General features: G+C 59.8%; 79 protein-coding genes, 2 tRNA genes and 9 pseudogenes (2 of these 90 only partly in view). 34 read left to right on the top strand and 56 right to left on the bottom strand.

Annotation, left to right across the window (positions count from 1 at the left end; translation table 11 throughout):
* The 15 genes and pseudogenes from JFT87_RS20375 to JFT87_RS20305 form a co-directional block, all read right to left on the bottom strand.
* Positions 1–2: pseudogene (locus JFT87_RS20375) on the bottom strand (fused MFS/spermidine synthase); it reaches 2,502 nt to the left of the window's first position.
* 266 nt (positions 3–268) lie between these two features.
* Entirely contained in the window at positions 269–1,858 is a 1,590-nt protein-coding gene (locus JFT87_RS20370; RefSeq protein WP_201204120.1) for an arylsulfatase, read from the bottom strand.
* Between the two features lie 75 nt (positions 1,859–1,933).
* Positions 1,934–2,956: an HAD family hydrolase gene (locus JFT87_RS20365; protein ID WP_201204119.1), complete on the bottom strand. Its 1,023-nt coding sequence runs from the start codon at positions 2,954–2,956 to the stop codon at positions 1,934–1,936.
* On the bottom strand, positions 2,953–4,368 hold the full coding sequence (locus JFT87_RS20360; protein ID WP_201204118.1) for a BatD family protein: 1,416 nt from the start codon (positions 4,366–4,368) through the stop codon (positions 2,953–2,955). The genes JFT87_RS20365 and JFT87_RS20360 overlap by 4 nt, the downstream gene beginning before the upstream one ends.
* On the bottom strand, positions 4,365–5,945 hold the full coding sequence (locus tag JFT87_RS20355) for a VWA domain-containing protein (protein WP_201204116.1): 1,581 nt from the start codon (positions 5,943–5,945) through the stop codon (positions 4,365–4,367). Before JFT87_RS20355 ends, JFT87_RS20360 begins: the two co-directional genes overlap by 4 nt.
* A gap of 1 nt (position 5,946) precedes the next feature.
* Positions 5,947–6,938: pseudogene (locus tag JFT87_RS20350) on the bottom strand (vWA domain-containing protein).
* Complete coding sequence (locus JFT87_RS20345) at positions 6,925–7,524, bottom strand: DUF4381 domain-containing protein (protein ID WP_201204114.1); 600 nt, start codon at positions 7,522–7,524, stop codon at positions 6,925–6,927. The pseudogene JFT87_RS20350 and the gene JFT87_RS20345 overlap by 14 nt, the downstream one beginning before the upstream one ends.
* Positions 7,521–8,458 (bottom strand): annotated as a pseudogene (locus JFT87_RS20340) (DUF58 domain-containing protein). The gene JFT87_RS20345 and the pseudogene JFT87_RS20340 overlap by 4 nt, the downstream one beginning before the upstream one ends.
* An 8-nt stretch (positions 8,459–8,466) precedes the next feature.
* Entirely contained in the window at positions 8,467–9,447 is a 981-nt protein-coding gene (locus tag JFT87_RS20335) for an AAA family ATPase (protein WP_201204112.1), read from the bottom strand.
* 16 nt (positions 9,448–9,463) lie between these two features.
* Positions 9,464–10,507 (bottom strand): hypothetical protein, encoded by a 1,044-nt coding sequence (locus JFT87_RS20330; protein WP_201204111.1) that lies wholly within the window; start codon positions 10,505–10,507, stop codon positions 9,464–9,466.
* 12 nt (positions 10,508–10,519) lie between these two features.
* Positions 10,520–11,470, bottom strand: coding sequence for a SphA family protein (locus JFT87_RS20325; protein ID WP_201204110.1), 951 nt, complete (start codon positions 11,468–11,470; stop codon positions 10,520–10,522).
* Positions 11,471–11,482: 12 nt separating this feature from the next.
* Positions 11,483–11,686, bottom strand: a complete 204-nt coding sequence (locus tag JFT87_RS20320; protein WP_201205343.1) for a hypothetical protein — start codon at positions 11,684–11,686, stop codon at positions 11,483–11,485.
* Between the two features lie 9 nt (positions 11,687–11,695).
* The gene (locus JFT87_RS20315) at positions 11,696–12,490 is read right to left on the bottom strand and encodes a hypothetical protein (protein ID WP_201204109.1); all 795 of its coding nucleotides are present in this window, start codon (positions 12,488–12,490) and stop codon (positions 11,696–11,698) included.
* Between the two features lie 243 nt (positions 12,491–12,733).
* Positions 12,734–13,501, bottom strand: a complete 768-nt coding sequence (locus JFT87_RS20310) for a hypothetical protein (RefSeq protein ID WP_201204108.1) — start codon at positions 13,499–13,501, stop codon at positions 12,734–12,736.
* Positions 13,502–13,660: 159 nt separating this feature from the next.
* Complete coding sequence (locus tag JFT87_RS20305) at positions 13,661–14,089, bottom strand: YciI family protein (RefSeq protein WP_201204107.1); 429 nt, start codon at positions 14,087–14,089, stop codon at positions 13,661–13,663.
* A gap of 329 nt (positions 14,090–14,418) precedes the next feature.
* On the opposite strand from JFT87_RS20305, the gene tpx reads away from it, so the two are divergent.
* The 7 genes from tpx to JFT87_RS20270 all read left to right on the top strand — a co-directional run bounded on the left by tpx (position 14,419) and on the right by JFT87_RS20270 (position 27,413).
* The gene (tpx, locus tag JFT87_RS20300; protein WP_008030203.1) at positions 14,419–14,919 is read left to right on the top strand and encodes a thiol peroxidase; all 501 of its coding nucleotides are present in this window, start codon (positions 14,419–14,421) and stop codon (positions 14,917–14,919) included.
* Between the two features lie 175 nt (positions 14,920–15,094).
* A complete protein-coding gene (locus JFT87_RS20295) occupies positions 15,095–16,405 on the top strand; it encodes an MdtA/MuxA family multidrug efflux RND transporter periplasmic adaptor subunit (protein ID WP_201204106.1) in 1,311 nt (436 codons plus the stop codon).
* Positions 16,402–19,506, top strand: coding sequence for an MdtB/MuxB family multidrug efflux RND transporter permease subunit (locus JFT87_RS20290; RefSeq protein WP_201204105.1), 3,105 nt, complete (start codon positions 16,402–16,404; stop codon positions 19,504–19,506). Before JFT87_RS20295 ends, JFT87_RS20290 begins: the two co-directional genes overlap by 4 nt.
* Positions 19,503–22,610 carry an efflux RND transporter permease subunit gene (locus tag JFT87_RS20285; RefSeq protein ID WP_201204103.1) on the top strand — a complete coding sequence of 1,036 codons (3,108 nt, stop codon included), beginning with the start codon at positions 19,503–19,505 and terminating at the stop codon, positions 22,608–22,610. The genes JFT87_RS20290 and JFT87_RS20285 overlap by 4 nt, the downstream gene beginning before the upstream one ends.
* Complete coding sequence (locus JFT87_RS20280; protein WP_201204101.1) at positions 22,607–24,091, top strand: efflux transporter outer membrane subunit; 1,485 nt, start codon at positions 22,607–22,609, stop codon at positions 24,089–24,091. Before JFT87_RS20285 ends, JFT87_RS20280 begins: the two co-directional genes overlap by 4 nt.
* Positions 24,092–24,318: 227 nt before the next feature.
* Positions 24,319–26,400, top strand: a complete 2,082-nt coding sequence (locus JFT87_RS20275; RefSeq protein WP_201204100.1) for a putative bifunctional diguanylate cyclase/phosphodiesterase — start codon at positions 24,319–24,321, stop codon at positions 26,398–26,400.
* A 266-nt stretch (positions 26,401–26,666) separates the two neighbouring features.
* Entirely contained in the window at positions 26,667–27,413 is a 747-nt protein-coding gene (locus tag JFT87_RS20270) for an SDR family oxidoreductase (RefSeq protein ID WP_201204098.1), read from the top strand.
* A 151-nt stretch (positions 27,414–27,564) separates the two neighbouring features.
* Here the strand turns inward: JFT87_RS20270 and mapR are convergent, their stop codons facing one another.
* From mapR to JFT87_RS20255, 3 genes and pseudogenes are all read right to left on the bottom strand, one after another.
* On the bottom strand, positions 27,565–28,974 hold the full coding sequence (gene mapR / locus JFT87_RS20265) for a GntR family transcriptional regulator MpaR (RefSeq protein ID WP_201204096.1): 1,410 nt from the start codon (positions 28,972–28,974) through the stop codon (positions 27,565–27,567).
* A 214-nt stretch (positions 28,975–29,188) separates the two neighbouring features.
* Positions 29,189–30,618 (bottom strand): annotated as a pseudogene (gene ccoG, locus JFT87_RS20260) (cytochrome c oxidase accessory protein CcoG).
* 195 nt (positions 30,619–30,813) lie between these two features.
* On the bottom strand, positions 30,814–31,062 hold the full coding sequence (locus tag JFT87_RS20255; protein ID WP_201204094.1) for a DUF3203 family protein: 249 nt from the start codon (positions 31,060–31,062) through the stop codon (positions 30,814–30,816).
* Between the two features lie 126 nt (positions 31,063–31,188).
* On the opposite strand from JFT87_RS20255, the gene JFT87_RS20250 reads away from it, so the two are divergent.
* Positions 31,189–31,701: an MgtC/SapB family protein gene (locus JFT87_RS20250; RefSeq protein WP_201204091.1), complete on the top strand. Its 513-nt coding sequence runs from the start codon at positions 31,189–31,191 to the stop codon at positions 31,699–31,701.
* A 132-nt stretch (positions 31,702–31,833) separates the two neighbouring features.
* Here JFT87_RS20250 and JFT87_RS20245 read toward each other — a convergent pair whose 3' ends face one another.
* On the bottom strand, positions 31,834–31,992 hold the full coding sequence (locus JFT87_RS20245; protein WP_201204089.1) for a hypothetical protein: 159 nt from the start codon (positions 31,990–31,992) through the stop codon (positions 31,834–31,836).
* 217 nt (positions 31,993–32,209) lie between these two features.
* Here JFT87_RS20245 and JFT87_RS20240 point away from each other — a divergent pair, with 217 nt between their 5' ends.
* From JFT87_RS20240 to glgB, 3 genes and pseudogenes are all read left to right on the top strand, one after another.
* On the top strand, positions 32,210–34,207 hold the full coding sequence (locus tag JFT87_RS20240; RefSeq protein ID WP_201204087.1) for an alpha-1,4-glucan--maltose-1-phosphate maltosyltransferase: 1,998 nt from the start codon (positions 32,210–32,212) through the stop codon (positions 34,205–34,207).
* 206 nt (positions 34,208–34,413) lie between these two features.
* Positions 34,414–37,754, top strand: a pseudogene (gene treS, locus JFT87_RS20235) (maltose alpha-D-glucosyltransferase).
* Between the two features lie 2 nt (positions 37,755–37,756).
* The gene (gene glgB, locus JFT87_RS20230; RefSeq protein WP_201204085.1) at positions 37,757–39,988 is read left to right on the top strand and encodes a 1,4-alpha-glucan branching protein GlgB; all 2,232 of its coding nucleotides are present in this window, start codon (positions 37,757–37,759) and stop codon (positions 39,986–39,988) included.
* 2,172 nt (positions 39,989–42,160) lie between these two features.
* Here the strand turns inward: glgB and JFT87_RS20225 are convergent.
* From JFT87_RS20225 to JFT87_RS20135, 19 genes and pseudogenes are all read right to left on the bottom strand, one after another.
* On the bottom strand, positions 42,161–43,228 hold the full coding sequence (locus JFT87_RS20225; RefSeq protein WP_201204083.1) for an autotransporter outer membrane beta-barrel domain-containing protein: 1,068 nt from the start codon (positions 43,226–43,228) through the stop codon (positions 42,161–42,163).
* A 323-nt stretch (positions 43,229–43,551) separates the two neighbouring features.
* Positions 43,552–46,088, bottom strand: a pseudogene (locus JFT87_RS20220) (autotransporter outer membrane beta-barrel domain-containing protein).
* Between the two features lie 194 nt (positions 46,089–46,282).
* Complete coding sequence (locus JFT87_RS20215) at positions 46,283–47,065, bottom strand: endonuclease/exonuclease/phosphatase family protein (RefSeq protein WP_201204080.1); 783 nt, start codon at positions 47,063–47,065, stop codon at positions 46,283–46,285.
* A gap of 180 nt (positions 47,066–47,245) precedes the next feature.
* Positions 47,246–48,004, bottom strand: a complete 759-nt coding sequence (locus JFT87_RS20210) for a PIG-L deacetylase family protein (protein ID WP_201204078.1) — start codon at positions 48,002–48,004, stop codon at positions 47,246–47,248.
* A 182-nt stretch (positions 48,005–48,186) separates the two neighbouring features.
* Positions 48,187–48,846, bottom strand: coding sequence for a glycosyltransferase (locus JFT87_RS20205; protein WP_201204076.1), 660 nt, complete (start codon positions 48,844–48,846; stop codon positions 48,187–48,189).
* A complete protein-coding gene (locus JFT87_RS20200; protein ID WP_201204075.1) occupies positions 48,843–49,442 on the bottom strand; it encodes an SAM-dependent methyltransferase in 600 nt (199 codons plus the stop codon). Before JFT87_RS20200 ends, JFT87_RS20205 begins: the two co-directional genes overlap by 4 nt.
* Positions 49,439–50,197, bottom strand: coding sequence for a PIG-L deacetylase family protein (locus tag JFT87_RS20195; protein ID WP_201204074.1), 759 nt, complete (start codon positions 50,195–50,197; stop codon positions 49,439–49,441). The genes JFT87_RS20200 and JFT87_RS20195 overlap by 4 nt, the downstream gene beginning before the upstream one ends.
* Positions 50,194–51,192: an acyl-CoA dehydrogenase family protein gene (locus JFT87_RS20190; RefSeq protein WP_201204073.1), complete on the bottom strand. Its 999-nt coding sequence runs from the start codon at positions 51,190–51,192 to the stop codon at positions 50,194–50,196. Before JFT87_RS20190 ends, JFT87_RS20195 begins: the two co-directional genes overlap by 4 nt.
* A gap of 1 nt (position 51,193) precedes the next feature.
* Entirely contained in the window at positions 51,194–53,353 is a 2,160-nt protein-coding gene (gene glgX / locus JFT87_RS20185; protein ID WP_201204072.1) for a glycogen debranching protein GlgX, read from the bottom strand.
* Between the two features lie 202 nt (positions 53,354–53,555).
* Complete coding sequence (locus tag JFT87_RS20180; protein WP_201204071.1) at positions 53,556–53,870, bottom strand: DUF2934 domain-containing protein; 315 nt, start codon at positions 53,868–53,870, stop codon at positions 53,556–53,558.
* Between the two features lie 21 nt (positions 53,871–53,891).
* Positions 53,892–56,662: pseudogene (locus tag JFT87_RS20175) on the bottom strand (malto-oligosyltrehalose synthase).
* Positions 56,659–58,737 carry a 4-alpha-glucanotransferase gene (gene malQ, locus JFT87_RS20170; RefSeq protein ID WP_201204070.1) on the bottom strand — a complete coding sequence of 693 codons (2,079 nt, stop codon included), beginning with the start codon at positions 58,735–58,737 and terminating at the stop codon, positions 56,659–56,661. Before malQ ends, JFT87_RS20175 begins: the two are co-directional and overlap by 4 nt.
* Complete coding sequence (treZ, locus tag JFT87_RS20165; protein WP_201204068.1) at positions 58,734–60,530, bottom strand: malto-oligosyltrehalose trehalohydrolase; 1,797 nt, start codon at positions 60,528–60,530, stop codon at positions 58,734–58,736. Before treZ ends, malQ begins: the two co-directional genes overlap by 4 nt.
* 16 nt (positions 60,531–60,546) lie before the next feature.
* Positions 60,547–62,127, bottom strand: coding sequence for a glycogen synthase GlgA (gene glgA / locus JFT87_RS20160; protein WP_201204066.1), 1,581 nt, complete (start codon positions 62,125–62,127; stop codon positions 60,547–60,549).
* Between the two features lie 696 nt (positions 62,128–62,823).
* Positions 62,824–63,777: a D-2-hydroxyacid dehydrogenase family protein gene (locus JFT87_RS20155; protein WP_201204063.1), complete on the bottom strand. Its 954-nt coding sequence runs from the start codon at positions 63,775–63,777 to the stop codon at positions 62,824–62,826.
* Positions 63,778–63,790: 13 nt separating this feature from the next.
* The gene (locus JFT87_RS20150) at positions 63,791–64,837 is read right to left on the bottom strand and encodes an alpha/beta fold hydrolase (RefSeq protein ID WP_201204061.1); all 1,047 of its coding nucleotides are present in this window, start codon (positions 64,835–64,837) and stop codon (positions 63,791–63,793) included.
* An 86-nt stretch (positions 64,838–64,923) separates the two neighbouring features.
* Positions 64,924–65,358 carry a YqaA family protein gene (locus tag JFT87_RS20145; protein ID WP_201204059.1) on the bottom strand — a complete coding sequence of 145 codons (435 nt, stop codon included), beginning with the start codon at positions 65,356–65,358 and terminating at the stop codon, positions 64,924–64,926.
* Complete coding sequence (locus JFT87_RS20140; protein ID WP_201204057.1) at positions 65,358–65,804, bottom strand: DUF411 domain-containing protein; 447 nt, start codon at positions 65,802–65,804, stop codon at positions 65,358–65,360. Before JFT87_RS20140 ends, JFT87_RS20145 begins: the two co-directional genes overlap by 1 nt.
* Before the next feature lie 258 nt (positions 65,805–66,062).
* A complete protein-coding gene (locus tag JFT87_RS20135; protein WP_201204055.1) occupies positions 66,063–68,054 on the bottom strand; it encodes a methyl-accepting chemotaxis protein in 1,992 nt (663 codons plus the stop codon).
* A gap of 379 nt (positions 68,055–68,433) precedes the next feature.
* On the opposite strand from JFT87_RS20135, the gene JFT87_RS20130 reads away from it, so the two are divergent.
* Entirely contained in the window at positions 68,434–68,961 is a 528-nt protein-coding gene (locus JFT87_RS20130; RefSeq protein WP_201204053.1) for a hypothetical protein, read from the top strand.
* Positions 68,962–69,682: 721 nt separating this feature from the next.
* Positions 69,683–69,871 (top strand): hypothetical protein, encoded by a 189-nt coding sequence (locus JFT87_RS20125; RefSeq protein ID WP_059405111.1) that lies wholly within the window; start codon positions 69,683–69,685, stop codon positions 69,869–69,871.
* Here the strand turns inward: JFT87_RS20125 and JFT87_RS20120 are convergent.
* The gene (locus JFT87_RS20120; RefSeq protein WP_201204052.1) at positions 69,861–70,265 is read right to left on the bottom strand and encodes a fe2+ zn2+ uptake regulation protein; all 405 of its coding nucleotides are present in this window, start codon (positions 70,263–70,265) and stop codon (positions 69,861–69,863) included. The two genes, JFT87_RS20125 and JFT87_RS20120, sit on opposite strands and share 11 nt — an antisense overlap.
* Positions 70,266–70,563: 298 nt before the next feature.
* Between JFT87_RS20120 and pvdQ the strand changes: the two genes are divergently transcribed.
* Positions 70,564–72,909, top strand: a complete 2,346-nt coding sequence (gene pvdQ, locus JFT87_RS20115) for a bifunctional acylase PvdQ (protein WP_201204051.1) — start codon at positions 70,564–70,566, stop codon at positions 72,907–72,909.
* A 56-nt stretch (positions 72,910–72,965) separates the two neighbouring features.
* On the opposite strand, the pseudogene JFT87_RS20110 reads toward pvdQ, so the two are convergent.
* A pseudogene (locus JFT87_RS20110) lies at positions 72,966–73,966 on the bottom strand (FecR family protein).
* Between the two features lie 153 nt (positions 73,967–74,119).
* On the opposite strand from JFT87_RS20110, the gene JFT87_RS20105 reads away from it, so the two are divergent.
* Positions 74,120–74,389, top strand: coding sequence for a PepSY domain-containing protein (locus JFT87_RS20105; RefSeq protein WP_201204050.1), 270 nt, complete (start codon positions 74,120–74,122; stop codon positions 74,387–74,389).
* A 61-nt stretch (positions 74,390–74,450) separates the two neighbouring features.
* On the opposite strand, the gene JFT87_RS28725 is transcribed toward JFT87_RS20105, so the two are convergent.
* Together JFT87_RS28725 and JFT87_RS20100 are read right to left on the bottom strand one after the other, a co-directional pair.
* A complete protein-coding gene (locus tag JFT87_RS28725; protein WP_342367186.1) occupies positions 74,451–75,065 on the bottom strand; it encodes a hypothetical protein in 615 nt (204 codons plus the stop codon).
* Between the two features lie 595 nt (positions 75,066–75,660).
* Positions 75,661–79,233, bottom strand: a complete 3,573-nt coding sequence (locus JFT87_RS20100) for a dermonecrotic toxin domain-containing protein (RefSeq protein WP_342367185.1) — start codon at positions 79,231–79,233, stop codon at positions 75,661–75,663.
* Positions 79,234–79,472: 239 nt separating this feature from the next.
* On the opposite strand from JFT87_RS20100, the pseudogene JFT87_RS20095 reads away from it, so the two are divergent.
* Positions 79,473–80,512: pseudogene (locus JFT87_RS20095) on the top strand (Ldh family oxidoreductase).
* Positions 80,513–80,842: 330 nt separating this feature from the next.
* Positions 80,843–82,402 carry a TerC family protein gene (locus JFT87_RS20090; RefSeq protein WP_201204049.1) on the top strand — a complete coding sequence of 520 codons (1,560 nt, stop codon included), beginning with the start codon at positions 80,843–80,845 and terminating at the stop codon, positions 82,400–82,402.
* A gap of 165 nt (positions 82,403–82,567) precedes the next feature.
* Here JFT87_RS20090 and JFT87_RS20085 read toward each other — a convergent pair whose 3' ends face one another.
* Positions 82,568–82,996: a thioredoxin family protein gene (locus JFT87_RS20085; protein WP_201204048.1), complete on the bottom strand. Its 429-nt coding sequence runs from the start codon at positions 82,994–82,996 to the stop codon at positions 82,568–82,570.
* A gap of 344 nt (positions 82,997–83,340) precedes the next feature.
* Between JFT87_RS20085 and JFT87_RS20080 the strand changes: the two genes are divergently transcribed.
* The 8 genes from JFT87_RS20080 to JFT87_RS20045 all read left to right on the top strand — a co-directional run bounded on the left by JFT87_RS20080 (position 83,341) and on the right by JFT87_RS20045 (position 90,150).
* A complete protein-coding gene (locus JFT87_RS20080; protein ID WP_201204047.1) occupies positions 83,341–84,189 on the top strand; it encodes a transporter substrate-binding domain-containing protein in 849 nt (282 codons plus the stop codon).
* Positions 84,190–84,365: 176 nt separating this feature from the next.
* Complete coding sequence (locus tag JFT87_RS20075) at positions 84,366–85,028, top strand: amino acid ABC transporter permease (protein ID WP_201204038.1); 663 nt, start codon at positions 84,366–84,368, stop codon at positions 85,026–85,028.
* A gap of 9 nt (positions 85,029–85,037) precedes the next feature.
* The gene (locus tag JFT87_RS20070) at positions 85,038–85,700 is read left to right on the top strand and encodes an amino acid ABC transporter permease (RefSeq protein WP_201204036.1); all 663 of its coding nucleotides are present in this window, start codon (positions 85,038–85,040) and stop codon (positions 85,698–85,700) included.
* Positions 85,697–86,488, top strand: coding sequence for an amino acid ABC transporter ATP-binding protein (locus JFT87_RS20065; RefSeq protein WP_201204035.1), 792 nt, complete (start codon positions 85,697–85,699; stop codon positions 86,486–86,488). The genes JFT87_RS20070 and JFT87_RS20065 overlap by 4 nt, the downstream gene beginning before the upstream one ends.
* Positions 86,489–86,512: 24 nt before the next feature.
* Positions 86,513–86,902, top strand: a complete 390-nt coding sequence (locus JFT87_RS20060; protein WP_201204033.1) for a RidA family protein — start codon at positions 86,513–86,515, stop codon at positions 86,900–86,902.
* Between the two features lie 146 nt (positions 86,903–87,048).
* Positions 87,049–87,813 carry an IclR family transcriptional regulator gene (locus JFT87_RS20055; RefSeq protein WP_201204031.1) on the top strand — a complete coding sequence of 255 codons (765 nt, stop codon included), beginning with the start codon at positions 87,049–87,051 and terminating at the stop codon, positions 87,811–87,813.
* Between the two features lie 39 nt (positions 87,814–87,852).
* Positions 87,853–89,070 carry an amino acid deaminase gene (locus JFT87_RS20050; RefSeq protein ID WP_201204029.1) on the top strand — a complete coding sequence of 406 codons (1,218 nt, stop codon included), beginning with the start codon at positions 87,853–87,855 and terminating at the stop codon, positions 89,068–89,070.
* Positions 89,071–89,217: 147 nt separating this feature from the next.
* Positions 89,218–90,150 (top strand): sugar kinase, encoded by a 933-nt coding sequence (locus tag JFT87_RS20045; protein ID WP_201204027.1) that lies wholly within the window; start codon positions 89,218–89,220, stop codon positions 90,148–90,150.
* 104 nt (positions 90,151–90,254) lie between these two features.
* On the opposite strand, the gene JFT87_RS20040 is transcribed toward JFT87_RS20045, so the two are convergent.
* Both JFT87_RS20040 and JFT87_RS20035 read right to left on the bottom strand, forming a co-directional pair.
* On the bottom strand, positions 90,255–90,530 hold the full coding sequence (locus tag JFT87_RS20040; RefSeq protein WP_134418397.1) for a peptidylprolyl isomerase: 276 nt from the start codon (positions 90,528–90,530) through the stop codon (positions 90,255–90,257).
* A gap of 54 nt (positions 90,531–90,584) precedes the next feature.
* Positions 90,585–93,122 (bottom strand): PAS domain-containing hybrid sensor histidine kinase/response regulator, encoded by a 2,538-nt coding sequence (locus JFT87_RS20035; protein WP_201204025.1) that lies wholly within the window; start codon positions 93,120–93,122, stop codon positions 90,585–90,587.
* 132 nt (positions 93,123–93,254) lie between these two features.
* On the opposite strand from JFT87_RS20035, the gene JFT87_RS20030 reads away from it, so the two are divergent.
* Positions 93,255–94,364 (top strand): PilT/PilU family type 4a pilus ATPase, encoded by a 1,110-nt coding sequence (locus tag JFT87_RS20030; protein ID WP_201204023.1) that lies wholly within the window; start codon positions 93,255–93,257, stop codon positions 94,362–94,364.
* A gap of 117 nt (positions 94,365–94,481) precedes the next feature.
* On the opposite strand, the gene JFT87_RS20025 is transcribed toward JFT87_RS20030, so the two are convergent.
* From JFT87_RS20025 to JFT87_RS19980, 10 genes are all read right to left on the bottom strand, one after another.
* A complete protein-coding gene (locus tag JFT87_RS20025; protein WP_201204021.1) occupies positions 94,482–96,437 on the bottom strand; it encodes an acetoacetate--CoA ligase in 1,956 nt (651 codons plus the stop codon).
* 77 nt (positions 96,438–96,514) lie between these two features.
* On the bottom strand, positions 96,515–97,288 hold the full coding sequence (locus tag JFT87_RS20020) for a 3-hydroxybutyrate dehydrogenase (protein WP_201204019.1): 774 nt from the start codon (positions 97,286–97,288) through the stop codon (positions 96,515–96,517).
* 7 nt (positions 97,289–97,295) lie between these two features.
* Positions 97,296–98,687 (bottom strand): GntP family permease, encoded by a 1,392-nt coding sequence (locus JFT87_RS20015; RefSeq protein ID WP_201204017.1) that lies wholly within the window; start codon positions 98,685–98,687, stop codon positions 97,296–97,298.
* Positions 98,688–98,974: 287 nt separating this feature from the next.
* Positions 98,975–100,390: a sigma-54 interaction domain-containing protein gene (locus JFT87_RS20010; protein ID WP_201204015.1), complete on the bottom strand. Its 1,416-nt coding sequence runs from the start codon at positions 100,388–100,390 to the stop codon at positions 98,975–98,977.
* 141 nt (positions 100,391–100,531) lie between these two features.
* Positions 100,532–102,106, bottom strand: a complete 1,575-nt coding sequence (locus JFT87_RS20005) for an ABC transporter ATP-binding protein (protein WP_201204013.1) — start codon at positions 102,104–102,106, stop codon at positions 100,532–100,534.
* A 27-nt stretch (positions 102,107–102,133) separates the two neighbouring features.
* The gene (locus JFT87_RS20000; RefSeq protein WP_201204012.1) at positions 102,134–103,156 is read right to left on the bottom strand and encodes an ABC transporter permease; all 1,023 of its coding nucleotides are present in this window, start codon (positions 103,154–103,156) and stop codon (positions 102,134–102,136) included.
* A complete protein-coding gene (locus JFT87_RS19995; protein WP_201204011.1) occupies positions 103,156–104,217 on the bottom strand; it encodes a microcin C ABC transporter permease YejB in 1,062 nt (353 codons plus the stop codon). The genes JFT87_RS20000 and JFT87_RS19995 overlap by 1 nt, the downstream gene beginning before the upstream one ends.
* Positions 104,217–106,085 carry an extracellular solute-binding protein gene (locus JFT87_RS19990; RefSeq protein WP_201204010.1) on the bottom strand — a complete coding sequence of 623 codons (1,869 nt, stop codon included), beginning with the start codon at positions 106,083–106,085 and terminating at the stop codon, positions 104,217–104,219. Before JFT87_RS19990 ends, JFT87_RS19995 begins: the two co-directional genes overlap by 1 nt.
* A gap of 136 nt (positions 106,086–106,221) precedes the next feature.
* Positions 106,222–106,503, bottom strand: coding sequence for a peptidylprolyl isomerase (locus JFT87_RS19985; RefSeq protein WP_201204009.1), 282 nt, complete (start codon positions 106,501–106,503; stop codon positions 106,222–106,224).
* A 96-nt stretch (positions 106,504–106,599) separates the two neighbouring features.
* On the bottom strand, positions 106,600–107,469 hold the full coding sequence (locus JFT87_RS19980; RefSeq protein WP_201204007.1) for an esterase/lipase family protein: 870 nt from the start codon (positions 107,467–107,469) through the stop codon (positions 106,600–106,602).
* A gap of 334 nt (positions 107,470–107,803) precedes the next feature.
* On the opposite strand from JFT87_RS19980, the gene JFT87_RS19975 reads away from it, so the two are divergent.
* Positions 107,804–108,997 carry a hypothetical protein gene (locus JFT87_RS19975; protein ID WP_201204005.1) on the top strand — a complete coding sequence of 398 codons (1,194 nt, stop codon included), beginning with the start codon at positions 107,804–107,806 and terminating at the stop codon, positions 108,995–108,997.
* A 46-nt stretch (positions 108,998–109,043) separates the two neighbouring features.
* Here JFT87_RS19975 and JFT87_RS19970 read toward each other — a convergent pair whose 3' ends face one another.
* The gene (locus tag JFT87_RS19970) at positions 109,044–110,120 is read right to left on the bottom strand and encodes a 3-deoxy-7-phosphoheptulonate synthase (RefSeq protein ID WP_201204003.1); all 1,077 of its coding nucleotides are present in this window, start codon (positions 110,118–110,120) and stop codon (positions 109,044–109,046) included.
* A gap of 626 nt (positions 110,121–110,746) precedes the next feature.
* On the opposite strand from JFT87_RS19970, the gene JFT87_RS19965 reads away from it, so the two are divergent.
* The 7 genes from JFT87_RS19965 to JFT87_RS19935 all read left to right on the top strand — a co-directional run.
* On the top strand, positions 110,747–111,505 hold the full coding sequence (locus JFT87_RS19965; protein ID WP_201204001.1) for a carbon-nitrogen hydrolase family protein: 759 nt from the start codon (positions 110,747–110,749) through the stop codon (positions 111,503–111,505).
* Positions 111,505–111,948 carry a GNAT family N-acetyltransferase gene (locus JFT87_RS19960; RefSeq protein ID WP_201203999.1) on the top strand — a complete coding sequence of 148 codons (444 nt, stop codon included), beginning with the start codon at positions 111,505–111,507 and terminating at the stop codon, positions 111,946–111,948. The genes JFT87_RS19965 and JFT87_RS19960 overlap by 1 nt, the downstream gene beginning before the upstream one ends.
* 127 nt (positions 111,949–112,075) lie before the next feature.
* Complete coding sequence (gene gacA / locus JFT87_RS19955; protein WP_082356623.1) at positions 112,076–112,717, top strand: response regulator transcription factor GacA; 642 nt, start codon at positions 112,076–112,078, stop codon at positions 112,715–112,717.
* Between the two features lie 2 nt (positions 112,718–112,719).
* A complete protein-coding gene (uvrC, locus tag JFT87_RS19950; RefSeq protein WP_201203997.1) occupies positions 112,720–114,543 on the top strand; it encodes an excinuclease ABC subunit UvrC in 1,824 nt (607 codons plus the stop codon).
* A gap of 32 nt (positions 114,544–114,575) precedes the next feature.
* Positions 114,576–115,136 (top strand): CDP-diacylglycerol--glycerol-3-phosphate 3-phosphatidyltransferase, encoded by a 561-nt coding sequence (gene pgsA / locus JFT87_RS19945; RefSeq protein ID WP_201196552.1) that lies wholly within the window; start codon positions 114,576–114,578, stop codon positions 115,134–115,136.
* Positions 115,137–115,199: 63 nt separating this feature from the next.
* Positions 115,200–115,275 (top strand) — tRNA-Gly (locus JFT87_RS19940).
* A 45-nt stretch (positions 115,276–115,320) separates the two neighbouring features.
* Positions 115,321–115,343: transfer RNA gene (locus JFT87_RS19935), tRNA-Cys, on the top strand; it runs 51 nt beyond the window's last position.

Here is a 115,343-nt window from a genome sequence, read left to right as displayed (position 1 = left end):
ATTGCGGTTGCCTTGTTCCAGTTCAGAAATAACTGCGACTGTTCGGCCCAATCGCTGGCAAGCCAGCTCCCACAGGTACTTTGGTAGTTCACAAAAACTCTGCTCACCAAGATCCCTGAGTTAGCTCCCACAGGCAGCTTTGGCGAACACATCTTTCGTGAACAACCACAATACCTGTGGGAGCTGGCTTGCCAGCGATTGGGGCCAACTCGGTCCCAGATCGAAAACAGGGCCGCCCGCCGGTGAAGGCGGGCGGCGGTCGAGCGTCTTACTGTGCAGCCGGTGCAGCTTTCATTTTTTCAGCGATTTTGGCGTCAACCGCAGCACGGATCTGATCAATGCTGAAGCTCGCCGGTTTCTGGCTAGGCGGGTACTCGATGAAGGTCTGCAGGAACGCTGCTGACTTCTGTACCGCTTGCGCCGCGAGGTAAACGTTTTTGGTCTGCCAATCGTAATACTGATCGGATACCACGTCGGCACGCTCGTACGGGTCCATCCTCAGGTTAAGGATTTTCGGTACGCGCAGGCACACGAACGGTTCGCTCCAGACGCGGAAACCGCCCGGTTCGCGCTGCTCGCAGAACACCACTTTCCAGTTATCGAAGCGCATCGACACCAGCACGCCGTCGTCGTTGAAGTAGTAGAACTCCTTGCGCTCGCCTTTAGGCTGCTGACCGGTCAGGTACGGCAGTTGGTTGAAACCGTCCAGGTGCACCTTGAAATTGGTACCGCCGGCAGTCGGCGCCCAGCCCTTGAGCAGCTTGCCTTTGACGTCGGCATCACCCGCCGCTGCGAGGAGGGTCGGGAACCAGTCCATGCCCGAGAACAGCTCGTTAGACACCTCGGCCGGTTTGATCTTGCCCGGCCAACGGATCATCGCCGGCACCCGGTACGCGCCTTCCCAGTTGGAGTTCTTCTCGTTGCGGAACGGCGTGGTTGCCGCGTCCGGCCAGGAGAACTGGTTCGGGCCGTTGTCGGTGGTGTAGACGACGATGGTGTTGTCGGTGATTTTCAGGTCATCGAGGGTCTTCAGCAGTTTGCCGACATCGGCGTCGTGCTCAAGCATGCCGTCGGCGTATTCGTTGCCGGGCATGCCGCTCTGGCCCTTCATCGAATCACGCACGTGGGTGAACACGTGCATGCGCGTGGTGTTCATCCAGACGAAGAACGGCTTGTCGGCCTTGGCCTGTTTCTCGATGAACGCTTGCGCGGCAGCGGTGGTTTCGTCGTCGATGGTTTCCATGCGCTTGGTGGTCAGCGCACCGGTGTCTTCGATCTTGCCGTCGGCGAAGCTGTGGATCACGCCACGCGGAGTGTTGGCCTTGACGAATTCGGCATCGTCTTTTGGCCAGTACGGACGCTCCGGTTCCTCTTCAGCGTTGAGGTGATAGAGGTTGCCGAAAAACTCGTCGAAACCGTGGTTGGTCGGCAGGTATTCATCCTTGTCGCCCAAGTGGTTCTTGCCGAATTGTCCGGTCGCGTAGCCCAGGCCCTTAAGTGCCTGGGCGATGGTGATGTCGCGTTTTTGCAGACCTACCGGTGCGCCGGGGATACCGACTTTCGACAGACCGGTACGCAGCGGCGTCTGCCCGGTGATAAACGAGGAACGACCGGCGGTGCAGCTGTTCTCCGCATAGTAGTCGGTGAACATCATGCCTTCTTTGGCGATGCGGTCGATGTTCGGCGTTTTATAACCGACCACACCCATCGAATAGGCACTGATGTTGGTCTGGCCGATGTCGTCGCCGAAGATCACCAGAATGTTGGGTTTTTCAGCCGCTGTGGCGGTTGCCGACAGCGCCATCACCGAGGTTGCCACCAGGGCGAATTTCGGTAGCCACTTGCGTATGCGAGTCATCTGACTTGCTCCTTTTGCGCGGGGGTGTCGCTTGCTGCGACTTACGTTTACTGCGGTCCTGCATGACGTTTTTTGTTATTGCACTTGCTCGGTTGCCGGTGGATCGAACGGATAGATGCGGCGCCATTCGGCCGCCATGTCCACCACCGTCCAACCCCGGGAATTTGCTTCGTCGAGGGCTTTGTCGAGTTTGCCGACCTGAGATTTGCGGTCGTATGCCCATTCACGTTTGGCATCGGTGTGATGCACCAGGCCCATGAAACGCTTGCCCGGCCCTGCGGCAGTCCACTGCAACATTTGCAGGTCACCGTCGGAGTTGCCGAAGGCGAGGATCGGTCGTTTGCCGATCACCGCGTCGATGCTTTCCGGTTTGCCGGGGCCGTCGTCGTTGTGCGCCAGTTTTGGCGTGCGCAGGATCGTGGCCTTGCCGTCCTTGTATTGGAATGCGGTGACAAACGTGGTGCCGATCACCTGTTCCGGCGGGATGCCGTAGACCTTTTCGGCGAAGGCGCGCATGAACGCGGTGTCGCCGCCGGAAACGATGTAGGTCTTGAAGTTCTGGCTGCGCAGGTAGTCGAGCATTTCCAGCATCGGCTGGAAGATCATCTCGGTGTACGGCTTGCCGGTTTTCGGGTGGCGGGCCTGACTCAGCCAGGTCTTGGCGTAATCATCGAACGCCTCGGTGGTCATGCCAGTGTGGGTGGCGCCGAAGATCTTCAGGATGCCGTCCATGCCGGCTTCGCCAAGGGCTTTGTGATCGTTTTCGATCACCGCCTTGAACGGCTGCGTGGTTTTCCATTCCGGGTGCTGCGGCGCGTTGCGCTTGATCTCGTCAAAGGCGAACAGCAGCTCGAAGTACGCCGGTTGCTCGCTCCACAGAGTGCCGTCGTTATCGAACACGGCGATGCGTTCAGCGGGTTTGACGAAGTCCTTGCTCGATTGGTCAGTGACCGCTTGAACGAACTCGATGATGCTCTTTTTCGCCGGCCCGTCGTTCCACGACGGCAACGGTTCGCTGGCCTGAGCCAACAGCGGTAAAGCCAGGCCGAACAACAGGGCCAGGCCGAAACGTTGGCGGTGCAGCATCGGGTTGATCATGGGAAATCCTTCTCGTGAACGGGGTTGAGCGGGCGCAGGGCCGGTGTGGATTTTTGCTGCTGTTGTTCGGCCTGACTGTGAAGCGTAGTCAACGATTGGCGCAGTTGGGCCAAGGTTTTTTCAGTACTCGGTTCGCGACCGTAGAGCCCGCGCATCAGCCCTTGCAGACGCGGGCCGGCATCGACCAGTTTCAAGCCGAGGCGACTGCGGCGCAGCCATAGATACAGCGCGCTCAACTGTGCGGGTCGGGCGGCAAGTTGCGGATTGATTTGTTGCCAGGCGTAGTCGGGTGATTGCAGCCACGCGGCGTGCCTTGCCTGTTTGTGTGCTTGCATCGCAAGGCGGGCACGGGTGAGCGGCGCTCGGCTCAGGTAACCGAGCGCTAGCAGTGCTACGAGAACGAACACCCACAGCAACCATTGCGTAGAGAGATGCAGGCGATTGCGGCCCAGTTGCTTCAGGTCTTCAGCGATCGAGAACACCGGTTTGTAAGCGCTGTTGGTGGCGGCGTCGAAGGTCACTGCGGGGACTTGTGCAGTACGGGATTGCCGGGTGCTTGAGTCCCACCATTGCACTTCAATGGCGGGCAGCGTGTGCGAGCCGGCGCTGTCGATGCGGTAGGTCACGCTGTCGATACGCTGACCGCCGAGGATGTCGCCGCGACCATCATCGAGGCTGGTGACTTGCGGGTTTTTCGCATAACGACTGAGGCCGGCGACATCGCTCAGCGTCGGGGTCGGCAGGGCCATGGCCAGCGCGCCGTCGGCTTGCAGGGTCAGTTGACGGGTAATGCTGTCGCCGACTTTCAACGGCGTGGCCGAGTGGGTCACGGTTTGGTTGAAGCGCACTGCGGTGGCCACCAACGGCACTTCGCCGGGTTTGAAACCGGGAGGTTGGGTGGTGCGAAATTGCAATGGCTCGGTCTGCGTGCTGATTTCAGCGCTGGCCTGAGCGGGAGTGGCTCGCACGGTCAGGGCCGGAATGTCGAAGGTACGGGCAACGTTCGGGGTGATCAGGTAGCTATAGCGCATGCCGTTGAAGGCTTGACCATCGATGGTCTGGTTGAGGTGCTGCGCCTGACTGTCCGGCGGCATGACCAGTGCGCCGTCGAGCTTGAGGTCAGGCAGGGTGGCGGCACGGGTGAACCAGGTGTCGGTAAGAACGTCGACTTGCAACTCGACCAGACCACCAACCATGGCGCCGTCAGCGGGTTGCAGGTGGGCCTGGACTTTGAGTTGGGGTTCGGCTGCAAAGGCATTGAGGCTGAGCAGGCTGACCAAGAATACAGTGCTGATTCTTGTGTTGATTGATCTGGCCCCTTCGCGAGCAGGCTCGCTCCCACAGTAGATTTGCGGGGTACATACAACCAGTGTGGGAGCGAGCCTGCTCGCGAATGCTTCAATCCGGTTCATGGCTTGGCCCCCGATTGATCCTGCAAGCTGAACTTCTGCTTGAGGAATTTCGCCGGGGAGGTCGTGAGGTTCTGCAACCACAACGCATCCGACGTCGCCTGCTCGGTTTCGACCGCTTTGCTCTGCCCCTTGCCCGGGGCCTTGTCGAATTTCACCTCGTCCGGCTTGGTCTCAGGCGCATTTTTCTCGGCGCTGTCGGTGTCTTTGAGCAATGCCTGCGCCAAGGCCAGATTGGCCGTCGCTTCGGGGAACTGCGGTTGCAGTTTCAACGCCTGCTCATAGGCAGCAATCGCTTCATCAAACTTGAAGCGGCGCACGTAAATATTGCCTAGATAGAAGTACGCCTGCGGTGTGTCCAGTCGGGCAAACGTCGCCAATGCCAAGTCGTAATCGGCAGCGTGATAGGCCGCGACGCCTTTCCAGTAAGGGTCGACAAACAGCGCAGCAGCTTGCGGCCAATGCTCATGCTCGACAGCCCAGCGCCCTTGCTGATCGCGAGTGAAAAACGCATCGGTCAACGCGTTAGCCTGCGCCGGTGCGGCCGGCCAGCCGAGTCCCACGGCAAGCGCCAGCGCCGGCATCCAATTCACACTCCAGCCTTTGCGAACGCTGAAAAGCGCCAACAGCAACAACGGCCAACACAGCCAATATCCGGCGTCTTTCCAGTGCAGTTCGCGCTGTTCGGCGCTGGCGCTCTGGAAGTGCTGTTGCGCGTGCAGTTCGACCCAGTCCAGATCATCGTCATTAAGCGTCAGGCTGCCGAGCGGCGCGTCCAGCGCCGAAGCCAGTTGCTTGAGGGCGGCCTGATCAAAACTGCCCAGCGCCGGGCGTCCATTGGCATCAGTGCGTGGCTGGCCATTGGTATCGTGAAGGATCCCGCCGTCCGCACTGCCAACCGCCAGTACCAGGACTTGCAACTGGCTGCCGCTCAGCTGTTTGTCGAGGCCTGCGAGTTGCGCGGTGTCGGCGCCGTCGGTGATCAGCAACAGGCTGCCAGGAGTCTTTTCAGCACTGAGCAGGCGTTTGGCCTGATCGATCACGGCGCCGACGTCCTTGCCCGGTTTGTCGATCAGCCCGGTGCCCAAGGCCTGGATAAAGGTGTCGAGCAGCGCCGGGTCATCGGTGGGCGGCAACACCAGATGCGCACTGCCAGCGTAAGCGATCAGCGCCGTGCGGGCGCCAGCACGGCGCTGGATCAGGTCGTGCAGCTTGTGTTTGGCCGCTTCCAGGCGTGTCGGTTGCACATCATTGGCATCCATCGACGGCGACAGATCGACGGCGACGATCAGCGGCGCACGATTTTCGAGGAAGTCCGGACGATCCTGTTCCCAGGTCGGCCCGGCCGCCGCAATGGCGCCGAGTATCAACACCGCGCACAACAGATGCACCGGACGCAGGCGGTGGTGATCCTGTGGCGTGACCAACAAGTGTGGCAGCAGGTGTTCGGCAATGTTGCCGCGCAGTCGCTGTCGCAGGTTACGGCTGTGACGCCAGATCAGCGGCAGCAGTGCGCCGAGCAGCGCTACCAGCAACCATAGCGGGCGCAGGAAATGCAAGTCGCCGAGATTGATCTCCATCTCAGGCCTCCTGCCGCTGGTGGGCGAAAGACAACCGCAGGTGCAACATCGCGCCGAGGTGATACAGCGCCAACAACACGATCGCCGCGCCCAGTGGCCAGTAGAACAACTCCCGTTGCGGTTGATGACTGAGGGTTTTCACCTGATGCGGAGTGAGGCGGTCGAGGGTGCTGTAGACCTGATCCAGCGCGGTGCGGTCTTCGGCGCGGAAGAACTGGCCCCCGTAGTTTTGGCGATTTGCTCAAGGCCCGGCAGATTGACCTTGGCTTCGCCGGAAGCGCTCGGATCGCCAATGCCGATGGTGTGAATCACCACGCTTTTGTTGGCCGCCATTTGCGCGGCGTGATCCGGGGTGATCGCGCTGCTGGTGTCGTTGCCGTCGGTGAGCAGGATCAGCACTTTTTCCTGTTCGTGGGCCTGATCGAGCAGCTTCAGACTCAGGCCGATGGCGTCGCCGATGGCGGTATTGGGGCCGGCCATACCGATGCCGGTGTCAGCCAACAACAGCGAGAGGCTCGCGTGATCGAGGGTCAGCGGTGCCTGCGGATAAGCGCCACTGCCGAACACGATCAGGCCGAGACGATCATCCTTGCGCTTATCGATGAAGCCTTGCACGACCTCTTTTACCGCTGCCAGACGATTGATTTTCTGGCCGCTGGCGTTGGTGAAATCTTCGGTTTCCATCGATTGCGAGATATCGATGGCGAGCATCAGGTCGCGCACCGGTTGCTGGCGTTCGATGGGTTTTTCGACGAACACCGGGCGCGCCGCAGCCAGCAGAATCAGTGCCCAGACCAAAAGATTAAGCAGCACTTGCCAGGCATTGCGGCGAGTGCCGGCGTTGGCCGGTGCTTCACCGACCGCGCGACTCATGGCGCCGAAAAACGGCACGCGCACGGCACTGCGAGCTTCGTTGTAAGCGGGCAGGTAGTGGTAAGCCAGCCAGGGCAATGGCAGCAGGAGCAACAGCCATGGGTAATCAAGCTGCCACATGATGATGCTCCACCCAGTATTGGCAGGTGTCGAACAGCGCCAGGCGTTGCTCGGCGGGGAGGGCGCGCAAGGAGTCGTCGGCGGCGTAGGCCAACTGGGCGAGTTGCTCGCTGAAGTCCGCCGGGAGCGGCTTCTTGCTATACCGCTGTAAAAAGTCTTGCCAATCCAGTCCCCCCAACGCCGCCGCCCCCTGTGGGAGCGGGCTTGCTCGCGAAGGCGGTGTGTCAGTCAACATCGATGTTGAATGTGCCGGCCTCTTCGCGAGCAGGCTCGCTCCCACATTGATCGGGTTCCAGCTCGGGGATTGTGTGGGCATCGAGAGGGCCACGCGTTTCAGTAGCTCTGGCAGCTCGCGCAATGCGCTGAGGTCATCACTGCGATCACGCAGTTGCGCCAACCGGGCCAGGCCTTCGCGGCGATACTGATCGCGGCGCCATTGCAAATGGCGGCGTACGCAGACAACCAGCGCCAACAAGATCAAAACCGCGAGCAACACCCACCAGCCCCACGTCTGTGGCGCATAGCTCACAGGCGCTGGCAAGCCCAGCTCCTTGAGCTGATCGATGCTCGGGATATTGGTATTCATCGCCGCGGGCCGGCGGTTTTGCCAAGTTCGGCACGCAATTGTGCATGCGCCTCTTCGGCAGTGCTGAACATCAGCAACGGCACCTGACTACGCCGCAGCAGGGTGGCGACGTCCTTGAGTCGGCCGCCAAGGTAATCGCCCAACGGCTGATGCACGCTGCGTTTTTCAACCGCCAGTTCTACCTGCAATTGCCCTTGAGTCACCAGTAACCGGCCATTGCTCGGCAGTTTCAACGCCAGCGGATCATAGACTTGCAGAGCGATCACATCGTTGTGCGCGCGCAGTTGCCGCATCAATTGCAAGGTGCGCTCTGCGGCGCCGGCAAAGTCGCTGACGATGCAGATCAGATGATCATGGCCGGCCAATGCCAGGCAGCGCTGCAAGGCCTTATCCAGCTGATCTTCGTCTTCGGCATCGGGGTTGGCGGCGTTCAGCGCTTGATTCTGTTCGGCGATGCGGCTGAGCAACGCCTCAACCCGCTTGCGGCTGCGCAATGGCGCGACGCTGTCGATGCGTTGATCATTGAACACCAGGCCCCCCACCCGGTCACCGGCGTTGAACACCATCCACGCCGCCAGTGCGCCCAACTCGGCGGCAAGTGCGGACTTGAAGCTGCGTTGCGAGCCAAAAACATCGACATGCGTTGATCAACCACAATCAGCGCCGGGCGATCGCGCTCTTCGGTGAAGGTGCGCACCACCGGTTTGCCGGTGCGCAGCGAGGCGCGCCAGTCGAGGTGACGCAGATCGTCGCCCGGCTGATAACGGCGTAGCTCATCGAAGTTCAGACCACGGCCACGCAGGCGCGAGGCATGGTTGCCGGCGAGGATGCTGCCCTGCGGTTGGCGGGCGAGAAAGCTCAGGTCACGGGCCTTGAACTCCAGCGCCATCAATTGCGCGAGAGAGACGTAAACCAGGCCATCCGTGCTGTTCATATGCAACCTCAGGCCGGAATCGCCACTTTGTCGAGAATCCGGTCGAGCACCTGGTCGGCCGTCACGCCATCAGCCACCGCGTCATAGCTCAATTGCAGGCGATGCCGCAGTACCGGATGCACCACGGCGCGGACGTTGTCCGGCGAAACAAAATCCTGACCCTGCAACCACGCATCGGCGCGCGCGCAGCGATCCAGACCGATGCCGCCCCGCGGACTCGCGCCAATGCTGATCCAGCGGCCAAGGTCTTCGTCGTAATCGGCGGGGTGGCGGGTGGCGTTGATCAGGTCGATCAGATAGGTGTCGATGGCCGGCGATACATGCACCGCACTGACTTCCTTGCGCGCAGCGAAAATCACCTCCTGCGACAGGCTGAAACCCTTGGTTGGCGCGGTGTTGGCGCCTTGGGCGAACTCCTCGGCGCGCAACAATCGCAGGACCTGGCCTTCGTTGTCGGCGCTCGGATAATCGAGCAGGACTTTCATCAGGAAGCGGTCCATCTGCGCTTCCGGCAACGGATAAGTACCTTCCTGCTCGATCGGGTTTTGCGTGGCGACGACGATGAACAGTTCCGGCAGCGGATGACTGTTGCCAGCCACGGTGATCTGCCGCTCTTCCATGGCTTCGAGCAGCGCTGCCTGCACTTTTGCGGGCGCTCGGTTGATCTCGTCGGCGAGGATCAGGTTGCCGAACAGCGGGCCCTGCTGGAAGCGGATTTCGTTCTGGCCCGCAACCTGATGCAGGACCTCGGCACCGGTTATGTCCGAGGGCAAAAGATCCGGCGTGAACTGGATGCGACTCATCTTCGCGTCGAGGTGTTTGGCCAATGCCTTGACCGTGCGAGTCTTGGCCAACCCCGGCAGGCTCTCCAGCAGCAAATGCCCGTTGGCCAGCAGGCCGAGGAGGATCTGCCGGATCACCTGATCCTGGCCGAGCACCGATTCGGCAATGCTTGCTTGCAGGGCATTAAGGTCGCTGAGTGCTGTCATGGCGTGTGCTTCCTTCTCAAAACATGAACGTCGGAATGACCGGAATGAACGACAGCCGGAAATTCCAGCGGCTACTGATCAGGTCGTCAGGGTGGATCGCCGAGTACTGGATTTCGCCGGAGATGCGCACCGGTAATTTGCCGAAGTTGAAAATCCGCCCGGCACCAATGCCGATCGGGAAGGTGACCTTGTTGCCGCCGTCGGCTTTCCAGTTGACGGTGACGTTGGGCGTCATACCGATCCGCCATTGTTCCGGCCCTGGAATCGCCCGTTGAATGAAGTACTGCACGTTGGTCAGGCTGACGTCCTTGCGTTTGCTGTCGCCGCCGACGGACCACCAGTGCTGCGGAAACACGCCGAGCGTCCAGTCCGGGCCGAGGTAAGCGGCGACGAACGCCGGGCCCAGCGAATATTTGCCGGTGCCGAGCACGTCTTCTTCAGCGGTGGGAAACATCGCCGTCGGGCCGACGCCCCAGACCAGTTTGCCGCCGCCGTCGAAGCGGATCGGCTCCTTGGGCGAGAACACGCCGACATAGGCCAGATCGCCGAAACCGCTGGTGCGGTCGAACGGATCCTGAATAACCGAGGCGAAGTCGCCGCGATCGTGCAGCAACTCGTTCGGGCCCATGCCGATCAGATTGCCGGCCTTGCGGTTGACCGGGGCGCTGACGTAGCTGATCGGCAAGCGGTTGATCAGGTTCCAGTCTTCCCCGAGGGAGATCGGGAAGGTCGGCATGAAACTGTACTTGCCGAGCATCCGTGTGCCGTTGCTGTTCGGGCCTTTGAGCGCGGTGTAGTCGTATTGGTTGAACAGCAGCACGAGGTTGCCGACCGGGTTGTCCATCAACTTGGCGATCTGTTCGGTGGATGGGTCGCAACCGGCAGCCACTACTTTTTTCAGGTCGATGTCGAAGTCTTGTTGCAGGCGGTGGCAGGTTTCGGGGTCGCCCTTGGCAGTGCCCGGCGTCGGTGGGGTGCCAAGGGTCGGCAAGTCGCCCGCCGCGCAGGCGAGGCCACTGAACAACGCACTGCATAAGGTCAAACAACGAGAAATGGCCATCCCTGGCTCCTTCTAGAAAAACGCCAGGGTCATGTTGACGCTGATGCCATTGCCTTCGGGGCGGTTCTTGGTGTCGAACTCCGGCACCCAGCGCGCGCTGATGTTGGCCTGGGCGTCGGCGAACTTCCCGGCCCAACCGATCATCGGTCCGGCACCGACTGAGCGCCCGCGGAAGCCATTCAAGGCATCGGCAGTATCGCCTTTGTCATCGCTGATCTGCTGAATGTAACCGGCGGCCAGCCCGGCGCTCCAGCCATTACCGAAACCGTGGGTCCACAGCGCATCAAGCGTGAAAATATTGCCGTTGCGATAGTCCGTGGCGTCGTTCTCGGTGTAGAACTCAAGCCCGCTCGACAGGGTGAACTCGCCACCCTTGCCATCCAGATGAGTGAAGGCCACGGTTGGCATGAACGTGTAATTGTTCTGCCCGGAGTTAGCCAGGCGATTTTCGTTGTAGGCCCCGGCCGGTACGTAGATCGGCAGGGAGAACGCGATGTGGTTCAGCGCATCGAAGTGATAACCGGCGGCAATCGGCGTGATCAGCGGATCGGCGAACTGGGTACCGGAATCGCTGGTGCCAAGGGTGCGTCCACGCGGGCCGGTGACAGCGGCGTCGATGTCGGTGTATTGCACCGGAATACCAATGGCTGAAGCGAAGTTCCACGGGCCTTTGCCGGTGTCCCAGATGTGCGTCAGGTTGGTCATGGTGTAGGAGACTTTCATGTCGATGCCGGCACTGACTTCACCGGAAATCGGCGCGCCACGACTGCCCTTCAGCGAACCGTCGTACCAGATGCTGGTGACTGAAACCACCCAGCCCGGTTCCGGTGGTATCACCCCCGCATTGGAATACACCTGTTGCCCGGTAATGGGCCTACCCACTCCGCCTTCGGTGGCGTACAGCAGCGGACTGCCGAGCATGCACAGCGCCAGTATCGGGCGCACAACGTTAGGCTTGACCATCACAGACTCCGCTTATTGTTGGGTATTGACCGGGTTGAGCAACGGCATCTTCCACTCGCCGCTGCGCCCACCGAGTCTGGTGAGCGACGTCTGCGCAGGCGGCTCGCCTTGCATGGCGATCGTGCCGATGCGCGCATCGAGATCCTGAGCGCCGACGCCGCAACTGGCGAACAGGGTCATCAGGCTGAAAGCGGCCGCGCGAAGAGCGATATGCATGAAATATCCTTATTTACCGAAGGTGACGTTGATACCGGCGAACAGGGTGAATTGCGGCAGTCCCTCGCCTTTGCGTTCGACCGTCCATTGCGGCTCGACAAAGGCGTTGAGAATGTTGCTGCCGGATTTCCACACCTTGCCTGCGCCGAGGCCGATCGGGATGTAGTGGGTGTCGTTTTTCAGATCGAACGTCCAGGTGCCGGTGGACCGCAGGTACCAGCCTTTTTCCAGGTTATGCATGATGAAGGGCTGCATCGTCGCGGTTTCGACGTGGGCGCGGTCACGGTCACCGGCGAACGAACTCTGGTACTGAACCAGCGCACCCAATAGGCCGCGGGGTGACGAATCGATGGCGACGGCGGCCAGGCCGGCCTGCCACTTGCCGGTGCCCAACTCATCTTGCTCGGCGGTGGGCGCGGTGATCTGCGGGCCGATGCCCAACTGGATGCCGTCGGTCTTGAGCAGGAAAATATCGAACAGGTTCAGGTCGCCGATACCGGTGCTGTAACCGTTATGCGGGTCGGGGCGGGTGCTGATCGGCAGAGTCGCGCGCAGCAATTGCGGCACGCCGATGAAATCGTTGGGCGCTACCGGCAGGGTGCCACGCAGCAATGCGTCATTGGTATGAACATTGGTGTCGTAGAGCCTGGGCGTGTAGTAATCCTGCAGGTTGGCGCCGGGCGCCAGGCTCAGCGGGTTGTTACTCTTGTTGGCTTCCTCTGCGTTATCCGCCCAGGCACAACCTACGGGCGTCAGCGAACTCGCCAACAGCAAGGCGCAGCATCCCCATTGATTCAAAACCATTCCCCGATTCCCTGGTGGCTGATTGGATAACTCGGCACTTGGCGGCCGTTGACGGCGTAATCCCTTTCTTATCAACCCTGTAGGACACGTCTGAATGACGCTAGCAGCAAATTCGGAGTTAGCCAGTCGAATGGATTAATTCTTTGGTTTTGTGTGCGAGTTCACAGGTTGATCGTGTGTAAGGGTCTTCGCAGCGTTACGCGCGTGACGAGTCGGGGCAACTCGCCACGCGCGGGGGTGCAATTAAAGTCGTCCAGCGTGCAGATCCAGCCATTCATAGACGGCATTGATGCGCACGCCGACGAATGCGTTAGCTTTACGCTCCAATTCGATGAGGATCGCTGCCGCGCAGGTTGGGTAGAAACCGTTGCTGTGGGGAATGTAGTCAAAGCATCCCTGGATCAGACCACCGCTCATGCCGGCAGGATCAGGCGCCTGAAGAGGTTGCGCGTTATCGTCAAAATTTCTGGTTTTCGAGAAGTCCAATGTCAAATGATATTTCGGGTCGAACCGAGGGTGAGGGAACACCTTGGTGCCGGCGTCATTGGAGCTGTAAACAAAGCCCTCCGGGATAAACATGCGATTTTGCCGGGCGGCTTTCTTTGCCAGTTGCGTGTTTTTCGCACTTGGAAATCCGATGAGTTGATAAAACTTGATCCGCTCGGCGTTCTCAGAGGTTTCAATCAGATCGGGTTGAATGAAGTTGATGTCGCCATTGCATTCATCCACAACCTCATCAGGTACGACCATCGCGCCGATGTCAAAAGGGTCCTTGCTCCGGCTACCCTGCGTGGCACTGGTATTGGAGACCATGGATTTGATGTACGGCAGCTTGAACAGCTTGTGGGCGGCGTACAAAAAAACCGGATCCTCACCTTCCAGGTCTTCGAAAACGTGAGCTGCGCTGACAATGAGCAATTTGCCGTTATGAAAGAAAAACGTCCCGGAACCAATGGGATCGTAGGCATCACCTTTTTTGCTCATGAACATTACTACGGATTTTCTAAGCATGTTTTACAACCACCTTATCCTTAAGCAGCGATTCGCCCGATCGATGAGCGATGTGCCAGTTTAAGGCAGCGCAGGCAGGTGGCAAAGCGACCTCGGGCTGTCACGCACCGCTTAAAGGCGAGCAACCAGCCTGAGGAAATTAGAGGGAGGGCTGCGGCTTCACGGCTTTTTCTTGGCTTGTTCACGTATGCGCGCTTCCTGCTCACGCGCTTGCGGGGTGAATTCGGCGCCAAAATCTTCGGCGGAGAATATCTGGCGGATTTCAATTTCGGACTCAGTGCCAGGCATTGGGTTGGGGCAGCGTTTGACCCATTCGATGGCTTCTTCTTTCGATTTCACTTCCCAGATCCAATAGCCGGCGACCAACTCCTTGGTCTCTATAAAGGGGCCGTCGATGACTGTGCGCTTTTCGCCGGAGAAGCGAACACGGGCGCCTTTGCTGCTTGGATGGAGGCCATCGCAATCGACCAGAATGCCGGCCTTGGCCAGTTCTTCGTTGAAATTGCCCATTTCGGTAATCAATTGTTCGCTAGGCATGATGCCGGCTTCGGAATCGGCGCTTGCTTTGACAAAGATCATGAATCGCATGGCGGTTACTCCAGAGAGTGTGAGGGATTCATTGCTTAGTCGAATGAGCAGGTCAGGAATCGACAGCCTCTAAAATAAACGACGCGGATCCGGTATCTCCGAAGATCCCTGTGGGAGCGGGCTTGCTCGCGAAGACGGCAGCACATCCAACAGTGATGTGACTGACAGACCGCTTTCGCGAGCAAGCCCGCTCCCACAGGTGATCGGGTTGTATGCAATTTCACGGCAAGAGCATGACAATTTCGGTTCAGGCATAGGTCGTCGGACAATTTCGTGGTTAACTTCGGCCTCTTCAGATTTTCAACAACACTTCCAGAAGGACTCCGTTCATGGCTCAAGTCACTCTTAAAGGCAACCCGGTTCAAGTCAACGGCCAACTGCCACAAGCCGGTTCCAAGGCACCAGCCTTTTCCCTGGTTGCCGGCAATCTGTCCGACGTGACCCTGGCGAGCTTCGCCGGCAAGCGCAAAGTGCTGAACATCTTCCCAAGCGTCGACACCCCGACCTGCGCGACTTCGGTTCGCAAGTTCAACGCCCAGGCAAATGATGTCGCCAACACCGTCGTGCTGTGCATCTCTGCTGACCTGCCGTTCGCCCAGGCACGCTTCTGCGGCGCTGAAGGCCTGGAAAACGTTCAGAACCTGTCGACCCTGCGTGGCGCCGAGTTCATCGAAAACTACGGCGTGGCCATTGCTGACGGCCCACTCAAAGGCCTGACCGCCCGTGCCGTCGTGGTACTGGACGAAAACGACAACGTGCTGCACAGCGAACTCGTTAAAGAAATTGCAGAAGAGCCTAACTACGAAGCGGCACTCGCTGTTCTGAAGTAACCGGCTTTACAATTGTTAACGGCCTGGCACTCGCCAGGCCGTTTTCATTTGTGTTTCAGTCCCTTGGACAAACATCCTGTTACGTAAGCCAAAGGTAAATAGCCGGTAAAGCCGCTTTGCTTAATGCTCGCCAGTGCTTATCGTTCAGCCTCCCGTAGAAGAAGCCCCCGCGCCCATGGTTGATCATTCAATGCAATCCTCCTCCCGTAGTCCCCGTCGCTGGCTGTTCGGCCTGCTTGTCCTGTTGATCGTCGCGGGTGTGTGCTGGAAATTCTGGCCTGCCGGCACTGATCACAAAGCGGGCGAAAAGCCGAGAGCCGCCGCAGGGCATACAGGCAAGGCTGGAGGGATGCGTCCGGGGTTTGGCGGGGCGAGCGGCCCGATTCCGGTGCGCGTGGCGCCGGCGGTCAAGGGTGATTTCCCGCTGTACTACAAGGCGCTGGGCACGGTCACGGCGCTCAACACCATCAATGTGCGCAGCCGGGTGGCCGGAGAGTTGATGAAGGTTGCGTTCGAGGAAGGGCAGATGGTCAAGGCCGGCGACTTGTTGGCCGAGATCGACCCGCGTCCTTACCAGAATGCTTTGCTCCAGGCTGAAGGCACTTTGCTACAGAATCAGGCGCAACTGAAAAACGCCCAGGTCGATGTCGAGCGTTATCGCGGTCTGTTTAAAGAAGACAGTATCGCCAAGCAGACCCTGGACACCGCCGAAGCGCTGGTCGGCCAATACCTGGGCACGGTCAAGACCAACCAGGCAGCGGTTAACGACGCCAAGCTCAATCTCGAATTCACCAAAATCCGCGCACCGATCACCGGGCGTGTCGGCTTGCGTCAACTGGACGTTGGCAACCTTGTCGCCGCCAATGACACCACCGCACTGGCCATCATCACCCAGACCCAACCGATCAGCGTGGTTTTCACCCTGCCGGAAAACAGCCTCGACACCGTACTGGCCCGCTACCACACCGGTGCCAAACTGCCGGTGGAAGCCTGGGACCGTGGCGATATGAAATTGCAGGCCAGCGGCGTGTTGCAGAGCCTCGACAACCAAATCGACGTCACCACTGGCACCCTGAAATTCAAGGCGCGCTACGAGAACCGCGATCAAGCGTTGTTCCCCAACCAGTTCGTCAACGTCCACCTGTTGGCCGACACCCTCAAAGACGTGACGCTCGCACCGTCGGCGGCGATTCAGTTCGGTACCAACGGCACCTTCGTCTATGCCATGGATGGGGACAAGAAGGTCACGATCCGTCAGTTGAAAGTCGGCCCGAGTGACGGCAACAACACCGTCATCACCGAGGGTCTGGCCGTCGGTGATCGCGTGGTCCTGGAAGGCACCGACCGCCTGAAGGAAGGCAGCGAAGTGGAAGTGGTCAATGACACCCAGGATGTACCGACCACCCCGACCGAACACCTGCAAGGCAAATCGGCGGCCAAGACCCCTGACGCGACCGCCAACGACAAGGCGAAGAAGGGCGCATGAACATCTCGCGGCTGTTCATCCTTCGCCCGGTCGCCACGACCCTGAGCATGCTGGCCATTATTCTGGCCGGCATCATCGCTTATCGTTTGTTGCCAGTGTCGGCATTGCCCCAGGTCGACTACCCGACCATCCGCGTCATGACGCTCTACCCCGGCGCCAGCCCGGATGTGATGACCAGTGCGGTGACCGCGCCGCTTGAGCGTCAGTTCGGGCAAATGCCCGGCCTGACCCAAATGGCGTCCACCAGTTCGGGCGGCGCTTCGGTGCTGACCCTGCGTTTCAGCCTCGACATCAACATGGACGTCGCCGAGCAACAGGTGCAGGCCGCGATCAATGCCGCGACCAACTTGCTGCCCAAGGACCTGCCGGCACCGCCGGTCTACAACAAGGTCAACCCGGCGGACACCCCGGTGCTGACCCTGGCCATCACCTCCAAGACCATGCTGTTGCCCAAACTCAATGATTTGGTCGATACGCGCATGGCGCAGAAAATCGCCCAGATCAGCGGCGTCGGCATGGTCAGCATCGCCGGCGGCCAGCGTCAGGCGGTGCGGATCAAGGTCAACCCCGAGGCCCTGGCGGCCAATGGCTTGAACCTGTCGGACGTGCGCACCTTGGTCGGCGCGTCCAACGTCAACCAGCCCAAAGGCAACTTCGACGGCCCGACCCGGGTGTCGATGCTCGACGCAAACGATCAACTGACGTCGCCCAAGGATTACGCCAACCTGATCCTTGCTTACGCCAATGGCGCGCCGTTGCGGCTCAAGGACGTGGCGGAAATCGTCGACGGCGCTGAAAACGAACGACTGGCGGCATGGGCCAACGAAAACCAGGCCGTGTTGCTGAACATCCAGCGCCAGCCCGGTGCCAACGTTATTGAGGTGGTCGACCGGATCAAGGCCTTGCTGCCGAGCATTACCGACAACCTGCCGGCCGGCTTGCAAGTCACCGTTCTGACCGACCGTACCCAGACCATCCGCGCCTCCGTTACCGACGTACAACACGAACTGCTGATCGCCATCGCATTGGTCGTCATGGTGACGTTCCTGTTCCTGCGCCGGGCCAGCGCGACGATCATTCCTTCGGTCGCCGTGCCGCTGTCGTTGATCGGTACGTTTGGCGTGATGTACCTCGCGGGTTTCTCGGTCAACAACCTGACCTTGATGGCCCTGACCATCGCCACCGGTTTCGTGGTGGACGATGCGATCGTCATGCTGGAGAACATTTCCCGATTTATCGAAGAGGGCGACAGCCCGCTGAATGCGGCGCTCAAGGGCGCCAAGCAGATCGGCTTCACCCTGGTTTCCCTGACCCTGTCGCTGATTGCGGTACTGATCCCGCTGCTGTTTATGGCTGACGTGGTGGGGCGTCTGTTCCGGGAATTCGCCATCACCCTGGCGGTGGCGATCCTGATTTCGCTTGTCGTGTCGCTGACCCTGACGCCGATGATGTGCGCGCGGCTGCTCAAACGTGAGCCCAAGGAAGAAGAGCAGGGCCGTTTCTACCGGGCCAGCGGCGCAACCATCGACTGGATGATCGCTGCTTACGGGCGCAAGTTGCAGTGGGTGCTCAAGCACCAGCCGCTGACCTTGATGGTGGCCATCGCCACCCTGGGCCTGACCGTATTCCTTTACATGATCGTGCCCAAAGGCTTCTTCCCGGTCCAGGACACCGGGGTGATCCAGGGCATTTCCGAGGCGCCGCAGTCGATTTCCTTTGCCGCGATGAGCGAACGTCAGCAAGAGCTGGCCAAAGTGATCCTCGCCGACCCGGCAGTGGAAAGCCTGTCGTCCTACATTGGTGTGGACGGGGACAACTCGACGCTCAACAGCGGTCGCATGTTGATCAACCTCAAACCCCACAGTGCGCGGGACCTTAGCGCCACGAAAATCATTGCTCGCCTGCAACCGGAAGTGGACAAGCTGATCGGCATTCGCCTGTTCATGCAGCCGGTGCAGGACCTGACCATTGAAGACCGGGTCAGCCGTACGCAGTACCAGTTCAGCATGTCGTCCCCGGACGCCGAATTGCTCAGCCTGTGGAGCGGACGCCTGGTGGAAGCCCTGGCCCATCGGCCGGAGCTGACCGACGTCGCCAGCGATTTGCAGGACAAGGGCTTGCAGGTGTACCTGGTGATCGACCGCGATGCGGCGTCCCGGGTCGGGGTGTCGGTGCAAAACATCACCGATGCGCTGTACGACGCTTTCGGCCAGCGGCAGATTTCGACCATCTACACCCAGGCCAGCCAGTACCGCGTGGTGCTGCAATCGCAGTCTGGCGAGAAAATCGGCCCGGACGCGCTGAACCAGATTCACGTCAAGACCACTTCGGGTGGCCAGGTGCGCCTGTCCAGCCTGGCGCATGTCGAGCAACGTCAGACGCAATTGGCGATCACTCACATCGGCCAGTTCCCGGCGGTGATGATGTCGTTCAACCTGGCCCCCGGCGTGGCGCTGGGGCATGCGGTGGAGATCATCGATCAGGTGCAGAAGGACATCGGCATGCCGATCGGCGTGCAGACCCAGTTCCAGGGCGCGGCCGAAGCATTCCAGGCGTCGCTGTCGAGCACCTTGCTGCTGATCCTGGCGGCGGTGGTGACCATGTACATCGTGCTCGGCGTGCTGTACGAAAGTTACATTCACCCGATTACCATCCTCTCGACCTTGCCCTCGGCGGCGGTCGGCGCCTTGCTGGCGTTGCTGCTGACCGGCAATGACCTGGGGATGATCGCGATCATCGGCATCATCCTGCTGATCGGTATCGTGAAGAAGAACGCGATCATGATGATCGACTTTGCCCTCGACGCTGAGCGCAATCAGGGCATGGCGCCGGAGCAGGCGATTTACCAGGCGGCACTGCTGCGTTTCCGGCCGATTCTGATGACTACCCTGGCCGCATTGTTCGGCGCGGTGCCGTTGATGCTGGCCACCGGTTCCGGTGCAGAGCTGCGTCAGCCGTTGGGTCTGGTGATGGTCGGTGGTTTGCTGGTGAGCCAAGTGCTGACGCTGTTCACCACCCCGGTGATCTACCTGTATTTCGACCGTCTCGGTCGGCGCTGGGGCCATAAGTCTGCAGCCGTGGACGCGGTAGAACAGCCATGAACCTGTCCGGACCTTTCATCAAGCGCCCGGTCGCGACCATGTTGCTGAGCCTGGCGATCATGCTGCTGGGCGGTGTCAGTTTCGGCCTGTTGCCGGTGGCGCCGTTGCCGCAGATGGACTTCCCGGTGATCGTGGTTCAGGCCAGTCTGGCGGGTGCGAGCCCGGAAGTGATGGCGTCGACCGTGGCCACGCCGCTTGAGCGTTCCTTCGGCTCCATCGCCGGGGTAAACACCATGAGCAGCCGTTCCAGCCAGGGCTCGACCCGGGTGATTTTGCAGTTCGACATGGACCGCGACATCAACGGCGCGGCGCGGGAAGTGCAAGCGGCGATCAACGCCTCGCGCAACCTGCTGCCGAGCGGGATGCGCAGCATGCCGACCTACAAGAAGGTCAACCCCTCGCAAGCACCGATCATGGTGTTGTCGCTGACCTCGGACGTGTTGGAGAAAGGTCAGCTCTACGACCTGGCCTCGACCATTCTGTCCCAGAGCTTGTCCCAGGTGCAGGGCGTAGGTGAAGTGCAGATCGGCGGCAGCTCCTTGCCAGCGGTGCGCATTGAGCTCGAACCCCAGGCGCTGAACCAGTACGGCGTGGCGCTGGACGATGTGCGCAATACCATCGCCAACGCCAACGTGCGCCGCCCGAAAGGCTCGGTCGAAGATGACCAGCGTTTGTGGCAGGTCCAGGCCAACGATCAACTGGAAAAGGCCAAGGATTACGAATCGCTGATCATCCACTACAACAACGGCGCGGCCCTGCGCCTGAAGGATGTGGCCAAGGTCAGCGATGGCGTCGAGGACCGCTACAACAGCGGCTTCTTCAACAATGATGCGGCGGTGCTGCTGGTGATCAACCGCCAGGCCGGCGCCAACATCATCGAGACGGTCAACGAGATCAAGGCGCAGTTGCCGGCGTTACAGGCGGTGTTGCCGGCCAGCGTCAAACTGAACCTGGCGATGGACCGGTCGCCGGTGATCAAGGCAACGTTGCACGAAGCGGAAATGACCCTGCTGATCGCCGTGGCGCTGGTGATTCTGGTGGTGTACCTGTTTCTCGGTAACTTCCGTGCCTCGCTGATTCCGACGCTGGCGGTGCCGGTGTCGCTGGTCGGCACTTTTGCGGTGATGTACCTGTACGGATTTTCCCTGAACAACCTGTCGCTGATGGCGCTGATCCTGGCTACCGGGCTGGTGGTGGATGATGCCATCGTGGTGCTGGAGAACATTTCCCGGCACATCGACGAAGGCGTCAAACCGATGCAGGCCGCGTACCTCGGCGCCCAGGAAGTCGGCTTCACCTTGTTGTCGATGAACGTCTCGCTGGTGGCGGTGTTCCTGTCGATCCTGTTTATGGGCGGGATCATCGAAAGCCTGTTTCGCGAATTTTCCATTACCCTGGCGGCGTCCATCGTGGTGTCGCTGATCGTGTCGTTGACCCTGACGCCAATGCTCTGCGCGCGTTGGCTCAAGCCGCACACACCGGGTCAGGAAAACCGTCTGCAACGCTGGAGCCAGCGCGTCAATGAATGGCTGGTCGCCAAATACGCCACCAGCCTCGACTGGGTGCTGCGTCACCGGCGCCTGACATTGCTCAGCCTGCTCATCACCGTGGGTGTCAACGTCGCGTTGTACGTAGTGGTGCCGAAAACCTTCATGCCGCAACAGGACACCGGTCAACTGATCGGATTCGTCCGTGGCGACGACGGGCTGTCGTTCAGCGTGATGCAGCCGAAGATGGAGACCTTCCGACGCGCCGTGCTCAAGGACGATGCGGTGCAAAGCGTGGCCGGTTTCATCGGCGGCACCAACGGCACGAATAACGCCTTCATGCTGGTGCGCTTGAAGCCGATCAAGGAGCGCAATATTTCCGCGCAAAAGGTGATCGAACGTCTGCGCAAGGAAATGCCCAAGGTCGCCGGCGCTCAGCTGATGCTGATGGCTGACCAGGACCTGCAATTTGGTGGCGGTCGTGAACAGACCACCTCGCAGTATTCCTACATCATTCAAAGTGCCGACCTCGGCTCGTTGCGCGAGTGGTACCCGAAAGTCGTCACCGCGCTGCGGGCCTTGCCGGAGTTGACGGCGATTGACGCCCGCGAAGGTCGTGGCGCGCAACAGGTGACGCTGATTGTCGACCGCGACCAGGCCAAACGCCTGGGAGTCGACATGGACATGGTCACGGCGGTATTGAACAACGCCTATGCCCAGCGACAGATTTCGACAATCTACGACAGCCTCAACCAGTATCAGGTAGTGATGGAGGTCAATCCGATATACGCCCAGGATCCGATCACCCTCAAGCAAGTCCAAGTGATCACTTCCACCGGCGCGCGCATTCCCCTGTCGACCATCGCTCACTACGAAAATAGCCTGGAAGACGACCGGGTCAGCCACGAAGGCCAGTTCGCTTCCGAAAGCATCTCCTTCGACATGGCCGAAGGCGTGACAGTGGAGCAGGGCACCGCGGCTATCGAGCGGGCGATTGCCAAGCTCGGCATGCCGGAAGACGTGATCGTGAAAATGGCCGGGACCGCCGACGCTTTCGCCGCCACCCAGAAGACCCAGCCATTCATGATTCTCGGCGCGCTGGTGGCGGTGTATCTGGTGTTGGGCGTGCTGTATGAAAGTTACATTCACCCGCTGACGATTCTGTCGACGCTGCCGTCGGCTGGGGTCGGTGCGTTGCTGTCGATCTATGCGTTGGGCGGGGAGTTCAGCCTGATCTCGTTGTTGGGGCTGTTCCTGTTGATCGGGGTGGTGAAGAAAAACGCCATTCTGATGATCGACCTCGCGTTGCAACTGGAGCGGCATCAGGGCATGAGTCCGCTGGATTCGATTCGCAGCGCCTGCCTGCAACGTCTGCGGCCCATTCTGATGACCACCCTGGCGGCGATCCTCGGTGCACTGCCGTTGCTGCTCAGCCGTGCCGAAGGCGCGGAAATGCGTCAGCCGCTGGGCCTGACTATCATCGGCGGGCTGATTTTCAGCCAGGTGCTGACGCTTTACACCACCCCGGTGGTTTACCTCTATCTCGACAAACTGCGCCATGGTTTCAACAAATGGCGTGGGGTACGTACCGATGCAGCTCTGGAAACTCCGCTATGACTGACCGTTCGCTTATCACTCTGGCTGCACCAATCGCCATGGCCCGTGGCTCGCGTTTGTTGAGCCTGGCACTGTGTGTGGCTATGCTCAGCGCTTGCGCCGTCGGCCCGGACTACCAGCGCCCACCAACCGCGGAACCGGCGCAGTACAAGCAAGCCGAGGGCTGGCGTCAGGCCAATCCCAGCGATTCCCTGGCCCGTGGCGCCTGGTGGGAGTTGTACGGCGATCAGCAGCTCAACGGCCTGATCGAGAAACTCAACAACTCCAACCAGACCGTCGCCCAGGCCGAAGCCCGGTATCGGCAGTCCCAGGCCTTGGTCAGCACTGCCCGTGCCGCGTTTTACCCAACGGTTGACTTGAGCGCGGGCAAAACCCGCTCCAGTCAGGGCGCCGGCAGCAGCAGTTCCAGCCTGAGCAGTTCCGCCAGCGGTATTCGCGACACCTACAACGCTCAGTTGGGCGTCAGTTGGGAAGCGGACGTCTGGGGCAAACTGCGTCGCGGGCTGGAGGCCAACGAGGCCACGGCCGAAGCAAGCTTCGCCGACCTCGCGGCCATGCGCCTGAGCCAGCAGTCGGAGCTGGTGCAGAACTATTTGCAGTTACGGGTGATCGATCAGCAAAAGCGCCTTCTGGAATCAACAGTCACGGCGTACGAGCGTTCGCTGCAAATGACCCAGAACCAGTACCGCGCCGGCGTGTCCGGGCGTGATGCGGTGGCCCAGGCCCAGACTCAGCTCAAAACCACCCAGGCCAACCTGGTGGACCTGATCTGGCAACGTGCCCAGTTCGAAAACGCCATCGCCGTACTGATCGGCCAGGCGCCGGCCGAGTTCAATCTGGCGGAAACCGAGGACATCCCGAAACTGCCGCAGATTCCCCTGAGCCTGCCGTCGCAGCTACTTGAACGCCGCCCGGACATCGCTTCCGCCGAGCGCTCGGTGATTGCCGCCAACGCCAACATCGGTGTGGCGAAAGCCGCTTACTACCCGGATTTGAGCCTGAGCCTCAGTGGCGGCTACAGCAGCAGTACGTCCAGCAACCTGTTCAGCTTGCCGAACCGCTTCTGGTCGGTGGGGCCGAAAGTGACGTTGCCACTGTTTGACGGTGGCGCGCGCTCGGCAGAAGTTGATCGCAACGAAGCGGTGTATGACCAGACCGTGGCCAAGTACCGGCAAACCGTGCTCGACGGTTTCCGCGAAGTGGAAAACTATCTGGTGCAGCTCAAGGTTTATGAAAACGAAGCGACCGTGCGCCAGGAAGCCCTGGACGCGGCGCGAGACTCCTTGCGCCTGACCCAGAACCAGTACAAGGCCGGGTTGATTGCCTACTTGGACGTGGTCGTGGTTCAAGCCACCGCGTTGAGCAATGAACAAAGCGTATTGACCGTGTTGCAGAGCCGATTGATTGCCAGCGTGCAGTTGATTGCGGCGTTGGGTGGCGGTTGGGATGGCGATCTGGAAGTAAGCGACAACAAAAAGTGAGTGCCGGAAACCTGTGGTGCGACGTTTCGCTAAATCCCCTCGCCACAAGTGTTCAATAATTGCTATGACACGCGGGCCAGAGCCTTGTAGGACGATCGAACAAGCGCCCCATCGGCTTGATGGCCATTTGATTATTTTGTCAGTGCGTTCTTCCGCGCAATCAGTACAATCGCCGACTTTGCCCCCGAGAACGGACGCAGTACGGAGGGGCGGTCACGAGAATTATCATGCTCATCGGCACTTATTCCCCCACGCTGGTCTTCATCTCGCTGTGCGTGGCGATTCTCGCCTCGTATACCGCCCTGGACCTCACCGGTCGGATTGCCACCACCAAAGGCCTGGCCGTCCACCTGTGGACCGCAGGCGGGGCGGTCGCCATGGGCATTGGCGTCTGGTCGATGCATTTCATCGGCATGCTCGCGTTCAAATTGCCGATTGATCTGGGCTACGACCTCGGCATCACCGTGCTCTCGCTGGTCATCGCCATCCTGTCCTGCGGCTTTGCCTTGTGGCTGGTCAGTCAGCCGAAGCTGCCGGCCTGGCAACTGGCCTTTGGCGCGCTGGTCATGGGCAGCGGGATCAGCGCCATGCATTACACCGGCATGGCGGCCATGCTCATGCAGCCAGGCATCGATTACGACCCGACCTTGTTCAGCGCCTCGCTGCTGATTGCCATCGGGGCCTCGGCGGCGGCGTTGTGGATTGCCTTCCGCCTGCGCCAGCACACGCCATACGTGGGCCTGATCCGTGGCGGCGCTGCGGTGATCATGGGTTTTGCCATTGTCGGCATGCACTACACCGGCATGGCGGCAGCGCGGTTCCCGGACGGCAGCTTCTGCGGAGCAGCCCTCAGTGGGTTGAGCGGCAAGGGCCTCGACAACCTGGTGTTGATCACCACTCTCGCGGTGTTGAGCATTGCCTTGCTGACCTCGATTCTCGATGCCCGCCTGGAAACGCGCACCGCTGACCTCGCTCACTCGCTGACCGAAGCCAACCGCGAACTCACCCAACTGGCCTTGCACGACACCCTGACCGGCCTGCCGAACCGCACGTTGTTGGCAGACCGCATTGAGTTGGCCATGTCGAAGGTACAGGAGCAGGGCGGTTGTTTTGCGCTGATGTTCATCGATCTGGACGGCTTCAAACCGGTCAACGATGCCTTCGGCCACCACATGGGCGACCAGTTGTTGCGTGAGGTCGGTTTGCGACTGCGCGAAGACTTGCGCAGCCAGGACACCCTGGCGCGGATTGGCGGTGACGAGTTCGTCTTGCTGGTGCGTCTGAGCGAGCCAAACGATGCACTGAGCCTGGCGGCTCGTCAGGTCGGCTTGATCGCGCGCTCGTTCCGGGTGGCCGAACATGACCTGCAGATTTCCGCCAGCGTCGGCATCGCGCTCTACCCGGGCAACGGCCAGACCGCACAAGAACTGCTGATGAATGCCGACGCCGCGATGTACCACGCCAAGGGCGCGGGCAAAAACGGCTACAGCTTCTTCGACGCCTCGATGAACAGCAACGCCCGCAAACAACTGCAACTGCTGCAAGACCTGCGCGCGGCCCTGGAACAGCAACAGTTCAGCCTTTATTACCAACCCAAATTCGACGCCAGCAATGGTCGCCCGGTGGGCGCCGAAGCCTTGCTGCGCTGGGAGCATCCGACCCAGGGCATGCTGTTGCCGGACAAGTTCATAGAGCTGGCGGAAAAGACCGGGTTGATCATTCCCATCGGCGAGTGGGTGCTGAACGAAGCCTGCCGGCAGATGCGCGAATGGTACGTGCTCGGCTACACCGACTGGCGCATAGCGGTGAATCTGTCGGCGTTGCAGTTCTGCCACGCAGGCTTGGTCCAGAGCGTGGCCAAAGCCTTGGCCATGCACCATTTGCCAGCCAATAGCCTGACTCTGGAAATCACTGAAACCACCGCCATGAGTGACGCCGACGCGAGCATGACCGTGCTTCGGGAGTTGTCGGAAATGGGCGTCGACCTGTCCATTGACGACTTCGGCACCGGCTATTCGAGCTTGATGTACCTCAAGCGCCTGCCGGCCAACGAACTGAAAATCGACCGTGGGTTTGTTCGCGATCTGGAGCACGACAGCGATGACGCTGCCATCGTTTCGGCGATCGTTGCGCTCGGTCAGGCGCTGGGTTTACGGATTGTCGCGGAAGGGGTCGAGACCGGCGTGCAGCAGGACTTCCTGACCAAACTGGGTTGCGATTCGCTGCAGGGTTACTTGCTGGGGCATCCGCTGCCGGCGGAGCGCTTCATGCAGGACATCGCGCGGGGAGAGAAACTGGCGACAGTCTGACTTCACGCGGAGCCGAGGCTGGGACAAATCCTGTGGCGAGCGAGCTTGTCGAATCGTCGCACCGTCCCGCTGGGTTGCGCAGCAGCCGCCACATCCTGGTGAGTGCTACGCACCCAAGCGAAGCAGGCTCCCCCGCGACAAGAGCTGCTGCAAATCTCAAAATGGTTTTGTCGCAGGTTCAGCCTTTGATACAACCCATGCAAAACCCGTCAATGGCGGTTATTCTTGCCTCCGACTGCTTAAGTTTGAAACGGGGGAACGTCAGCATGGAAAAAGTCATCGTCATCACCGGCGGCAGCCGAGGTATCGGCGCCGCCACGGCGTTGTTGGCCGCCGAGCAGGGTTATCGGATCTGTATCAACTATCAAGCTGACGAAAAAGCCGCGCAAAGCGTGCTGGAACAAGTCCGTGCCTTGGGCGCACAAGCGATTGCAGTGCGCGCTGATGTCAGCATCGAAGACGAAGTGATCGCCATGTTCCAACGGGTCGACACTGAACTGGGCCGGGTCACCGCATTGGTGAACAACGCCGGCACCGTCGGGCACAAGTCCCGGGTCGACGAAATGTCCGAATTCCGCATTCTCAAAATCCTCAAGACCAACGTCCTGGCGCCGATCCTCTGCGCCAAGCACGCGATCCTGCGCATGTCGCCCAAGCATGGCGGGCAGGGTGGCAGCATCGTCAATGTGTCGTCGGTGGCTGCACGGTTGGGGGCGCCGAGCGAATACGTGGATTACGCCGCGTCGAAGGGTGCGCTGGATACCTTCACCATTGGCCTTTCGAAGGAAGTGGCGGGCGAGGGGATTCGCGTCAACGCAGTGCGGCCCGGTTACATCTACACCGACTTTCACGCGTTGAGCGGCGACCCGGATCGGGTCAGCAAACTGGAGTCGGCGATCCCGATGGCCCGTGGCGGCCGGCCTGATGAAGTGGCAGAGGCGATTGTCTGGTTGTTGTCGGATAAGGCTTCTTATGCGACGGGGACTTTTGTTGATCTTGGTGGTGGGCGTTAAGCCTTAAGGTTTGCGTTGCTCGAACGGGCCTCTTCGCGAGCAAGCCCGCTCCCACAATGGATTGATGTGAACACATTATTTGTGCACACCACCGAACCCCTGTGGGAGCGGGCTTGCTCGCGAAGGCAATGGACCAGGCAACATCAAACTGTCAGAACGACCGCACTATCCGCCCCAACGTTTCCATCGCCTTCTCCGCAGCTTCATTCCACGGGCTGCCATAGTTCAACCGAATACAATTCCTGAAGCGCCGGGTCGGTGAAAAGATCGGCCCCGGCGCGATGCTGATGCCTTGGGCCAGCGCCATCTGAAACAACTTCAACGAGTCCATCTGCGGTGGCAGTTCCAGCCACAGGAAGTAGCCGCCGGCCGGTTGGCTGACGCGGGTCTGTGCCGGGAAGTAGCGGGCGATGGCGGCGAGCATGGCGCTTTGCTGTTCTTCCAGGGCGTAGCGCAATTTGCGCAGGTGCCGGTCGTAGCCGCCGTGTTGCAAGTAGTCGGCGATGGCCGCCTGGGCCGGCATCGAGGCGCAGAGCGAGGTCATGAGTTTCAGGCGTTCGATTTTCTGCGCGTAGCGCCCGGCAGCGACCCAACCGATGCGGTAGCCAGGGGCCAGGCTCTTGGCGAACGAACCGCAGTGCATCACCAACCCTTCAGTGTCGAACGCCTTGGCCGGTTTTGGCGCCTGCTGACCGTAATAGAGCTCGGCGTAGACGTCGTCCTCGATCAGCGGCACCTGATGGCTGCGCAGCAGTTCCACCAGTTCCTGCTTCTTCGCCTCGGGCATGGTCGCGCCCATTGGGTTCTGGAAACTGGTCATGCACCAGCAGGCCTTGATCGGGTGGCGCTCCAGGGTTTGCGCGAGCACGCCGAGGTCGATGCCGTCACGCGGGTGCACCGGGATTTCCACCGCTTTGAGCTTCAGGCGTTCCAGCACTTGCAGGCTGGCATAGAACGCCGGGGCTTCGATGGCCACCAGGTCGCCGGGTTCGGTGACGGCTTGCAGGCACAGGTTCAACGCTTCGAGGGCGCCGTTGGTGATCAGCAGTTCTTCCATCGGCAACATCAGGCCGCCGACCATGTAGCGCAGGGCGATCTGCCGGCGCAACTGCGGGTTGCCCGGCGACATGTCGGTGACGACCATGCGCGGGTCCATTTCCCGGGCGGCACTGGCTAGGGAGCGGGACAGGCGTTGCAGCGGAAACAACGTTGGGCTGGGGAACGCTGAGCCGAACGGGACGGTGGTCGGGTCCTTGATCGAGTCGAGCACCGAAAACACCAGTTCACTGACGTCGACTTCGGTGGACTCGTTGACCTGGCTGCTGATCACTGGCTCCGAGAACGGGCTCGGGGCGTGGGTGTTGACGAAGTAGCCGGAGCGCGGACGGGCGCGGATCAGGCCGCGACGTTCTAGCAGGTAATAGGCCTGGAACACCGTGGATGGGCTGACCCCGTAAGTCTGGCTGGCGTAGCGCACCGATGGCACGCGCTGGCCAGGGCCGAGGACGCCGGAGCGGATCAGTTCAGCGATGTCATCGGCGAATTTTTCGTAGCGTTTCATCGAGTGCCCGGGTTGAATTGATTCATGTGGTGCGCTTTTGTGGCGAGGGAGCTTGCCTGTGGTGAGGGGGCTTGCCCCCGTTGGGCCGCGAAGCGGCCCCCTCCAATTCTTCAGACATATCGCGCTGCCCGGTCTACGACTGCTTCGCAGCCGAACGGGGGCAAGCCCCCTCGCCACAGAGACCGCGCCTGACAAAGGTCGGCATCTTAACGGCTCAACGATTCATCGGCGCAACAAACCGACTCTTTGCCACGCTGTAAATGTCCGGCTCGTCACTGTCGACAATCTTGAAGGCAATGGTCTGCGAGCTGCTGCTTGGCCGTTCCGTGGTCATTGCCACCGACACCGGCACATCGACAATCTCACCCGGCGCAAGGCTCAACTCGGTCTTGCCTTGCAGCTGGAAGCCATCGCCGTCCACCAGGCTCAGGCGATAATCCTGACGCTGCTGGGTCTTGTTGATGACTTTGAGGCTGTAGATGTTTTCGATCTGGCCTTCGCTGTTTTCACGGTACATGCCACGGTCTTTGGTGACGTCCAGCGACACCATCGGTCGTTCCACCAGCGCCATGGCCAATGCGCCGATCATCACCAGCAGCACCGCCGTGTAGCCGATCAACCGCGGTCGCAGCAGGTGGGTCTTGCCACCTTGCAACTCATGCTCGGAGGTGTAGCTGATCAGGCCGCGAGGGTAGTTCATTTTGTCCATGATCGAATCGCAGGCATCGATGCACGCCGCGCAGCCAATGCACTCCATCTGCAAGCCGTCGCGGATGTCGATGCCGGTCGGGCAGACCTGCACGCAGAGCTGGCAGTCGATGCAATCACCGAGACCCACCTCGGCCGGTTTGACCTCGCGTTTGCGCGGGCCACGGTTTTCGCCACGGGCCACGTCGTAGGAAATGGTCAGGGTGTCCTTGTCGAACATCACGCTCTGGAACCGCGCATAAGGGCACATGTGCATGCACACCGCTTCACGCAGCCAGCCGGCGTTGATGTACGTGGCGCCGGTGAAGAAGATCACCCAGAACAGACTGACGCCGGCCATTTGCAGGGTCAGCAGTTCTTCGGCCAGTGGCCGGATTGGCGTGAAGTAACCGACAAAGGTCAGGCCGGTCAGCAGGCTGATGCCCAGCCACAACGTGTGCTTGGCCGCGCGGCGGGCAGTTTGTTCAGGCCCCAGGGCGCGGCTTGCAGTTTGATTCGCTGGTTGCGCTCGCCTTCGGTGATTTTCTCGCACCACATGAAGATCCAGGTCCAGGAGCTCTGCGGGCAGGTGTAGCCGCACCAGACGCGGCCGGCGAACACGGTGATCGCAAACAGGCCGAACGCGGCAATGATCAACAGCGCCGAGAGCAGGATGAAATCCTGCGGCCAGAAGGTCGCGCCAAAGATGTGGAATTTGCTTTCAGACAGGTCCCAGAGCACCGCTTGGCGGCCACCCCAGTTCAGCCACACCGTGCCGAAAAACGCGAGGAACAGAAAGCCCGCGCCGCTCATGCGCAAGGTGCGGAACAGCCCGGTGAAGCTGCGGGTGTGGATCAGGTTGTCGCTGGATTTGGCCTTCATCTTTGGACGCGAAGGCTCATAGCGCTGTACGACTGGGGCGCTTTCTACGGTTCGGACGGGGATTCTATCGCTCATGGTCTTTCGCTCATCAGCCTCCATCAGGCCGGTGCACTATGAGCGTCGATCTGTTTGCATAACAGACTCAGATATTGCAATAAAAAGCGGATCACATGGCATTCAAGCGAGTGCCTGCGACAAGTTGATGCACCTGCCGCCGCTGGCTGCGGGCGCCTATCTCAGGCGTCCGGGGCGGTTGTTGATCCGGGTCAGTCAAATCACCGAATCACTGTCGGTGGCCCTCAAATGCTTACGACCGTCGACAGCGCCTGCTACGGTCAATGCGTCGGCTTCTGCTTCGGTGATGTAGATGCGCCGCGCTTCGATTTCCACGAAGGACATGGCTTTGTCGCTATCGGTTTTGACTTCGAGGGTGTCGCAGATACGTATTTCTTCGCCATTTTCGACGGTGAAAAAACAGACTTCTTGCTCGGGATTGGATTTATCAACTCGCAGAGACATGGTGGCAGTCCTTTTTTACAGGGGGTGTCTAAAGGGTTAGGGGGCAGCGTTTGCCGATGGTTCTGCGCAACTGATTAATGGTCGGCGCTGTCCATCGTTTATCGAGCCAATAACAAGGACAACCCGATGAACGCGTGGTGGCATGAAGTGTGGGAAACGCTGCAAAAGGAATTCGCCGACATTGGCGATGCGTCGCAACTGACGCGGATCACCGTGCGCCTGCTGATGGCGGCGGTACTCGGCGGGATTCTCGGGTTCGAGCGCGAACACAAGGGCAAGGCTGCCGGGGTGCGCACGCACATGCTGGTGGCGCTGGGCGCGGCGCTGTTTGTGCTGGTGCCGCAAACTTCGGGTGCGGAGTCCGACGCGATGAGCCGAGTGTTGCAGGGTGTGATTGCGGGGATCGGCTTTCTTGGTGCCGGCACCATTCTGAAGAACCGCGAGGGCGATGAAGGCCACGTCAAAGGCCTGACCACGGCTGCCGGTCTGTGGATGACGGCCGCCATCGGCGTCGCGGCGGGTTTGGGCAAGGAGGCGACCGCGCTGTTCAGTACCTTTCTGGCACTGGCGATCTTCAGCGTGATGCCGCGCATCGTCAGGCTGTTCGAGAAGGACGAACAGAAAAAACCGCATCTGTAACCGGACAACGTGTAGGAGCTGCCGAAGGCTGCGATCTGTTGATGTTGATCTTAAAAACAAAATCAAAAGATCGCAGCCTTCGGCAGCTCTACCGGGGAACAACCACCGGCGGCATGGTCGTTACGGGGTTATTCAGACGATCACGGGCGGCATGGTCGTCGGCGGCTCCTCTTTCGGCGGTGGGGTCGTGCCTGGCGGTTCCTGCTCAGGGACTGGTTGCGGTTCGGTCTCGGGAATCGTCGGGTTGTCGATGTTCGGATCGGGCGTTTCGGCCGGAAATGGGTTGTTCATCTGTAGACCTCCGTGTGGCACATGGCGTGAGAAGTGCTTAAGTGGATTGACCGCCTCGCGCTGAATTCGATCCGCTGGTGCGGCGCAGTAATTTCATCTGAACTTTTCCCGGCGCGGGTTGCTCGGAACCTAAGCGAGTTCATGACGGGGCCGGTGTCTTGTTGTGAACACTGATCCGGCACAAGAGCGTCCTTGGGGCGTAAAGGAGAGATGCTCGATGATCGCTGAAAAACCGACAGAACTCAGTTACAACCCGCACATGCCGCTGTCGCAGGCGTTGTTGCTGCCGCGCATCGTCATCGAAGACACCATGCCGATCCTCGACGGCGGGCAGTTTGCCGTCAAAGCTGTGGTCGGTCAGGACGTGTTGGTCACCAGCAAAGTCTTTGCCGACGGTCACGACAAACTGGCCGTGCGCATTCGTTGGCGCAACGAGGGCGAAGAGTCCTGGCACAGCGAAACCATGCAGGAGCTGGGCAACAATGGCTGGCAGGGCCGGTTCCGGGTCGAGCGCCAGGGCCGTCACATTTACTGCATCGAAGCCTGGATCGATCAGTTCGCCAGCTTCTGTTATGAGCTGGAAAAAAAACACACCGCCCGCGTGCCGGTGAGCCTGGAGTTGCAGGAAGGCCGCACGTTGGTCCATCAAGCCGTCGAGCGCAGCGACGGTCAGCTGAGCGAGCAATTGGCGGGGCTGCACCATGAACTGTCCGGGCTGCTCGAAACCGAGCAGGTCGCGCTATTTCTGCACCAGCGTAGCGCCGAACTCATGGCCCAGGCGGATCACCGCGCCTTCCTGAGCCTGAGCCCGGAATACCCGCTGGACGTGGAAAGGGAAATCGCCCAATTTGCCAGTTGGTACGAGCTGTTTCCACGCTCGATCACCGACGATCCCGCCCGTCATGGCACCTTTAACGATGTGCACGCGCGACTGCCGATGATTCAGGACATGGGCTTCGATGTGCTGTACTTCCCACCGATCCACCCGATCGGCCGCAGTTACCGTAAAGGCCCGAACAATTCCCTGACCGCCGGCCCCGACGATCCGGGCAGTCCGTATGCCATTGGCAGCGCCGAGGGCGGGCACGAGGCAATTCACTCCGAGCTGGGCAGCCGCGAAGACTTCCGCCGGTTGGTCGTTGCGGCGGCGGATCATGGGCTGGAAATCGCTCTCGACTTCGCCATCCAGTGTTCCCAGGACCACCCGTGGCTGGAACAGCATCCGGGCTGGTTCAACTGGCGCTCCGACGGCACGATCAAATACGCCGAGAACCCGCCGAAAAAATACCAGGACATCGTCAACGTCGATTTCTACGCCGCCGACGCAATTCCCAGCCTCTGGGTCGAATTGCGCGACATCGTGGTCGGTTGGGTCGAGGAGGGCGTGAAGATCTTTCGCGTCGATAACCCACACACCAAACCGCTGCCGTTCTGGCAATGGCTGATCGCCGATGTGCGGGCGTTGCACCCGGAAGTGATCTTCCTCGCCGAAGCCTTTACCACCCCGGCGATGATGGCGCGGCTGGGCAAGGTCGGTTACTCCCAGAGCTACACCTACTTCACCTGGCGCAACACCAAGTACGAACTGTCGACCTATTTCAGTGAACTGAACGAGTCGCCGTGGCGTGAATGCTTCCGCCCGAATTTCTTCGTCAACACGCCGGACATCAATCCGGGGTTTCTCCACGAATCCGGGCGTCCGGGGTTTCTCATCCGCGCGGCGCTGGCGACCATGGGCTCGGGCCTGTGGGGCATGTATTCAGGCTTCGAACTGTGCGAAGCCGCCGCTGTGCCAGGCAAGGAGGAATACCTCGATTCCGAGAAGTACGAGATCCGTCCACGGGACTTCAATGCGCCGGGCAACATCATTGCCGAGATCGCTCAGCTCAACCGCATTCGCCGGCAGAACCCGGCGCTACAGACGCATCTGGGGCTGAAGCTCTACAACGCCTGGAACGACAACATTCTGTATTTCGGTAAACGTAGCGCCGACGGTAGCAACTTCATTCTGGTGGCCGTCAGCCTTGATCCGCATAACGTCCAGGAGGCTGATTTCGAGTTGCCGCTGTGGGAAATGGGCCTGCCCGACGACGCCAGCACCCAGGGCGAAGACTTGATGAACGGCCATCGCTGGACCTGGTACGGCAAATACCAATTCATGCGGATCGACCCGGTGCATCAGCCGTTCGGCATTTGGCGAATCACCACCTCTTGACTGTGGCGAGAGGGATTGCCTGTGGCGAGGGGGCTTGCCCCCGTTGGGCTGCGAAGCGGCCCCGCTTTTCTTTCCAGATGTACCGACTTGACCAGATTACGACTGCTTCGCAGCCGAACGGGGGCAAGCCCCCTCGCCACAAAAGCCCTCTCACCATCGATAGGTGCTCGGCTCAGCGGTTAATTTGAATTCAACAGGAGTTTCAAATGGCGAAGAAACCCAAGTCAGCCACCTTTATCAAAGACCCGCTCTGGTACAAGGATGCGGTGATTTATCAGGTTCACGTTAAGTCTTTTTTCGACTCCAACAACGACGGGATCGGCGACTTTCCCGGTCTGATCGCCAAACTCGATTACATTGCCGATCTAGGCGTCAACACCATCTGGCTGTTGCCGTTCTATCCCTCGCCACGTCGGGATGACGGTTATGACATTGCCGAATACCGCGGCGTCCATTCCGACTACGGCACCATGGCCGATGCCAAGCGCTTCATCGCCGAGGCCCACAAGCGCGGCCTGCGGGTGATCACCGAACTGGTCATCAACCACACCTCCGACCAGCACGCCTGGTTCCAGCGCGCACGCAAGGCCAAGAAAGGCTCAGCCGCCCGGGACTTCTACGTCTGGTCCGATGACGATCAAAAGTACGACGGCACCCGCATCATTTTCCTCGACACCGAGAAGTCCAACTGGACGTGGGACCCGGTCGCCGGCCAGTACTTCTGGCACCGTTTCTACTCCCACCAACCGGACCTGAACTTCGACAACCCGCAAGTCATGAAAGCCGTGCTCTCGGTGATGCGCTACTGGCTCGACATGGGCATCGACGGGCTGCGACTTGATGCGATCCCGTATCTGATCGAACGCGACGGCACCAACAACGAGAACCTCCCCGAGACCCACGACGTCCTCAAGCAGATCCGTGCCGAAATCGACGCCAATTACCCCGACCGCATGCTGCTGGCCGAGGCCAACCAATGGCCGGAAGACACTCAGCTGTACTTCGGTGACACCGACGCCAAGGGCCTGAACGGCGACGAATGCCACATGGCGTTCCACTTCCCGCTGATGCCGCGCATGTACATGGCGCTGGCCCAGGAAGACCGTTTTCCGATCACCGATATCCTGCGTCAGACCCCGGAAATCCCGGCCAACTGCCAGTGGGCGATTTTCCTGCGCAACCACGATGAGCTGACCCTGGAAATGGTCACCGACAAGGAGCGTGATTATCTGTGGAATTACTACGCGGCCGACCGTCGAGCGCGGATCAACCTGGGGATTCGCCGCCGTCTCGCGCCGCTGATGGAGCGCGACCGCCGTCGTGTCGAGCTGCTCAACAGTTTGCTGCTGTCGATGCCCGGCACGCCGACGATGTATTACGGCGATGAAATCGGCATGGGCGACAACATCTACCTCGGCGACCGCGATGGCGTGCGTACGCCGATGCAATGGTCGATTGACCGCAACGGCGGCTTCTCCCGCGCCGACCCGGCCAGCCTGGTGCTGCCGCCGATCATGGACCCCCAATACGGCTACCTGTCGGTCAACGTCGAAACCCAGGCCGGCGACCCGCATTCACTGCTGAACTGGACCCGGCGCATGCTTGCAGTGCGCAAGCAGTCCAAGGCCTTCGGTCGCGGCACGCTGAAAATGCTTTCGCCGAGCAACCGCAGGATTCTGGCCTACACCCGTGAATTCACCGGCGCCGACGGCAAACACGAAATCATTCTGTGTGTGGCCAACGTGTCCCGCAGCGCGCAAGCGGCAGAACTCGACTTGTCAGCCTACGTCGGCATGGTCCCGGTGGAGATGCTCGGCGGTAACGCCTTCCCGCCGATTGGCCAGTTAAGTTTCCTCCTGACCCTGGCGCCATATGGTTTCTACTGGTTTGTACTCGCGGCGGAAAACCAGATGCCGAGCTGGCACGTGGAACCGGCGCAAAGCCTGCCGGACTTCACCACGCTGGTGCTGAAAAAACGCATGGAAGAACTGCTTGAAGCGCCATCTCGCGGCACGCTGGAGCAAGGCATCCTGCCGAACTGGTTGCAGAACCGTCGCTGGTTTGCCGGCAAGGACACGGCCATCGACAGCGTCAACATCGCTTATGGCGTACGTTTCGGTGACCCGCTGCACCCAGTGTTGTTGAGTGAAATCGACGTCACCAGCGGCGGCCAGACCAGTCGCTATCAACTGCCGTTCGGCTTTATCGCCGAAGATCAGGTTGGCGCGGCGTTGCCGCAACAACTGGCGTTGGCGCGGGTTCGGCGAGTGCGCCAGGTCGGTTTGATCACTGATGCGTTCAGCCTCGAAGCGTTTATCCGCGCCGTACTGCAAGGCATGCAGAACAACACCGTGCTGGAATCTGCCGACGGCGAAATTCGCTTCGAGCCGACGCCGCTGCTGGACACACTCAACCTCGGCGGTGAGTCCGAAGTGCGTTATCTGTCCGCCGAGCAGTCCAACAGTTCGGTGGTGATCGGCAACAGCCTGGTGCTGAAACTGATCCGCAAACTTGCCTCGGGCGTGCACCCGGAACTGGAAATGAGCGCGTACCTGACCGCCGCCGGTTTCGGCAATATTTCGCCGTTGCTCGGTTCGGTGATTCGCCGTGATTCGAAGGGCGAAGACACCCTGTTGATGATTGCCCAAGGCTATTTGAGCAATCAGGGCGACGCGTGGGAATGGACGCAGAACAACCTTGAACGGGCGCTGCGGGACGAACTGGCCGATGCCATGTCCGAGCAGGAGCAGCACTACAACGCCCTCGGCGAACTGAAAGATTTCGCCGGTATGCTGGGCCAGCGGCTGGGGGAAATGCATCAAGTGCTCGCAGCCCCGACCGACAATGCCGACTTCGCTCCGCAAGCCAGTACGGCGAAGGATATGCAGGCCACCGGCAAGGATGTCGCCGCACAGGTCGAGCATGCGTTGAAGTTGCTCAAGCAGCATCAGGGCGAGCTCAATGCTGCAGATCAGAAGCTGGTCAAACGCTTGGTCGATGAGAAAAAACCATCCTCGCCCACGTGCAGGATCTGGCGAAGAAGGCCGTCGGCGGTCTGCGTATCCGCGTCCACGGCGACTTGCATCTGGGCCAAGTGTTGGTGATCAAGGGCGACGCCTACCTGATCGACTTCGAGGGTGAACCGGCGCGGCCATTGAGCGAGCGTCGCGGCAAACACAGTCCGTACAAGGACGTCAGTGGCGTGCTGCGTTCCTTCGATTACGCAGCGGCGATGACCATCAACGTACACAACGTTGATCACGGCGCCGAGTCCGAAGGCGCACGTCAACGTGTCGCCGAACGTTATCTGCGCGAGGCGCGTGAGGCATTTGTTCAGGCATATCGCCGAGCGGCAGCTAGTCTTGCTCATGCGTGGCAAGATCCTGAGGGCGAAGACGCTGCACTGGCGTTGTTCGGTCTGGAGAAGGCGGCCTATGAAGTGGCTTATGAGGCGGAAAATCGCCCCACCTGGCTGCCGGTGCCGTTGCACGGTTTGTATGGGTTATTGAGTGGGCTCAAACCCTTTTCCGATCTTGGTGGAGAGTAGTCATGAGTTTCTCGAACACGGAACAGGGGCACCACAAAGAAACACTGCTGCCCAGGGCGTCGGACATTGATGCGTTGGTACGCGCTGAACACCACGACCCCTTTGCCATACTCGGCCCCCACGGCGATGACAATGGCGGGCAATTCATCCGGGCCTATCTGCCAGACGCTTTAAGTGTCCAGGTGTTGGCCAAAGACTCCGGCGAAGAGCTCGGCAGTCTTGAAGCCACTCAGACACCGGGGCTGTTCGTCGGCCACTTTGACCGCGCCCAGCCGTACCTGCTGCGCACCCGTTGGGCCGGCGGCGAGCAAGTGGCCGAAGACCCTTACAGCTTCGGGCCGCTGCTCGGTGAGATGGACTTGTACCTGTTTGCCGAAGGCAATCACCGCGATCTCAGCGCCTGCCTCGGCGCGCAGTTGAAGAACGTCGATGGCGTTGATGGCGTGCGGTTCGCTGTGTGGGCGCCGAATGCCAAACGGGTGTCGGTGGTCGGCGATTTCAATGTCTGGGACGGTCGTCGTCACCCGATGCGTCTACGTCATCCGACCGGGGTCTGGGAGTTGTTCATTCCGCGCCTGCAAGCAGGGGAGGCGTACAAGTACGAAATCCTCGGCACTCAAGGCATTTTGCCGCTCAAGGCTGACCCAATGGCTTTGGCCACGCAGATGCCGCCGGACACTGCTTCGAAAGTCGCTTCGCCGCTGAGCATCGACTGGCAGGACCACGAGTGGATGCAGTCCCGTGGCGACCGCCAAAAACCGAGTGCGCCGCTGTCGATCTACGAGCTGCACGCCGGTTCCTGGCAGTGCGAACTGGATGATCTGGGCGAAGTCGCCCGCCAGTACACCTGGCACGAATTGGCCGAGCGGCTGATTCCGTATGTGAAGGAGCTGGGTTTCACCCACATTGAGCTGATGCCGATCATGGAACACCCTTTTGGCGGTTCCTGGGGTTATCAGTTGCTCTCGCAATTTGCCCCGAGCGCCCGTTACGGCACGCCGGATGACTTCGCCGCGTTCGTCAACGCCTGTCACCAGGCTGACATCGGCGTGATCCTCGACTGGGTGCCGGCGCATTTCCCTACCGATACCCACGGTCTGGCGCAGTTCGACGGCACGGCGTTGTATGAATACGCCAACCCGATGGAAGGCTTTCACCAGGATTGGGACACGCTGATCTACAACCTCGGCCGCACCGAAGTGCACGGCTACATGCTGGCTTCGGCGCTGCACTGGCTCAAGCATTTCCACGTCGATGGCCTGCGGGTCGATGCCGTGGCGTCGATGCTCTATCGCGATTACTCGCGCAAGGCCGGCGAGTGGGTGCCGAACCGCCATGGCGGCCGCGAGAACCTGGAAGCCATCGACTTCCTGCGCCATCTCAATGACGTCGTCGATATCGAAGCGCCCGGCGCGCTGGTGATCGCCGAAGAATCGACAGCCTGGCCGGGTGTCAGCCAGAACACCCAGCAGGGTGGCCTCGGTTTCGATTACAAATGGAACATGGGCTGGATGCACGATTCGCTGCATTACATCCAGCAGGACCCGGTATACCGCGCCCATCATCACAACGAGCTGAGTTTCGGCCTGGTGTATGCGTGGTCCGAGCGTTTTATCCTGCCGATTTCCCACGATGAAGTGGTGCACGGCAAGCATTCGCTGATCGACAAAATGCCCGGCGACCGTTGGCAGAAATTCGCCAACCTGCGGGCGTACCTGAGTTTCATGTGGGCGCATCCGGGCAAGAAACTGTTGTTCATGGGCTGCGAGTTCGGTCAGTGGCGCGAGTGGAATCACGATCAGCAACTGGACTGGTACCTTTTGCAGTACTCGGAACACAAAGGCGTGCAGAAACTGGTGGGTGATCTCAACCGGCTGTACCGCGAAGAACCGGCGCTGCACGACCAGGACGACGCACCGCAGGGCTTCCAGTGGTTGATCGGTGATGATGCGATCAACAGCGTCTATGCCTTCATGCGCTGGAGCAAAGAGGGGCGGCCGGTGCTGGTGGTCGCCAACTTCACCCCGGTGCCGCGTCAGGCCTACCGGATCGGCGTGCCATTTGCCGGGCGCTGGACCGAGATGATCAACAGCGATGCCGACACCTACGCCGGTTCCAACTATGGCAACGGCGGCGGGGCGTTTACCGAGGAAGAACCGAGCCATGGCCAGGCGCTGTCGCTGGTGCTGAACTTGCCGCCGCTGGCAGTGTTGATTCTGCGTCCAGAGGGTTGATTTAAAACCGCGTCGCTCCCTTCGCGGGCAAGCCTCGCTCCTACAGGGAATCGCGTTCCAGGCTGTTCTCACTGGAGAAATGCACTCCACTGTGGGAGCAAGCCTGCTCGCGATGAGGGCATGACATTCAACATTTCCATTGGCTGATCCACCGTCTTCGCGAGCAGGCTCGCTCCCACAGGGAATCGCGTTCCAGGTTGTTCTCACTGGAGAAATGCAATCCACTGTGGGAGCGAGCCTGCTCGCGATGAGGGCATGACATTCAACATTTCTATGGGCTGATCCACCGTCTTCGCGAGCAGGCTCGCTGCCACAGGGCATGGCATTCCAGGCTGTTATTACTGGAGAAATGCAATCCACTGTGGGAGCGAGCCTGCTCGCGATGAGGGCATGACATTCAACATTTCCATTGGCTGATCTACCGTCTTCGCGAGCAGGCTCGCTCCCATAGGGAATTGCATTCCAGGCTGTTCTCACTGGAGAAATGCAATTCACTGTGGGAGTGGGCTTGCCCGCGATGAGGGCATGACATTCAACATTTCCATTCGCTGAGCCACCGTCTTCGCGAGCAGGCTCGCTCCCACAGGGAATTGCATTCCAGGCTGTTTTCACTGGAGAAATGCAATCCGCTGTGGGAGCGGGCTTGCCCGCGATGAGGGCGTGACATTCAACATTTCCATTGGCTGATCTACCGTCTTCGCGAGCAGGCTCGCTCCCACAGGGAATTGCATTCCAGGTTGTTCTCACTGGAGAAATTCAATCCACTGTGGGAGTGGGCTTGCCCGCGATGAGGGCATGACATTCAACATTTCTGTTGGCTGATCCAATGTCTTCGCGAGCAGGCTCGCTGCCACAGGGAATCGCGTTCCAGGCTGTTCTCACTGGAGAAATGCAATCCACTGTGGGAGCGAGCCTGCTCGCGATGAGGGCATGACATTCAACATTTCCATTGGCTGATCTACCGTCTTCGCGAGCAGGCTCGCCCCCACAGGGAATTGCATTCCAGGTTGTTCTCACTGGAGAAATGCAATCCACTGTGGGAGCGAGCCTGCTCGCGATGAGGGCATGACATTCAACATTTCTATCGGCTGATCCACCGTCTTCGCGAGCAGGCTCGCTCCCACAGGGAATCGCATTGCAGGCTGTTTTCACTGGAGAAATGCAATCCACTGTGGGAGCGAGCCTGCTCGCGATGAGGGCGTGACATTCAACATTTTTATTGGCTGATCCAACGTCTTCGCGAGCAGGCTCGCTCCCACAGGGAATTGCATTCCAGGCTGTTATTACTGGAGAAATGCAATCCACTGTGGGAGTGGGCTTGCCCGCGATGAGGGCGTGACATTCAACATTTCCATTGGCTGATCCAACGTCTTCGCGAGCAGGCTCGCTCCCACAGGGAATCGCGTTTCAGGCTGTTATTACTGGAGAAATGCAATCCACTGTGGGAGCGGGCTTGCCCGCGATGAGGGCATGACATTCAACATTTCCATTGGCTGATCCACCGTCTTCGCGAGCAGGCTCGCTCCCACAGGGAATCGCATTCCAGGCTGTTCTCACTGGAGAAATGCAATCCACTGTGGGAGCGAGCCTGCTCGCGATGAGGGCGTGACATTCAACATTTTTATTGGCTGATCCACCGTCTTCGCGAGCAGGCTCGCTCCCACAGGGAATCGCATTCCAGGCTGTTCTCACTGGAGAAATGCAATCCACTGTGGGAGCGAGCCTGCTCGCGATGAGGGCATGACATTCAACATTTCCAATTGGCTGATCCACCGTCTTCGCGAGCAGGCTCGCTCCCACAGGGAATTGCATTCCAGGCTGTTCTCACTGGAGAAATGCAATCCACTGTGGGAGTGGGCCTGCCCGCGATGAGGGTATGAAATTCAACATCTCTATTGGCTGATCCACTGTCTTCGCGAGCAGGCTCGCTCCCACAGGGAATTGCATTCCAGGCTGTTCTCACTGGAGAAATGCAATCCACTGTGGGAGCGAGCCTGCTCGCGATGAGGGCGTGACATTCAACATTTTTGTTGGCTGATCCACCGTCTTCGCGAGCAGGCTCGCTCCCACAGGAAATCGCGTTCCAGGCTGTTATTACTGGAGAAATGCAATCTAATGTGGGAGCGAGCCTGCTCGCGAAGGCGTCAGCCCGGGCACTCTGAAAATCCAGTTTCACCAGCGCATCCGCACGCCGAGGCTGCCGATCAGTCCGTTGAGGTCATTGTCATCGACATCGCTGCTGTAATCGGCACTCACATACAGGCTCACAGCCGGCGTTACCCGCGCCACCAAGCCCAATCCCAACTCGACGGTCGATGACTTGCGGCTGCTGCTGATCTTGTCGACCTGATCCAGTGTCACCGTGTTGCCGGTATACACCGTGTGCCAGAGGTTGGTGCGAACGTAGGGTTCGACCGGCAAACCGTTCAAATCGTAACTGCCTTTCAGCCGTGCTCCGACGCGGCCACTCCACGCGCTCAGATCGGTCGATGAGGCATTGCCCGACCCGGCATACGGCGTATCAAGGGTAATCCGCTGATTGATCAATTGCGCCTGCGGTTCGACCACCCAGTTCTCACTCAAGCCAATCGGATAACCACCCTCCACGGAGAAGGTCATCGCGCTCCCTTCGGTGGCTTGCCGAGCGCCTTGTTCGTTGCGACTGAAACCGCTGACCCGGCCACCGCTGGCCGACAGATCGACGTGCCAGCCCTGGGCACCGATCAGGCTGTAATAAGCGCCGAGGTTTTGGCCCTGCAAGTTCAACGTGTCGGTGGTCGGGTCGGAGAGGGCACGGCTAGTGATCAAGCCATTGCCGTTTGCCTGAATCTGATTGAGGCCGCCGATCAAACCGATCTTCTGGGTATGGCTGGCGCTTTGCAGCGTCAGCACCGCCGGACCTTTGAAAGCGTCGCTGCCCGGTGTGGCGAACCCCGGCGACAGCACATCGGTTTGCGCCTGACGGGCACTGCGCCCATATAACTCATCCCACGCCGAAGGTGCGAGGTCTTCGGTGATCAAGCGTGTGCCCTGCAGATCCGGCCGAGGGCTGAAGCGTTGCGGGTAGGGGGTGATCACCGTCGCGGGCAAGGTCATGACCGGCACATTCTCTCGGTACCACGGATCGGTCTCATCCTCGGCAGGCCCGGCCTGCACCTCCATGGACGAGCACAGCAGGAGTGAGCTCGAGACTGTGCAAAAAGTAATTTTGATCTCTTGTTGGGTGAATGAAGTTTTCATGGAGGTCTACCTTGCAAACGCATGCCATATCTTGCTTTGGCGTCTCTCCTACCCCGAATGAGGGGCGACCGAATGGATTGGGGCAAGCCTCTGGCCGCCCGTTTTTGCGGGATTCTGGAGGCTTGCCCCTGATGGTATTTCCGGGGGTAGTACGGTTTAGCTAAGAAGACGTGCTTGCGCGCGTCAAGAACCTGGACGATGAGCGGTAGGGGTAAATCGTGCGGTGCAAGCGTTTGTTTTTCTTTACATAACTAAGTGATTGTTTGCATGGGAAATCGCCTTTGAAACCCCGGCTCAAAGGCTTTCCATTACCGACGGAATGTTTACCAACTGATGCGGATGCCCACGTTGCCCGACACCCCGCGCAGGTCATTACTGTCAATATTGCGGCTGTAATCGGTACTGGCGTACACGCTCACGGCACGATCCAGGGTCACGACCAGACCGAGGCCGATGTCCGCCGTCGAGGATTTTTGCTCCGTGGTAATCACGTCGCTGTCGCCGAAGGTTACCGAATCAGTACCGGAAAATGTGTGCCACAGATTGGCCCGCAAATACGGCTCAACCGGCAGGCCGCTGACCTGATAACGGCCTTTGAGGCGTGCGCCGAGGCGTCCGGTCCATGCGCCGTCGGAGTCGAACGATACCCGCGAGATGCCGTCATCCTGACTGTCGAGGGAGATTTTCTGGTGGATGACCTGGGCTTGCGGTTCGACCACCCAAGTGTCGTTGATCGGCAATGGATAACCGGCTTCGGCAGACAGCGTCAGGGCATGTCCGCGATTGTCGAGTTTGAGCCCGCGATCAGAATGGTTGTCGCCATCGAAGCGGGTGCCCATCACCACCGTGTCGATGTACCAGCCGTACGGGTCGGTCAGCGTCCAGTACAGGCCGTAGCTGTCACCTTCGAGTTTGATCTTGCCGGCGCTGTTGTCCTCAAAGCCCTCGTTGAAACCGTCGACGTCGCCTTGCAAACGGCTGTGGCCAACGAAGAAACCGACACGCTGAGTCTGGCCGCCAGCCGTCTGTGAGCTGTACAGATCATTGCCGACCTGAAAGCCGTTGAGCGATCCATCCAGACGCGGTGTAACGGTGCCGGCCCAGGTCTGGTCGATGTTTTTTCCGTAAACCCGGCCCCAGCCGGCACCGAATGCACCGGTTTCACTGAGCAGGCGCTGATCGCCCTGACGATCATGGAACGTGCCCAGAGCGTTGAGCGTCAGTTGCGCGGCAGCGGGTGGCAACACCGACCACGTCGGTACTTCCGGGCGGTACAACGGAATCGGTTCGGCGCCCGGCACGGCTGCCGGGAGGACAGGCAAGGCTGGGCTCGGTACGGGTTGGCCGGCGGCCACGGCAAGGGGGCTGATGGCCGCTGCTATCGGCGTAGCCACCACTGGCACCAGAATCGGTGGCAGGCTCGGATCGGGGTTGGGCACGCTGACCACTTGCGGCGCGACCACGGCGGAGCGCAAGTACCAGCTGTTTTCCGTGCCGGCAGTGACGCCACCCTTGAACAGGTAGTAATCGTAGGCCCCGGCGGACAACCGGCTGCTCAGGGTAAACGCGTTATCAGTACTGACCGTGCTGCCTTGCGCCTGCACCAACTGAATGCCGTTTACCTGCGTCAACCCACCTGATCCGCCGAGGTTAGTCACGCTGATGACCGTGGCGCCGCTCAGGTTGCCGTTATTGACCACGAGTTTGTCGCTCGGTGAGTTGTCGCCACCGAGGACGCTTTGCAGCAATAACTGGCCGTTGTTGCCGACGTAGTTGCCTTGTACGGTCAGAGTGTCGTCGATGCGGCTGTTATCACGGGTCAGGTCGATGACCCCCGAGTTAGTCAGCGTCGCGGCTTGCCCGGCCACCGCGGCCGATACTGTGCCCTGAGTTGAAAACAGCGTACTGCTGGCATCGATGTTCAATGCACCGCTGCCCGTGCCGGCATCGCCGAGTACCAGGCTGCCTGAGCCCAGATCCAGTTGTGAAGCATTGCTCAGGTTGACTGTTTCCCAATTGATGAAGCGTGCGGGGAGTGCCGTGCGGGTATTATCGAAGGTCAGGGTGTCGCTGCCGACACCGCCGTCGACGCTCGGCGTGATGGCAAGAATGCTGTCGTCGAGATTGCGCAGGGTGGCGCTGTCGTTGCCGACGTCCATCAGGATCGCCGAACGAATGATCCCACCGCCGTCCCAAAGCAATCGGTCGTCACCGACACTGGCGCGGATCTCACCGAGGATTTCGCCCCCGGTCACGGTGATGCTGTCGTTGCCGCCGCTGACACTGATATTGCCGCCGATGCGGCCACCGGAGACGATGATCGTGTCGGTGCCGAACCCCGTGACCAGATTGCCGAGAATCTGCCCCCGGACAGGTCGAAAATATTGTTGTCGAGTTTCATGTCGACGCGGCCGATCGTGCCACCCGTCATGCGTGCGACATCGCCGTCTTCAAAGGCGCCGACGATGGTGCCGCCGGTCATGAGAAAGGTGTCACGGCTGTCGCCTTGGGCGAGGGAGCCAATCGAGCCGCCAGTCATGACGAAGTCATCGATGCCGTTGCCCTGGCTGACCGCGCCGGTAATCACCCCGGAGTTTATTTCGACGCGGTCGGTGCCGGCGCCAAAGGTCACGCTGCCATTGATTCGGCCCGTGCCATTGACCGGCAAGGTCAGGCTGTTGTTGCCGGCAAGATCAGTCAGCGAACCGCTGGTGCCGCTGTCGCAGGTAAAGTTGTCGTTGCCTGGGCCCGGAACCAGCGTGCACGCCGCCGAGGCAGGATTGCTGGTGAGCAGCAATAGCGAGGCAGGCAGAAGCAATGCGTGCGGAAGGGCCCGAAACTGGCGGATGTAGCGCGTCATGGCAATTCCCTAAGGCAAAATTCGGGGAATTCATCCTTGATAAGCATGGGATCGGCACTTCCTGTGCAACTGATGCACTACGTGAGATCCATGCTGTAACAATTTGAAAGCGCTACTCCTTGAGCTGACTTAGGTGTAGATGATTATTGCCTTGGTTCAAGCAGGTCTGACCAGCGGTCTTGTCTGAGCCGCGATTACAGATGCACTTCCACCGCCAACGGCAAATGGTCAGAGAGGTGAGTCCACGGTTTGTTACCGAGTATTCGCGGGTGATGGCTGCTGGCATTGCGCAGGTAGATACGGTCCAGACGCAACAGCGGAAAGCGTGCCGGGTAAGTCTTCGCGGGCTGCCCTTGGTGGCGTTCGAAGGCTTCGTGCAGGTATTCGCGCCGGGCGAGGGCGGCATTGCCTTGCAGTTGCCAGTCATTGAAATCACCGGCGATGATCACCGGTGCGTCGTCGGGAAAGGATTCGAGCAGTTGGCAGAGCAACTGCAGCTGCAACTGGCGATGACTTTCGAGCAGGCTCAGGTGCACGCAAATCGCGTGGACTTCAGCATGGCCCGGCACGTCCAGCACGCAGTGCAACAAGCCACGGCGCTCGGGGCCGGTGATCGAGACATCGAGGTTGCGAAATTCGCGGATCGGGTATTTCGACAGCAACGCGTTGCCGTGGTGACCGTCGGGGTAGACCGCGTTGCGGCCATAGGCGAAATCACTCCACATGCTGTCGGCGAGGAACTCGTATTGCGAGACCTGCGGCCAGGCGTTGTAACGGGCAGAGTGCCGCTCGTGTTCGCCGACTACTTCCTGGAGAAACACCAGGTCTGCCGAGGTGCTGCGTACCGCTTCGCGCAGTTCCGGAAGTATGAAACGCCGGTTGAACGCGGTGAAGCCTTTATGGGTGTTGACCGTGAGTACCCGCAGGCGATGGATGACGGGTGCGTCGACGTGGTGACGCTCGGGATCGCTGGACACGTTCACTCCTCTGAATCTGTCTGCCTATTCATGCGACAGATCCGAGGGCTACGCAGTTCCTTCCCGATTCCCGTGTAGGGGCTGCCGAAGGCTGCGATCTTTTGACGTTGCTTTTAACAGCGAAGATCAAAAGATCGCAGCCTTCGGCAGCTCCTACCGGGGGTAACGATTTTGTGGCGGTCAGACGAACACGATCTCGTAGGGTAAACGCAGGCGCTCGAGGGTCACCGGGGGCATCATCGGTGCGATGCCCAGCGCAGGCTCGCCGTTGAGCTGGCTGGCGTAGGCATGGGTGGCGTGGCTCTTGCGCGCGACGGTCCAGCTGTCAAGGCGCAGCTTGCGTGCGCGCTCCCAGGGAATCAGCGTGTGTTCGCGTTCCGGCCAGTGCCAGGCCCAGATCGCTACGTCGTGGAATGTCGCCCCTGTCATTTCAGCGGCTTTGGCGCTGGCCCGGCCGACGGCGTCATGGTCATCGATGCCGTCTTCGCGCCAAGTGCTGAACACCACGTCGCCAGGTCGCAGGTAACGCGCAATGTAGTGGGCCAATTGTTGTTCGCGTTCGGCCAGGGCGTTATCAGCGAAGCCGCCGCGAATCCATTTCAGGCTGTGCATCGGCAGCCCGAGGCGGCGCAAAGCTTCGACACTTTCCTGAGGGCGGAACACGCTCAAGCGTTTCTCCGACCACTGCTGCGAGCCCGGATGGCTGGCGCTGCCGTCGGTAATCGAGATCAATTGCAAGGGATGGCCGAGGGAGGACAACAATTGCAGCAAGCCACCGCACATGACCACTTCGTCGCCGGGATGCGGGGCGACCACCACGGCGCGCGCGCCTTCGGGAACCAGGGACTGGGTGTTGATGACCGGGATATTGTCCAGTTGCGCCGCGTTATTCCAGATCTGTGCAGGGGCGCTGCTTTCGCTGATGAAGACCGATTTCATGGGGTCACGTCCTTGTTCTGTCTCGCCCTCAGTCGTGCACAACGCTTGTTGATCAAGCCTGGCAGACCCGTGAAGGCTGGTTGATGGCAAACTGCGGCGCTCCGAACCCTGGATTGCTGCGAGCAGAGTATTGCTCATACAGCGCTATTCGTCGCCTCGCTGTTTCATCTGATCCGGTTTTTTTAGTCAATCTGTACCATGTTCCGCAAAAAATCACCGAAACCACCCCGTGCCCGACTGTCCAGGCGGGCGCTGGTCAGCACTTGCGGCCCATGGCTCCAGGCGATGTTCGCGCCACACCGTTCCAGTTGCCGGACCAGTTGCACGTCTTCATCGCAGGCCAATGGTTCGAACCCGCCAGCGCGCTGATACGCCTCGGCGCTGATGCCCAGATTGGCGCCATGGATATGTCGATGGCCATCGCGGGCCTGATAACCCTGGTGATAGCGAATCTGTGCCGCTTCATCGAACGCGGCGTTCCACTGATCCACCGTCACTGTGCCGCACACCGCGTCGGCACCTAGGTCCAGTTGCGCCACCAGCCAGTCCTTGGCGACCCGGCTGTCGGCGTCGGAGCAGGAAATCCAGCGCACACCGCGTTCCAGCAGAAACCGCGCACCGGCGGCCCGGGCCTGACCAACATTGCGCGCCTCGATCGCCAGGCTGTGCACCGGGTAACGGTCGACAATCGCCGAGGAGCGGTCGGTGCAACTGTCGAGCACCACCAGCACCAGTACCGTCTCACCCGCCAATCGCTCATGACACGCGGCGCGCAGGGCGGCGCGGATGCATTCCTCGATCAAGTCTTCTTCGTTGTGCGCCGGGATCAGAATACCAATCATCGCAAGCCCTCCAGAGCCGCCACGGAGCGCGGTTCGCGGCTCCACAGTTCGAGCAGGAAATCCGCTTCCTGGTGCAGGACCAGGCGCGGCAAGTGCAAGTGTTCGTGGAGCAGGTCATGGACCTGGCGGGCGTTCAGCGGGCAGCCGTCGATGGGCGGGCGCCAGTGGCAGGCAAGCAGTTGGCCGTCAGCCGTCAGGGAATTGCTGATGTGACGGATAACGGCTGTCAGATCTTTGCTATCCAGGTAGTAGCCGATTTCGCTAAATACAATCAGGTCGAATTTTTCCTCCGGCCAGTCGCTCGGCAAGCGATTTTGCCGCACTTCGGCGTGGTCAAAATGGCTCAAACGGGTTTTCGCCAGCCGCACGGCGGCAGCGGCCGTATCGCAACACAGCAAACGGTCGCAACGGCTCGCCAGTTCAGCGCTCAGTTCGCCATTGGCGCAGCCCGGTTCAAAAATTGCGCGATAACGCGGTCGGGGCAGGGCGGCGAGGGTGATCGCGCGTTTGCGTTGCTCGTACCAGCGCTCGCGGAAGGCCCAAGGGTCGTCGTTGCCGGCGAACAGGCCTTCGAAATAGCGATCTTCGACACTCATAGAAACACCACCTCGAAGGGCTGCAGCAGGCGATCCAGCACATAGGGCGCCAGCACTGGCGTCAGACCGGCGTCGGGATCACCCTCCAATTGGCTGGCGAAGGCATGCACTGCATGGCGTTTGCGCGCAATTTGCTCGGGTGACAGGAGAATTTTGCGCGCCCGTTGCCAAGGCACCAGCGCGTCTTCGGGCGTTGCCCAGTGCCACGTCCACACCGGCAACTCATGGAAGCTCGCGCCCACGCGCCGCGCAGCTTCAGCGCTGGCACGGCCGACGGCCTCGTGGTCGCAATGGCCGTCCTCACTCCAAGTGGCAAAAAGCACATCTTGGGGACGCAGATGGCGTTCGATGAACTCGCACAATTGCGCCTCTTGTGCCGCCACCTGGCTGTCGGTGAAACCACCGCGCAGCCACTTCAAACGATGCATTGGCAGGCCGAGACGACGCAGGGCTTCGGCGGACTCCTGCGGGCGCACCACGCTCAGGCGCTGTACCGGCCAGCGTGCCGAGCCTGGATGACTGGCGCTGCCGTCGGTGACCGAAATCAATTGCAGGGGCCGGCCAGCGGCTGCGAGCACTTGCAACAGGCCGCCGCAGCCGAGCACTTCATCGTCCGGGTGCGGGGCGACAATCACCGCCCGCGCGCCTGGGGGCACCAGACTGAGAATGTCGATGCTGGGCAGTTCTGCCAGATGCCGCGAGGCTTGCCACTGTTGCAGCGAGGTGCCCTGGCCGACGATTGGATTGGCTCTCATAGTGACCAGACCTCGCTGGATTGGCCGGCAACCAGGCTGCCAAGGGCAGCGAGATCGCGTTCGGCGTGGCTTTGGCGCAGGAACACCGGCAGGTCGGCGATCAGTCGCGCGAAGTGCCGATCCTTGCAATAAGGCCCGGCGCCCAGCGCACGGCCGACTTCGCGAATCACCTGTTCGGCAGTCTGTTCGACCACAGCGCGGGCGCGACGGGCCAGCAGTTGCGCGTTGTCTTCGGGGTGGGCATCGATGTGCAAGGCGCTGAAGCGCAGCACGTCGGCGGCGGCCTGCAAGGCACTGTCGACCGCACCGAGGTGAGCGAGGGCATGCGGTTCTTCACGTTGCGCGCAGTGCTGGCGCAAGGATTCGGCAATTTGCCGTGTGGCGCCATACCAGCATGCCGCAATGCCGACGCCACCCTGCCAGAAGCCCGGCCGTTGCAGATAGTCGCCGGGGCTGCCGATGGCCTGACCTTCGGCGCCGTCGAAGAGCACTTCAACACTGCCGGTGGCCGCCATACCGACCGCCGCCCAGCCTTGCTCGGTGACGGTCACGCCGGGCTGGTCAAGCGCGACGGCGACCAGTTGCTGTTGGCCGTCGGCGTCCCATGCGGTGAGTAGCGCATGGCTGAGGACGGCAGCGCCCGAACACCACGCCTTGCGCCCGTTGAGTTCGACCATGTGCCCGTTTGAGCTGACTTTGACCCGCGCTTGCGGCGGTTCTGCTGCCCACATGCCCCAAGTGCTGCCGGGCGTCGGCGTACCGCCGAGTTGCTCGATGATCGCCAGTGCGTCGGTATGCCCCTCGTAGAGTTTGCACAACCCCAGATCATGCCCGCCGACATCGGCCAGCCGTTGCAACCGCGCGAGCGTCAGACCGCTGCCGGGTAACGGCAAGCGATCCAGCCCGGCCTCGACCAGCGCCCGCAGGCAATGGCCGAGGGCCGCGGCGTCGGGATAATCCGGCGGCCGACGGGCGAGATAATGTACCAAGTCCATTTCAGTCTTCTTCCTCATGCTGCAATTCGAACAGCAGCAGCGAGCGGCCGGTAACCGAATATTCATGGCCGAACTCGAAGCGCTCCTGACCGCGAATCGACGGTTGATTGGTGTCGATCATGCAGGTCCAGAAACCGCCGTCCGGCACTTCCGGCAAGGTGAAATTGACGATGTCGTGGTGCGCATTGACCACTAGCAGCAAGGTCGCATCGCCACCCTTGCGGCGGATGCCGGTTTCCTGAGCGCGACCATCGAGCAGCATGCCAAGGCAGCGACCGTGGCCTTCCTGCCATTGTTCGATGGACATCTCGCTGCCATCCGGGGCCAGCCAAGTGACATCTTTTACACCGATGTCCTCGTTGTAATTGCCCACCAGGAACCGCCCACGACGCAGGATCGGGTAGGCCAGGCGCAACTTGATCAGGCGCTTGACGAACTTGAGCAACGCCTTGCCGTCATCGCTCAGGTCCCAGTTGACCCAACCGATCTCGCTGTCCTGGCAATAGGCGTTGTTGTTGCCTTCCTGGGTGCGGGCGAATTCGTCGCCGGCCACCAACATCGGTGTGCCTTGGGACAGCAACAGCGTGGCGAAGAAGTTGCGCATCTGCCGTTGGCGCAGTGCGTTGATCTCAGGATCATCAGTCGGGCCTTCGACACCGTGGTTCCAGGACAGGTTGTTGTTGCTGCCGTCCTGGTTGTTTTCGTCGTTGGCTTCGTTGTGTTTGTCGTTGTACGACACCAGGTCGTTGAGAGTAAAACCGTCGTGGGCGGTGATGAAATTCAACGACGAATATGGACGCCGTCCGCGCTGGTTGAACATCTCGCCGGAGGCGGTCATGCGACTGGCGAAGTCCGCCAATTGGCCGTCATCGCCTTTCCAGAACGCGCGCACGGTGTCGCGGAACTTGTCGTTCCACTCGACCCAGCCCGGCGGAAATCCACCGACCTGATAACCACCGGGGCCGCAGTCCCAGGGCTCGGCAATCATTTTCACCTGACGCAAGACCGGGTCCTGGCGACAGGCAACGAGGAAGCTGTGGCGTTCGTCGAAACCGTCGTGGTAACGCCCGAGAATGGTCGCCAAGTCGAAGCGGAAGCCGTCCACGTGCATTTCCGTGGCCCAGTAGCGCAGCGAGTCGGTGACCATTTGCAGCACGCACGGGTGACTCAAATCCAGGGTGTTGCCGGTGCCGGAATCGTTGATGTAGAAGCGCTTGTCGTCGGGCTGCAAGCGGTAGTAAGAGGCGTTGTCGATGCCGCGCATCGACAGGGTCGGGCCTTGTTCGTTGCCCTCGGCGGTGTGGTTGTAGACCACGTCGAGGATCACTTCCAGATTCGCTTCGTGCAGGTGCGCGACCATCTCCTTGAACTCGGCGATCTTGCCGCTGGCCAGGTAGCGCGGGTCGGGGGCGAAGAAGGCGATGCTGTTGTAGCCCCAGTAATTGGTCATGCCTTTGTGCAATAGGTGCTGGTCGTTGACGAACGCGTGGATCGGTAGCAATTCCACGGTCGACACGCCGAGCTTGCGGATGTGTTCGAGCAGGTCATCGACCATCAACCCGGCGAAGGTGCCACGCACGTTCTCGGGGACGGAGGGATGACGCATGCTGATGCCGCGCACGTGAGTCTCATAAATGATTGTTTTGTCCCACGGCACGCTGACCCGATGATCGTGGCCCCAGGTGTGGGCCGGGTCGATGACTTTGCATTTCGGCACAAACGGTGCGCTGTCCCGTTCATCGAAACTGAGGTCGGCGTCGGGGTGGCCGATGGTGTAGCCGAACAGCGCTTCGGACCATTTCAACTGGCCGACCAATTGTTTGGCGTAGGGATCGATGAGCAATTTGTTGTGGTTGAAGCGATGGCCGTTGGCCGGGTCATACGCGCCGTAGACCCGGTAGCCGTAGATCAGCCCCGGATGCGCGTCCGGCAGGTAGCCGTGGTAGATCTCGTCGGTGTATTCCGGCAGCTCGATGCGCTCCAGTTCCACTTCACCGGCATCGTCGAAGATGCACAGTTCGACCTTGGTGGCGTTGGCGGAAAACAGTGCGAAGTTGACTCCCAGGCCATCCCAGGTCGCGCCCAGCGGGAAGGGCAAGCCTTCACGGATTCGCGAGGCCTCGGCGTGAGGCTCTGGCGCGGCTTTCTTTGGACTGGTCATAGATGCTCCTGCAAAAAACGGGGATAGTTCGTTGACACTGATCCCTGTGGGAGCGGGCTTTTGCGGTGAGTGGATAAATCCCCTTACCGCAAAAGCCCGCTCCCACAAGGGATTTGTGTGTTTCTTGAGGGCGAGTTGGCCCTCGGTGGCGAGCAAGCCCGCCACACGGTCATTCAGTTCAATTCAATCGTCGGGTTAAGCGTCAGATCGCCGAAGGCTTGCGCGGCGCTCGTGGCTTTTTCTCGGCGGGTTTTTCGCCGGGTGGAATCACCTTGGCGGCGCTGGAAGGCTTGGCCTTGGCCGGCGCTTTCGGTTTGGCAGCAGGTGCCTTGACCTCAGCAGTCTTGCCAGCGGTTTTGCTGCCCGCCGCTTTCGGGGCTTTCTTGGGCGCCAGGGCTTCAGCTTCGGCCAGTTTGCGTGCCATCTCCCAATGGCGGCTTTCCTCGCCAACGGGCTTGCCTTCCGATTCCCAGATTTGATAGGCGAACTCGCGGATGCGTTTATCGTCGGTACTCATCGCAATGCTCCTGAACTGAACTCAAGTGTGGATAGTTTGGATAAAGAGATTGACCGGGAAATCCCCCAGCGCGGCGCTGATGTTCAGCTCCCTGTTTTTTGTGACTGCGCCGCTCGAAAAAGTCCCTTCAGGTTTTCGCCCGGGGCGGCGAACGGTAATTTGACCCGCGTATCGCCCCAGCGCAGCGCATCCACCTGAGATACAGCACTATTTTCCAGCAACGTCGCGCAACGGATCGGCACGATCACGATGGCCTGTTTCCCCTCGTACTCGCGGGCAAACGCGAGCACGTTGTGCGCTTGACTGCCCAGCACCTCCAGGGCCTGGTACGAGCCACGCCGAAACAGCTCGGCATGCTCGGCGCGCAGGTTCAACGTACCGGCGATCAAGCGTTGCTTGATGCGCCCGTCGCGCCAGTTCGCCAACAGCTCGGGCAAGTCCAGTGGCACTTGCAGAGACTGCTGACGACTGACGTAATCCACCGGCCGGCGGTTGTCCGGATCGACCAGGGTAAAGTCCCAAAAGTCGTCGCCCTGATAGAGGTCCGGCACCCCTGGCACTGTCATGCGCAGCAAGGTTTGCGCCAAACCATTCAACGCGCCCGGCGCGGCGATGCTGTTGACCGTCTTGCCCAGCGCCGCGCGCAGCAGTTCGCCTTCATCACCGGTGAGCAGTCTTTCGGTGAAAGCTTTGGCGGCGTCTTCGTAGGCATCGTTCGGCGCGCTCCAACTGCTTTGCAGCTTGGCTTCGCGCAGCGCTTTCTGTTGCCATTGCCAGATGCGTTTGGCGTAGTCGGCAAACCCGGCCTGATCGCCTTCGTGCAACTCCAGCGGCCAGCTGCCAAGCAATGCCTGATACAAAATCAATTCATCGCCCGACGACGGCACTTGATCGTCACTGCGCACCGGGCGGGCGAGGGCGCGCCACAATTCGATCTGCTCGGCGTACCAGTGACTGCGCTCGCTGAGTATGGCGAGGCGTGCGCGGGTGTCTTCGCCGCGTTTGTGATCGTGGGTAGCGGTGGTCAACAGGTTGTCGGGGAACTCGGCCAGACGCTGCTGATTGACGGCATGGAAGTCGCTGACCGGCGCACTGAATTGTTCAGTGTTGTAGCCGACGTCATTGCGCGACAGCAGCACCGCCGAACGATACAGCGCGGTGTCTTCCACAGCCTTTGCTGCGGCCGGCGACGTCAGTTGCTGAAAGCGCACGCAAGCGTGTTTGAGGATCTTGCGTTGACGACCCACCGGGCGTTTGCGCCAGGGCTCGCCGCCGAGCCAGCCGGCCAGGCAATCGAGAACCGGCCAGTCGGCCTCACCCAGGGTCTGGCGCGCACCGTCCATGGCCTGTTGAAAAAACACATCGTCTTCAGCGCAGCGTCCACGAGGACTGATATAGGTTCGGTACACCGGGAAGTGCACGATCAATTCCTGCAACGCCCGCCGGATCGCGCCGAGGGTCAGGTCGCGGGTCATCAGGTCATCCCGGGCCACTTGCAGCAAGGCCTGGGCGACGCTTTCGAAATCCCCGGCCAGCGAACCGTTGAGGATCTGCTGCCGCGCCAATCGCGCTTCCTGGATGAACTCGGCGGGCCGTTCGCTGTGGCGGCTCCACAGTTCACCCAAGGTTTCGGCACCTGCCGGATCATGTTGCAGCAGCGACAACTGGTTCATGAATTCATAACCGGTGGTGCCATCCACCGACCAGTCGCGGTGCAGGGTTTCGCCTTCGCCGAGGATCTTCTCGACGTAGATCGGCAAGTGCCGTTGCGGTGACAGACTGTCGACCCGACGACGCAGTTTGCGGCAATAACCCCGTGGGTCGGCGAGGCCGTCGATGTGGTCGATGCGCAAACCGTCCACCAGGCCTTCGGCAATCAGCTCGAAGATTTTCGCGTGGGTGGCTTCGAACACTGCCGGGCGCTCGACGCGCAAACCGCCGAGTTCGTTGACATCGAAAAAGCGCCGCCAGTTGATGTCATCCGCCGCCGTGCGCCAACTGGCCAGACGATAGCTTTGCCGTTCGAGCAATTGGTGCAGCTTGTGGAAGCCTTCTTCGGTTGTGGAGTCGTAGTGAGTGAGGCTGGTTTGAATCGCTTCGAGGATGTGCGGATCACTCGCCACTTGCCGCAGCTCTTCCTTCAAAGGAATCGCCAGCGAATGGGCATCGGTCTGGTAGCTGAGCGCGCCGAAGCGATCGGCCAAGGGTTTCAGCGCTTCGTCGGACGTGAGCAACTCAGCGTAATCGCTCGGGCAGATCGGGAAGTGGTGGTCGTAATGCTCGACGTGGAAGCTGCCTTTTTGCGCATCGAAATGCAGTTTCAGCGTGCCTTCCTGTAACGCCACGCCGTAATCGCTGCCGAGAAACGGCAGCAGCAATTGGCCCTCCATCAACGGGTCCGGCGAGTGCCACTGAATGTCGAAGAACTCACCGTAGGGACTCAACCGTCCCCATTCCAGCAGGTCCAGCCACCATGGATTGTCACTGCCACCAACAGCCATGTGGTTGGAAACGATGTCGAGGATCAGCCCCATGTTGTGTTCGCGCAGGGTGCTGACCAAGTGCCGTAGCGCCGCTTCGCCGCCAAGTTCCGGGTTCACTTGTGTCGGGTCGACCACGTCATAACCGTGCATTGAGCCGGCTCGGGCCGCCAGCAGCGGCGAGGCATAAATGTGGCTGATGCCGAGACTGGCGAAGTACGGCACCAGCGGCACCGCGTCTTCGAGGGTAAAGTCTTTATGAAATTGCAGGCGCAAAGTCGCGCGCAGGGGCTGAATAAGCGTTTGATTCATTGGTCACGCTCGGCAGCCTGGAGACGTGCACAGGCCAGCAACTCTAGGCGTCGCGCCGCATCGACGCCGTCGAGCAGTGCTTCGCTGGTGCCGGGCAATCGCCGCGACCAGTTCGGGTGGGTGTCGATGGTGCCCGGCAGATTGGCCTGTTCATTGATGCCCAGCGCATCCTCCAGCGGCAGCAATACCAGAGGCGCGCGGGTATGACCGAGGAACCGCACGCTGGCATCGACCACTTGATCGGCTTCGTGGGACTCCTCGCGAAAATTCTGCGGATCCTGACTCAAGGCGCTGCGCAGGCCTTCACGCTCGCGTTGCCGGTGGTGACGCCATTCGATTTCGCCATTGGCGTCGACAAACCCCAGCCGCGCATTCCAGTCGATGTCACGGCCGTGCCACCAGCCGTTGATCGTTGGCAAATCGTGAGTGCTGGTGGTCGCGAGGGCGTTGTCCGGCCAGTCGAGGATCGGTTTGAAATGGGTGTTGTCTTGTTCAAACAGCAACACGCGCATGCCGAGGATCGCGCGGGCGATGAGTTTTTCCCGCAGGCCGTCGGCCACCGTGCCGAGGTCTTCGCCGAGGACAATCGCCTGATGCCGATGGGATTCGAGGGTCAGCAAACGCAGCAAGTCGTCCACCGGGTAATACAGATAAGCGCCGTCGGCGGGCGGCGCATCGTTTGGGATCACCCACAATCGTTGCAGGCCCATCACGTGGTCGATCCGCAGACCTCCGGCGTGGGCGAAATTGGCGCGCAGCATTTCGATGAATGCGCGAAAGCCGTTGCGTACCAAGCCTTCCGGGGAAAACGCGGAAATCCCCCAGCCCTGGCCGGAACGGTTGAGGATGTCCGGCGGTGCACCCACGGTCAGCGACGCGAGCAGTTCGTCCTGACGGCTCCAGGCCTGGCTACCACCGCCGTCGGCGCCAACCGCCAAGTCAGCCACCAGCCCGATGCCCATGCCCGCGCTGACAGCTGCGGTTTGGGCCCGCGCCAGGCAGCGGTCGATCAGCCATTGGCAGAAGGCGAAGAAGCCGATGCGTCCGGAGTTTTCCTCGGCGAAGTCGGCGAGGGCGGCGCTGCGCGGGTCTTGCCATTGTTCGGGCCAGTGGCGCCAGTCCAGGTCTTCACCGCGGGCGGCGCGGGCCTCTTGAATGGCTTCGAAACGGCAATGGTTTTCCAGGGCTTCGCCGCCGGCATGGCGGAAGCTGCTGAAGTCTTCGTGCAGCGGATGTTCGCCCTGGACGAACCCTTCGTAGAGCGCTTGCAACAGCTGATGTTTGACTTCGGCAGCGACCGGCCAGTCGATCAGGGGCAGGGCTTCCAGGTGTTGCAGTTGTTCGGCCAACCCGGTGGCGTCAATCGCATCGCGCAAGGCGCGTTCACCGAGGATCGCTCCCGGTGCGGCGTAGAGGCTGTTGAGGAATAAACGGCTGGACGGTGAATACGGGCTGTAACGATGGGTGTCGCTGCTGAACATCGCGTGCATCGGGCTGATGGCCAATGCCTCGGCACCGCGTTCACCGGCGACACGGGCCAGGTCTTCAAGGGCTTGGGTATCGCCGAAGCCGCCATCGCCGGTGCGGCGCAACGAATACAACTGCACGCTCAGGCCCCAGGTGCGCGGGATCGGGCTGTCGACTGCATCGCCGACGCTGTAGCAGCGCTCGGGGGCCACGGCCAGGGTGAAGGATTGTCCGTCGATGCTGACGTGTTGATAGCCAACCGGGATCAAGCCCGGCAGGATCGCTTCGGCATCGAGTTTCAGGTGCAGGCGCGAACCGTCTTCGAGATGGATTTCGCACGGCGTTTCAGGTTCGAAATAGCGGCTCAGGTCGAGGCCAGCGCCGATGTCGGCGGTGATCAGCGGCGGCAGGAAACGGGTCTGTTGCACCTGCTGCAATTGCAGCAGGCTGGCGTCGATTTCCTGGGCGCTGCCGGCCGGATGACCGAGCCCGGTCAGTACCGAGCGCAGCACCGCAGGGGCGACTTTTTGCGGACGGCCGTTGGCGTCGATCCAGTCGACTGCCAGGCCAGCACGGCTGGCCAGTATTTCCAATTGCGCATCGCTCATAGGCGCTCTCCATCCGGGGGTAGCAAAGGGGTTGCGGCCGTGAGGCTGACTAGGGCGCTATACGGTGCGAGATTGCTCTGGTGCAACAGGTCGGACGCGGGTGGGTGTTCGAACAGCAGCAAAGCATCGGCCTGTGATAGGTGGACCACAGGCGCTGCGCTGAGGTTCAGGTCGATGCGCAGCAGACTGCCGTTGCCCAGTCGCCAGCGCGCCGTCACCGCACCTTCGGCCAGCACCTCGGCGCCCAGGGCTTGAGCGCCGGGCAAGTGCGGCGAGATGTGCCGATGACGCAGTTGCAGCAATTGCCGGTAAAGGTCGTGCATCGCCTGCTGCGCCGGGTCGCCAGCGTGCCTGGGCTGCGACGCTTCGAAGGTCTGTGGCGCATTCGGGTCGGGGATCTGTGCGCGTTTGACAGGATCTTTGAAGGCGCTGAATGCGGCGAACTCGTTGCGTCGACCTTCGCGCACCAATTCGGCCAGTTCGCCGTGGTGGCTGGTGAAAAACAGGAAGGGCTGCTCGGCGGCGAACTCGTCCCCCATGAACATCAGCGGAATCATCGGCGACAACAGCAGCAACGCGGTGGCGGCTTTCAACGCCTCGGGATGCGCCAGTTGATGCAACCGTTCGCCAAAGGCGCGATTGCCGATCTGGTCGTGGTTTTGCAGAAACAGCACAAACGCGCTCGGCGGCAAGTGGCCGCTGGGCTCACCGCGCGGCGTTCCGTGGCGGGTGATGTGGCCCTGGAACACGAAACCCTGGCTCAGGCAACGCGCCAGTTGCTCGGTAGGGTTTTGAGCATAGTCGGCGTAATAGGCGTCGGTTTCGCCGGTCAGCAGAACGTGCAGGGCGTTGTGGCCGTCGTCGTTCCACTGCGCATCGAAACCTTGCTCCAGCAGGCTGGCCTGGTTGTGTTCGTTTTCCACGGTCAGCCACACATGCCGGCGCGGGTCGGTCTGATGGCGTACCCGTTGCGCCAGTTCTTGCAGAAAGTCCGGGTCTTCGATGGCGTGCACCGCGTCCAGGCGCAATCCGTCGAAGCGGTACTCCAACAACCACATCAGCGCGTTATCAATGAAGAAGTCCCGCACCTCGCGGCGGCGGAAGTCGATGGCCGCGCCCCATGGGGTGTGTTTGTCCTCGCGGAAAAAGCCCTTGGCGTAGCGATGCAGGTAATTGCCGTCGGGGCCGAAGTGGTTGTAGACCACGTCGAGAATCACTGCCAGGCCATGGCCGTGGGCCGTGTCGATCAGGTGTTTGAGTTGTTCGGGGGAGCCGTAGGAGGCTTGGGGCGCGTAGGGCAGAACCCCGTCGTAGCCCCAATTGCGCTCACCGGGGAATTGCGCCAGTGGCATCAGTTCGATCGCGGTGATGCCCAGTTCGACAAGGCGCGTCAGGTGTTGCTCGACTTCACTGAAACCGCCGAGGGCTCCGACGTGCAGTTCATAGATCACCGCTTCATTCCACGGCCGACCTTGCCAGGCGGCGTGTTGCCAGTGGTAGGCGAGGGGATCGACCACCACGCTGTGGCGGTCGAGGTCCCCGGCCTGGGCGCGGGAGGCCGGGTCGGGCACCTCCAGTTCGCCATCGATGTTGTAGCGGTAACGCGTGCCGGCCGGGCAGCGGGTCTTGATCACGAACCAGCCGTCGGCCTGGGGCAGCAGCGGCAAGGATTGCCCGTTTTCCAGTTCGACACTGACGTAAAACGCATCTGGCGCCCACAAGGCAAAACGCGTGTGTTCTGCGTCCAGCATGATTGCGCCGTGGGGCCAGGTCTCAAGGGTCCGTAACGGCATCGTTGAAAACCTCGTGTTATTTGTGACCCGATTTACCCAGGGCTTTAGCCACCAATTGTTCGTAGAGTTCGGCGTAGGGTTCGACCGCTTTGCACCAGTTGAACGGCGCAGCCATGGCGCGGCAACGCATGGCGTGCAGCAGGTCGGGGAAGGCGAAGACCTTGAATGCGCGGCCCACAGCTTCGCGGTAACTCTCAACGGTGGATTCGTCGAACAGGAAACCGGTCACGCCGTTTTCGATGGTGTCGGCCAGGCCGCCGGTATTCCGTGCCACCGGCAACGAGCCGAAGCGCTGGGCGTACATCTGGCTCAAACCGCAAGGTTCGTAACGCGAAGGCATCAACAGGAAATCGCTGCCGGCGAACATGCGGCGGGCGTCGGTTTCATTGAAGCCGATGCGCACGCCAACCTGGCCAGGGAAGCGCAGGGCCAGCACCCGCATGGCTTGTTCTTCTTCCGGTTCGCCACGGCCGATGATTGCGATCTGGCCGCCGTTTTCGACAATGAATTCGGCCACGGCTTCGGTAAGGTCCAGACCTTTCTGGTAGACAAGGCGCGATACCACGGCGAACAGCGGACCTTCGGATGCTTCCAGGCCGAACAGCTCGCGCACGTGAGCGGCGTTGACGGCTTTACCGTCCCAGTCGCCGATGGTGAACGGGCAGAACAGGTGCGGGTCGGTGGCGGCGTCCCAGCTCTCGTCGATGCCGTTGGGAATCCCGCTGAGCAGGCCTTGCTGGGTCTTGGCGGCAAGAAAACCGTCGAGGCCGCAGCCGAAGGCAGGCGTAGTGATTTCCTGGGCGTAGGTGGCGCTGACCGTGGTGATGTGGCTCGAATAAGCCATGCCGGCCTTGAGGAACGACATCTTGCCGTAGAACTCCATGCCTTCCTGTTGCAGTGCGTGCATCGGGATGCCCAGTTCCGGGCAAGAGCCGAGGCTGGTGACGCCCTGATAGGCCAGGTTATGGATGGTGAATAGGGTTGGTGTGCGCTGCCCGCGCCAGTGCATATACGCAGGGGCCAGGCCGGCTGGCCAGTCATGGGCGTGCACCAGGTCCGGGCACCAGTGGATTTGCGCGAGGTTGGCGGCGATATCGGCAGCGGCCAGCCCCAGACGGGCGAAACGGATGTGGTTGTCCGGCCAGTCGCGGCCGTTGTTGGCGCCATAAGGCGAGCCTTCGCGCTCGTAGAGTTCGGGGCAGATCAACACGTAGATGACCAGGCCATCAGGCATGTCCATGCGCCCGATCTTGCAGGGCGGCAATGCGGCATGACCGCCGAGTTCACCAATGATGTGGATCGGATTTTCGCTGTGCAGCACTTGCGGATAACCGGGGATCAGCACACGAACGTCGTGCAAATGAGCCATGGCTCGCGGCAGCGCAGCGGAGACGTCACCCAAGCCACCGGTTTTCACCAGGTCGGCGATTTCCGAGGTCACGAACAAGACTTTCTTCTTGTTGGGATTCTGACTGGCGACCGGTACAAGTGCCTTGGGGATGCTGATTGCCTTGCTGCTCGGGGCATTCACGGCGCTCGATTCGCCGACCTGCTGATGAGCACGTTCTCCCTGAATATCTAAAGCCGCACTGATCATATGAATCTCCCGTGTTGTTGATCTAATTCTTGTCTCATTCCCTGCAGGGGCTGGCGCAGACTGCGATCTTTACGTTTGAAAGATCAAAAGATCGCAGCCTTCGGCAGCTCCCACCTGCATATGGCAAGCGCAAACGCGCTACGCATCGGTGAGCAAACGCTGCCAATACGCTAAAGCACAAAGGCTGGAGGGGCTGTTGCAAGGATTGCACCAGTCGGAACGCACCTGTCTCTAAGAGGACTCTTCGCTACAGGTAAAAGTTTCGACTTTTTTTCCGCTTTGTGACCGACCGGTTTCGACCCGCGAAATCAGTCTAGGCCAGAACTTAGAGCGTCACAGGCCAGATGGCAAAATTGTTCGACAATCGGTTTGCCGTTAACGGAAACCTTGGTTTGCTGGGGCAAACGCACCGACGAAGTGCAGGTTTTTTGGGGGAGTGGATCAAAACGGTGACCGGGCGGTCACGTTTTCGTGCTAGCAGGAAGAGCGCTTGCACTGTTGTGGTGCGAACACTTTGTTAAAGGGGTGACCCTTGCCAATGTAGGAGCTGCCGCAGGCTGCGATCCTTAGATCCTGTTTTTAAATCATGATCAAAGGATCGCAGCCTTCGGCAGTGGGTACAGGGAACGTGTTTCTGTAGGAGCAAAGCTTGCTCGCGATGACGGTGGTCGATTCACCCTCGCAATCAGCCAGGACTCAATTCAACAAACGAACAGGGCTACCCGCCGCCCAGGCCTGAACATCCTCGATCATCTGCGAAAAGAACTGCTGGTAATTCTGCCGGCTGACATACCCGACATGCGGTGTGGCCAGCACGTTGTCCAGCGTGCGGAACGGATGCATTTCGGGCAACGGCTCCTGCTCGAACACATCCAGCGCCGCGCCCGCCAGGCGCTTCTTCTGCAGTGCCTTGATCAGTGCCGTTTCATCGACAATCGGCCCGCGTGCGGTGTTGACCAGCAGCGCCGTGGGTTTCATCCAGTCCAGCGCCTGGGCATCAACGATCCCGCGGCTGCGCTCGCTGAGCACCAGGTGTACCGACAGCACATCGGCTTGTTCGAACAGTTCCTGCTTGCTGACGTAGCTCACGCCGGATTCGGCGGCGCGTTCGGCGGTGAGGTTTTCGCTCCAGGCGATTACCCGCATGCCGAAGACCTGACCGAACTGCGCCACGCGTTTGCCGATGCTGCCCAGACCGAGAATCGCCAAGGTCTTGCCGTGCAGGTCGCCGCCCAAGCCTTGCTGCCAAAGACCGGCACGCAGGGCATTGGCTTCGACCATCAGGTTGCGGGTCGCGGCCATGATCAGCGCCCAAGTCAGTTCCGGGGCGGCGTGCTTGTAACTGTCGGTGCCGCTGACCTGAATGCCCAGCGCAGCAGCGGCTTTCAGATCCAGCGCCGCGTTACGCATACCGCCCGTGACCAGCAGCTTGAGGTTGGGCAATCGCTTGAGCAGGTCTTCGTCGAAGCGCGTGCGCTCACGCATCACGCAAATCACCTCGAACGCGCCCAGGCGTTCGACCAGTGCGTCGTTGTCGGCCGGGTAGTCATGGATAAAGCTCACCTCGCCGATGCTGTCCAGCACCGACCAGTCCACCACGCCGCTGGCCACGTCCTGCCAGTCATCGATCACCGCAATCTGCACAGCCATCAGCCTTACCTCATCAACGAACAGGGTTGGTTTTGTTCAGCCAGTCGAGCAGGGCCTGATGAAATTGCGTCGGCTCTTCCATCTGCGGTGCGTGGCCCATGCCCGGGAATTCCACCAGGGTCGAGTGTGGAATCAGTTTTGCCACTTGCTTGCCGAGCACGTCGTAGTGACCGAGCTTCGCCTTGACCTCGGGGGTGGCGATGTCGCTGCCGATGGCCGTGGTGTCGGAGGTGCCGATCAGCAGCAAGGTCGGCATTTTCAGGTCCTTGAACTCGTAGAACACTGGCTGGGTGAAGATCATGTCGTAGATCAGCGCCGAGTTCCACGCCACTTGTTTATGCCCCGGGCCTTTGTTCAGGCCGGCGAGCATGTCGACCCAGCGATCGAACTCCGGCTTCCAGCGCCCGGCGTAATAGGTGTTGCGTTCATAGGTGCGGATCCCGTCGGCGGTGACTTTCAGCTCCCGTTCATACCATTGATCGACGGTGCGATACGGTACGCCGAGGGCTTTCCAGTCTTCCAGGCCGATGGGATTGACCAGCGCCAATTGCTCGACTTGTTCCGGGTATTGCAGCGCATAACGGGTGGCGAGCATGCCGCCGGTGGAGTGCCCGACCAAGGTGGCCTTCTGGATGCCCAGGGCCTTGAGTAGCTTCTGGGTGTTGGTCGCCAGTTGCTGGAATGTGTATTGGTAATTGTCTGGTTTGCTGGAGGTGCAGAAGCCTATCTGGTCCGGGGCGATCACTCGGTAGCCGGCCTCGCTCAGGGCCTTGATCGAACTGTCCCAGGTCGCGCCGCAGAAATTCTTGCCATGCATCAGCACCACACTGCGCCCGTTGGCCTTGCCATGGGCGGCGACGTCCATGTAACCCATTTGCAGGGATTTACCCTGGGACTGGAAGGCAAAATGCTTGACCGTGTAGGGATACTCGAAGCCCTGGAGTTCCGGGCCGTACGCCGGGCCCTCTGCGGGCGCCGCCTCGGTGGCGGCATGAGCGAACAGCGGCAGGGCAGCGCTGAGGAACAGGCCGGGCAGCCAGCGGGAAAGCGTGACGGTCATAAGGGCAAACTCCATGGAAATCGGCCGATGCTGGAACGGCTGGATTAGGGCGACGTTAAACACAGGCAATGTTGCAGGTTGATCGTTCAACCCATCCAGCCGAGTGTTATCAGGGCCAGCACCGCATAACGGGCGCCTTTGGCGAGGCTCACGATCAGCAGGAATCGCCCCAGGGGCTCACGCATGACGCCAGCCACCAGGGTTAGCGGATCACCGATCACAGGCACCCAACTGAGCAGCAACGACCAATGACCGTAGCGCTGATAATGCTTTCGGGCCGTTTCAAGATGCCGGGGGCTGACCGGAAACCAGCGCCGCTCGCGAAAGCGCTCGATGCCACGTCCCAGCCACCAGTTCAGCAATGAGCCGAGGACATTGCCCAGGGTCGCGACCGCCAACAGTGCCCAGATCCAGTAACGATCGCTGATTAACAACCCCACCAGCACCGCTTCGGACTGCAACGGCAGCAGCGTCGCCGCACCGAACGCCGCAAAAAAAAGCCCGATGTACGCGCCGAACATCAATGGGCGGGGTAGTCCGCCACCACCACGTCGGTGCCGGTCTTGGTCAGGCCGATGACTTGATAGGCGTCGCTCATGCCATCCATTTCCATACCGGGCGAGCCCATCGGCATGCCGGGAGCCGCCACACCCAGCAGATCGTCACGCTTGCTCAGGGCCAGCACATGCTCGGCCGGCACATGACCCTCGACGAACTTGCCGTTGATCAGCGCCGTGTGGCAGGACGCTAGGCGTGGCGGCACGCCGTGCTGCTGCTTGAACTCGCTCATGTTGGCTTCGACGTGATCCTCGACCTTGAAGCCGTTGGCTTCGAGGTGGCTGATCCATTTTTTGCAGCAACTACAATTGGCATCACGGTGCACTTCGATGGGGATCAGATCGGCGGCCTGGGCCAGGGAGGAGATAAACAGGGCGCTCAGGGCGATCAAACGCAGATGGGTTCGCATGGGAGGATCTCGACTCGGAGGGCGGTCAAAAAAAGAGGCATTTTGACTACTTTAACCAACAAAGAGGGGCGAGAGTGTTTCGAAGTAATGCAGGATGGTGTGATGTACGAGGCTTTCTGTGGCGAGGGAGCTTGCTCCCGTTCGGCGGCGCAGCCGTCGCAAGATCTGAGTGCAGGATCTGTCTGAAGAGGGGCCGCTTCGCAGCCCAGCGGGAGCAAGCTCCCTCGCCACAGGGAGCTTCGTCAGTCAGCTAAAGGGTTAACGAACCTTGAACCGCCCCATGATCGCGCTCACCCGGCTATTCGCTTCCAGCAACTGCTGAGTGTTGAGTTCACTGGCATGACCGCTTTTAACCAACTCATCAACCATATGGCGGATCTGTACCATGCTGCGGTTGATCTCTTCGGTCACGGCGCTTTGCTGCTCGGCGGCGGTCGCAATCTGGGTGCTCAGGCTGTTGATATGGCTGACGGAGCCGGCCATTTCATCCAGGCCGGAGTTGACCCGCGCTGTGGCATCCGCAGCGGATTGGCAGCTGGCCTGGGTGTTTTCCATGGCCGCCACCGAAGAGCTCACGCCTTGGGTCAGGCGTTTGAGCATTTCGTTGATTTCCGAGGTGCTGGCCTGGGTCCGGGCGGCGAGGGCGCGGACTTCATCGGCCACCACCGCAAAGCCCCGGCCCTGTTCACCGGCGCGTGCCGCTTCAATTGCCGCGTTGAGCGCCAACAGGTTGGTTTGCCCGGCAATCGCGCCGATCACCCCGAGAATCTCGGTAATCCGTTGTGCGTCCTGCTGCATGTTTTCAACTTTGTGGGTGGCGCTGGCCACTTCATCAATCAGCGCCACGACACTGCTGGAAGCTTCGCCGACCACAACCCGCGAGCGATCCGCGTGTTCGCTGGCGCGCTGGGTGAAAGCAGCAGTTTCAGCAGCGTTCTGCGCAACACTGTCGGCGGTGGAGCTCATTTCGGTGATGGCAGTAACGGTCTGATCGGTTTCCGAGGCGTGACGCACCAGAATCTGACTGGTGTGCGCGGAAGTGCGTTGCAGGTTGTCCAGACCCGAAGCCATGGCGCCGGTGGCTTGGGTGACTTCGCCAATCATGTTCTGCAAGTAGATGATGAAGGCGTTGACCGAGTGGCCGATGGCGCCCAGTTCATCCTCGGCACGGATGGTGATGCGCTTTGTCAGGTCGGCATCGCCGGCAGACAGTGCATCGATGTTGGCCTTGAGGATTTTCATGCGATGAATCAGTTGGCGAATCGCGTAGATCTGCAGCAGAACCAACAGAATCACCATCGGAATCTGCAACAGGCTCAAGGTGTTCAATACATCGTCACGTTGAGCGGTGATCAGCTTGGTCGGCAGGGCAGTCGCGAGGAACCACGGCGTGCCTTCGATCGGGCGCATGAAGAAGGTGCTGGCTTCGCCGTTGTTGTCGAATTCGACCCGCTGCGCCTGGTCACGGTTTTGCAGGCCCGCCTTGACCTGGCTGGCGAACGGCGAGTTGCCGGCCAGTTCGCTGATGTTCTTCAGCACGACCGGCCCGCTGATGCGTGAGCTGTTGCTGATGATTTTGCCGTCGGCTTCGACGATCAGCATTTCGGCACCGAGGTCTTTTTCCTTGCGTGCGATCAGATCGTTGAAGAAGCCCAGGGTCACGTCGATGGTCGACACACCGTAGGCCACGCCATTTTTCTGAATGGCCATCGCGCAGTTGGTGCGCGGCTCGGCACTGGCGTCATCCTTATAGGCGGCAGCCCACGCGCACTGACCGCGCGGGGTTTGCATGCCGCCCTTGTACCAGCTCTGGTCGTAGTAGTTGGGCGCGGCGTCGCTGTTCCAGAAGGTGTTGACGGCCAGTTTGCCGGAGCTGTCACGGTGCCAGAAGGTGCTGAACTTGTTGCGTCCCGCTTCACGTTGGCCGGGCAAAGGCCAGATCCCGCCACCAAACACTTTCAGCTCGCCGTACTGGTCCACCAAACCGGGCAGCACCGTATCAATGGCGGCGCTGTCGAGCAGGGGTATGGTCTGGGTGATGCTGCGTTGCTGGGCTTGCACCTTGTTCAGTTCGCCCTGGATTTGCTCGGCAACTTCTGCAATGCGGTTGAGGGCGACCTGTTCTTCGGTATGGCGCAGTTTCGGCGCGACCAACTGGCTGATACCCACCACCGTGAGTACCGAAAGCAGCAGGATGAACAGGACCAGAAACAGCGTGTAGCGAGCCTGAATGGTACGGAATGCGGGCATGGGACCGGTCCTTGTGCTGCGTTTTTATTAGGGGCGGGGGATAAAACAGTGCGGGTATCCCTAACGTATCGTCGCCGTTGAAAGAAGCTTTAGGTACTGGCGTACTAAAAATACGCGTACCGACGATTGGTCAGTATCGGGTCTGATACAGGTAGCCTCTCGGGCTCGTCCGTTAGAGCAAACGGTCTATTGAAAGATTTTCGATCAAGGGCGTACAGACCAGCATTTATGGGCGTTTGTCTGTTTGTATCGAGAATGTACAAGAATTGTAAAAAAGTGCACCAAAAGGGTTGGTGCTATCAGTTGGCCGGTAGATACTCCGCGCTATTCACGTTGTTCAACAAGGACATTCAATGCACATTTCACAGGGAGTCCGCGCATGACTATCGGCATTGTCGGCCAATGGCAAAGCAAGGCAGGGGTTCTGGTGCGCGACACTGGCGCGAAAAAGCAGGTTGCGCAAAGTGTCAAGGTGCAGCAGATGCTCACCAAGGTCGGCACCGATCCCAACGCCATCAATACCGCCGAAATGGACAAGCAAGGCCTGCGCAAGAACATCAAGGGCTTTGATCCTACGAACGTCTCGGTAAAACAGATGGGCAACCTCAGCGCCATGTTGCGCAGCCGAGGGCTGATCTCCGAGATCACGTCTTTCACGCTGATGAATGCCGGCGACAAATTCGACCGTTTCGGCGTAACCAAAGACGTTGATGTTAAATTCAACGCACTGGAGTATTTCGCGACTCAGCTCGATGCGATCCAGAACAATGGCCTCAATGGCAACGCTTACGGGAAAGCCCTGATCCCTGAGTACAAAAAAGCCATCTACGTCCTGCAGAACCTCAAGACGTACGGTGAAGGCAACGCGGCGAAACCGGTCGACCAAGGCGTCAAAGCCAAGGCTTGAGACTTCAATGTGGCCCGCTCGACATTGAGCGGGCCGTTGTCGAATGACGGCACTGCGTTCAATCGCGCGATGGCGGTGTCTCGATCAAGTGATTGGCAAGTTCCTGTTGGGCCTGATCGTGCAATTGCTGCATGTGCGGGCAGGCTAACGCCAGCTCGCGCAACCGGTAACCGCGGTGAAACAGCGCCAGCCATCCCCCCTTTACCTTCCATGGGTGCCAGCCCGCAGTCTTTCAGCAGCATGTCATAACGATTAGCGTGTTTTTCCAGCTGAACGGCTACGCCATGTTGATTGGATCCGACGTTCGTTGTCGGTGGACGTCGGAAAAAACAATGCCCGCTAGGAGCGGGCATCTTTGAAGTGGTTCGGCTGTCAATTTCCCTGCGCGCATTATCGGTAGGCGGGCAGGGCGAACAATCCTGTTCTAACGATGTTGATAATAACCAGGACCGCCCTGGTAATAACGATGGTGATCGTCGTGCCAGCCTCCGTGGGGGAAAATGATACAGCCGCTCAGGGAAAGTAGAGCGATCAGGGGAATCAGCAGTGTGATTCGACGGAGCATTTCAAAATCCTCATGGTTATCGCCGCGATGAAGCCAAAACACTTCATCGTCTGTAACATGAGACTTCGTTTGCTGCCGTTCATCCCCGTACAAAGGTAGGCGCTTGGCATGCAAGCGGATACAAACCGGATACATTTCAAGGTTCAGGAACCCGCAATGACCCAATCGCAACGTTTGAAATACTCGATTCTGATCTCCCTGGTGGTCCTGGGGATCATGTTCGGCCTTTCGTATCTGCAAAATACAGGGGTCATCAGCGAGAAGCTGTTTCAGTACATCGCCATTGGCGTGGCAGTGATCGTGGTGGTGGTAAATGGCGTGATGCGCCGCAAGGTCAAGCCTTAAGCGACGCACCCGAGGCGGGTTCACCGCAGAGAATGGCAATGGCCTGCGGATGCAGGCTGTAGCTTTTGTCCGGATTGAGCGTGATCACGCCCTCAATGCACAAGCGCTTCAATACCTCCCGCACACTCAGGAAGGACAGGGGAATATCCAGGTCCAGCAAATGTGTGTGTACGCCGCGCACGCCCAGGCTGCGCTCGCTTTCTGCGGCGCTCAGCAAGGCGTCGATGACTTTCAGGCGAATCAGGCTGGTTCTCAGGCCAAAGCTCTTGAGCAGCACTCTGATTCGTTCGTTTGCGTGGCGATCAGTCCTGTGTTCGAACATTCCGGGGCCAGGATTCATGGCAATACCCTTTGACGCACGGCTACCGTCCGTTGGCAGATGCGAGTTGTACATGCAAAAAACTCCTTATCAGAGCCTGATCAGGAAAGGTTTTTTTGCGTTCTCTAAACAAGACGTATCAGCTCGGCAAATCATGAAAGAAAAAATGTAGAAAATTCGTCGCTGTTTCGTCTTTTCTGCGTTTTCAGGGCTCCGGATTGCCATTCAACGGGTTAAATTTTTTCTTCCGGCTTCGTTTTCAGGACAGGCTCATTGCGCGTGGACGCGTGGGCGTTTCCAGAGCGGATCCGCTGCCGTCCTATTCGCGTGGCAACGTCTGGTCCGCTCTTCGGTATTTCGATCAGGAGCGAACGTGATTATTTCCAGGCAGTTAACCGGACTGACCCTTGCCGGTATGTTTCTCGGACTGAGTCTGTCGGCCCATGCATTCAGTCCAGCCACTGAAGCCCGTGCCGATATTCGCCGCACCAGTTTCGGTGTGCCGCACATTCGCGCCGAAAACGAGCGCGGGCTCGGCTACGGTATCGGCTACGCCTACGCTCAGGACAACCTGTGCCTGATGGCCAACGAGATCGTCACCGTCAACGGCGAACGATCACGGTATTTCGGCCCGGATCAATTCACGCTTGAAGAGCGCGCCAACCTGGCCAGCGACCTGTTTTTCAACTGGCTGAACACACCGCAGGCCGTAGCTGGTTTCTGGCAGGCGCAAACCCCTGAAGTACGCGATCTCATCGATGGTTATGTGGCGGGCTACAACCGCTCGCTGGCCGAGCGTCAGGCCCAGGGTTTGCCAGCGCAATGCCAAGGTGACTGGGTGCGCCCGATTGCGGCCCAGGATCTGGTGAAGCTCACGCGTCGCTTGTTGGTCGAAGGCGGCGTCGGGCAGTTTGCCGAAGCCCTGGCCGGCGCCACACCACCAGCGGCCGTCGCTCACGTGGCGAACGCTGCGCAGGCATTTCAACTGGCCGACACGCATCAGCAGCGATTTGCACTGGATCGCGGCAGTAACGCGGTGGCGATCGGCAGTGAGCGCTCGTTCAACGGTCGCGGCATGTTGTTGGCCAACCCGCATTTCCCCTGGGTGGGCGGAATGCGCTTTTACCAGATGCACCTGACCATTCCCGGCAAGCTGGATGTGATGGGCGCTGCGCTGCCCGGTCTGCCGATGATCAACATTGGTTTCAACCAGCACCTGGCCTGGACGCACACCGTCGATGCGTCCAAGCATTTCACCTTGTATCGCCTGCAACTGGACCCCAAGGATTCGACCCGTTACCTGCTGGACGGCAAGTCCCTGCCACTGGATCAACAGACCCTGACGGTGAACGTGAAACAGCCGGATGGCCAGATCAAGCCGATGTCCCACGTGATCTACAGTTCGGTATTTGGCCCAGTCGTGCAATGGCCCGGCAAGCTCGATTGGGATAACCAGTTCGCCTACAGCCTGCGCGATGCCAACCTGGATAATGACCGCGTCTTGCAGCAGTGGTATGCGATGAACCGCGCTACCAGCCTCAAGGATTTGCAGGCGTCGGTGCACAAGATTCAGGGCATTCCGTGGGTCAACACTCTGGCGGCGGACGATCAGGGACAGACGCTTTACATGAACCTGTCGGTGGTGCCGAACGTCAATGCCGACAAACTGGCCAAGTGCAGCGATCCGCGCGCCGGGTTGAAGATGATCGTGCTCGACGGCTCCAACAGCACCTGCGCCTGGGACATCGATCCGAACGCCGCGCAAAAGGGTATTTATGCGGCAGACAAATTGCCGCAACTGTTGCGCAAAGACTTTGTGCAGCATTCCAACGATTCCGCCTGGCTGGCCAACCCGGCGCAGCCATTGACCGGCTTCTCGCCATTGATCAGCCAGGACAGTCAGCCGTTGGGGCTGCGCTCGCGCTTCGCGCTGGATCGCCTGGGTTCACTGGCCAAGGCCGGGCCGGTGGCCGCTGCGGATTTGCAGCGAATGGTCATGGATGATCAGGTGTATCAGGCGGCGCAAGTCATGCCGGACCTGTTGCAGTTCTGCAGTGCCGACCTGGGCGCCGATGCGGCGATCCTCGCACCGTTATGTGCCAGTTTGAAGGCGTGGGATGGCCGGGCAAATCTGGACAGCGGCGTGGGCCTGGTGCATTTCCAGAATGTCATGGAGGCGTTGCAGCAAACGCCCGACATCTGGCGCGTCGCCTTCGACCCGAAAGACGCGCAGCACACCCCTCGCGGGTTGGCGTTCGAGCGGGCAGAAGTGGCCAAAGCCATACGCGAAGCGATGCACGCATCGTTGGAACTGACCAACAAGATGGGGCTCAAGCCCGACAGCCGCTGGGGCGATATTCAAGTGGTCAGCAGCGGCGGGCAGCAGACACCGATCCACGGTGGGCCCGGCACGCTGGGCGTTTATAACGCCATTCAAAGCGTGCCGCGCGAGGATGGCAAGCTTGAGGTGGTGGGTGGCACCAGCTATCTGCAAGTCGTGACGTTCGATGAAAAGGGGCCACACGCGCAGGGACTGCTGGCATTCTCGCTGTCCAGTGATCCGGCGTCGAAATACTCACGGGACCAGACCGAGGCATTTTCGAAGAAGCAGTGGAGTGTGCTGCCGTTTACTGAACAGCAGATCCAGGCCGACCCGCAGTATCAAGTGCAAACAGTCGGTGATTCGCTAGACAAGAGCGGGAAAGTGGCAGCGCAATAATTAGATTGCTTTCTACGCAAGACCCGAAGGCCACATTCCGTTAAAGGATGTGGCCTTCAGCTTTTTGGCGGTTGTTGCGGCAGGGTATTGATAACGGTGTTGCCTTCCTTGTTGCGCGTCACGTAGACCGGCAACACTTTGGGCAGAGAGCTCACCAGGTTGTTCAGTTCTTTGATGTTGTAAATGCCGCCGACCCGAAGCGAACCGGTATTGCTGTCGGCGAGCATCAAGGGGGTTTTCAGGTAACGGTTGATCAGCGGCAGCGCATCGCTGAGTGCCAGATTGTCCAGCACCAGTTTTCCGCTTAGCCAGGCCAGCGACGTGTCGCCGGGGTACGTCTGGCTGATTTGTGGCATGTAATCGCCTTGCCGATAACGCGCCTGCATCGCTGGCCCGAGACGCAAGCCATCACCCGGCAGTGCGGAATTGCTGGTGACCAGCACTGAACCTTCGACCAGATTCACCCGCACTTGATCTTCGTACATCCAGACATTGAAGCGCGTGCCTGTCACGCGAACTCTGCCTTCGCCTGCGCGAACGATAAACGGATGGCTGAGGTCGTGGCTGACAGTGAAAAACGCTTCCCCTTTTTCAAGGTAACGCGTCGTTCATCCTTGTAATTGCTGAAGGTCAGGTCAGTGTTGAGGTTCAGTTGGAGCTGGCTGCCGTCACTCAAGGTGACCTGGCGCACATTGTCGGTCGCGGCGAAATGCTCATAGCTGTCAGGCAACCAGCCGAGATTCCAGCCGGCATAAGCCGCCAGCGGCAAGGCCAGTGCACAGACACCCGCTGCTACCGCGTATTGACGCCATGCGCGTGAAGGTTGGCGGATCGGCACCACAACGGCAGGTTCCGGGCGCGGCAAGTCGCCGGCTACGTCCCAGATCTCCAGCATGGCTTCGTACTCGAACGCATGCAGCGGATGAGCGTCGTGCCATTGTTCGAACGCCTGACGCTCCTCGGCAGTGCAGTCGTTGGCGTGCAGACGCATGCACCAGTGCGCAGCGGCATCGGTGACGGCGTCGTATTCGGCTTCCGAGAGAGAGTGTTCGGTCATTGACTCATCCTGATTTGCTGCATTCTAACCTTGCGGGTAAGGCGGCGAGAACATCCGTCATGGCAATTGCCCATCAAAGTGGAATTTATTTTCCCCGGTGACGGCCAAAAAAACAGGACATGCACGCCTACTATCCACAAATGGAGTGAAAAAATGATCAAAAGAACCTTTGCAGCCTTAATAGCCACGGCAAGCTTGCTCACTGCGGGTGCCGCTTTGGCGGATAAACCAGGTGCCGGCTGGGTCACCATTGAAAAAGCCATCGAAATCGTCAAAACCAAGGCCGGTTATGTCGAAGTCTATGAAATCGAAGCCGACAACAACGGTTATTGGAAAGGCGAGGGGCGCAAAGCCGATGGCGTTGTTTACGAATTTCGCATCGACGGCGCATCGGGCAATGTACTGAGGGATCAGAAAGACTGATCCGCAGCGCTGTCGACAGCCCTGAATATGCGCAGGTTCGCCTGCGCATTTTTTTGCCTGCTTACGGCGAAGAATTGCTCACCGGATCGAGTTGTCTGCCCAGCTGACAAATCAGGAAAGCAATTGAATCGGCATTGCGCAGGATGGTGTCAATGCGCGCATGCGGCGTCTGCTGATCGAGGAAAGCATCGCGTGCTGCCGCCAGGGTAGGGCTGCGCGTAGCGTCGAGAATCGCTTTGCTGACGTTCGACAGTTCAGGAATTTGGTCGTAGTCGATCCACGATTGATGTTTGTCACTCCAGCGCGAAAACAACTCCTGCCTGGGTGTTGCCAGCGATAGTGCGTCGCGTTGAAACGCCTGCTGCGAGCTTTTCATTGCGGCGCCATGCCCGGTGATGGTCTCGATCAGATCGGTAAACGGTCGCCGAGCTTCCAGCGTGGCAATGTCAACGGCCTTGCAGATTTGATGCGCGAACTCGTGAATCAAGGTGGATGCCTGGGCGTGTCCGTCGACATTGAAGGGTTCAGTCAGGGAGGATTTGTACCAGTCCAGTTGCTGATTGAAAAACTTCTCGGTGAAGTGCACCTTGCGCTGTTCGTCGTCATCCAGAACAAAAGCAATCAGATTGGCCTCAGGGTATTTGTTCGAACCTATGATGAAACGGTCGGTATTCATCAAGTCTTCCATCGGATCCACCAGCGCGGTGCACAGCGGGACTATCGCGTTTTTCACTTTGCCGATGACTGCGTTGTCGATCTCGTCCAGATCAAAAAAAGCTTGAGGAAGTTATCCAGCCGGCTACCGGAGCGTTCGCCTTTGAACAGGGCCAGATTGTACAAACTGTTGAACGCGTAATGGCGGGCCATCTCGACAGCCTGCAGCAGCATTCGAGCCTTGTCGGGGTGTTTGGCACGAATGTCTTCCATGCCCTGTGCTTCGATGTTCAGCACCAGCCGGCGTTCACGGTCGGCCGCATAACGGTTGTACATTTTCGACAGGGCCTTGCCGTAATGGATGGTATGTCGATCCGGATCCAGCACCAGTTGCGTAGCATTTTTACGCAAGGTCGGGCCGTACGAATGCTCATTGGCCATTCGCCAAACGACGCCTGGCTTGTCGACGCGATAGACCTTGCCGGCAATGGCTGCATACGTGCGCTTGTCGATGGGGTTGGTGTAGGTACCGCTGACGGGATCATGGGCGAGATGGGTCAGTGCGACCGTCGTGGATTCGAACGGTTGCAGTTCAGTGCGTGAGGGCGCGGTCGGGTTTATCTGGTCGCGGCGGGGGCTGCCAGCGGCGTTTCCTGTAGTGCTGACTCGGCATCCGTCACCGTTTCCGAGGATGACTCCATCGACAGACGCCCCATGCTGACCATTTGCACGGCGCCCGTCATGAACGCCTTCAGTGCGCGTTTCCAATGGTGATCCTGTAAGGCCTCGGCGGAGTCCTTGAACGCTTTGTAGCTATTCCAGAGGAATGGCACATAGGCGAGTTTGCCCGGCAACAGGCCGGAGACCAGATTGACGCCTTCGCTGAAGAGGTTTTTTGCCGCCTCCCAATCGGCCTGCGCAGTACTTTGCAACTGACTGGCGAGCAGGTGCGGCAGCAGGGCAAGGTTGTCGCGGTATAAACGCGAAAGAAAATTTTCTTCGATAGCCTTGACCGACAGCGTCATTTCGCTGACTTCGCCAACGCTCGACGCCAATAACCCGCGCAATGAAGCTTGCTGACTCTCGGGCGAGCGTCGAATCAGCAGATCCTGCAGCAAACCCGGCACATTCAGAGCGGCCACGAGGTCAGCCTCGCTTGCAAATTGACGAAAAACTTCATCGGCGTAAGGCGTGTAAAGCACCCGTGGACCCGGCAGCGAAGTACCGATCACATACATTGCCTGAATCTCGACAGGCGCAGCGCCAGCAGTCTTGATCAACGCCAGGGGGGACACGATTGCATCGGCGCCCTCAACGCTGGCGCGTGCCTTGCCATCTGGCATGTCCAGCACTTGGCTGAGCAGATCGAAGGACTGCCCGGACAGGCGCTGTTGCAGTTTTAATGCGTGCGCGTATTGCAGCAGTTGCCAGGGTATTTGCTGTACAAAGCGTTGTTTGCGCGAGTCAGCCTGAGGGGTTTTTTCCGAGAGCGCATCGGTGATTTGTTTTGTGTAGACAGTCGGAATCGCCAGTGACAGCAGCAACTGTCGAACAACCTGCTGATCAAGGCCAGCGGGTAGGGCCTGGGTGGTTTTCGACGCCACTTTGAAACCGGTGCCCTGAGCGATGTTGACGTGGTTCAAGGCGAACTCGACGAGGTTGCGCGGCGGCCCGGCAAGGGCCAGGTTCGGGATGATCTCAATCTGTTGCGGATCAACCTGACCCGCCGAAAATCGAGCCTTGAGCAACGACGCCAGCGTCTCGCGCACGTAGTGCACCAGGGACGGAATACCGTGCAGGTAGTCCTTGTCATCGATGACGCTGTTGCGCCATCGCTCCAACAATTCGAGCTGCAGTTGTTGTTCGGCAATCGGCGCCATACCCAGCCAGGCCGCCAGTGATTGCTGCTGCTTGATGGCCTGAGCGATGTCGGTCGCTCGTTGCAGGTTGGTTTCCAGCAGGTTTTTGCCAAGTGAAGTGAGTGCCTTTGCCAGGTGCGCGGGATCTTTCAGCTGTGTACGCAGTTGTTCGCAGCGAGCCAGATAAAGCTCGATCGCCGACTGCATGCAGGCCTCGAGTACATTTCCTTCGATCAACTGCAGCGGGCCCAACGAATATTGGCGATGGAGCAGTTCCGGTCGGGGACGCAGGTTTTCCAGAAGGGTGAGCCGCTGAACGCTGTCTTTTAGCCGCCGGTTCAGCGCCTGGCGGGCACTGAGAATGTTTTCGAACGCCTCAAGTCCCAGGGCCGGTGTCCACAAGATCACCCATCCGGAATAGTCGGCGTCGAGGCCACCGCGCTCTGTCAGCAATACGCAATGATCGAGCGGCAATGGTTTTTCCTCCCCGGAGACGCTCACCGTCAGCGACCAGGCATCGGGGCGAAAGCCGTTGAGTGAGTGCCGATCCTTTCGGGTGGGGCGGTCAGCGTTGAACACGGTATCGACAATGGCCCGCTGGGTGTTTTGCAATGTGCCGTGAGTGACCCTCAGCTCCGCTTCGCCGTGCACGCCGACATACAGGGAATGAGCCAACCTTGGTTTCATGTTCTCCAGATAATCGCGCTGAGTGGCTGCGGTGGTGAGTGGCTGGGCGGCGAACTCAAGGAGCAGCGCCGCTGTCACGTCTCGGAACGACTTGATTGCAATCGTCGCTTTGTCGGCCAACACCTGCGAGGGTTGCTCCCGGCCGAGCAATATCGGGCGGGTGCTCCAGCGCTCGCCGGCATCGAGCGTGAGCAACTGCTCATGGAGCATCGTGCGGATATCCAGCGCTTTGTCGTACAAGGCATGTGCGTCTACGGCGCCATCACTGTGGCGACATACTTGTAAGGCGTATTCGGTGTTCCCCCGTTGTTTGGTGATGATGAATTCAAACAGCACTTCAAAGATTTCGCCGGATATGACGTCGCCTGTCACCTGCGGTTGGTCGAAACCGATAAAGCGGCTGCGCTCCTCCAGACTCAACAGCCCGTAAAGTTCGTCTTCGTGGCCGGCAGTCTTGAACTTGCTCAACAGGGTTTGCTTGAGATCCTGGTAGTCCTTGAGCACTTGCAGGCCCTGGGTCGGCGTATACAGGTAGGCATTGGTGTGGCTGATCATCACCGAACCTGCCAGCTCCACGTAGTTGGGCTGGTACTCCCACATGCGCACGGTCTCCAGCGTGGGGCGGCGAGAGGCGGACGGCAGCGGCTCGATCATTCCATGCAAGGTGGTGAACTGCGCAGCATCGATGACATTGGTTTCGCGTTTGAGCAGCAGTTCGGCGCGGGCCTGGTCTTCCAGTGCCAGAGCAAAAAACGCACGACGAGAGGAGCCGTCGGCGCAGGGCGCTTGCCAATAGGTTTCAAGACGTTCAAACAGCAACGCGGTCAATTTGCTTGAAGCGCTGATCACCGCGTTCTCCCAATGGGCTTGATCCGTCGTCTGCGGCGACCTCGCCGAATTGGAGTACTCGTGTAACTGGCCGTGCGGCCAGTGCTGGTGTCGGAAATACATCAGCACGGCATCGCTCAGACTCATGGACTCCAGCCAGTGTCGAGTGATGCCGTTGTCGGGGCTGCTGTAGAAACTGACGCGAGTGTGGCGTTGTTGCAGATCGGGAAATGTGGGCTGAAGCAACTGTTGCAGCACATCTTCGATCAGCGAGGCGAGGGAGGGCAGTTGCTTCAGTTCAACCAGCAGCGCTTCGGCGTTTATGCGCTGAGCCTGAGTGATGACGGAACGCTGATCATCGAATAGATCTTCGGCAATGGTTTCAAAGGTGATCTGGATAGCATCGGCTTCCAGCAGATGCTTGCGTTGAGCTATCGGTAGGAAGGCCAGTAAACGTCGAGCAACGTCGGGCGTCTTGAGGCGTCTTTCCAATTCCTTCTTGAGGTCAGCGCGGCTGGGGTGTTTCTGGATGCCTTGATAGGGTGTGTAAAGAATCTCCCGATTTTTATCCGCTGTGGAACCGAGCGTGAAACTGCCGGCCAACGGCACAGCGGGCAGCCCCGTTGTGCTGAGCAGGATGCGCTGGGCGAGCATCGACGGGACTTGCTGGCTGCGCATGGATTGCGAGGCCAATTCGGTATGGGCCAGCCAGTCGAAGTCCTCGCGGGACAACCCATGCATTGACCCCAACTCGTCCCAGAGCCCAGGCGACTTCAACGTTTCGGGAAACAACAATGGGGAAATAACTGCGGGCATGATCGAGTCTCGACGGGGCGCATTTGCAGCGCCGATAGATTGAGGCCCAAGGGTATGAGTCTGCAGCGAGCGTCGGGTGGTACATAGTTACCGCACGCTGCGTGGCGCAATGTGCCTATCTGCGACGCCGTTGCCCGATCACCCCGTTCAAGGGTTGACACGTTGCCTTGACGACGTGATTAATCGGTTCGCGAGTTCGTACGCTGTTGTTCCCTCCAATAATTAATCTGGAGCTTCAGATGTCTGCGCCATCCGATCACCTGTCTGCTGCTGCCTCGTCAACGCTGTCGCTTGAGGCGTTGACGCAATTGCTTGAAACGATTTTCCTGCGCCACGGCACATCCGCCGCCGTTGCACGATCCCTCGCAGCCAACTGCGCCAATGCCGAGCGAGACGGTGCCCACAGCCATGGCGTGTTTCGCATTCCCGGTTATGTGTCGACCCTCAACAGTGGCTGGGTCGACGGCCAAGCCGTGCCGCAGGTCGAGGACGTCGCCTCGGGGTTTGTGCGGGTTGATGCCGGCAACGGTTTCGCTCAGCCAGCGCTGGAGGCGGCACGCAGGTTGTTGGTGGAGAAGGCCCGCAGTGCCGGAATCGCTGTTCTGGCGATTCGCAATTCGCATCATTTCGCGGCGTTGTGGCCGGACGTCGAGCCTTTCGCCGAAGAAGGTCTGGTGGCTCTGAGTGTGGTCAACAGCATGACGTGCGTCGTGCCGCATGGCGCCGACCGGCCGCTGTTCGGCACTAACCCCATCGCCTTCGCGGCGCCACGTGCAGGTGCAGCGCCGATCGTTTTCGATCTGGCCACCAGCGCCATCGCCCACGGTGACGTGCAGATCGCGGCGCGCAAGGGGAGCGTTTGCCACCTGGGATGGGGGTCGACAGTCTCGGGCAGCCGACTCAGGATCCGAAAGCCATTCTTGAAGGTGGCGCGCTGCTGCCGTTTGGCGGCCACAAGGGTTCGGCCCTGTCGATGATGGTGGAATTGCTCGCAGCGGCGTTGACCGGCGGTAATTTTTCCTTCGAGTTTGACTGGAAGAACCACCCGGGGGCGAAGACGCCCTGGACCGGTCAGCTATTGATCGTGATCGATCCGGACAAGGCCGCCGGGCAGAGTTTCGCTGAGCGCAGTCATGAACTGGTGCGGCAAATGCACGGTGTTGGCCTTAAGCGCCTGCCGGGTGATCGCCGGCATTTGCAGCGGGAAAAATCGTTGCAGCACGGCATTCTGCTGGACGTGGAAACACTGGCGCAGTTGAGAAGTCTGGCGGGTCTTTGAGTATTGCGAGCCCGGGATCTGCTGCCGTCGCTGCGACGACAGCGGATCAGACCTCGGATTTGTCCTACAAACTTTGAAATAATTGCGCGTGCAGGGCTTTTCGCTACAGCCTGTACGCTCCAAGTCCTTTTTCCTTTCAGGACCTGCATGAACACCCTCTCGGAGCCTCCCAGTCAGCCCTTCATCTCGCGCCTGCGCGCAACCCTGACGCACGCCAAACACCCGGTTTTCCGATTCCAGTCTATCTTTTTCATCGCAGCCCAACGGCCCTCGCGCCGCACTTTGCCGTGCCCGGCATTCTGAATTCGCTGAAGAGATCGAGATAATTTTATGGAATGGATAGCTGACCCCACCGCGTGGCTGGGCCTGTTGACCTTGATCGTGCTGGAACTGGTGCTGGGCATCGACAACCTGGTGTTTATTGCGATCCTGGCGGACAAGTTGCCGCCGGAGCAGCGTGACCGTGCGCGGATCATCGGTTTGTCCCTCGCGCTGCTGATGCGCCTTGGCTTGCTGGCGAGTATTTCCTGGCTGGTGACCCTGACTCAGCCGCTGTTCGAGGTGTTCGACAAGAGCTTCTCGGGCCGAGACCTGATCATGCTGTTCGGCGGTGTGTTCCTGTTGTTCAAGGCCACCATGGAATTGCATGAACGGCTCGAAGGTCATATCGGCCAGCGCGCCAGCAACAGCGCTTATGCGATGTTCTGGCCGATCGTGGCGCAGATCGTGGTGCTCGATGCGGTGTTCTCCCTCGATGCGGTGATTACCGCCGTGGGCATGGTCGATGAACTGGCGGTGATGATGATCGCGGTGATTATTTCCATCGGCCTGATGATCGTCGCCAGCAAGCCGCTGACCCGATTCGTCAACGAACACCCGACGGTGATCATGCTCTGTCTGGGCTTCTTGATGATGATCGGCTTCGCCCTGACCGCCGAGGGCCTGGGGTTCCACATTCCCAAGGGCTACCTGTATGCGGCCATCGGCTTCTCGATCCTGATCGAAGTGTTCAACCAGATCGCCCGGGCCCGGCGCAAACGCTCCCTGCAGGGCCTGCGACCGGTGCGCGAACGTACCGCCCATGCGGTGATGCGTTTGCTGGGTGGTCGCACCTTGGCGGCGGAAGAGGTTGGCGAGGAAATTGCCGACTTGCTGGATAACGGTGCAGCGCCGAGTGAAGTGCTGTTCGACCGGCGCGAGCGGGTGATGATCAGTGGCGTGCTGCAATTGGCCGAGCGGCCAATTCGCACCTTGATGACCGTGCGGGCCGATGTCGACCACATCGATTTATCTGACGATGCCGAGACCATTCGTACACAGCTGATGCATTCGTCCTACTCGCGCCTGCCGCTGATTCGCGACGGCGCGGTGGATGAGCCGCTGGGCTTCGTGCACAAAAAGGAACTGTTGAAGGAATACCTGGGCGGCAACGAGCCCGACCTCGAAGACCTAGCGCGCAAAACAATCAACTTGCTGGACAGTTATTCGATCCTTAATGCTTTGGAACAGATGCGTGCGGCATCGACGCACATCGCGTTTGTGGTCAATGAGTTTGGCGATTTTGTCGGCGTATTGACCATGACCGACATTCTGGAGTCGATTGCCGGCGAGCTGCCCGACGCCAGTGAAGTCGAAGGCCCGGACGTGGTCGAGGAGCAGGGTGGGTTCATGGTCAGCGGAGCATTGAACCTGATGCGCGTGCGCCAGCGCACCGGGTTTGGTGCAGAGCCGACCGAGGACTATCAAACGCTGGCCGGCCTGGTGATGAGCTTGCTGGATCGGCTGCCGATGGTGGGTGATCGTCTGGAATATGCAGGCTGGCAAATGACCGTCAAAGCTGTTGAAGAACGGCGAGTGACGCGGGTGTTGCTGGTGCGTGAGGCCGCGTAAATCCAGGGCTGGCGCTGACAGTGCCAGCCCCTTCGCGGGCAAGCCCGCTCCCACACTGTCCGCGTCGTACACGAAATTTGTCAACGACGCTGACCCCTGTGGGAGCGGGCTTGCCCGCGAAAGCGATTTTTCAGACGCCGCAACGATGACGGGAAATGTATTGCCTCAAATCAGCCGACGATGCGCGCGCGTGATTGTGCAGAGCCCGCTCAACGTTCGGCGCAACCACGGCAGATCATGCCGTGGTTTCAAATGAGTGCTGGGGGCCTTGGTTCTGCCGATGTGTCGGACAAAATCCACCGCCAGGGTTTCTTCAGTACCAATCCCTTTAAGCTTTTTCAGCAGTCTCCCATCCTTGTAAAACAACACAGTCGGCGTCCCGGTGACATTCGGGTGCCGCGGCGATTCGCTGGTGTTCAACATGTAGATGTCCGCCCGCTGCCGATACGGCTCGGCGATCCCGCGAAAAATCGGCCCGGCCTCTTCGCACGCAGGGCAGTGCTGATTGCCGAAATACAGGATTACCGGGCGCCAGGTTTTCAGGGCTTTGCGGTAGAGGGAGGGTAGATCTGAACGTTGAGTTGTCGAACTCATGGCAACCTCCGGTCATAGCTTTTGTGTGCCGTCGACGGTAAACCAGCAGCAGCTGTCCTTCTACTGTCAGAGTTGACAGGTGCGTGTTAAGAAAAACGCGCTTTGCTGATGCGGCCGCACTGAAATGTGGCCCCAATACCCGCAGAGTGTGGCCATCGGTAGCGCATCCGTTCAGCGCCCTGATCAACACCTTCTTCCCCACCACACGCATCCCCTTGATTCAAAAAACATTTCAATTCCTTGCAGATCCCTTGCGGATCCTGTGGCACACTTTCTGCTGTCTATTCCGTTGTTACATACCTACTTCCGGTATAGCGGAATACATATCATCTGGAGTGCTTGCCATGCATCGCCGACCTTCCTTGTTCAAAGCGTGTGTTTTGATTCTCGCGGCTTCGGCCGCTGCCGTGGGTGTTGCCCAGGCAGCGGACAGCAAGCTCGATAGCGTGCTGACCCGTGGGAAATTGATTGTGGGTACGGGGAGTACCAACGCGCCGTGGCACTTCCAGGGGGCGGACGGCAAGTTGCAGGGTTTTGATATCGATATCGGGCACATGATTGCCAAGGGTTTGTTCAACGATCCGAGCAAGGTTGAGTACGTGGTGCAGTCGTCCGATGCGCGGATTCCGAACCTGCTGACGGACAAAGTCGACATCAGTTGCCAGTTCATTACCGTTACCGCCAGCCGTGCGCAGCAGGTTGCATTCACCCTGCCGTACTACCGCGAAGGCGTCGGCCTGCTGTTACCCAACAACAGCAAGTACAAAGAAATCGAAGACCTGCAAGCGGCTGGCGACAGCGTGACCGTGGCGGTGCTGCAAAACGTGTACGCCGAAGAGCTGGTGCATCAGGCGCTGCCCAAAGCCAAGGTCGACCAGTACGACAGCGTCGACTTGATGTATCAAGCCGTGAACTCTGGTCGTGCCGATGCCGCCGCCACCGATCAGTCGTCGGTCAAATACCTGATGGTGCAGAACCCTGGCCGCTATCGCAGCCCGACCTACGCCTGGAGCCCGCAAACCTACGCCTGCGCCGTTAAACGTGGCGATCAGGATTGGCTGAACTTCGTCAACACGGTGCTGCATGAAGCGATGACCGGCGTCGAGTTTCCGACTTACGCGGCGTCGTTCAAACAATGGTTCGGTGTCGATCTGCCTACCCCAGCCATCGGTTTCCCCGTCGAATTCAAATGAAAACTGCTGCGCTCGAAAATACTGCGTTGAAAACAGCCTCGAAATGCTCATTGGCTAAAGCCAACTCCGCTTTCTCGCCTGTTTTCGCCTTGTCTTTCCTTCGCTCGCGACGTTTCCATTTCTAAAATGATGAGCGGGGCGGCTATGAAGGCGCCCCGTTCAAGGTACTGCTGACCATGAACTATCAGTTGAACTTTGCCGCCGTGTGGCGCGATTTCCCCAGTTTGCTAGCGGGGCTCGGTCTGGGCCTTGAGCTGGCGCTGGTGTCGATCGCCATCGGCTGCGTGATCGGCCTGCTGATGGCGTTTGCTTTGTTATCCAAGCATCGCGCGTTGCGGGTGCTGGCGTCGGTGTACGTGACGGTGATCCGTAACACGCCGATTCTGGTGTTGATTCTGTTGATCTACTTCGCGTTGCCGAGCCTGGGCATTCGGCTGGACAAGATCCCTTCGTTCATCATCACCCTGTCGCTGTATGCCGGGGCTTACCTGACCGAAGTGTTCCGTGGCGGGCTGTTGAGCATTCCCAAGGGCCAGCGTGAAGCCGGGTTGGCCATCGGGCTCGGCGAGTGGCAGGTCAAGGCCTACGTCACTGTGCCGGTGATGCTGCGCAACGTGCTGCCGGCGCTGTCGAACAACTTCATTTCGCTGTTCAAGGACACCTCGCTGGCGGCCGCAATTGCGGTGCCTGAGCTGACCTATTACGCGCGCAAGATCAATGTCGAGAGCTACCGGGTGATTGAAACCTGGATGGTGACCACAGCGCTCTATGTTGCGGCCTGTTACCTCATTGCCATGATCCTGCGTTACCTCGAGCAGCGTCTGGCGATCCGCCGATAGGAGCCTCCCATGTACGAATCCCCTAGTTGGTTGCATGAGTTGTGGGTGGCGCGGGAAGTGCTTTGGCAGGGCTTTCTGGTCACGGTGCAGTGCTCGGCCCTGGCGATTTTGCTGGGCACGATGATCGGCATTGTTGCCGGTCTGGTGCTGACGTACGGCAATGTCTGGATGCGCGCGCCGTTCCGTTTCTACGTCGATCTGATTCGCGGCACGCCGGTGTTTGTGCTGGTGCTGGCCTGCTTCTATATGGCGCCGGCGCTCGGCTGGCAGATCAGTGCGTTTCAGGCCGGTGCCTTGGGGCTGACGTTGTTTTGCGGCTCCCACGTCGCCGAGATCGTGCGCGGTGCGCTGCAAGCGTTACCTCGCGGGCAGATGGAAGCGAGCAAGGCGATTGGCCTGACGTTTTATCAATCGCTGGGTTATGTGCTGTTGCCTCAGGCGTTGCGGCAGATCCTGCCGACCTGGGTCAATTCGTCCACCGAGATCGTCAAGGCTTCGACCTTGCTGTCGGTGATCGGCGTGGCCGAGTTGCTGCTCAGCACGCAACAGATCATCGCCCGGACCTTCATGACCCTCGAGTTCTACCTGTTCGCCGGTTTCCTTTTTTTCGTCATCAACTACGCCATCGAATTACTCGGCCGGCACATTGAAAAGCGGGTGGCTTTGCCATGACTCAGACTTCTACTGCACAAAACGGCCAGGCCCTGCTGGACATTCGCGGCTTGCACAAACAATACGGCAAGCTTGAAGTGCTCAAGGGCGTCGACCTTAGCATGCAGCGCGGCAACGTGGTCACGCTGATCGGTTCCAGCGGCTCGGGCAAGACCACGCTGCTGCGTTGCGTGAACATGCTCGAAGAATTCCAGGGCGGGCAGATCCTGCTCGATGGCGAATCCATCGGTTATGACGAGGTCAACGGCAAACGTGTACGCCACGCGGAAAAAGTCATTGCCCGCCATCGCGCGATGACCGGCATGGCGTTCCAGCAGTTCAACCTGTTCCCGCACCTGACCGCGTTGCAGAACGTCACCCTCGGTTTGCTCAAGGTCAAAAAGCTGCACAAGGACGAAGCCGTGGCGCTGGCCGAGAAATGGCTGGAGCGGGTTGGCTTGTACGAACGCCGTGATCACTATCCCGGCCAGTTGTCCGGCGGTCAGCAACAGCGGGTGGCGATTGCCCGGGCGATTGCGATGAACCCGAGCCTGATGCTGTTCGACGAAGTCACCTCGGCCCTCGACCCGGAACTGGTCGGCGAAGTGCTGAACGTGATCAAGGGCCTGGCCGATGAAGGCATGACCATGCTGCTGGTGACCCACGAAATGCGTTTTGCCTTCGAAGTCTCGGACAAAATCGTCTTCATGAACCAAGGGCGAATCGAAGAGCAGGGGCCACCCAAGGACTTGTTCGAGCGCCCGAAATCGCCGCGTTTGGCGGAATTTCTCAAGAACACTCGTTTTTAACCCTATTAATCAGGAGAAACACTCATGAGCATTACTCGTTACGGCACCGGTAGCAGCGCCGGTGGCGGCCAGCCTCGTCCTTTCGCCCGAGCCGTTGAAGCCGATGGCTGGCTGCATGTGTCCGGCCAGGTGCCGGCGCTGGATGGCGAAATTATTGTGGGCGGTATCGTCGAGCAGACTCACCAGACCATGAAAAACCTGATCGCCATCCTCGAAGAAGCCGGTTATGGCCTCGAAGACGTAGTGCGCGCTGGTGTGTGGCTGGAAGATCCGCGGGATTTCTGGAGTTTCAACAAGGTGTTCTCCGAGTACTTCAAAAGCGAACACGCCCCGGCCCGGGCCTGCGTGCAGGCGAACATGATGGTTGATTGCAAGGTTGAGATTGACTGCATCGCGTACAAGAAAAAGGCCTGAACCGAGTCGCACCCATCGCGGGCAAGCCACGCTCCCACAGGAGAACGCATTCCTATGTGGGAGCGTGGTTTACCCGCGAAGACGGCCTAACGGTCGCCGCTGCACTCTAGGTAAACTCCCGGCACTTTGAATGGGAACCTGATGACATGACCGAAGACACCATCAAACGCCGGGCACGCGGTCTGGACCGGGCGTTCGATATCCTCGATTTCCTCAAGGAGATCGGCCAGCCCCTGCGCCCGAACGAAATCGCCAGCGGCATCGGCAGCCCGAAATCCACGGTCTACGAACTGGTGGCCTCGCTGTTGGAACGGCGCATCCTCGAGACCGTGGGCAAGGACGGTCACGTTTACCTCGGCCGCCAGCTGTACTTCCTCGGGCAGGCGCACCTGCGCCATTTCGACCTGACCCGTGAGGCCGATTACGCCTTGCAGGAAATCGTCAGCCAGACCCGCGAAACCGCGCAGATGTGCCTGCTCAATGGTCGCAAGTACACCGTTGCGCTGATGAAAGAGGGCGAGCGGCATTTCCGCATTTCCTCGGACATCGGCGAAAACGCGCCAATTCCCTGGACCGCGTCCGGACGCCTGCTGCTCTCGCACTTGAGCGACCAGGCAATCATCGACCTGATCGACTACGACGACTTTATCCTGCCCAACGGCGAACGCCTGCCGCTGGAACAGTTTCTCCAGGAAATCCGCCAGGCTGGCCTCGATGGTTTTTTCTCTTTCGATAGCGTCGCCGATACTTTTACCCATTGCTTCGCCGCCCCGGTCAAAGACCCCAGCGGCATCGCCATTGCAACCCTGTGCATCGTTGCCCCTCGGGCCGACGCCAAGAACAATTACAACGACTATCGCCGGGTGCTGATCGACAGCGCCAACAACCTGGCCCGGCGTATCAACGAGTAACAGCGGCTGCTTGCGGCCGCGAATGTAAGGAGTTTGACCATGTCTTCTGCCGAATCGACTGCTGCCGTAGAAAAGGGCTTTGCGCACACCGGCGCGCATCTGGTGCGCGACGTCAGCCTGCCGGCGCTGGTGTTGCACCGTGAAGCGCTGGAACACAACATTCGCTGGATGCAGGCGTTTGTCAGCAACAGCGGCGCGGAACTGGCGCCCCACGGTAAAACCAGCATGACCCCGGCGCTGTTTCGCCGCCAACTGGACGCCGGCGCCTGGGGCATCACCCTGGCCAGCGCGACCCAGACCCGTGCCGCTTACGCCCATGGCGTGCGTCGGGTGTTGATGGCCAACCAACTGGTAGGCACGCCGAACATGGCGTTGATCGCTGACTTGCTGGCGGACCCGACTTTCGAATTCCATTGCATGGTCGATCACCCGGACAACGTTGCTGACCTCGGCGCGTACTTCGCCTCCCGCGGCGTGCGGTTGAACGTGATGATCGAATACGGTGTGGTCGGCGGTCGTTGCGGCTGCCGCAGCGAGCTGGAAGTGATCGAGCTGGCCAAAGCCATCACAGCGCAGCCGGCGCTGGCGTTGACCGGTATCGAGGGCTACGAAGGGGTGATTCATGGCGATCACGCGGTCAGCGGCATCCGTGAATTTGCTTCTTCCCTGGTGCGTCTGGCGGTGCAGTTGCAGGACAGCGGGGCGTTCGCAATTCCCAAGCCGATCATCACCGCTTCGGGCTCTGCCTGGTACGACCTGATTGCCGAATCCTTCGAAGCCCAGAACGCCGGCGGTCGCTTTCTCAGCGTGCTGCGCCCCGGCAGTTACGTCGCCCACGACCATGGCATCTATAAAGAAGCGCAGTGCTGCGTGCTCGACCGTCGCAGCGATTTGCATGAAGGTTTGCGTCCGGCGCTGGAAATCTGGGCGCATGTTCAGTCGATGCCGGAACCAGGCTTCGCAGTGATCGCCCTCGGTAAGCGCGATGTGGCGTATGACGCCGGCCTGCCGGTGCCGTTGTTGCGTTACAAGGCCGGCGTGCTGCCGGCGGTGGGCGACGATGTGAGCGCCTGCAAGGTGACGGCGGTGATGGACCAGCATGCGTTCATGACCGTGGCGCCGGGGGTTGAATTGCGGGTGGGGGACATCATTTCTTTCGGTACTTCACATCCGTGCCTGACGTTCGACAAGTGGCGCACCGGGTGTCTGGTGGATGAGCAGTTGCAGGTGATTGAAACCATGGAAACCTGTTTCTAAGGCCTGAAACCGAGGTGCGGCCTTCGCGGGCAAGCTTTGCTCCTACGGGATCGTGTTGTTCGCGAGTGATCGCAAACCTGTAGGAGCGAGGCTTGCCCGCGAAGGCATCCTTCCAGACAACATCGCATCACCTGAGACCCCACACCCATGAACACCATCAACACCCTCGGCCCCAACACCCCGCGCATCGCCCTGATCGGCGAGTGCATGATCGAGTTGCAGCAGCGGGCCGATGGCAGCCTGCAACAAAGCTTCGGCGGCGACACCCTGAACACGGCGGTCTACCTGTCCCGGGAACTGGGCGAAGGTGGCACGGTGGATTACGTCACCGCCCTGGGCGATGACAGCTTCAGCGATGCCATGTGCCAGAGCTGGGCGGCCGAGAACATCGGCCTGGAGATGGTCCAGCGGTTACCCGGTCGCTTGCCAGGCTTGTATTGCATCCAGACCGATGCCGCTGGCGAGCGACGCTTCCTTTACTGGCGCAACGAAGCCGCCGTGCGCAGTTGCTTCACCACCCCGACAGCCGCACCGATACTGGCGGCATTGCCGGATTACGACGTGCTGTATTTCAGTGGCATCACTCTGGCGGTGCTGGGCGAGCAAGGTCGGGAGAAGTTACTGGAAACCCTGATCGAGGCTCGGCAGTGGGACGCGCGAATCGTCTTCGACAACAACTACCGGCCGCGGCTGTGGGCATCGTTGGAGGAGGCGCGGGCCGCGTATCGCAGTGTCTTGCCGTACGTGGACCTGGCGCTGCTGACCGTCGATGACGAACAGGCACTGTTTCATTTTTCCGATAGCGAGGCAGTGTTTGACGCCTACGAGCAGATCGGCACACCGGAAGTGGTGCTCAAGCGTGGCGCCGAGGCGTGCTTGATTCGCTGTGGCGGTGAGTCGTTCGAAGTGCCGGCGCAGAAGGTCGAGCGCGTGGTGGACACCACGGCGGCGGGGGATTCGTTCAGTGCGGCGTATCTGGCGAGTCGGCTCAAGGGCGGGAGCCCGGTTGAGGCGGCCGAGGCGGGGCATCGGTTGGCGAGCCAAGTGATTCAGGTGCCTGGGGCGTTGATCCCGAAATAGTCTGAGTGCTGCGCAATCAATCGCCAGCAGGCTCACTCTGCATTTGGAATGCGTTCCTCTGTCAGAGTGAGCCTGCTCGCCACAGAGGCCCTCAAGCCAACCGCTCAATCCCGATAAAACACCTGCACCAAGTGATACCCGAACTTGCTCTTGATCGGCCCATGCACCACCCGCAGCGGTTTCTTGAAGATCACCGAGTCAATCACTCCAACCATCTGCCCCGGCCGCACTTCACCCAAATCGCCGCCGCGCTTGCCGGACGGGCAGGTGGAGTATTTTTTGGCCAGCACATCGAAGGCTTCGCCCTTGGCGATGCGTTGTTTGAGCTGCTCGGCTTCTTCCGAGGTTTTCACCAGAATATGGCGGGCTTGAGCTTTCATGGGGCAGGTACCTTGCAACGGTGGTGACAACGGGGCGCGGGATTATGCCTCAACTCACTCTGGTTGGCCGATCATCGTGCGAATCTTGTTGGCCAGCAGGTCGATGGAAAACGGTTTGGCCACCATGTCCATGCCTTCCTCCAGGAAACCCTGGCGTTCGGCGGCTTTCTCCGCGTAACCCGTCATAAACAACACTTTGAGGTCCGGGCGATGCTGACGGGCGATTTCCGCCAGTTGCCGGCCATTCATCCCCGGCAGCCCGACGTCGGTCACCAACAGGTCCACGCGCAAGTCGGACTCGAGCAAAGGCAGGGCCGCCCTGGCGTCTTCGGCTTCATGGGCGTGATAGCCCAGCTCATTGAGCAAATCGAGCACCAGCATGCGCACCGCCGGATCGTCTTCCACCAGCACCACCGTTTCGCCGGCAATCGCCGAGGGCGCGTCGCCAGTCACCGGCAGCAACGTGTCTTGCGGCGCACCGAGGTGCAACCGTGGCAAATACAGGCGTACGCAGGTGCCTTGGCCCGGCAGGCTGTCGAGGCTGACATGTCCGCCTGACTGCTGGGCAAAGCCGTAGATCATCGACAACCCCAGGCCCGTGCCCTGGCCGATGGGTTTGGTGGTGAAGAACGGCTCGAACGCCTTGGCCAACACCGACGGTGTCATGCCAGTGCCGTTGTCGCTGACGGCAATCATCAGATAGTCCCCGGCCTTGACTGCTTCGAGCGACGTGCTGTCGCTGCCGTCGAGGTAGACGTTGGCCGTTTCGATCAGCAACCGGCCGCCATCGGGCATCGCGTCCCGGGCGTTGATCACCAGGTTGAGCAGGGCGTTTTCCAGTTGGCTGACGTCAGTACTGACCGACCACACATCGTCGGCCAGTTGCAGCATGAGCTCGATATGGTCGCCCTTGGTGCGGCTGAGCAGGTCTTCGAGCGAATGAATCAACTCATTGGCGTTCAGCGGTTTGCGGTCCAGCGACTGACGGCGGGAGAACGCCAGCAGGCGGTGAGTCAGGGCCGCTGCCCGGTTGGCGGAGGACACCGCCGCTTCGGTGAAACGGCCGATCTCGGCGGTGCGCCCATCGGCGATGTAGCGCTGCATCAGGTCGAGACTGCCGATAATCCCGGTGAGCATGTTGTTGAAGTCATGGGCGATACCGCCGGTGAGTTGACCCACCGCTTCCATCTTCTGCGCATGCCGTAACGCGTCTTCGGCACGCTCGCGCTCGAACATCTCGTTTTGCAGGCGTTGATTGGCCTCGGCTAATTGTTGCGTACGAGCGATCACGCGCTCTTCGAGGGTTTCATTGAGGTTGCGCAGGGCTTCTTCGGTTTCTTTACGCTCGGTTTCGTCGATCACGAAGATGTAGAAACCGTTGACCGAGCCGTCTGAGCCGTGTCGTGGCAAGTAATTCATCAGGGCACTGCGGATACTGCCGTCCCGATGCGGGGTGTCGATACTGAACGAGCAGGGCCGGCCGGCCAGCGCCTCGGCAACGTAGTGGGCGCGGGTGGAATAGTTCTCGTCACCGAGCACTTCATGGATGGTTTTGCCAAACAGCTCCTGAGGCGTCAGGCCGTACCAGTCGAGGTACGCGGCGTTGTTCAGGCGGAAGCGTTCCTCGCGGTCGACGTAGCTGATCAGGATCGGCATGGCGTTGATGATCAACTGCAGCTCAGTCTGGCTCTGGCGCAAGGCTTGTTCAGTGTGTTTGCGTTCAGTCAGGTCGAGGGCTGCGCCGAGAAAGCGCATCGGCCGGCCATGGTGGTCCTTGTAGCAACGACCCCGGGCAAACACCCAGCGCAACTGGCCGTCGGGTTGCAGCAAGCGATATTCCTCGGCGTACTCGGTGCCGTGGGTGATGCAATGCTTGATGCTGCGGGCAATCATCGCCCGGTCTTCCGGGTGGACGCCATGCAGGTAATCACTGATCGGCAACTGGCCAGCCTGCGCCGGATCGATGCCATGCAACTGGGCAAAATGCGCGTCAGCGATGAAACGGTCTTCGCCGATGTCCCAATCCCAGGTGCCGACGGCGTCGGTGGCCGCCAGTGCCAATTGCAGGCGCTCTTCGGTTTCGCGCTGAACCCTGAGGCTTTCATCGGAGCGTTGTTGCAGCTCCAGCGCGATGCGTCGCCGTTCGTTGGTTTCGATGGCCGTGACCAGAATGCCAGCCACTTGCGCGGTTTCGTCGCGGATCGGGCTGTAGGTCAGGTCCAGCCAGAAGTCGGATTCTTTCCCATCACGTTGCAGGGTAAAGCGCCGTTCGCTGTAGGTGCGCACTTGGCCTTGTAGGACGGCGCTGTAAATCGGGTCAGTGAAGTCGCGAAGTTCTGGCCATATCAGGTGCGCCGGCTGTCCGAAAGCGTGCGGATGCTTGCTGCCGGCGAGCATCGCAAAGCCATTGTTATAGATCTGCGTCAGGTGCGGCCCCCACAACAGCAGCATTGGCATCGGCGAGTGAAGCACGATGTCCACCGCCGTACGCAGGCTCTGCGGCCAGGTACCGGCCTCACCGAGCGGGCTGTTGCTCCAGTCTGTGCGGGCAATCAGTGCCGTGGCATCGTCGTTGGTGGGTGCAGCGTTCATCACTTGTATCCTGGGCGTAAGTCGGTGGGGCGGCGTCTACTATGCTTGCAGGACGATAGACGCTTAAAAGCTCGTTGTGTCACGACAGTGAGCCATGTTTGCCAATTGAATGCTTCGCGGGTGTTTTTTGCCATGGAAATCGATGTGCTGTTGCGGCAACTGGCGAGCCAGGAGGGCTCCGATCTTTACCTTTCCACTGGCGCGCCACCCAGTGCACGGTTCGACGGTGTGCTCAAATCCTTGTCTGATCAACGGTTCAAACCAGGGGAAGTCGCTGCCATTGCCGCGTCCATCATGGATGCCGAACAGCGATTGGAGTTCGAGCGAGAACTGGAAATGAACCTGGCTATCTCCCTGGCCGGGGTCGGACGCTTCCGGGTCAACATCTTCAAACAGCGCAATGACGTATCGATCGTGGCGCGCAACATCAAACTCGACATTCCGCGCTTCGAAGACCTCAACCTGCCGCCCGTACTGCTCGACACCGTGATGCTCAAACAAGGGCTGATGCTCTTCGTCGGCGCGACCGATTCGGGAAAATCCACGTCCCTGGCGGCTTTGATCGATTACCGCAATCGTCACAGCAGCGGCCATATCATCACCATCGAAGACCCGGTGGAATATATCCATCGCCACAAGAAATCGATCATCAACCAGCGGGAAGTCGGCGTCGATACCCGCAGTTTTCATACGGCATTGAAAAATACCCTGCGCCAGGCACCTGATGTGGTACTGATCGGTGAAATTCGCGACCGCGAAACCATGGAGCATGCCTTGACGTTTGCCGACACCGGCCATCTGGTGATCTCCACGTTGCATGCCCACAACGCCAACCAGGCGCTGGACCGCATTATCAATTTCTTCCCGCAGGAGCGCCGGGAGCAACTGCTGCATGACCTGGCCAACAACCTCAAGGCCTTCGTTTCTCAACGGCTAGTGCGCACACTCGACGGTCAACGCCGGGCGGCGGTGGAAGTGATGCTGGGGACGCCGACCATTGCCGACCTGATTCGGCGCAATGAATTTGATGAGCTCAAGGGGATCATGGAGAAGTCGGTGGAGCTGGGGATGCAGACGTTTGACGGGGCGCTGTATGCGTTGGTTGTGGAGGGGGCGATCAGTGAGGACGAGGCGTTGAAACATGCGGATTCGCTGAACAACTTGCGGCTGCGGTTGAAGTTGCATGCCGATGCAGTACCGGGCCCACAGCCACCGCCCGGTGAATGGGGACTCCTGGACTGACACCGGTCAAATAATGAGGGAGCGAGCTTGCTCGCGATAGCGTCATGTCGTTCAGCATAAATGTCGACTGACAGTCCGCTATCGCGAGCAAGCTCGCTCCCACAATAGATTTGCGTTCTAGTCCGTGAGCTCTGGGCGATTGCGAAATTGTTCCAGCGCCTCGGGATTGGCCAGGGCATCGGTGTTTTTCACCGGTTGCCCATGCACCACATTCCTTACCGCCAACTCCACCACCTTGCCGCTGATGGTGCGAGGAATGTCCGTCACCGCCAGGATCTTGGCCGGCACATGCCGAGGCGTGGTGTTGGCGCGGATCACTTGGCGAATCTGCTGCTGCAGTGATTCATCAAGAACGATGCCGTCTTTCAACCGCACGAACAGCACCACCCGCACGTCATCCTGCCACTGCTGACCGATGGCCACGCTGTCCAGCACCTGCGGTACTTTCTCCACCTGCCGGTAAATTTCCGCCGTGCCAATGCGCACGCCACCGGGGTTGAGTACGGCGTCGGAACGCCCGTGAATCATCATTGCGCCGTGGGGCAGTTGTTCTGCGTAGTCGCCCTGAGCCCAGACGCCGGGGAACTGGCTGAAATACGAGGCGCGAAGTTTTTCCCCAGTCGGGTCGTTCCATAAGCCAATCGGCATCGCCGGAAAGTGCCGGGTGCACACCAGCTCACCTTTTTCGCCGATCACCGCTTGACCGGCGTCGTTCCAGACCTCGACCGCCATGCCCAGGCTCTTGCCCATCATCTCGCTACGCCGCACCGCGGACATCGGGTTGCCGTTGACGAAGCACGAAACGATATCGGTGCCGCCGGACATCGAGGCCAGGCACACGTCAGATTTGAAGTCGCGATAGACGAAATCGTAACTCTGCGGTGACAACGCCGAACCGGTGCAGAGCAGGGTTTTCAGGCTGCTCAGGTCGTGGCTCAGTCGAGGTTTCAGGCCGCTGCTTTCCAGGGTCGCAAGGAACTTGGGGCTGGTGCCGAAGACGTTGATGCGCTCGTCGTCGATCAGGTCGATCAAACGTTCAGGGCCTGGATGAAACGGTGAGCCGTCGTACAACACGATGGCGCTGCCGACCGCCAGGGCCGAGACCAGCCAGTTCCACATCATCCAGCCGCAGGTGGTGTAGTAGAACAAACGGCTGCCGGGGCCGAGATCGCAATGCAAGCCGTGTTCCTTGACGTGTTGCAGCAGCACGCCGCCGGTGCTGTGGATGATGCATTTCGGCACGCCGGTGGTGCCGCTGGAATAGAGGATGTACAGCGGGTGATCAAACGGTACCGGGATGAACCGCGGCTCGTCGCCGGGCTGATAAAAGTCGTTCCATAGCGTGACGTTGGCGCTGGTTCGGTAATCCTCGCTGCGCGCTTGTGCACGGGCGTAGGGGACGATGATCAACTGCCGCAGAGAGGGCAGTTGTTGGAGGATTTCGTTGAGTTTGCCGGTCTGGTCAATCTCTTTGCCGGCATAGCGATAGCCGGCGCAGGTGATCAACACCTTCGGCTCGATCTGGCCGAAACGGTCAATCACGCCATGGGTGCCAAAGTCTGGCGACGAACAGGACCAGATAGCGCCGAGGCTGGTGGTCGCGAGCATCGCCACCAACGTTTGCCAAGTGTTGGGCATGCACGCTGCCACCCGATCGCCGAGGCCGACGCCGGCTGCTTGCAAACTGTTCTGGAAGCCGGCGACGTGTTGCGCCAGTTCGGCCCAGGTCAGTTGCTCGCGCTGGCCGTTTTCCGCGACGGCGACCACCGCCACGGCATCGTCGCGGCGGCGCAGCAGGTGTTCGGCAAAATTCAGGGTAGCGCCGGAAAACCATTCGGCGCTGGGCATTTGTAAGCCCTCGCGCAGCACCGCGTCGGGTTGGCTGTGAAAGCGGATGTCGAATTGATCGACGATCGCCTGCCAGAAGGCTTCACGCTGTTCGACGCTCCAGGTGTGGAGTTCGTCGTAACTGGCCAGGTCGAGCCCGTGGCGCTCGTTGATGGCGCGCCGGAAAGTATCCAGGCGCGACTGGGCGATACGGTTGGCCTCGGGTTGCCAAAGGATGTCGGACATTGTTTGCCTCTTGTTTTATCTTCAGATCCAATCGCGTGGCTTGCCCGCGATGAACGATGACGCGGACTGCCGGTGGACTACTGCGCCAACCACCCACCATCAATATTCCACGCCGCACCGCGCACCTGACTGCCGGCCTCGCTGCACAAAAACAGCACCAGTTCGCCCAGTTGCGGCGGCGTCACGAACTCAAGCGAAGGCTGCTTCTCGGCCAGCAAATCGTGCTGCGCTTGCTGCGGGTCGATCCCGGTGGCGGCGCGATCGTCGATCTGTTTCTGCACCAGCGGCGTCAGCACCCAGCCTGGGCAGATAGCGTTGCAGGTCACTTGGGTCGTCGCGGTTTCAAGGCCAACGACCTTGGTCAACCCGATCACCCCATGCTTGGCTGCGACATACGCCGCTTTGCCCACCGACCCGACCTGACCGTGAACCGAGGCAATGTTGATGATTCGCCCCCAATTTTTGGCGCGCATACGCGGCAGGCAAAGGCGCGTGCTGTGGAACACCGCCGACAGGTTGATCGCGATGATCGAATCCCAGCGCTCTACGGGGAAGTCTTCCACCGCAGCCACATGCTGGATGCCGGCGTTGTTCACCAGAATGTCGATGCCACCGAACGTACGTTCTGCGTAGGCAATCATCTCGGCGATTTGCTCCGGGTTGCTGACGTCGGCCGGGTGATGCCCGACCTTGCCGCCAAACTGTTGCACTTCGGCAATCACCTTGGATGCGTCGCCGAAACCGTTGAGGACCACGTTGGCGCCAGCCTTGGCGAGGCTGAGGGCGATGCCCAGGCCGATGCCGCTAGTGGAGCCGGTGACCAGTGCGGTCTTGCCAGTAAGATTCGTCATGAATGCCTCACACAATGCCAGTGGCGTAGAAAGTACCGATGACCACGAAAACCGCCAGGGTCTTGATGATCGTAATACAGAAAATGTCTTTGTAGGCTTCGCGGTGCGTCAGGCCGGTCACCGCCAGCAAGGTAATCACCGCGCCGTTGTGCGGCAGGGTGTCCATGCCGCCACTCGCCATCGCGGCGACCCGGTGCAGCACTTCCAGCGGAATATTGGCCGCGTGGGCGGCGCTGATGAATTGCTCCGACATCGCCGCCAAGGCGATGCTCATGCCGCCCGATGCGGACCCGGTGATGCCGGCCAGCAAGGTCACGGTAATGGCTTCGTTGACCAGCGGATTGGGGATGCTTTTCAGCCAGTCGGCCAGTACCAGGAAACCTGGCAGAGAGGCGATCACTGCGCCAAAGCCGTATTCCGAAGCGGTGTTCATCGCCGCCAGCAATGCACCGCTGACCGCACTTTTACTGCCTTCGGCCAACTTGCTGCGAATCGCCTGGAAGCCGAACGCCAGCACCATGATGATGCCGATCAATAACGCTGCTTGAACGGCCCAGATCGCTGTGAGCTTGGCAATTTCGGTGGTCACCGGCGTAGCCATGCCCGGCAGCGCGAGTGTATGGGTTTTGCCATACCACAGCGGAATCCAGTGGGTGAACAGCAAGTTCATGACCCCGACCATCAACAGCGGCGACAGGGCGATCCAAGGGTTCGGCAGCTTGATATCTGTAGCAGTTTCCGGCTCGTTGCGCAGCTCGGTGCCGTAGCCTTCGCCGGCCCGTTGGGCTTTGTTGCGTTGGCGCTGGAGGAACAGCATGCCGGTGCAGAACACGAAAATCGTCCCGATCAGCCCCAGCCACGGCGCGGCCCAGGCGGTGGTGTTGAAGAAGGTGCTGGGGATGATGTTCTGAATTTGCGGGGTGCCGGGCAGGGCGTCCATGGTGAAGGAGAACGCGCCGAGGGCGATGGTCGCCGGGATCAGCCGCTTGGGGATATCGCTCTGGCGGAACATCTCGGCCGCAAACGGATAAACCGCGAACACCACCACGAACAGCGACACGCCACCGTAAGTCAGCAGGGCGCAGACCAACACGATCACCAGCATGGCCTGGCGGGTGCCGAGCAAGCGAATGGCCGCTGCGACGATTGAGCGCGAGAAACCCGACAGCTCAATCAGCTTGCCGAACACCGCACCGAGCAGGAACACCGGGAAATACAGTTTGATGAAGCCGACCATTTTCTCCATGAACACCCCGGTGAACGCAGGGGCGACGGCGGAAGGGTCGGTGAGCAGGACGGCGCCGAGGGCGGCAATCGGGGCAAAGAGGATAACGCTGTAGCCACGGTAAGCAGCCAGCATCAGCAGCGCGAGGGCTGCCAAGGCAATGATCACACTCATGGGTGTGTCTCCTGGAATTGTTATTTTTGTGGTTGAAACGGGTCTGGGAGCGGGTAAAGCCAGATCTGTGCCAGATGCGTAAGCTGTTGATCTATAAGCTTTTAAATTGGTTCTATGAAGAGTTGTTCAATGGTTTGTCTCCGTTTGGAGACTTTGTTGGCAGACCAAGAGATCGCAGCCTCCGGCACCCCCTGCATCGGCAGTATGTGAACCCCTTGTAGGCGCTGCCGAAGGCTGCGATCTGTTGATCTCGAAATGGCCAATCTCAAATAAGAGATAAAGTCTCGTTATTGAGACTCTGCAATCCCCAACGTCAGCATTTTCTTGTACAGCGTCGAGCGCCCCAGTCCCAGTCGAGCCGCAGCCTCCGGTACCTTGCCCGCGCATTGCACGAGGGTGGACTGAATCAGTTGTCGGTCAAAACGCTCGCGCGCCTGCGCAAATGTCTCGTTAGTCAGCGGCTCAAGCATCGGCGTCGACGCACGCTCAACCGGCGTAAACGTACCAATCGCCGCCCGGATATCCGCCGCATTCAGCATCAAGTCATCACTAAGCAGCGCTGCGCGTTCCAGCACGTTGCGCAACTCGCGAATGTTCCCCGGCCAGGCATGTTGACCCAGCAACTCCTGCGCTTCGCGGTTCAGCTCATGCTGACTGCGCAGTTCTTCAAGGATCGCTTCGCTCAAGGCCGGAATATCGTCGAGCCGGTCGCGTAGCGGCGGAACGTGGATCGGCAGCACGTTGAGGCGGTAGTACAAATCGGCGCGAAATTCGCCGCGTTTGATCGCCGCTTCCAGGTCCGTTGAGGTCGCGGCAATCACCCGCACATCACTCTGGATCACTTCGTTGGAGCCCACCGGCTCGAATTCTTTTTCCTGCAACACCCGCAGCAACTTGCTTTGCAGGGGCAGCGGCATGTCGCCGATCTCATCAAGAAACAACGTGCCGCCCTGGGCGATCTGCAATTTGCCGATCCGGCCTTTGCGGTCCGCGCCGGTAAACGCGCCGGGGGCGGTGCCGAAGAACTCCGCCTCCAGCAATGATTCGGGAATCGCCGCGCTGTTGATGCTGACAAACGCCTTGTGCGCCCGTGGCGAAGCGCCATGGATCGCCTGGGCCAGCAGCTCTTTGCCGGTGCCGGTTTCACCGAGCAGCAACACCGGCGACTCGGCGCTGGCACTGCGCCGGGCCCGGCGTTTAACTTCCAGGCTGGCGGCGCTGGTGCCGATGAAATGAGCAAAGTTGTACTTGGCTTGCCGCGCGCGCAGCAGCGAACGGGTGGACGCCAGTTCTTCCTGCATGCTCAGGTAGCGCTTAAGCATCGGCGACAGGCTGCGCAATTCGTCGAACAAGGCGAAGCCGATGGCACCGATCACCGCGCCGGCATCGTCATGAATCGGTAGGCGCATCACCACCAGCGGTTCTTTGGGGGTGTCCTGCATGTCCAGCAGGATCGGCCGGCCAGTGCGCACCACCTCGCGCAGCAGACTGCCGGGGATCACGCTTTCGCAGGCTTTGCCGATCGCGACTTCTGCCGATGCCAGGCCGAAGCGCCGGGCGTAGCGTTCGTTCATCCAGACGATATTGGCGTCGCGGTCGACAATCACCGTGCCTTCGCTCGATTGCTCGATGATTTCGAACAACGAACGGATCGCCAGCATGCGAACGCGCTGGTAGTCCTTGAGGCTTTCGGTGGTGTTCATGACGGCAGATCCTGATGGTGTGTTGCCAATGCCGGCCTCATCGCGAGCAGGCTCAATCCTGCATTTGAAATGCATTCCCTGAAGGCGCGAGCCTGCCCGCGATAGAGGCGACTCGATCCCAAGGCAGGCGCGAGAGGATGCCTAACCCTGATGCGCCGCCGCCAACAGCTCTTTGGTATACGGATGCTGCGGCGAATCGAACACGTCGTGGCTGGCCCCGCTTTCCACCACTTTGCCATCCTTGATCACGATCATGTCGTGGGCCAGCGCTCGCACCACCGCCAGATCATGGCTGATAAACAGGTACGTCAGGCCATGCTTTTCCTGGAGGTCGCGGAGCAGGGCGACCACTTGCTTTTGCACGGTACGGTCCAGGGCCGAGGTCGGTTCATCCAGCAGGATCAGCGCCGGCTTGAGCACCAGCGCCCGGGCGATGGCGATGCGTTGCCGTTGGCCACCGGAGAACTCGTGGGGATAGCGGTGACGGCTTTGCGGGTCGAGGCCGACTTCTTCCAGCGCCCGAATCACTTCGGCTTTGCATTCTTCAGCGGTCAGTTGGCTATGCACCTCCAGCCCTTCGCTGATGATCTGCGCCACGGACATCCGAGGGCTCAAGCTGCCGAAGGGGTCCTGAAACACCACCTGCATCTTCTTGCGCCACGGCCGCAGTTGCTTTTGCGTGAGACCGTCCAGTGCCTGGCCTTGAAAACGAATACTGCCTTCGGAGTCGAGCAAGCGCAGGATCGCCTGGCCGAGGGTGGACTTGCCCGAGCCGGACTCGCCAACAATGCCCAAGGTCTTGCCGCGTTGGACATTCAGGCTGATGCCATCCACCGCGTGTAAATAGGTCTTGCGTTGGAACAGCCCGCCGCCAATGGCGAATCGTACTTGCAGGTTGTCAACTTCCAGCACTTTCTCGCGCTCGTCCCGGGGCAAGGCTTCGCCTTCCGGTTCAGCATTGAGCAGCACGCAGCTGTAAGGGTGCTTCGGTTCGGTGAACAGCGTTTCGCAAGAGGCCTGTTCGACGATTTCCCCGGCCTTCATCACGCACACGCGCTGGGCGATGCTGCGTACCAGATTGAGGTCATGACTGATCAGCAGCAGCGACATGCCGAGCCGCTGTTGCAGGGATTTGAGCAGCAGCAGGATCTTGCGCTGCACCGTCACGTCCAGCGCCGTGGTCGGCTCGTCGGCGATCAACAGTTCTGGTTCACAGGCCAGGGCCATCGCGATCATCACCCGTTGCCGCTGACCGCCGGACAGTTGATGGGGGTAGGCCTTGAGCCGCTCCTTGGGTTTCTGGATGCCGACCAGTTCCAGCAGTTCAAGAATTCGCGCTTGCGCCACTTTGCCGGCCAAGCCTTTGTGCACCAGCAAGGTTTCGCCGATCTGCTTTTCGATGCTGTGCAGCGGGTTCAGGGAGGTCATCGGTTCCTGAAAGATCATCGCGATCCGGTTGCCGCGTAACTGACGCAAGACCTTGGCATCGGCACCGACCAGTTCCTGGCCGCGATAACGAATGCTGCCCGTGGTTTCGGTGCCCAGTTCCGGCAGCAGTTGCAGGATCGAATGGGCCGTCACCGATTTGCCCGAACCCGACTCGCCCACCAGCGCCAGACACTCGCCGGGGCGGATGTCCAGGCACAGTTTGCGCACCACGGTCTGGCCACTGAAGGCCACGCTGAGATCACGGATTTCGATCAGGTTGTCACTCATATCAATCGCCCGGCTCATAGTCGTGGATCAGGATCTTGGGTCGAAGGCATCACGCAATGCCTCGCCGATGAACACCAGCAAAGAAAGAATCAGCGCCAGGGTGAAAAACGCCGTCAGGCCCAGCCACGGCGCTTGCAGGTTCTGCTTGCCCTGGCCGATCAGTTCGCCCAATGAAGCGCTGCCTGCGGGCATGCCGAAGCCGAGAAAATCCAGGGCCGTCAGGGTCGAAATCGCACCGGTGAGGATGAACGGCAAGTAGCTCAGCGTTGCGTTCATGGCGTTCGGCAATATGTGCCGGACGATCACTTTGCGATCGCTCAGGCCCAGGGCCCGGGCAGCTTTGACGTATTCCAGGTTGCGTCCGCGCAGAAATTCGGCGCGTACCACGTCCACCAGGGCCAGCCAGGAAAATAGCGCCATGATCCCCAGCAGCCACCAGAAATTCGGTTCGACGAACCCCGACAGAATGATCAGAAGATAAAGCACCGGCAGCCCGGACCAGACTTCCAGCAAGCGCTGGCCCAGCAGATCGATCCAGCCGCCGTAATAGCCTTGCAGCGCACCGGCGGCAATGCCGATCAACGCACTGACAAATGTCAGCATCAAGGCAAACAGAATGGACACCCGCGCGCCGAAAATCACTCGGGCCAGCACATCCCGCGCCTGGTCGTCGGTGCCCAGCCAGTTGACCTTCGTCGGCGGGCTCGGCGCGGGTTTATTCAGGTCGTAGTTAGGTGTGTCGTCACTGAACGGGATCGGCGGGAACAGCAGCCAGCCGCCGTCCTTCTGGATCAGCTTCTGTACGTAATCACTGCGGTAGTCGGCCTGGAACGGCAGTTGCCCGCCGAACTCCTGCTCGGTGTAGCGCTTGAATGCGGGGAAGTACAACGAGCCCTGGTAACTGACGATCAGCGGCTTGTCGTTGGCGATCATCTCGCCGCCGAGGGTCAGCAGAAACAACCCGATAAACAGCCACAGCGACCACCAGCCACGGCGGTTTTTCTTGAACCGTTCAAAACGGCGCCGGCCCAGCGGCGAGAGCTTGAACATCAGGCATTCCTCGCGGCGAAGTCGATGCGCGGATCGACCAGGGTGTAGCAGAGGTCGCCGACCAGTTTTATCAGCAGGCCGAACAACGTGAAGATGAACAACGAACCAAACACCACCGGGTAGTCCCGTGACACAGCTGCTTCATAGCTCATGCGGCCGAGTCCATCGAGGGAGAAAATCACCTCGATCAGCAACGAGCCGGCAAAGAACACGCTGATAAACGCCTGGGGAATCCCCGACACCACCAGCAACATCGCGTTGCGAAACACATGGCCGTACAGCACCCGGCGTTCGCTCAAGCCTTTGGCTCGGGCGGTGACCACGTACTGGCGGGTAATTTCATTGAGAAAGGAGTTTTTGGTCAGGATGGTCAGGGTGGCGAACCCGCCAATCACCAGCGCCGTAACCGGCAACACCAGGTGCCAGAAGTAATCGGCGATTTTGCCCACGGTCGACAGCGACTCGAAGTTGTCCGAGACCAGCCCGCGCACCGGGAACCAGTTCAGCGATGTGCCGCCAGCAAACACCACGATCAGGAACATGGCAAACAGGAACGCCGGCATGGCGTAGCCGATGATGATCGCGGTGCTGCTCCAGATATCGAAATGGCTGCCGTGATGCACAGCTTTGCGAATCCCCAGTGGAATCGATACCAGGTAGGTAATCAGCGTGGCCCAGAGCCCGAGGGAAATGGTCACCGGCATTTTTTCCAGGATCAGGTCGGTAACCGTGGCGCCGCGGAAGAAGCTCTTGCCAAAGTCCAGCCGCGCGTAGCTTTTAAGCATCAACCACAAGCGTTCCGGTGCCGGTTTGTCGAAACCGTACTGTTTTTCGATCTCTTTGATCAGTTGCGGATCGAGGCCTCGGCTGGCTCGGGAACTGCCGTGCAAGGTCTCGCCGGAACCTGCGCCGATACCGGCGCCGCCGATGCCTTGCAAGTGCGCGATCGCCTGTTCCACCGGGCCACCGGGGGCGGCCTGGACGATGACGAAGTTGACCAGAAGAATGATGACCAGCGTCGGAATAATCAGCAGCAGGCGCCGCAGTATGTAAGCCCACATCAGCGCGGCCCTCCGGATTTGCCGCGCTTGATCAGTTCGGCGGTCATCTGTTCGTTGGTCAGCGGGGTGGAACTCACTTCCCACCAGCTCTCGATGGCTTCGTCATTGCTCGCTTGCACGCTGGGAATGCCGAAGCGATTCCACCACACGGTCGAACTGCCGGGTGGGTAATAGTTGGGAATCCAGTAGTAGTTCCATTGCAGTACCCGGTCCAGGGCATGGGCGTAGCGCAGCATGTCGGCCTGGGTGGTGGCGCGGACCAGGCCGCTGACCAGCGTATCGACCGCCGGGTTCTTCAGCACCATGTAGTTGTTGGCGCCGGGATCGTTGGCCGCGGACGAACCGAAGTAGTTGACCAGTTCGCTACCGGGGGAGGTGGTCACCGGGTAACCGGTGATGACCATGTCGTAGTCTCTGGACATCAGGCGGTTGACGTACTGGGACGAGTCGATGCGCCGAATGTTGAGGTCGATGCCGATCTGTTTCAGCGTGCGCTTGTACGGCAACAGCAATCGGTCGATGCCGTTCTGGCTGGTGAGGAAGGTAAAGCTCAGCGGCTCGCCCTGGGCATTCACTAGTTGATCGCCGTCGGGTTTCCAGCCGGCCTGTTCAAGCAAGTCCAGGGCCTGCAATTGTTTGTCGCGGATATTGCCGCTGCCGTCAGTCTTCGGTGCTTCGAAGACCTGGGTGAAGACTTCGTCGGGAATCTGCCCGCGCAACGGTTCGAGGATTGCCAGTTCAGCTGCATCCGGAAGCTTGCGCGCGGCGAGGTCGGTATTGGAAAAGAAGCTCTGCTGGCGGATGTACAGGTCGCGCATCATCTGCCGGTTGCTCCATTCGAAATCCCAGAGCATGGCCAGGGCCTGGCGGACACGGCGATCCTGGAACATCGGGTTTTGCAGGTTGAAGACGAAGCCTTGGGCAGTTTGCGGGGCTTCGGTGGCCAAGTGAGCCTTTTGCAGGCGACCGTCGCTCAGGGCCGGGCTTTCGTAACCGATGGAGTAACCGGTGGCGGAGAACTCGCGGTTGTAGTCGTAGGCACCACCGCGCAACACCTGGCGGGCGACGTCGGTATCGCCAAAGTACTCGAGGCTAAAATGATCGAAGTTATATAAGCCACGGCTGACCGGCAGGTCCTTGCCCCACCAGTCGGCGTTGCGCTCAAACGTGATGCTGCGTCCGGCATCGACTTTGCTCACTCGATACGGGCCGCTGCCAAGTGGTGGCTCGTAACCACCGCCGCTGGCGAAGTCGCGGGTTTTCCACCAGTGCTCGGGAAAAACCGGCAGCGTCGCGATGTCCAGGGGCAGGGTACGGTTCTCGTTGCTCTTGAAGTCGAACCGAACGGTTGATGGCGACTCGACTTCGACGCCTTTGACGTCGGCGAACTGGGTGCGATAGCGCAGGCTGCCTTGGGTCATCAGCAAGTCGAAGGTGTAGCGCACGTCCTCTGCGGTGATTGGCGTGCCATCGGCGAAACGGGCCTTGGGGTTCAGGTAGAAACGCAGGGACAACCCGTCCTCGGCGCGCTCCATTTTCTGTGCTACCAGGCCATACACGGTATAGGGTTCATCGAGCGAGCGCTGAGCCAGGGGAGAATAGAGCAGGCCATCGATCTGGGTCACGCCGATGCCCTTGTCGATGTAGGGCAGGACATGGTCGAAATGACCGATTTCAATGGCCGAGCGCCGCATCGTGCCACCCTTGGGGGCTTGCGGGTTGGTGTAGGCGAAATGACTGAAACCAGTGGGATATTTCGCCGGTTCGCCGTACACGGTCAACGCGTGTTGCGGTGCAGCATTCACACCAGCGGCATTCAACAGCAGTGCCACGGCAGTGAATATCAAAGTGGGGAAAACCAGTCGCATTGTCAGCCTTAGAGCCGGGTAATCGATAACCACAATTTGTACGCTAGCGGCGCGTCACTCGCCAGCCGAATCACGTAACCAAAACACAACGGCCCACCAAATGGCGGGCCGTTATGCAGAAAACTCAGGTTTCAGATCAGTCCTGACGGCTGGTCACTTCCAGCAGGTGATAACCAAACTGGGTTTTGACTGGGCCTTGAACGACGTTGATCGGTGCGCTGAAGACCACGGTGTCGAATTCCTTGACCATCTGGCCTGGACCGAACGAACCCAGGTCTCCGCCCTGACGGCTGGACGGGCAAGTAGAGTTAGCCTTGGCAACTTCGGCGAAATCAGCGCCGCCTTCGATTTGGGCCTTGAGTTCGCTGCACTTGGCTTCGCTGGCAACAAGGATGTGACGGGCAGTGGCTTTAGCCATGGGAAAATTCTCCATTCAATGTTCAGTAAAGTGCTGAGCCTACCGGATTCAGTAGCCTATTTCTTCTCAAAGTTCCCTTGCCGATGTCGCGCCGTCCTAGAGTTTTGCCGCTTGCAGGCGATAGGCATGTTCTACATAGAGGTCAATCGGATCGGGCGAGACCGCGCCGACAGTCGCTGTGCCGCGCAGACTCGACAAGTGATCGAGCGGAAGGTCCGAGCGGATCACCTCACCCAAGTGGGAACTGAAACGACCGACAAATCCGTCGTTTTGCCCGGCTTCCTTGCTGAAATGCCTGGACATCGCCCGACAGACGATATTGCCCGGATCAAGGCTGTACGAGGCGTGATCCGCCAGGATGCCACTCCAGGAATAGTAGCGAACACCGTCAACCAGTGCCGCCCCGTGGTCTCCCCACGTGGCGGGCAGACCTTGCGGGTACTTGGTGTTGAAACGGCCGACGCCTTCGGTGGTCAGGGCATTGAGTGCTGATAACGCATTTTGCGGCAGGGTCAGATTGCCGCTGATCACGGTCAGAAAATCTGAAAAAGCGGTGGCCACGTTATTGGCGACATGTTCCCGCAGTCGTCCGGGGATAAGTGCCAGTCGCAGGGTGTCGGCCAGTTCAGAACCCTGGTTCGGACCGCTGACCGATGTCACTGACGCAACCCTGTGTGGTGCAAGCGCAGCAGCATAACGTGCGGCGAGTGCACCTTGGCTGTGGCCGATAAGGTTGACTTTGCCAGCTCCTGTGCCTTTGAGGACTCTATCGATTTGCAACAATAACTGCTCACCGCGTACTTCATTGTCATGGGCCGCAGAAAGGTGCGGCACAAACACGCGGTTGCCAGTCGTTACGAGTGCCTCTCGGACCTTGTGGAAGAGCTCGAACTGGCCGATACGCTCGAATCCGAACAGACCATGTACCAGCAAGATCGGGTAGTGCGTTGTGGCATTCCGTTGCATGTCATTTACCTTCTTGCAGGAGTTCTCGGTGGAATCTGTTTGCCACTCTAAAACAGTCATTCACGCGGCGAAGTACGAAGGGGCTTCAGGTGTTGACTGAATCTGGACTAAGAGGTGTACGAATTTTCGGATAATGCTGAGATCCACCTACAAATCTCCCGCCGTCTACTGCAAGGCTAAAGCTGATTTCCTGTTGTTTGCCTACCTTGCTCGTAGTCATTGCCCCTTCTATTCGGCGCATCGGCTGACATCAGTGCGTTGCTCGTTAGCGTTCAATATGGGTTGTCGGCGCGGTGTTTGAAGCGCGCGTTTTTTCCAAGGACTGGAGGCACCGATGACAATGTATGAGGCACACCCGCAAATACCGTCACAGCATCAAAACGATGGATCGTCAGGCGCATCGCGGGAGGGCTGTATTAAGCTCAATAGGCCGGGTTGGCTGAGTTTCAGGGCGGATGAAACCTCTCTGCAGTTTTGTTATCAGGCAGGCGAGGCCGTCGATACCGGTGCGGCAACTGTCCTGCTGCCGCTACCCGTCCTTGAGTCTGTGGCATACGCTGTACTTGATCCTTCTGTGAAGAGAGTCATTGTGCGGATCGCGCCTTATCCGGGCATGACCTGTGGCGACAAGCTGTTACTGCACTGGGAGGGGCTGGATATCGAAGGGTTTGCCTATCAGCACGAAGCTTCCCGTTTCGTCAGTGAGGGGCTGGTAGGCAAGGAAGTCGTATTCGTCATCAAAGGTGTACACGTCGCGGCACTGGATGGCGGATCGCTCGAAGTGTATTGGACGCTTCACAGTGCGATGTACATGGAGCCGGCTAGTTCCGGGCGGCTGCAACTGGATGTGGGAGATGTTCGACCGTATTTGCGTGCTCTTTATATTGACGACACGGTCGCAGGTGTTCTGGATCCCGAAAGATTTCCCGAGGGTGCGCGCGTCACTCTCCAGCCTTATGCGCGCATGGCCGAAGGTGATCGAGTGCTGCTGAGCTGGCAAGGGATCGCGTCGGACGTAGTGTTCAACGATGCGTTGGTTGTTGAAGCCTTTGCAGTCGGAGAGCCTCTGTCGTTTTGGGTGCCACCAGGTTGTTTCGCTGCACACCTTGGTAGCGAAGCGACCGTCCGCTATCGGGTTGAGCCGAAAAACGGCGAAGCGCGCGATTCCGAGCCTGCAAAAATTGTCATCGCTTCACTGATTCGGGGAGCGCTGGACGCCCCGGATGTTCTGGAGGCTCAAGCGGGTATGCTCGACGTGGAAGATTCCACTGACGGCGTTACCGTGGTGATTGGCAATGCCCAGACGCAAGAGGGTGAGCTGGTGTATCTCAAGTGCGATGGTGAGTTGTTCAATCACCGCGACGACCGCGAAATCACCCGCGATTCAGCGGGACAGCCACTGGTTTTCATTGTCCCTCATCGTTTCTGGCGCGAGCATCAAGGGACGACCGTGCGGATAGCCTACTCGGTAGAGCGCTCGGATGATGTAAGTCAGGCATCAGGGGTGACACACGTACGTGTCGAGTAAAGCTCCGATCTTCCGGCGCTGAATGCGCCGGAAGACTTACCTTGAGTCAGCCCCGATTCTGATCTTTCAGGCGTTGCGCAGCGTCCAGCAACAAGCGTTCTGTCGCGCTGAAGCCGAGGCAGCCATCCGTTACAGATACACCGTACTGCAAGGATGAACCCAACGGTTGGCAGCCTTCGAACAGGTGACTTTCAATCATCATGCCGATCAGTGTGCGATCACCTTGCAGTCGCTGTTCGAGCACGTCGTTGAATACTGCTGGCTGGCGCAATGGATCTTTGCCGCTGTTGGCATGACTGCAATCGACCATGATCCGTGCCGGGATCTTCAGTTTGGTCAGGTCGTGGTTAATCCGGGCGACGCTGTCACGGTCGTAGTTAGGTCCGCGATGCCCGCCGCGCAATACCAGGTGGGTATCAGGATTGCCTGGGGTTTGAATGATTGCAGGATGCCCCTGGCTATCGACCCCGAAATGTCGATGGGGGTGAGCTGCCGAGCGCATCGCATCGCTGGCAACCGTGACACCGCCATCGGTGCCGTTCTTGAAGCCCACTGGCATGTTCAGGCCGCTGGCCATTTCCCGGTGGATCTGCGATTCGGTGGTACGTGCACCAATGGCGACCCAACTGAGCAAGTCGTCGAAGTAGCCGGCGGCCATCGGTTGCAACAGTTCGGTGGCAATTGGCAAACCGAGACGAAGCATTTCTCGCATCAGCTCGCGAGACAGGGTCAGGCCACCGGCCATGTCGTCGCTGCCATCAAGGCGCGGATCGTAGGCCAGGCCTTTCCAGCCAACCGTGGTGCGAGGCTTTTCGACGTAGGCACGCATCACCAGGAGCATTTCATCACTGACATCGGCGGCCAGGCGCGCAAGGTTCGCGGCGTATTCGAGGGCTGATTGTGGGTCGTGAATAGAGCAGGGGCCGACGATGACCAGCAGACGGGAATCTTCACCGTTGAGGATCGCGCGGACCGCATCGCGGTGGGCGGCGACTTGCCGGGTCAGGGCGTTGCTGAGTGGCAATTGCTGTTTGAGTTGCAATGAGCTGGGCAGACGCAGAGTCAGCGCTTCATTGGCAGGGCTCAGGGTGGACAGTGGCAGAGCAGAGGCGGACGAGTTCATATTCAGGCTTCCTGGGCTGGCAGCGGGTTCGTTCCCGCGTGCTCGGCCCTACTGGGGTGTTCGACAATTGGCCGGATTGGCTGCGTGTGTGTGCTTGCCACCTGTGGGTGACCGATCGGAGGCGGCAGGCTGTCCCGAGCGGAGGCTGGTAAATCGCCAGGCGGTAAAACTGTCGTAACGGTAATAAGTGGCGTAGTTCATTTTCTAAATCCTCAGATGTTTGGTGTGTCGCTAAAAATGTGCAGGGGCTGAAAAAACAAAACCCCCGGTCGGGAAGCCGACCGGGGGTTGAGAATTCTCTGGTGGCGACCCGTTTAAAGTGGGCGCCGTGTGGGTATCAGGCGCGCCAGTGGCTAAACCAATACCCAAAATAAAAGCTTGCCGGAGCACAAACGTCATTCACCCGGGCAGCCGCCACCGAGCGCAGGGCGCTGACGGTACGAAGCTGTGAGAGGGCGTTGAACATGGTCTGTCTCCGATGAATGCGCCGAGCTTACTCGAGGGCGGTAGGCGGATTCAATCAGAAAATGCTATCGAGTACTGACGGTGCTTTCTATCGCTTGAGTGCCTGTAGGGTTGTGACACACTTCGTGTTTCGCAAAAGCACACTGTCACAAGGACGCGTCATGACAACCCTGACCATCGCTGCGGCTCAATCGATCTCCATCGCCGGTGACCTTGCCGCCAATATTGCCTGGCACCGGCGCTTTATGCAGATAGCTGCGGAACAAGGTGTGCAACTGCTGGTTTTTCCGGAGTTATCGCTGACCGGTTATGAAGGCGAAGTAGCCGCCGCACTGGCGATTGACCCAGACGATGATGTTCTTCAACCGCTGAGAGATTTGACTCGCCAACTCGGCGTGACCGCTGTCGTTGGTATGCCAATACGGCTGGGGGCAAATCCTGCGGTGTTGATTGGTGCGTTGGTGTTGAGACCCGATGGCTCGCTTGGGGTTTACAGCAAGCAGCATTTGCACCCTGGCGAAGAACTGATTTTTACCCCCGGAAGCGGCGGATCCACGTTGAAATTCGGCCGCGACACCGTTGCACTGGCCGTCTGTGCGGACTTTTCTCACGCCAGCCATGCTGCTAACGCCGCGGCCCAGGGTACCGACGTATATGCCGCAGGGGTATTGATCAGCGATGCTGGCTACGCAGCAGATGCAGCGGTGCTTCAAGGCTACGCTCGCGAACACTCTATGGCCGTGCTGATGGCCAACCATGGAGGCGTTACCGGCGGGTGGCAGTCGGCAGGCCGCAGCGTGATCTGGTCCGCGAATGGAACGCTGATCGCGTCGGCCTCTGGTACGGGGGATTGTTTGGTGATCGCCCGGCGGATCGATGGAGCATGGCAGGGTGATGTAGTGCCTGTGGTGCATGGGTAATGTCTTTCCAGATGCGTCGCGCTTTGCCTGAGGATCTGGCATTCGCCAGGGCGCTCACCTGTCAAAACATGCTGCGTTACTACATTCAGCATGATTTGTTGTGGCAGGACGAAGCGTTCGATGTGGCGTGGTCTGGGCGTGAGAGCTGGTTGGTATATAAAGGTGATGTGAAGATAGGGTTTTTCAGCCTTAGCCGCGATGCGCGAGCTTTGTATATCCGAGAATTACAAGTGGCTGAAGCCTTTCGGGGGCAGGGGGCCGGTTCCTGGACAATTGATCAGGTTATTGAAATAACCCGCAAGGAGCGTCGTCCGGCGCTGCGACTCACTGTGTTCGAAAATAATCCGGCTAAAAATTTGTATCAGAGAAAAGGACTACAGGTTCAAGGTAAGGACGAGTGTTTCTTGCGCATGCAGCTTGATTTGAGAACGCCTGTGCTCTGAAACGCACAGACGGCAAGCCCCCAAAGATGAATTGAAACTTTTTATATGTCGCTTGACGCTAGGTCTGCCAGTTGCTTTTTGCTAAGGTGTTCGGCAACCCAATACGACCATATCGCGAGGTGTCTGCTTGATTAGGGTGCTAGTAGTCGATGACCATGATCTCGTTCGTACAGGCATTACACGAATGCTGGCTGACATCGATGGCCTGCAAGTAGTCGGCCAGGCCGAGTCAGGGGAGGAATCCCTGCTCAAGGCGCGTGAGTTGAAACCCGATGTGGTTCTGATGGACGTCAAGATGCCCGGGATCGGCGGTCTTGAAGCCACGCGAAAATTGCTGCGCAGTCATCCCGACATCAAGGTTGTCGCGGTCACTGTGTGTGAAGAAGATCCGTTTCCTACACGGTTGTTGCAGGCCGGTGCGGCGGGCTATCTGACCAAGGGCGCAGGTTTGCCGGAAATGGTCCAGGCCATTCGGCTGGTGTTTGCCGGGCAACGCTACATCAGCCCGCAAATCGCCCAGCAGTTGGCGATCAAATCGTTCCAGCCGACCAACGATTCGCCGTTCGACGCATTGTCAGAGCGTGAGATCCAGATCGCCTTGATGATTGTCGGCTGTCAGAAGGTTCAGATCATTTCCGACAAACTTTGCCTCTCGCCAAAAACCGTGAATACCTACCGTTACCGCATTTTCGAGAAGCTTTCGATCAGCAGCGACGTCGAACTGACGCTATTGGCGGTTCGTCACGGCATGGTTGATGCCAATCTCTGAAAATGACTGAAGTCTTCGATCCGAGTGCCTTCCTGTCGACCGTGAGCGGACGCCCCGGCGTTTATCGCATGTTCGACAGCGATGCGCGCCTGCTTTACGTCGGCAAGGCCAAGAATCTCAAGAAGCGCTTGGCGAGTTATTTTCGAAAAACCGGGCTTGCGCCCAAGACCGCCGCGCTGGTGGGCCGTATCGCCCAGATCGAAACCACGATCACGGCCAATGAAACCGAAGCGTTGTTGCTTGAGCAGACGCTGATCAAGGAATGGCGTCCGCCCTACAACATTCTGCTGCGCGACGACAAATCCTATCCTTACGTCTTTCTATCGGATGGCCAGTTTCCGCGCTTGAGCATCCACCGGGGTGCAAAAAAGGCCAAGGGCAAGTATTTCGGCCCTTATCCAAGTGCAGGTGCCATTCGAGAAAGCCTGAGTTTGCTGCAAAAGACCTTTTTCGTTCGCCAATGCGAAGACAGCTATTACAAGAACCGCACGCGGCCTTGCCTGCAATACCAGATCAAGCGCTGCAAGGCACCGTGTGTCGGGCTGGTGGAGCCGCAGGTGTATGCGGAGGACGTACGACACTCGGTGATGTTCCTTGAGGGGCGCAGCAACGCGCTGACGGACGAGTTGTCTGCAGGGATGGAGGAGGCTGCGATCAACCTCGAGTTTGAGCGTGCGGCCGAATTGAGAGACCAGATTTCATTGCTGCGCCGGGTCCAGGACCAGCAAAGCATGGAAGGTGGAACCGGCGATATCGATGTGATCGCCGCGTTCATCAATCCGGGCGGCGCCTGTGTTCACTTGATCAGCGTGCGTGGCGGCCGGGTACTGGGCAGCAAGAATTTCTTCCCGCAAGTGGGTATTGAAGAAGACGTTTCCGAAGTCATGGCTGCATTTTTGGGCCAGTACTTCATCAGCAGTCCTGAACGGGATTTGCCGAGCGAGTTGATCGTCAACGTGGTCCACGATGATTTCCCGGTCCTGATCGCCGCCATCGACGAGCTGCGCGGGCGCGAATTGTCCATCAGTCACCGGGTGCGCGGTACGCGAGCGCGCTGGCAGCAACTGGCGGTCACTAATGCCGAGCAAGCCTTAAGCGCGCGACTGGCCAATCGTCAGCATGTCGCCGCGCGTTTCGATGCTCTGGCGCAAGTACTGAACCTGGATGAGCCGCCACAGCGCCTTGAATGTTATGACATCAGCCACTCCAGCGGTGAAGCCACTGTGGCATCCTGCGTGGTGTTCGGTCCGGAAGGCCCGATCAAGTCTGACTACCGTCGGTATAACATCGAGGGTGTGACACCCGGCGACGACTACGCCGCAATGCATCAGGCTCTGACCCGACGCTTCAGTAAACTGAAGGACGGCGAGGGCAAGTTGCCGGACATCCTGCTGGTGGACGGGGGCAAAGGTCAGCTGTCCATGGCCCGGGACGTACTCAATGAACTGGCAGTGCCTGATCTGATTTTGTTGGGCGTGGCGAAGGGCGCGACGCGCAAGGCCGGTTTCGAAACCTTGTACCTGAATGACGCTGCACATGAATTCACGCTGCGCGGTGATTCCCCCGCGCTGCACTTGATCCAGCAGATTCGCGACGAAGCCCACCGTTTCGCCATTACCGGGCACCGGGCGCGGCGGGGGAAAACCCGTCGTACCTCAACGCTTGAAGGCGTTGCGGGTGTCGGGCCGACACGTCGGCGCGATTTGTTGAAACATTTTGGTGGATTGCAGGAGCTGTCTCGTGCCAGCATCGAAGAGATCGCCAAAGCACCCGGGATCAGTAAAAAGCTCGCTGAGTCGATTTATGCAAATCTGCACAGCGAGTAGAATGCCAACTCACCTCGTAGCCAGTTGTGCCGATGAATATCCCTAATCTGATTACCGTTCTACGCGTCCTGCTCATTCCGATCTTCATTTTACTGTTCTATCTGCCGTACCAATGGAGCTATCTGGCTTCCAGTTCAGTCTTCGCATTCGCCGCTGCCACTGATTGGCTGGACGGATACCTGGCTCGCCGTTTGGAGCAAAGCACACCGTTCGGGGCTTTCCTCGATCCGGTGGCTGACAAGTTGATGGTCGCTGTCGCGCTGGTATTGCTGGTGCAAGAACACGGCAACCTGTGGCTCACGCTGCCGGCAGCGGTCATTATTGGTCGCGAGATTGTCGTCTCGGCGTTGCGAGAGTGGATGGCCGAACTCGGCGCCCGTGCTCACGTCGCAGTGTCGAACTTGGGCAAATGGAAAACCGCCGCGCAAATGCTGGCGCTGGTGATCCTGCTGGCCAATCCGTCGGACTTCAGCTTCTGGGTCCTGGTGGGTTACGCCTTGTTGCTGGTGTCGGCAGGCCTGACATTGTGGTCCATGGTCCAATATCTGCGGGCTGCCTGGCCACATCTGAAGACCGACGTAGAAAAGAAATAAAACTTTTTTGAATCAAAGGGTTGACGGGGCTTCTGGATTCTATAGAATGCGCCACACCAAGACGCGGGAATAGCTCAGTTGGTAGAGCACGACCTTGCCAAGGTCGGGGTCGCGAGTTCGAGTCTCGTTTCCCGCTCCAAGTTAAAACGCATTTGGTGTCGTGCTACTGATATCAGATGTTTGAGGCCGAGTAGCAAAATGGTTATG

Source organism: Pseudomonas sp. TH15 (assembly GCF_016651105.1).
In the GTDB taxonomy this organism is placed as follows: Bacteria; Pseudomonadota; Gammaproteobacteria; order Pseudomonadales; family Pseudomonadaceae; genus Aquipseudomonas.
Note: the sequence above shows the minus strand (reverse complement) of the source record. Positions and strands in the feature narration are given on the sequence as shown.

What these genes read in the sequence shown, in the direction of transcription:
- JFT87_RS20370 (WP_201204120.1), bottom strand. Translation starts at nt 1,858, where the DNA reads ATGACTCGCATACGCAAGTGGCTACCGAAATTCGCCCTGGTGGCAACC.
- JFT87_RS20365 (WP_201204119.1), bottom strand. Translation starts at nt 2,956, where the DNA reads ATGATCAACCCGATGCTGCACCGCCAACGTTTCGGCCTGGCCCTGTTG.
- JFT87_RS20360 (WP_201204118.1), bottom strand. Translation starts at nt 4,368, where the DNA reads ATGAACCGGATTGAAGCATTCGCGAGCAGGCTCGCTCCCACACTGGTT.
- JFT87_RS20355 (WP_201204116.1), bottom strand. Translation starts at nt 5,945, where the DNA reads ATGGAGATCAATCTCGGCGACTTGCATTTCCTGCGCCCGCTATGGTTG.
- JFT87_RS20345 (WP_201204114.1), bottom strand. Translation starts at nt 7,524, where the DNA reads ATGAATACCAATATCCCGAGCATCGATCAGCTCAAGGAGCTGGGCTTG.
- JFT87_RS20335 (WP_201204112.1), bottom strand. Translation starts at nt 9,447, where the DNA reads ATGACAGCACTCAGCGACCTTAATGCCCTGCAAGCAAGCATTGCCGAA.
- JFT87_RS20330 (WP_201204111.1), bottom strand. Translation starts at nt 10,507, where the DNA reads ATGGCCATTTCTCGTTGTTTGACCTTATGCAGTGCGTTGTTCAGTGGC.
- JFT87_RS20325 (WP_201204110.1), bottom strand. Translation starts at nt 11,470, where the DNA reads ATGGTCAAGCCTAACGTTGTGCGCCCGATACTGGCGCTGTGCATGCTC.
- JFT87_RS20320 (WP_201205343.1), bottom strand. Translation starts at nt 11,686, where the DNA reads ATGCATATCGCTCTTCGCGCGGCCGCTTTCAGCCTGATGACCCTGTTC.
- JFT87_RS20315 (WP_201204109.1), bottom strand. Translation starts at nt 12,490, where the DNA reads ATGGTTTTGAATCAATGGGGATGCTGCGCCTTGCTGTTGGCGAGTTCG.
- JFT87_RS20310 (WP_201204108.1), bottom strand. Translation starts at nt 13,501, where the DNA reads ATGCTTAGAAAATCCGTAGTAATGTTCATGAGCAAAAAAGGTGATGCC.
- JFT87_RS20305 (WP_201204107.1), bottom strand. Translation starts at nt 14,089, where the DNA reads ATGCGATTCATGATCTTTGTCAAAGCAAGCGCCGATTCCGAAGCCGGC.
- tpx (WP_008030203.1), top strand. Translation starts at nt 14,419, where the DNA reads ATGGCTCAAGTCACTCTTAAAGGCAACCCGGTTCAAGTCAACGGCCAA.
- JFT87_RS20295 (WP_201204106.1), top strand. Translation starts at nt 15,095, where the DNA reads ATGGTTGATCATTCAATGCAATCCTCCTCCCGTAGTCCCCGTCGCTGG.
- JFT87_RS20290 (WP_201204105.1), top strand. Translation starts at nt 16,402, where the DNA reads ATGAACATCTCGCGGCTGTTCATCCTTCGCCCGGTCGCCACGACCCTG.
- JFT87_RS20285 (WP_201204103.1), top strand. Translation starts at nt 19,503, where the DNA reads ATGAACCTGTCCGGACCTTTCATCAAGCGCCCGGTCGCGACCATGTTG.
- JFT87_RS20280 (WP_201204101.1), top strand. Translation starts at nt 22,607, where the DNA reads ATGACTGACCGTTCGCTTATCACTCTGGCTGCACCAATCGCCATGGCC.
- JFT87_RS20275 (WP_201204100.1), top strand. Translation starts at nt 24,319, where the DNA reads ATGCTCATCGGCACTTATTCCCCCACGCTGGTCTTCATCTCGCTGTGC.
- JFT87_RS20270 (WP_201204098.1), top strand. Translation starts at nt 26,667, where the DNA reads ATGGAAAAAGTCATCGTCATCACCGGCGGCAGCCGAGGTATCGGCGCC.
- mapR (WP_201204096.1), bottom strand. Translation starts at nt 28,974, where the DNA reads ATGAAACGCTACGAAAAATTCGCCGATGACATCGCTGAACTGATCCGC.
- JFT87_RS20255 (WP_201204094.1), bottom strand. Translation starts at nt 31,062, where the DNA reads ATGTCTCTGCGAGTTGATAAATCCAATCCCGAGCAAGAAGTCTGTTTT.
- JFT87_RS20250 (WP_201204091.1), top strand. Translation starts at nt 31,189, where the DNA reads ATGAACGCGTGGTGGCATGAAGTGTGGGAAACGCTGCAAAAGGAATTC.
- JFT87_RS20245 (WP_201204089.1), bottom strand. Translation starts at nt 31,992, where the DNA reads ATGAACAACCCATTTCCGGCCGAAACGCCCGATCCGAACATCGACAAC.
- JFT87_RS20240 (WP_201204087.1), top strand. Translation starts at nt 32,210, where the DNA reads ATGATCGCTGAAAAACCGACAGAACTCAGTTACAACCCGCACATGCCG.
- glgB (WP_201204085.1), top strand. Translation starts at nt 37,757, where the DNA reads ATGAGTTTCTCGAACACGGAACAGGGGCACCACAAAGAAACACTGCTG.
- JFT87_RS20225 (WP_201204083.1), bottom strand. Translation starts at nt 43,228, where the DNA reads ATGAAAACTTCATTCACCCAACAAGAGATCAAAATTACTTTTTGCACA.
- JFT87_RS20210 (WP_201204078.1), bottom strand. Translation starts at nt 48,004, where the DNA reads ATGAAATCGGTCTTCATCAGCGAAAGCAGCGCCCCTGCACAGATCTGG.
- JFT87_RS20205 (WP_201204076.1), bottom strand. Translation starts at nt 48,846, where the DNA reads ATGATTGGTATTCTGATCCCGGCGCACAACGAAGAAGACTTGATCGAG.
- JFT87_RS20200 (WP_201204075.1), bottom strand. Translation starts at nt 49,442, where the DNA reads ATGAGTGTCGAAGATCGCTATTTCGAAGGCCTGTTCGCCGGCAACGAC.
- JFT87_RS20195 (WP_201204074.1), bottom strand. Translation starts at nt 50,197, where the DNA reads ATGAGAGCCAATCCAATCGTCGGCCAGGGCACCTCGCTGCAACAGTGG.
- JFT87_RS20190 (WP_201204073.1), bottom strand. Translation starts at nt 51,192, where the DNA reads ATGGACTTGGTACATTATCTCGCCCGTCGGCCGCCGGATTATCCCGAC.
- glgX (WP_201204072.1), bottom strand. Translation starts at nt 53,353, where the DNA reads ATGACCAGTCCAAAGAAAGCCGCGCCAGAGCCTCACGCCGAGGCCTCG.
- JFT87_RS20180 (WP_201204071.1), bottom strand. Translation starts at nt 53,870, where the DNA reads ATGAGTACCGACGATAAACGCATCCGCGAGTTCGCCTATCAAATCTGG.
- malQ (WP_201204070.1), bottom strand. Translation starts at nt 58,737, where the DNA reads ATGAGCGATGCGCAATTGGAAATACTGGCCAGCCGTGCTGGCCTGGCA.
- treZ (WP_201204068.1), bottom strand. Translation starts at nt 60,530, where the DNA reads ATGCCGTTACGGACCCTTGAGACCTGGCCCCACGGCGCAATCATGCTG.
- glgA (WP_201204066.1), bottom strand. Translation starts at nt 62,127, where the DNA reads ATGATCAGTGCGGCTTTAGATATTCAGGGAGAACGTGCTCATCAGCAG.
- JFT87_RS20155 (WP_201204063.1), bottom strand. Translation starts at nt 63,777, where the DNA reads ATGGCTGTGCAGATTGCGGTGATCGATGACTGGCAGGACGTGGCCAGC.
- JFT87_RS20150 (WP_201204061.1), bottom strand. Translation starts at nt 64,837, where the DNA reads ATGACCGTCACGCTTTCCCGCTGGCTGCCCGGCCTGTTCCTCAGCGCT.
- JFT87_RS20145 (WP_201204059.1), bottom strand. Translation starts at nt 65,358, where the DNA reads ATGTTCGGCGCGTACATCGGGCTTTTTTTTGCGGCGTTCGGTGCGGCG.
- JFT87_RS20140 (WP_201204057.1), bottom strand. Translation starts at nt 65,804, where the DNA reads ATGCGAACCCATCTGCGTTTGATCGCCCTGAGCGCCCTGTTTATCTCC.
- JFT87_RS20135 (WP_201204055.1), bottom strand. Translation starts at nt 68,054, where the DNA reads ATGCCCGCATTCCGTACCATTCAGGCTCGCTACACGCTGTTTCTGGTC.
- JFT87_RS20130 (WP_201204053.1), top strand. Translation starts at nt 68,434, where the DNA reads ATGACTATCGGCATTGTCGGCCAATGGCAAAGCAAGGCAGGGGTTCTG.
- JFT87_RS20125 (WP_059405111.1), top strand. Translation starts at nt 69,683, where the DNA reads ATGACCCAATCGCAACGTTTGAAATACTCGATTCTGATCTCCCTGGTG.
- JFT87_RS20120 (WP_201204052.1), bottom strand. Translation starts at nt 70,265, where the DNA reads ATGTACAACTCGCATCTGCCAACGGACGGTAGCCGTGCGTCAAAGGGT.
- JFT87_RS20105 (WP_201204050.1), top strand. Translation starts at nt 74,120, where the DNA reads ATGATCAAAAGAACCTTTGCAGCCTTAATAGCCACGGCAAGCTTGCTC.
- JFT87_RS28725 (WP_342367186.1), bottom strand. Translation starts at nt 75,065, where the DNA reads ATGAATACCGACCGTTTCATCATAGGTTCGAACAAATACCCTGAGGCC.
- JFT87_RS20100 (WP_342367185.1), bottom strand. Translation starts at nt 79,233, where the DNA reads ATGCCCGCAGTTATTTCCCCATTGTTGTTTCCCGAAACGTTGAAGTCG.
- JFT87_RS20090 (WP_201204049.1), top strand. Translation starts at nt 80,843, where the DNA reads ATGGAATGGATAGCTGACCCCACCGCGTGGCTGGGCCTGTTGACCTTG.
- JFT87_RS20085 (WP_201204048.1), bottom strand. Translation starts at nt 82,996, where the DNA reads ATGAGTTCGACAACTCAACGTTCAGATCTACCCTCCCTCTACCGCAAA.
- JFT87_RS20080 (WP_201204047.1), top strand. Translation starts at nt 83,341, where the DNA reads ATGCATCGCCGACCTTCCTTGTTCAAAGCGTGTGTTTTGATTCTCGCG.
- JFT87_RS20075 (WP_201204038.1), top strand. Translation starts at nt 84,366, where the DNA reads ATGAACTATCAGTTGAACTTTGCCGCCGTGTGGCGCGATTTCCCCAGT.
- JFT87_RS20070 (WP_201204036.1), top strand. Translation starts at nt 85,038, where the DNA reads ATGTACGAATCCCCTAGTTGGTTGCATGAGTTGTGGGTGGCGCGGGAA.
- JFT87_RS20065 (WP_201204035.1), top strand. Translation starts at nt 85,697, where the DNA reads ATGACTCAGACTTCTACTGCACAAAACGGCCAGGCCCTGCTGGACATT.
- JFT87_RS20060 (WP_201204033.1), top strand. Translation starts at nt 86,513, where the DNA reads ATGAGCATTACTCGTTACGGCACCGGTAGCAGCGCCGGTGGCGGCCAG.
- JFT87_RS20055 (WP_201204031.1), top strand. Translation starts at nt 87,049, where the DNA reads ATGACCGAAGACACCATCAAACGCCGGGCACGCGGTCTGGACCGGGCG.
- JFT87_RS20050 (WP_201204029.1), top strand. Translation starts at nt 87,853, where the DNA reads ATGTCTTCTGCCGAATCGACTGCTGCCGTAGAAAAGGGCTTTGCGCAC.
- JFT87_RS20045 (WP_201204027.1), top strand. Translation starts at nt 89,218, where the DNA reads ATGAACACCATCAACACCCTCGGCCCCAACACCCCGCGCATCGCCCTG.
- JFT87_RS20040 (WP_134418397.1), bottom strand. Translation starts at nt 90,530, where the DNA reads ATGAAAGCTCAAGCCCGCCATATTCTGGTGAAAACCTCGGAAGAAGCC.
- JFT87_RS20035 (WP_201204025.1), bottom strand. Translation starts at nt 93,122, where the DNA reads ATGAACGCTGCACCCACCAACGACGATGCCACGGCACTGATTGCCCGC.
- JFT87_RS20030 (WP_201204023.1), top strand. Translation starts at nt 93,255, where the DNA reads ATGGAAATCGATGTGCTGTTGCGGCAACTGGCGAGCCAGGAGGGCTCC.
- JFT87_RS20025 (WP_201204021.1), bottom strand. Translation starts at nt 96,437, where the DNA reads ATGTCCGACATCCTTTGGCAACCCGAGGCCAACCGTATCGCCCAGTCG.
- JFT87_RS20020 (WP_201204019.1), bottom strand. Translation starts at nt 97,288, where the DNA reads ATGACGAATCTTACTGGCAAGACCGCACTGGTCACCGGCTCCACTAGC.
- JFT87_RS20015 (WP_201204017.1), bottom strand. Translation starts at nt 98,687, where the DNA reads ATGAGTGTGATCATTGCCTTGGCAGCCCTCGCGCTGCTGATGCTGGCT.
- JFT87_RS20010 (WP_201204015.1), bottom strand. Translation starts at nt 100,390, where the DNA reads ATGAACACCACCGAAAGCCTCAAGGACTACCAGCGCGTTCGCATGCTG.
- JFT87_RS20005 (WP_201204013.1), bottom strand. Translation starts at nt 102,106, where the DNA reads ATGAGTGACAACCTGATCGAAATCCGTGATCTCAGCGTGGCCTTCAGT.
- JFT87_RS20000 (WP_201204012.1), bottom strand. Translation starts at nt 103,156, where the DNA reads ATGTTCAAGCTCTCGCCGCTGGGCCGGCGCCGTTTTGAACGGTTCAAG.
- JFT87_RS19995 (WP_201204011.1), bottom strand. Translation starts at nt 104,217, where the DNA reads ATGTGGGCTTACATACTGCGGCGCCTGCTGCTGATTATTCCGACGCTG.
- JFT87_RS19990 (WP_201204010.1), bottom strand. Translation starts at nt 106,085, where the DNA reads ATGCGACTGGTTTTCCCCACTTTGATATTCACTGCCGTGGCACTGCTG.
- JFT87_RS19985 (WP_201204009.1), bottom strand. Translation starts at nt 106,503, where the DNA reads ATGGCTAAAGCCACTGCCCGTCACATCCTTGTTGCCAGCGAAGCCAAG.
- JFT87_RS19980 (WP_201204007.1), bottom strand. Translation starts at nt 107,469, where the DNA reads ATGCAACGGAATGCCACAACGCACTACCCGATCTTGCTGGTACATGGT.
- JFT87_RS19975 (WP_201204005.1), top strand. Translation starts at nt 107,804, where the DNA reads ATGACAATGTATGAGGCACACCCGCAAATACCGTCACAGCATCAAAAC.
- JFT87_RS19970 (WP_201204003.1), bottom strand. Translation starts at nt 110,120, where the DNA reads ATGAACTCGTCCGCCTCTGCTCTGCCACTGTCCACCCTGAGCCCTGCC.
- JFT87_RS19965 (WP_201204001.1), top strand. Translation starts at nt 110,747, where the DNA reads ATGACAACCCTGACCATCGCTGCGGCTCAATCGATCTCCATCGCCGGT.
- JFT87_RS19960 (WP_201203999.1), top strand. Translation starts at nt 111,505, where the DNA reads ATGTCTTTCCAGATGCGTCGCGCTTTGCCTGAGGATCTGGCATTCGCC.
- uvrC (WP_201203997.1), top strand. Translation starts at nt 112,720, where the DNA reads ATGACTGAAGTCTTCGATCCGAGTGCCTTCCTGTCGACCGTGAGCGGA.
- pgsA (WP_201196552.1), top strand. Translation starts at nt 114,576, where the DNA reads ATGAATATCCCTAATCTGATTACCGTTCTACGCGTCCTGCTCATTCCG.